The 94,159-nt window shown below is 61.9% G+C and carries 84 protein-coding genes and 1 riboswitch (1 of these 85 cut by a window edge); of the genes, 49 read left to right on the top strand and 35 right to left on the bottom strand.

What is annotated here, in order from left to right; translation table 11 throughout:
• Positions 1 to 359: 359 nt before the first annotated feature.
• From OKB87_RS17335 to OKB87_RS17320, 4 genes are all read left to right on the top strand, one after another.
• On the top strand, positions 360 to 812 hold the full coding sequence (locus OKB87_RS17335) for a pullulanase (RefSeq protein WP_011704809.1): 453 nt from the start codon (positions 360 to 362) through the stop codon (positions 810 to 812).
• A gap of 207 nt (positions 813 to 1,019) precedes the next feature.
• On the top strand, positions 1,020 to 3,167 hold the full coding sequence (locus tag OKB87_RS17330) for an adenosylcobalamin-dependent ribonucleoside-diphosphate reductase (protein ID WP_270828102.1): 2,148 nt from the start codon (positions 1,020 to 1,022) through the stop codon (positions 3,165 to 3,167).
• 10 nt (positions 3,168 to 3,177) lie between these two features.
• On the top strand, positions 3,178 to 3,858 hold the full coding sequence (locus OKB87_RS17325; protein ID WP_270828100.1) for a TSCPD domain-containing protein: 681 nt from the start codon (positions 3,178 to 3,180) through the stop codon (positions 3,856 to 3,858).
• Positions 3,859 to 4,066: 208 nt separating this feature from the next.
• Entirely contained in the window at positions 4,067 to 5,437 is a 1,371-nt protein-coding gene (locus OKB87_RS17320) for a PhoH family protein (protein ID WP_011704812.1), read from the top strand.
• Between the two features lie 82 nt (positions 5,438 to 5,519).
• Here the strand turns inward: OKB87_RS17320 and thiQ are convergent, their stop codons facing one another.
• The 3 genes from thiQ to thiB form a co-directional block, all read right to left on the bottom strand.
• Positions 5,520 to 6,215: a thiamine ABC transporter ATP-binding protein gene (gene thiQ / locus OKB87_RS17315; protein WP_270828099.1), complete on the bottom strand. Its 696-nt coding sequence runs from the start codon at positions 6,213 to 6,215 to the stop codon at positions 5,520 to 5,522.
• Positions 6,216 to 6,280: 65 nt separating this feature from the next.
• Positions 6,281 to 7,903, bottom strand: a complete 1,623-nt coding sequence (gene thiP / locus OKB87_RS17310) for a thiamine/thiamine pyrophosphate ABC transporter permease (protein ID WP_270828107.1) — start codon at positions 7,901 to 7,903, stop codon at positions 6,281 to 6,283.
• Positions 7,900 to 8,880, bottom strand: coding sequence for a thiamine ABC transporter substrate binding subunit (gene thiB, locus OKB87_RS17305; RefSeq protein WP_270828098.1), 981 nt, complete (start codon positions 8,878 to 8,880; stop codon positions 7,900 to 7,902). Before thiB ends, thiP begins: the two co-directional genes overlap by 4 nt.
• Before the next feature lie 51 nt (positions 8,881 to 8,931).
• A riboswitch (TPP riboswitch) is annotated at positions 8,932 to 9,022 on the bottom strand.
• Positions 9,023 to 9,113: 91 nt separating this feature from the next.
• On the opposite strand from thiB, the gene OKB87_RS17300 reads away from it, so the two are divergent.
• Positions 9,114 to 9,404 (top strand): PilZ domain-containing protein, encoded by a 291-nt coding sequence (locus tag OKB87_RS17300; protein WP_017410271.1) that lies wholly within the window; start codon positions 9,114 to 9,116, stop codon positions 9,402 to 9,404.
• 101 nt (positions 9,405 to 9,505) lie between these two features.
• On the opposite strand, the gene OKB87_RS17295 is transcribed toward OKB87_RS17300, so the two are convergent.
• From OKB87_RS17295 to leuA, 5 genes are all read right to left on the bottom strand, one after another.
• Positions 9,506 to 10,435 carry a transglutaminase-like domain-containing protein gene (locus OKB87_RS17295; RefSeq protein WP_252376544.1) on the bottom strand — a complete coding sequence of 310 codons (930 nt, stop codon included), beginning with the start codon at positions 10,433 to 10,435 and terminating at the stop codon, positions 9,506 to 9,508.
• Between the two features lie 118 nt (positions 10,436 to 10,553).
• A complete protein-coding gene (gene leuD, locus OKB87_RS17290) occupies positions 10,554 to 11,153 on the bottom strand; it encodes a 3-isopropylmalate dehydratase small subunit (protein ID WP_252376545.1) in 600 nt (199 codons plus the stop codon).
• Between the two features lie 15 nt (positions 11,154 to 11,168).
• Positions 11,169 to 12,566, bottom strand: coding sequence for a 3-isopropylmalate dehydratase large subunit (leuC, locus tag OKB87_RS17285; protein WP_270828096.1), 1,398 nt, complete (start codon positions 12,564 to 12,566; stop codon positions 11,169 to 11,171).
• 32 nt (positions 12,567 to 12,598) lie between these two features.
• Positions 12,599 to 13,684, bottom strand: coding sequence for a 3-isopropylmalate dehydrogenase (leuB, locus tag OKB87_RS17280; protein ID WP_270828095.1), 1,086 nt, complete (start codon positions 13,682 to 13,684; stop codon positions 12,599 to 12,601).
• Positions 13,685 to 13,686: 2 nt separating this feature from the next.
• The gene (gene leuA, locus OKB87_RS17275) at positions 13,687 to 15,261 is read right to left on the bottom strand and encodes a 2-isopropylmalate synthase (protein ID WP_039214841.1); all 1,575 of its coding nucleotides are present in this window, start codon (positions 15,259 to 15,261) and stop codon (positions 13,687 to 13,689) included.
• 407 nt (positions 15,262 to 15,668) lie between these two features.
• On the opposite strand from leuA, the gene OKB87_RS17270 reads away from it, so the two are divergent.
• From OKB87_RS17270 to ilvN, 6 genes are all read left to right on the top strand, one after another.
• On the top strand, positions 15,669 to 16,292 hold the full coding sequence (locus tag OKB87_RS17270; protein ID WP_011704823.1) for a TetR/AcrR family transcriptional regulator: 624 nt from the start codon (positions 15,669 to 15,671) through the stop codon (positions 16,290 to 16,292).
• A 126-nt stretch (positions 16,293 to 16,418) separates the two neighbouring features.
• Positions 16,419 to 16,919 carry a phosphatase PAP2 family protein gene (locus tag OKB87_RS17265; RefSeq protein WP_043162413.1) on the top strand — a complete coding sequence of 167 codons (501 nt, stop codon included), beginning with the start codon at positions 16,419 to 16,421 and terminating at the stop codon, positions 16,917 to 16,919.
• The gene (locus OKB87_RS17260; protein WP_270828106.1) at positions 16,919 to 18,028 is read left to right on the top strand and encodes an MJ1255/VC2487 family glycosyltransferase; all 1,110 of its coding nucleotides are present in this window, start codon (positions 16,919 to 16,921) and stop codon (positions 18,026 to 18,028) included. The genes OKB87_RS17265 and OKB87_RS17260 overlap by 1 nt, the downstream gene beginning before the upstream one ends.
• Before the next feature lie 36 nt (positions 18,029 to 18,064).
• Complete coding sequence (locus OKB87_RS17255) at positions 18,065 to 18,217, top strand: hypothetical protein (RefSeq protein ID WP_011704826.1); 153 nt, start codon at positions 18,065 to 18,067, stop codon at positions 18,215 to 18,217.
• 389 nt (positions 18,218 to 18,606) lie between these two features.
• Entirely contained in the window at positions 18,607 to 20,325 is a 1,719-nt protein-coding gene (locus OKB87_RS17250) for an acetolactate synthase 3 large subunit (RefSeq protein WP_011704827.1), read from the top strand.
• Positions 20,325 to 20,819 (top strand): acetolactate synthase small subunit, encoded by a 495-nt coding sequence (gene ilvN, locus OKB87_RS17245; protein ID WP_011704829.1) that lies wholly within the window; start codon positions 20,325 to 20,327, stop codon positions 20,817 to 20,819. Before OKB87_RS17250 ends, ilvN begins: the two co-directional genes overlap by 1 nt.
• A 406-nt stretch (positions 20,820 to 21,225) precedes the next feature.
• On the opposite strand, the gene pta is transcribed toward ilvN, so the two are convergent.
• Both pta and OKB87_RS17235 read right to left on the bottom strand, forming a co-directional pair.
• Complete coding sequence (pta, locus tag OKB87_RS17240) at positions 21,226 to 23,397, bottom strand: phosphate acetyltransferase (RefSeq protein ID WP_017410280.1); 2,172 nt, start codon at positions 23,395 to 23,397, stop codon at positions 21,226 to 21,228.
• Between the two features lie 51 nt (positions 23,398 to 23,448).
• Positions 23,449 to 24,651 carry an acetate kinase gene (locus OKB87_RS17235; RefSeq protein ID WP_011704831.1) on the bottom strand — a complete coding sequence of 401 codons (1,203 nt, stop codon included), beginning with the start codon at positions 24,649 to 24,651 and terminating at the stop codon, positions 23,449 to 23,451.
• A 302-nt stretch (positions 24,652 to 24,953) separates the two neighbouring features.
• Between OKB87_RS17235 and yfbV the strand changes: the two genes are divergently transcribed.
• Entirely contained in the window at positions 24,954 to 25,394 is a 441-nt protein-coding gene (gene yfbV, locus OKB87_RS17230; protein WP_011704832.1) for a terminus macrodomain insulation protein YfbV, read from the top strand.
• Between the two features lie 55 nt (positions 25,395 to 25,449).
• On the opposite strand, the gene OKB87_RS17225 is transcribed toward yfbV, so the two are convergent.
• From OKB87_RS17225 to OKB87_RS17215, 3 genes are all read right to left on the bottom strand, one after another.
• Positions 25,450 to 25,950: a YfbU family protein gene (locus OKB87_RS17225; protein ID WP_010634968.1), complete on the bottom strand. Its 501-nt coding sequence runs from the start codon at positions 25,948 to 25,950 to the stop codon at positions 25,450 to 25,452.
• Between the two features lie 408 nt (positions 25,951 to 26,358).
• The gene (gene bcp, locus OKB87_RS17220) at positions 26,359 to 26,823 is read right to left on the bottom strand and encodes a thioredoxin-dependent thiol peroxidase (RefSeq protein WP_270828094.1); all 465 of its coding nucleotides are present in this window, start codon (positions 26,821 to 26,823) and stop codon (positions 26,359 to 26,361) included.
• A 21-nt stretch (positions 26,824 to 26,844) separates the two neighbouring features.
• On the bottom strand, positions 26,845 to 27,378 hold the full coding sequence (locus tag OKB87_RS17215) for a glycine cleavage system protein R (protein WP_017410282.1): 534 nt from the start codon (positions 27,376 to 27,378) through the stop codon (positions 26,845 to 26,847).
• Between the two features lie 283 nt (positions 27,379 to 27,661).
• Between OKB87_RS17215 and dapA the strand changes: the two genes are divergently transcribed.
• The 3 genes from dapA (at position 27,662) to OKB87_RS17200 (ending at position 30,835) form a co-directional block, all read left to right on the top strand.
• On the top strand, positions 27,662 to 28,549 hold the full coding sequence (gene dapA, locus OKB87_RS17210) for a 4-hydroxy-tetrahydrodipicolinate synthase (RefSeq protein ID WP_011704836.1): 888 nt from the start codon (positions 27,662 to 27,664) through the stop codon (positions 28,547 to 28,549).
• Positions 28,542 to 29,666, top strand: coding sequence for an outer membrane protein assembly factor BamC (gene bamC, locus OKB87_RS17205; protein WP_011704837.1), 1,125 nt, complete (start codon positions 28,542 to 28,544; stop codon positions 29,664 to 29,666). Before dapA ends, bamC begins: the two co-directional genes overlap by 8 nt.
• Positions 29,667 to 29,731: 65 nt before the next feature.
• The gene (locus OKB87_RS17200) at positions 29,732 to 30,835 is read left to right on the top strand and encodes a phosphoribosylaminoimidazolesuccinocarboxamide synthase (protein WP_024944314.1); all 1,104 of its coding nucleotides are present in this window, start codon (positions 29,732 to 29,734) and stop codon (positions 30,833 to 30,835) included.
• 142 nt (positions 30,836 to 30,977) lie between these two features.
• On the opposite strand, the gene OKB87_RS17195 is transcribed toward OKB87_RS17200, so the two are convergent.
• Positions 30,978 to 31,580 (bottom strand): short chain dehydrogenase, encoded by a 603-nt coding sequence (locus tag OKB87_RS17195; RefSeq protein WP_270828093.1) that lies wholly within the window; start codon positions 31,578 to 31,580, stop codon positions 30,978 to 30,980.
• Positions 31,581 to 31,678: 98 nt separating this feature from the next.
• Here OKB87_RS17195 and OKB87_RS17190 point away from each other — a divergent pair, with 98 nt between their 5' ends.
• From OKB87_RS17190 to OKB87_RS17175, 4 genes are all read left to right on the top strand, one after another.
• Complete coding sequence (locus OKB87_RS17190; RefSeq protein ID WP_219281734.1) at positions 31,679 to 32,578, top strand: LysR family transcriptional regulator; 900 nt, start codon at positions 31,679 to 31,681, stop codon at positions 32,576 to 32,578.
• Positions 32,579 to 32,650: 72 nt separating this feature from the next.
• Positions 32,651 to 33,292, top strand: a complete 642-nt coding sequence (locus OKB87_RS17185) for a DUF2057 domain-containing protein (protein WP_270828091.1) — start codon at positions 32,651 to 32,653, stop codon at positions 33,290 to 33,292.
• 72 nt (positions 33,293 to 33,364) lie between these two features.
• The gene (locus tag OKB87_RS17180) at positions 33,365 to 33,802 is read left to right on the top strand and encodes an HIT domain-containing protein (RefSeq protein ID WP_242796087.1); all 438 of its coding nucleotides are present in this window, start codon (positions 33,365 to 33,367) and stop codon (positions 33,800 to 33,802) included.
• Between the two features lie 98 nt (positions 33,803 to 33,900).
• Positions 33,901 to 34,599, top strand: coding sequence for a DUF3334 family protein (locus tag OKB87_RS17175; RefSeq protein WP_016349593.1), 699 nt, complete (start codon positions 33,901 to 33,903; stop codon positions 34,597 to 34,599).
• Positions 34,600 to 34,667: 68 nt separating this feature from the next.
• On the opposite strand, the gene OKB87_RS17170 is transcribed toward OKB87_RS17175, so the two are convergent.
• Positions 34,668 to 35,666, bottom strand: a complete 999-nt coding sequence (locus tag OKB87_RS17170; protein ID WP_270828090.1) for a DUF2860 family protein — start codon at positions 35,664 to 35,666, stop codon at positions 34,668 to 34,670.
• Between the two features lie 207 nt (positions 35,667 to 35,873).
• On the opposite strand from OKB87_RS17170, the gene arcB reads away from it, so the two are divergent.
• The 6 genes from arcB (at position 35,874) to OKB87_RS17140 (ending at position 47,728) form a co-directional block, all read left to right on the top strand.
• On the top strand, positions 35,874 to 38,186 hold the full coding sequence (gene arcB, locus OKB87_RS17165) for an aerobic respiration two-component sensor histidine kinase ArcB (RefSeq protein WP_270828089.1): 2,313 nt from the start codon (positions 35,874 to 35,876) through the stop codon (positions 38,184 to 38,186).
• A 28-nt stretch (positions 38,187 to 38,214) separates the two neighbouring features.
• On the top strand, positions 38,215 to 39,570 hold the full coding sequence (gene dgt / locus OKB87_RS17160) for a dGTPase (protein WP_270828088.1): 1,356 nt from the start codon (positions 38,215 to 38,217) through the stop codon (positions 39,568 to 39,570).
• Positions 39,571 to 39,891: 321 nt separating this feature from the next.
• The gene (locus OKB87_RS17155) at positions 39,892 to 40,095 is read left to right on the top strand and encodes a hypothetical protein (RefSeq protein ID WP_011704847.1); all 204 of its coding nucleotides are present in this window, start codon (positions 39,892 to 39,894) and stop codon (positions 40,093 to 40,095) included.
• A 148-nt stretch (positions 40,096 to 40,243) separates the two neighbouring features.
• On the top strand, positions 40,244 to 44,521 hold the full coding sequence (locus OKB87_RS17150) for an ATP-binding protein (protein ID WP_270828087.1): 4,278 nt from the start codon (positions 40,244 to 40,246) through the stop codon (positions 44,519 to 44,521).
• On the top strand, positions 44,502 to 45,713 hold the full coding sequence (locus OKB87_RS17145) for an EAL domain-containing response regulator (RefSeq protein WP_029301722.1): 1,212 nt from the start codon (positions 44,502 to 44,504) through the stop codon (positions 45,711 to 45,713). Before OKB87_RS17150 ends, OKB87_RS17145 begins: the two co-directional genes overlap by 20 nt.
• Positions 45,714 to 45,751: 38 nt before the next feature.
• Entirely contained in the window at positions 45,752 to 47,728 is a 1,977-nt protein-coding gene (locus tag OKB87_RS17140; RefSeq protein ID WP_043162423.1) for a HAMP domain-containing methyl-accepting chemotaxis protein, read from the top strand.
• 204 nt (positions 47,729 to 47,932) lie between these two features.
• On the opposite strand, the gene rfaH is transcribed toward OKB87_RS17140, so the two are convergent.
• From rfaH to metN, 4 genes are all read right to left on the bottom strand, one after another.
• A complete protein-coding gene (gene rfaH / locus OKB87_RS17130) occupies positions 47,933 to 48,433 on the bottom strand; it encodes a transcription/translation regulatory transformer protein RfaH (RefSeq protein ID WP_016349600.1) in 501 nt (166 codons plus the stop codon).
• 96 nt (positions 48,434 to 48,529) lie between these two features.
• Positions 48,530 to 49,330: a methionine ABC transporter substrate-binding lipoprotein MetQ gene (metQ, locus tag OKB87_RS17125; RefSeq protein ID WP_011704853.1), complete on the bottom strand. Its 801-nt coding sequence runs from the start codon at positions 49,328 to 49,330 to the stop codon at positions 48,530 to 48,532.
• Positions 49,331 to 49,355: 25 nt separating this feature from the next.
• The gene (locus OKB87_RS17120) at positions 49,356 to 50,009 is read right to left on the bottom strand and encodes a methionine ABC transporter permease (protein ID WP_270828084.1); all 654 of its coding nucleotides are present in this window, start codon (positions 50,007 to 50,009) and stop codon (positions 49,356 to 49,358) included.
• A gap of 76 nt (positions 50,010 to 50,085) precedes the next feature.
• Complete coding sequence (metN, locus tag OKB87_RS17115) at positions 50,086 to 51,129, bottom strand: methionine ABC transporter ATP-binding protein MetN (RefSeq protein WP_043162424.1); 1,044 nt, start codon at positions 51,127 to 51,129, stop codon at positions 50,086 to 50,088.
• Between the two features lie 471 nt (positions 51,130 to 51,600).
• On the opposite strand from metN, the gene OKB87_RS17110 reads away from it, so the two are divergent.
• Positions 51,601 to 52,056 carry a hypothetical protein gene (locus OKB87_RS17110; protein ID WP_026080396.1) on the top strand — a complete coding sequence of 152 codons (456 nt, stop codon included), beginning with the start codon at positions 51,601 to 51,603 and terminating at the stop codon, positions 52,054 to 52,056.
• A gap of 112 nt (positions 52,057 to 52,168) precedes the next feature.
• On the opposite strand, the gene ppgK is transcribed toward OKB87_RS17110, so the two are convergent.
• Positions 52,169 to 52,927 (bottom strand): polyphosphate--glucose phosphotransferase, encoded by a 759-nt coding sequence (ppgK, locus tag OKB87_RS17105; protein ID WP_270828083.1) that lies wholly within the window; start codon positions 52,925 to 52,927, stop codon positions 52,169 to 52,171.
• 83 nt (positions 52,928 to 53,010) lie between these two features.
• Positions 53,011 to 54,138, bottom strand: a complete 1,128-nt coding sequence (queG, locus tag OKB87_RS17100; protein ID WP_270828082.1) for a tRNA epoxyqueuosine(34) reductase QueG — start codon at positions 54,136 to 54,138, stop codon at positions 53,011 to 53,013.
• A gap of 174 nt (positions 54,139 to 54,312) precedes the next feature.
• On the opposite strand from queG, the gene OKB87_RS17095 reads away from it, so the two are divergent.
• From OKB87_RS17095 to OKB87_RS17050, 10 genes are all read left to right on the top strand, one after another.
• Entirely contained in the window at positions 54,313 to 55,824 is a 1,512-nt protein-coding gene (locus OKB87_RS17095) for an NAD(P)H-hydrate dehydratase (protein WP_270828080.1), read from the top strand.
• Between the two features lie 8 nt (positions 55,825 to 55,832).
• On the top strand, positions 55,833 to 56,306 hold the full coding sequence (gene tsaE / locus OKB87_RS17090; protein ID WP_270828078.1) for a tRNA (adenosine(37)-N6)-threonylcarbamoyltransferase complex ATPase subunit type 1 TsaE: 474 nt from the start codon (positions 55,833 to 55,835) through the stop codon (positions 56,304 to 56,306).
• The gene (locus OKB87_RS17085; protein ID WP_168966404.1) at positions 56,297 to 57,862 is read left to right on the top strand and encodes an N-acetylmuramoyl-L-alanine amidase; all 1,566 of its coding nucleotides are present in this window, start codon (positions 56,297 to 56,299) and stop codon (positions 57,860 to 57,862) included. The genes tsaE and OKB87_RS17085 overlap by 10 nt, the downstream gene beginning before the upstream one ends.
• Before the next feature lie 107 nt (positions 57,863 to 57,969).
• Complete coding sequence (gene mutL, locus OKB87_RS17080; RefSeq protein ID WP_270828077.1) at positions 57,970 to 59,838, top strand: DNA mismatch repair endonuclease MutL; 1,869 nt, start codon at positions 57,970 to 57,972, stop codon at positions 59,836 to 59,838.
• Between the two features lie 92 nt (positions 59,839 to 59,930).
• The gene (gene miaA / locus OKB87_RS17075; protein ID WP_011704863.1) at positions 59,931 to 60,848 is read left to right on the top strand and encodes a tRNA (adenosine(37)-N6)-dimethylallyltransferase MiaA; all 918 of its coding nucleotides are present in this window, start codon (positions 59,931 to 59,933) and stop codon (positions 60,846 to 60,848) included.
• A 70-nt stretch (positions 60,849 to 60,918) separates the two neighbouring features.
• Positions 60,919 to 61,182: an RNA chaperone Hfq gene (gene hfq / locus OKB87_RS17070; RefSeq protein WP_011704864.1), complete on the top strand. Its 264-nt coding sequence runs from the start codon at positions 60,919 to 60,921 to the stop codon at positions 61,180 to 61,182.
• Positions 61,183 to 61,245: 63 nt separating this feature from the next.
• Positions 61,246 to 62,532 carry a ribosome rescue GTPase HflX gene (gene hflX, locus OKB87_RS17065; protein WP_011704865.1) on the top strand — a complete coding sequence of 429 codons (1,287 nt, stop codon included), beginning with the start codon at positions 61,246 to 61,248 and terminating at the stop codon, positions 62,530 to 62,532.
• A gap of 91 nt (positions 62,533 to 62,623) precedes the next feature.
• Entirely contained in the window at positions 62,624 to 63,775 is a 1,152-nt protein-coding gene (gene hflK / locus OKB87_RS17060; RefSeq protein WP_005304223.1) for an FtsH protease activity modulator HflK, read from the top strand.
• A 3-nt stretch (positions 63,776 to 63,778) separates the two neighbouring features.
• Positions 63,779 to 64,663, top strand: a complete 885-nt coding sequence (hflC, locus tag OKB87_RS17055) for a protease modulator HflC (RefSeq protein WP_011704867.1) — start codon at positions 63,779 to 63,781, stop codon at positions 64,661 to 64,663.
• A gap of 111 nt (positions 64,664 to 64,774) precedes the next feature.
• Positions 64,775 to 64,963 (top strand): DUF2065 domain-containing protein, encoded by a 189-nt coding sequence (locus OKB87_RS17050; protein ID WP_011704868.1) that lies wholly within the window; start codon positions 64,775 to 64,777, stop codon positions 64,961 to 64,963.
• An 88-nt stretch (positions 64,964 to 65,051) separates the two neighbouring features.
• Here the strand turns inward: OKB87_RS17050 and ispB are convergent, their stop codons facing one another.
• Positions 65,052 to 66,023 (bottom strand): octaprenyl diphosphate synthase, encoded by a 972-nt coding sequence (gene ispB, locus OKB87_RS17045; protein WP_024944331.1) that lies wholly within the window; start codon positions 66,021 to 66,023, stop codon positions 65,052 to 65,054.
• Positions 66,024 to 66,265: 242 nt separating this feature from the next.
• On the opposite strand from ispB, the gene rplU reads away from it, so the two are divergent.
• The 5 genes from rplU (at position 66,266) to OKB87_RS17020 (ending at position 71,874) form a co-directional block, all read left to right on the top strand.
• The gene (rplU, locus tag OKB87_RS17040; RefSeq protein ID WP_005304210.1) at positions 66,266 to 66,577 is read left to right on the top strand and encodes a 50S ribosomal protein L21; all 312 of its coding nucleotides are present in this window, start codon (positions 66,266 to 66,268) and stop codon (positions 66,575 to 66,577) included.
• A 17-nt stretch (positions 66,578 to 66,594) separates the two neighbouring features.
• Entirely contained in the window at positions 66,595 to 66,852 is a 258-nt protein-coding gene (gene rpmA, locus OKB87_RS17035; protein WP_005339028.1) for a 50S ribosomal protein L27, read from the top strand.
• A 190-nt stretch (positions 66,853 to 67,042) separates the two neighbouring features.
• Positions 67,043 to 68,245, top strand: coding sequence for an Obg family GTPase CgtA (gene cgtA, locus OKB87_RS17030; RefSeq protein ID WP_011704870.1), 1,203 nt, complete (start codon positions 67,043 to 67,045; stop codon positions 68,243 to 68,245).
• A 393-nt stretch (positions 68,246 to 68,638) separates the two neighbouring features.
• The gene (locus OKB87_RS17025; RefSeq protein ID WP_016349611.1) at positions 68,639 to 70,009 is read left to right on the top strand and encodes a YjiH family protein; all 1,371 of its coding nucleotides are present in this window, start codon (positions 68,639 to 68,641) and stop codon (positions 70,007 to 70,009) included.
• Positions 70,010 to 70,179: 170 nt separating this feature from the next.
• The gene (locus OKB87_RS17020) at positions 70,180 to 71,874 is read left to right on the top strand and encodes an AMP-binding protein (RefSeq protein WP_270828076.1); all 1,695 of its coding nucleotides are present in this window, start codon (positions 70,180 to 70,182) and stop codon (positions 71,872 to 71,874) included.
• A 42-nt stretch (positions 71,875 to 71,916) separates the two neighbouring features.
• Here the strand turns inward: OKB87_RS17020 and OKB87_RS17015 are convergent, their stop codons facing one another.
• The 3 genes from OKB87_RS17015 to OKB87_RS17005 all read right to left on the bottom strand — a co-directional run bounded on the left by OKB87_RS17015 (position 71,917) and on the right by OKB87_RS17005 (position 75,802).
• Positions 71,917 to 72,270, bottom strand: a complete 354-nt coding sequence (locus OKB87_RS17015) for a hypothetical protein (protein WP_270828075.1) — start codon at positions 72,268 to 72,270, stop codon at positions 71,917 to 71,919.
• 76 nt (positions 72,271 to 72,346) lie between these two features.
• Positions 72,347 to 72,697 (bottom strand): hypothetical protein, encoded by a 351-nt coding sequence (locus OKB87_RS17010; RefSeq protein ID WP_270828073.1) that lies wholly within the window; start codon positions 72,695 to 72,697, stop codon positions 72,347 to 72,349.
• Between the two features lie 132 nt (positions 72,698 to 72,829).
• Positions 72,830 to 75,802, bottom strand: coding sequence for an HD domain-containing phosphohydrolase (locus OKB87_RS17005; RefSeq protein ID WP_270828072.1), 2,973 nt, complete (start codon positions 75,800 to 75,802; stop codon positions 72,830 to 72,832).
• A 155-nt stretch (positions 75,803 to 75,957) separates the two neighbouring features.
• On the opposite strand from OKB87_RS17005, the gene OKB87_RS17000 reads away from it, so the two are divergent.
• The 3 genes from OKB87_RS17000 to OKB87_RS16990 all read left to right on the top strand — a co-directional run bounded on the left by OKB87_RS17000 (position 75,958) and on the right by OKB87_RS16990 (position 78,395).
• Complete coding sequence (locus OKB87_RS17000) at positions 75,958 to 76,947, top strand: luciferase-like monooxygenase (protein WP_146062048.1); 990 nt, start codon at positions 75,958 to 75,960, stop codon at positions 76,945 to 76,947.
• 236 nt (positions 76,948 to 77,183) lie between these two features.
• Complete coding sequence (locus OKB87_RS16995; protein WP_017410311.1) at positions 77,184 to 77,684, top strand: 2TM domain-containing protein; 501 nt, start codon at positions 77,184 to 77,186, stop codon at positions 77,682 to 77,684.
• Between the two features lie 201 nt (positions 77,685 to 77,885).
• A complete protein-coding gene (locus OKB87_RS16990) occupies positions 77,886 to 78,395 on the top strand; it encodes a hypothetical protein (RefSeq protein WP_270828071.1) in 510 nt (169 codons plus the stop codon).
• A 183-nt stretch (positions 78,396 to 78,578) separates the two neighbouring features.
• Here the strand turns inward: OKB87_RS16990 and OKB87_RS16985 are convergent, their stop codons facing one another.
• From OKB87_RS16985 to lptD, 6 genes are read right to left on the bottom strand one after another with little or no spacing between them, the layout of a single operon-like run.
• Positions 78,579 to 79,400, bottom strand: a complete 822-nt coding sequence (locus tag OKB87_RS16985; protein WP_270828070.1) for a symmetrical bis(5'-nucleosyl)-tetraphosphatase — start codon at positions 79,398 to 79,400, stop codon at positions 78,579 to 78,581.
• A gap of 6 nt (positions 79,401 to 79,406) precedes the next feature.
• Positions 79,407 to 79,769 carry a Co2+/Mg2+ efflux protein ApaG gene (apaG, locus tag OKB87_RS16980; protein ID WP_016349618.1) on the bottom strand — a complete coding sequence of 121 codons (363 nt, stop codon included), beginning with the start codon at positions 79,767 to 79,769 and terminating at the stop codon, positions 79,407 to 79,409.
• Between the two features lie 4 nt (positions 79,770 to 79,773).
• On the bottom strand, positions 79,774 to 80,601 hold the full coding sequence (rsmA, locus tag OKB87_RS16975) for a 16S rRNA (adenine(1518)-N(6)/adenine(1519)-N(6))-dimethyltransferase RsmA (RefSeq protein WP_016349619.1): 828 nt from the start codon (positions 80,599 to 80,601) through the stop codon (positions 79,774 to 79,776).
• Positions 80,591 to 81,586 (bottom strand): 4-hydroxythreonine-4-phosphate dehydrogenase PdxA, encoded by a 996-nt coding sequence (gene pdxA, locus OKB87_RS16970; protein ID WP_270828069.1) that lies wholly within the window; start codon positions 81,584 to 81,586, stop codon positions 80,591 to 80,593. Before pdxA ends, rsmA begins: the two co-directional genes overlap by 11 nt.
• A complete protein-coding gene (gene surA / locus OKB87_RS16965; protein ID WP_270828068.1) occupies positions 81,586 to 82,884 on the bottom strand; it encodes a peptidylprolyl isomerase SurA in 1,299 nt (432 codons plus the stop codon). Before surA ends, pdxA begins: the two co-directional genes overlap by 1 nt.
• 30 nt (positions 82,885 to 82,914) lie before the next feature.
• On the bottom strand, positions 82,915 to 85,347 hold the full coding sequence (lptD, locus tag OKB87_RS16960) for an LPS assembly protein LptD (protein ID WP_270828067.1): 2,433 nt from the start codon (positions 85,345 to 85,347) through the stop codon (positions 82,915 to 82,917).
• 174 nt (positions 85,348 to 85,521) lie between these two features.
• On the opposite strand from lptD, the gene OKB87_RS16955 reads away from it, so the two are divergent.
• Genes OKB87_RS16955 through djlA form a run of 3 tightly spaced genes read left to right on the top strand, consistent with a single transcriptional unit; the run spans position 85,522 to position 88,047 of the window.
• On the top strand, positions 85,522 to 86,532 hold the full coding sequence (locus OKB87_RS16955) for an aminoglycoside phosphotransferase family protein (protein ID WP_270828066.1): 1,011 nt from the start codon (positions 85,522 to 85,524) through the stop codon (positions 86,530 to 86,532).
• Entirely contained in the window at positions 86,529 to 87,197 is a 669-nt protein-coding gene (gene murU, locus OKB87_RS16950; protein WP_270828065.1) for an N-acetylmuramate alpha-1-phosphate uridylyltransferase MurU, read from the top strand. The genes OKB87_RS16955 and murU overlap by 4 nt, the downstream gene beginning before the upstream one ends.
• 19 nt (positions 87,198 to 87,216) lie before the next feature.
• Positions 87,217 to 88,047 carry a co-chaperone DjlA gene (gene djlA, locus OKB87_RS16945; RefSeq protein WP_011704885.1) on the top strand — a complete coding sequence of 277 codons (831 nt, stop codon included), beginning with the start codon at positions 87,217 to 87,219 and terminating at the stop codon, positions 88,045 to 88,047.
• Between the two features lie 76 nt (positions 88,048 to 88,123).
• Here djlA and OKB87_RS16940 read toward each other — a convergent pair whose 3' ends face one another.
• The 3 genes from OKB87_RS16940 to ettA all read right to left on the bottom strand — a co-directional run bounded on the left by OKB87_RS16940 (position 88,124) and on the right by ettA (position 91,964).
• Positions 88,124 to 89,467, bottom strand: coding sequence for an NCS2 family permease (locus tag OKB87_RS16940; RefSeq protein WP_270828064.1), 1,344 nt, complete (start codon positions 89,465 to 89,467; stop codon positions 88,124 to 88,126).
• 264 nt (positions 89,468 to 89,731) lie between these two features.
• Positions 89,732 to 90,064 (bottom strand): hypothetical protein, encoded by a 333-nt coding sequence (locus tag OKB87_RS16935; protein WP_017410319.1) that lies wholly within the window; start codon positions 90,062 to 90,064, stop codon positions 89,732 to 89,734.
• Positions 90,065 to 90,296: 232 nt separating this feature from the next.
• On the bottom strand, positions 90,297 to 91,964 hold the full coding sequence (ettA, locus tag OKB87_RS16930) for an energy-dependent translational throttle protein EttA (protein WP_016349627.1): 1,668 nt from the start codon (positions 91,962 to 91,964) through the stop codon (positions 90,297 to 90,299).
• 240 nt (positions 91,965 to 92,204) lie between these two features.
• On the opposite strand from ettA, the gene OKB87_RS16925 reads away from it, so the two are divergent.
• Both OKB87_RS16925 and OKB87_RS16920 read left to right on the top strand, forming a co-directional pair.
• Positions 92,205 to 92,780, top strand: coding sequence for a Crp/Fnr family transcriptional regulator (locus tag OKB87_RS16925; protein ID WP_270828063.1), 576 nt, complete (start codon positions 92,205 to 92,207; stop codon positions 92,778 to 92,780).
• 58 nt (positions 92,781 to 92,838) lie between these two features.
• Entirely contained in the window at positions 92,839 to 93,348 is a 510-nt protein-coding gene (locus tag OKB87_RS16920; RefSeq protein WP_270828062.1) for a YgjV family protein, read from the top strand.
• 260 nt (positions 93,349 to 93,608) lie between these two features.
• Here OKB87_RS16920 and OKB87_RS16915 read toward each other — a convergent pair whose 3' ends face one another.
• Positions 93,609 to 94,159, bottom strand: partial view of a phosphorylase family protein gene (locus tag OKB87_RS16915; protein ID WP_270828061.1) — the 3' portion only. Its footprint extends 286 nt past the window's final position; the window shows 551 of its 837 coding nt (coding positions 287–837); the start codon falls outside the window, past its right edge; its stop codon occupies positions 93,609 to 93,611.

Raw genomic sequence — 94,159 nt, 5'->3', positions numbered from 1 at the left:
CTCAGAAGTGAAACGCGGTAGCGCCGATGGTAGTGTGGCATTCGCCATGCGAGAGTAGGACACTGCCAGGCACCCAACACGAAAAACCCCGCTCATCTGAGCGGGGTTTTTTATTGTCTGAAATTCAGCCTTTTCCTCTCTGAACCCCATTTATCTGATCGTTCAAGATCATCTTTCCTGACCCCGTTTCCTATATGGTCTGCTTCTTGTCTGGCTGATATTTGTCCATCAATTCAATTGCTGAACAGAAAAAGCACAGAATGTGATGTCTCTACCTTTCTTGTAATGCCCGCTCTGCTTTAATTCGTCTGCCCACGTTTGATGGGCCAAGGAATCACAATAATCTGAGGAATGGACACATGTTCAAAAGAACAGTAACGATGATGCTGGCGGCGGGAACCCTGGTATTAGGCGGTTGCGCATCTCACGGTGGCGCTGAACAAGCGGCTGCTGACAACAGCGATTTCGGTGGCAAGTCCATCTACCTGCGTGGGGAGATGAACGACTGGATGGCAACCGACGCGAGCAAGGTGGTCAAGGTGGCCGATAAGCTCTACATGGCCAAGGGAACGCTCAAGAAAGAGTGGGCTCCCTACAAGTTCAAGTTCGCCGACTCCGGCTGGAGCTGTGGTACCAACTTCGGCTACAAGAGCCCGAGTGACGGTGTTGCCGTGCTGGGTGGTGAAGCCGTGCCGGTCAACCCCTGCTCCAAGTATGAAGACATGAAGTTCTCGCCGGATGCGGATGGCGTCTATGAGTTCTATCTGAACATGGCGGGCGATACCCCGACCGTGTACGTCAAGAAACCCTGATCTGGACCGGGAAGCAAGTTTCCCGGGCGATGAATCGGTCAATGCCCCGGCCCAGCCCACTGCTGGCCGGGGCGTTTTTTTAGGATGGAACAGGATGTCTCGTCATTAAAAATACTACATATAGTGTTTTTATTTTGTTTGTTCGCTATTGGTTGTGTTTGTTGCTACTGTCGTGACGTTGTTCCATTCACATGAGGTTGATTGAACATGGCTAAATCCAACCCGGTGCAGGAGAGTGAGAGCGCCTCTCGCCTGATCCCCTTGCAGGAAACGTCCTTCGAGATCTGGGACAGCAAGTATCGTCTCAAGAGCAAGGATGGCGTCCCCATTGATGGCACGATCGATGAAACCTACCAGCGGGTCGCCCTTGCCCTGGCTGGCCAGGAGTCGGAGCCAGACGTCTGGTATGAGCCCTTCCTGTGGGCGCTGCGCAACGGCGCCATCCCGGCGGGACGCATCACGTCCAATGCGGGAGCCTTCGAGCACAAGCCGGCGACCTCGACCATCAACTGCACCGTCTCCGGTACCATCGAGGATTCAATGGACGACATCCTCAGTAAGGTGCACGAGGCGGGGTTGACCCTGAAGGCGGGCTGCGGCATCGGCTATGACTTCTCGACCCTGCGTCCCCGTGGCGCCTTCGTCTCCGGCGCGGGAGCCTACACCTCGGGCCCGCTCTCCTTCATGGATATCTACGACAAGATGTGTTTCACCGTCTCGTCCGCCGGTGGTCGTCGTGGCGCCCAGATGGGCACCATGGATATCCGTCATCCCGATGTGGTCGAGTTCATTCAGGCCAAGCGGGAAGATGGGCGGCTGCGCCAGTTCAACCTCTCCCTGCTCATCACCGAGGAGTTCGTCAAGGCGGTGAAGGAGGATGCCCCCTGGACGCTGATCTTCCCCTACACCGCCAAGGAGGTGGAGCAGGACAGCATCGTGCTGGATGACCCCGAGCAGGTGATCTGGGCCGATTGGCCGAACAAGGAAGGGGTGGTCATCAACGAGTTGGGGCTGGTTGCCTGCAAGCGTTACAAGACGCTCCCCGCACGCAAGATGTGGAACGTCATCATGACTTCCACCTATGACTATGCCGAGCCCGGTTTCATCCTGATCGACAAGGTCAACCAGATGAACAACAACTGGTTCTGCGAGGAGATCCGCGCCACCAATCCCTGTGGTGAGCAGCCTCTTCCCCCCTATGGCGCCTGCCTGCTGGGCTCGGTCAACCTGACCCGGTTCGTGCGCGACCCTTTCACCGAACAGGCCGCCTTCGACTGGCCCGCGTTTCGCAAGGTTGTGGCCATCTTCACCCGTATGCTGGACAACGTGGTGGAGATCAACCAGCTACCGCTTGCCAAGCAGCGCGAAGAGATCATCAGCAAACGCCGTCATGGCATGGGCTTCCTCGGCCTCGGCTCGGCCCTCACCATGCTGCGGATAAAATACGGCTCTGCCGCCGCCGTCGCCTTTACCGAGCAGGTATCTCAGGAGCTGGCCATGACCGGCTGGCGCGAGTCCCTGGCCTTGGCGAAGGAGAAGGGCCCGGCCCCCATCATGGAGCTGGAGTTCGAAGTGACCGGCAAGCTGCTGAGGCTACGCCCCGAGATGGCGGCAGACGGCATCAAGCTCGGTGACAAGGTGAAGGGCAAGGTGTTGCACGCCCGCTACAGCCGCTACATGCAACAGGTGGCCGAGGTGGATCCCGCCCTGGTTGCCGAGCTGGCCGAGGTGGGTGGGCGTTTCACCCACCACAGCAGCATTGCACCGACCGGCACCATCTCGCTGTCGCTGGCCAACAACGCCAGCAATGGCATCGAGCCGAGCTTTGCCCATCACTACAGTCGCAACGTCATCAAGCCGGGCAAGAAGAGCAAGGAGAGCGTGGATGTCTACTCCTATGAGCTGCTGGCCTACCGCGAGCTGGTCAATCCGGCTGCCATGCCCTATGCCGAGGATGAGGCGACCCGGTTGCCGGATTACTTCATCACCGCCGACGACATCAGCCCGGCCCAGCACGTAGACATTCAGGCGGCGGCCCAGCGCTGGATCGACTCCTCCATCTCCAAGACGGCCAACGTGCCGACCGACTTTCCGTTCGAGCAGTTCAAGGACATCTACCTCTATGCGTCGGATTCGGGGCTCAAGGGTTGCACTACCTTCCGGTTCAACCCGGCAGCCTTCCAGGGGGTGCTGGTGAAGGAGCAGGATCTGGAGAACACCCTGTACGAGTTCACCCTGGAGGATGGCTCGGTCGTCACGGCGAAAGGGAACGAAGAGATCGAATACGATGGCGAGCTGCACACTGCTGCCAACCTCTATGACGCCTTGAAAGAAGGCTATTACGGTAAATTCTGAGGACGAGCGCATGGTCAAGAAAATCGACAGGAAAATCGTCGCCTACCAGGTGAAAACCCGGGATGAACCGCAGCAACCCCCTGTGCAGGATGACGTGGTTCACATGCACGAGACTGTGTTGCGGCCGGAGCGGTTGATGGGCACCACCTACAAGCTGAAGACGCCGGAGCATGTCTCCGAACACTCGCTGTTCATCACCATCAACGACATCATCCTCAACGAGGGGACGGTGCACGAGACTCGCCGTCCGTTCGAGATCTTCATCAACTCCAAGAGCCTGGAGCACTACCAGTGGATCGTGGCGCTGACCCGCATCATCTCGGCGGTGTTTCGCAAAGGGGGGGACGTCACCTTCCTAGTGGAGGAGCTGCGTTCGGTGTTCGATCCCAAGGGGGGCTACTGGAACAAGGGCAAGTACGTACCCTCGCTTATCGCCGAAATTGGCAACGTGATCGAAACCCATCTCACCGAGATAGGCATGCTCAAGGTGGCCGGGCTGGATGAACACCAGCAGGCGTTCCTGGCCGACAAGCAGGCCGAGTTGCAAGCCCGGCAACAAGCTGACGAGCAGCAGGGCGGCAGCGGCTTCCCACCCGGTGCGGCGCTTTGCTACAAGTGCCACAGCAAGGCGCTGGTGCAGAAGGATGGCTGCATGACCTGCCTCAATTGCGGCGATTCCAAGTGCGGTTGAGTGATTGAGCGCAGACAACAGGCCGGCCTTGGTGCCGGCCTTTTTCATTGCTGATTTTCTGTTCGAACGCACCGGCGGTACACGCGATTTGTTGCGCGATAGTAAAATCGGGCGTAGCGTTGGGGGTAATAAAACTGTCACGGCCGTGTGGTTTCAATGACATCTGAGATTCACACACGTGGCACCTTCAGTGCCAAGGAGGATGCTTATGGACAACACGGACCGAAAGCTGTTTATCCTGGATACCAACGTTCTGCTTCACGAACCCCTCGCCATCTACTCCTTCAAAGAGCACGACGTGCTCATCCCCATGACGGTGCTGGAAGAGCTCGACAACATCAAGGATCGCCACAAGGATGTCAGCCGCGATGCGCGGGTGGCCATCCGGGCGCTGGAGGATGTATTCCGCGATGCAACGCCGGAACAGATTGCGCAGGGGGTAGCGCTGGCCGGTGAGGCGAGCGGTCACATCTCCATCTTCAGTGACCATCATCTGCCGCAGGATGCCGAGGTGTTCACCGACAAGGAGGCCGACAACCGCATCATCAACGCGGCCCTCTACCTGCAAAAGCATGAGTTGAAACGTCAGGTGGTGCTGGTCACCAAAGACATCAACATGCGGCTCAAGGCCAAGGGCGCCGGGCTTGCCCACGTCGAGGATTACCGCAGCGACCAGCTGATCGACGACATCCGCCTGCTGGCCAAGGGCTTCCAGGTGGTGCCTGGCAGCTTCTGGGAGCGGGTCGGCGAGTGCGACAGCGAGACCCATGGCCGCGATACCGTCCACGTCATCGATGCCAACCTGCTGGAGGGCATTCACGTCAACCAGTACCTGATCGATGAAGAGAACTTTTTCGCCGCCCGGGTGCTCAGCCACGACAGCCAGAAGATCCGCATCAAGGATCTGGGGCGCGAACGGCTGATGTCCCGCAAGGCGTGGGGGGTACATCCCAAGAACGTCTATCAGGGGATGGCGCTCGATGCGCTGCTCGATCCGCACATTGATCTGGTGATCCTGACCGGCCCGGCGGGTTGCGGCAAAACCCTGCTGGCCATGGCTGCCGCGCTGGAGCTGGTGATCGAGAAGGGGATCTACGAGAAGGTGATCGTCACCCGAAATACCCCAGAAATCGCCGAGAGCATTGGCTTCCTGCCTGGCACCGAAGAAGAGAAAATGATGCCCTGGCTGGCGGCGGTGACCGACACCCTGGAGGTGCTGCACAAGCAGGACGAGAACATGAGCGGGTCCCTCAGCTACATCATGGAGAAGGCCAACATCCAGTTCAAATCGGTCAACTTCATGCGCGGGCGCAGCATCCAGAACACCTTCGTGCTGCTGGACGAGTGCCAGAACCTGACCGCGTCCCAGATCAAGACCATCATCACCCGCTGTGGCGAGGGCACCAAGATCGTCTGCTCCGGCAACCTGGCCCAGATCGACTCCAACTACCTGAGCCCGGTGACCTCGGGTCTGACCTACATCGTCGAGCGTTTCAAGGACTTCGACGGCAGTGCCAACATCTTCCTGAACGGGGTGGTGCGCAGCAAGCTCGCCTCCTTTGCCGAGGAAAACCTCTGATTTGATTGACTATCTTCATATGAAAAAGGGAAGCCACTTGGCTTCCCTTTTTTGATCCCGCCACCAGTTCAGTGTCCTTGGATCATTGTCCAAGATAGCGCAGCAGCCCGGGGTGATCGCTGTTGTGCAGGATATCCGGCGTACCCTGCAGGGCGATGCGCCCCTCGTCCACGAACAACACTTGATTGGCGATGAGCTGGGCATCCTCCGGGTTGTGAGACACCATCAGCACGGTAATGCCCTGCTCGCAGGCAAGCCTCGCCACTTCCGCCAGCATCTCCCGGCGCAGGGCCGGATCGAGCGCCGAGAAGGGTTCATCCAGTAGCAGCAGCGGCTTGCCCCGCACCAGGGCGCGGGCCAGCCCGACCCGCTGTTGCTGGCCGCCGGAGAGCTGTTCCGGCAGCCGGGTGAGCATCTCGCCAAGGCCGACCCGGCTCGCGGCATCTTTCACCTGAGCCCGTTGGGCTGCATTCAGGCGCAGACCGGGGTGCAGGCCGATGGCGATGTTGTCGAACACCGACAGGTGCAGGAACAGGTTGTGATCCTGAAACAGGGTGGTGACCGGTCGCGCGGCCGGGCCCAGCGGCAACAGATCCTCGCCATCGAAGTCGAGGGTGCCGGACTCTACCGGCACGAAACCGGCGATCATGCCGAGCAGGGTCGACTTGCCAGCACCGCTCGGGCCGATCAGCGCAGTGATCTCCCCCTTGGGCAGGGTGGCGCTGAAGCTGACGCGCCAGTCCGGGTAGCTGGTGACCAGCTGATCAATATTCAGCATGTTCTCTTCTCCAAGGGGCTGTTCGACCGGCCGGAGCGGCCGAATAAACGGTTGGGGCATGTGCTTCAATGTTCGGCATGCTTGCCTCCCAGGCCACGTTCAATCAGCCAGAACAGGGAGAAACAGAGGATCAGCAACATCAGGGCGGTGGCGGCCGCCTCGGTCAACCGATAGCTGCCGAGCTGCTGATAGAGCAGCCAGGGCAGGGTGGTGAGCTCCTGGCTGCCGAACATGGCGATGGCGCCGAGATCTCCCAGCGACAGGATCATCGAGAGCGCGGCCGCCTGGGCCAGCGGGCGGCGCAGCAGGGGCCACTCCACCAGCCGCAGGCGATGCAGACCGCGCACCCCCAGGCTGTCGGCCAGCCGGTCGTACTGGCGCACCACCAGTTGCATGGGGGCGGAGAGGGTACGCAGCACATAGGGCAGCGCCATCAGGGCGTTGACCAGCACCACCAGCCAGGGGCCGAGGGCGAACACGTCGGCGAACGGCATGAACAGGATGAACAGGCCGGTGGAGAGCACCACCGCCGGGATCATCAGGATCACCGAGCCGCTGGCCTCCCACAGGGCGGCGGCCCGCCGCTTGCGATCCCGCACGCGCAGGTGACGGCTGGTGAGCAGCAACGCACTGCCGAGCAGGGTGGCCAGGCTGCCTGCCGCCAGTGCGATCAGCAGCGACTGGCCGCTGGCCAGCCACAACTTGCTTGAGGTCAGTGCATCTGGCAGGCCAGGGTTGAGGCCGGCTACCACGATGGCCAGCAAGGGGGGCAGGAATACCGCCAGCCCGATACTGAGGGCGAGGGCGTCCACCAGACCGGTTCCCGGCTGATGGCGGTCCGGGCGCAGACAGGGACGGCGAGCGCTGATCCGGCTGGCCGGGCTGCTCTGCAGCTTGTGTTGCAGCATCAGCAGACCCGCGGTCAGGATCAGCTGCACCAGCGCCAGCCCGCCGGCGGTGGCGAGATCGAAGTCAAAGCGCAGTGCCTGATAGACGGCCACCTCCAGGGTGGTGGATTTGGGGCCGCCCCCGAGCGCCAGCACAGTGGTGAAGCTGGTAAAGCAGAGCATGAAGATGAGGCTGGCCAGGCCTGGCAACTGGGCCCGGATCAGCGGCCACTCCAGTAGCCGGAAAATATGGGAAGAGCGCATGCCGAGCTGGCTGGCGAGGCGCCAGGAGGACTCGGGAATGCTCTCTATGCTCTGCAGCAACAGGCGCGCCGCCAGCGGCATGTTGAAGAAGACGTGGGCCAGCAGGATGCCGAGCAGGCCATAAAGGTAATTGCCGGGGGTGAGCCCCAGCCCGTGCAGCAGCTGTGGCAACCAGCCCTGCTTGCCATGTACCGCGACGATGCCGAAGATGGCGATGATGACCGGCAAGACCAGCGAGAGGCCGAACAGCTTGAGCAGCAGACGGCGACCGATGAAACGGCGCCGCGCCAGGGCGCGGGCCACCGGAATGGCCAGCCCCAGGCTCAGCAGGGTGGAGAGCAGCGCCTGCCAGAGGCTGAAGCCCAGCACGTGGCGTAGGTAGGGATCGGCCAGCAGGGTACGGGGCGCCAGCGCCCCGGCCTGCCACAACAGGGCCGCCAGTGGCCCCAGGGAGAGCAGCAGGATGATCAGGGTGGCGGCACCGCCCGGCAGCCACCAGAGGGGGCGAGCCTGTGCTCTGGCGAAGATGCGGCTCACTGGGTGACGGCTTGCAGCCACTCGCGGATCCAGTTCTTGCGGTTGGCGGCCACCTCATCGCTGCTGAAGGCGAGTGGCTTATCTACGGTGATCATCTGCTCGAAGCCCTTGGGCAGCGGCGTGTCGATCACCGGATACATCCAGTTGCCGGTGGCCATCTCGTTCTGGAACGCGGGGCTTGTCATGAACTGCAGAAACTGGTCCGCCAGCTTGCCCTGGGTGGCGCTGTTGAGCTTGGCGGCCACTTCCACCTGGCGGTAGTGGCCCTCCTCAAACGCCGCGGCCTGATACTGCGGCTTGTTCTCGGCAATCAGGTGATAGGCCGGAGAGCTGGTGTAGGAGAGCACCATGTCCGCCTCGCCGTCGAGGAACATGCCGTAGGCCTCGGACCAGCCCTTGGTGACGGTGACCGTCTTCTTGGCCAGCTGCGCCCAGGCGGTAGGTGCTTCATCTCCGTAGACCGACTTCATCCACAGCATCAGCCCCTGACCCGGCGTAGAGGTGCGCGGATCCTGATAGATCACCTTGAGGTCCGGGCGCTCTACCAGCTCTTTCAAGCTCTTGGGCGGGTTCTTGAGCTTGCTCTGGTCGTAGACGAAGGCGAAGTAGCCGTAGTCGTAGGGGACGAAAGTATCGTCCTGCCAGCCGCCCGGCACCTTGACCCCGTCCAGCTTGCTGCCGTGGGGGGCAAACAGACCGCTCTGCTTGGCTTCGCTGACGAGCGCATCGTCCAGCCCCAGCACCAGGTCGGCCTTGCTGTGTTTGCCTTCCAGCCGCAGCCGGTTGAGGATGGCCACGCCATCTTCAAGCGGCACCAGTTTGAGGGTGCAGCCGCACTCCTTCTCGAAGGCCTGCTTGATCTTGGGACCGGGTCCCCACTCAGCGGTGAAGGAGTTGTAGGTGTAGACGGTGAGGGTGTCGGCCGCGAAGGCCTGGGCACTGAGCAGGCTGGTGGCGACCAGCAGCAGGGTTTTCATGAGCGGCACTCCCTTAGCAATGAGGTGCCAGCGGATGAGGGCGCAAAAAATGAGCGCCATGCCTCAAATTCCTCCGCCAGCATTATCTGGATCAGGTTCACGGGTATAATCTCAGCGGTAAACCGCACCCCGTTTGAGAAACGAACCGCATTGTATTAACGTTCTTGGGGGGAGGCCAGCACAATTGTTCCTGCGGGCCAGCGAGACGGCGTCAGACAACAGAGGATGTTCGCGTGATCACCAGCACCAAGGAAAGACGCGCCTTCCAGCGCATGATAATCAATGCCCCCGTCACCATCTTTCAGCAACAGCAGGTACTGGAAGGGGTCTGCCGGGATCTCAGCGCCAACGGCATGGGGATCGCCGTCGCCGAGCATCAGCTCGATGTGAGCCAACCCATCCGGGTGAGCCTGGCCACCAACAACAACCTGCTGCCCCCCTTCGAGGCGCAGGCCCGCATCATTCGGGTGCTGGAAGAAGAGGATGGGCTGCTGCTGGCCATCGAGTTCCAGGCCCTCGCCTGACCGGCCGTCACTCCCTTCGTCATGCATCGACCAGCCCCACGCTGGTCGATTTCATTCTGGCGTATTTCCCCTTGTTTTCACGACGGTCCCGGCGGACGGCGCTATTTATCCGCGCGAACCGGCTGCACGCTCAGCTGCTTGCTGTCGATGAGGGTCTTGCTGGTGGGGGCCAGCTGGCCCATCGCCAGTTGGGCCGGGCCGGTGGGCTCCATCAGCAGATAGGTTTCCCCTTCCCGGTTCAGGGTGGCCTCACCCGGCTTGGCTGGCAGCGCCACTCCCAGCAGGGCATGACCCGGCACGAACACCATGGCCTGTTTCAATTCGGGAAAGAGCTGGGCCAGCATGGCGGCCATCAGGGTCACCTTGCTGTCGCAGTCACCCTGATTCTGTTCCAGCACCTGGCGCGGGCTTAAAAAGCCCTTCCCCTGGCGCCCCGACTGGCTGTCGAGCAGCTGATAGGGGATGGACTGCACGAAGTAGAGCATATGGGCCACCGTCTTCTGGCGAGCTTCGGTCTCGGTGCTGCCCTGCTGCTTGAGTTGCTCGGCCAGCGGCGCCAGTTCGCTGCGGCTCTCCAGCGCGATACGCACATGGTCCTGCTTGATGGCGGCGGCGCCGTCGGGGGCGGTGAAGGGCTGGAAATAGTGCTGCTTGAGCCACTCGGACTCCAGCTTGTCCCGTTGCTGGGTGAGCCAGCCCATGGCCTTGTTGACCTGCTCCGGCTGGCGTCCCTTGATCTTGAGCTCCATCTGGGGGCGAGAGAGGGAAAACTGCACGGTAGGGAATTCGGTCATCCCCTGTTGCAGCAGGCTCTGCAGCACATCCTCCTGCATGCGGGCCGGCCGATAGGCGATGAGTGGCGGCAACTTGCCCGCCTCCAGCCGATAGGTGAGCTGCTGCGCCTTGCCGTCCTTGTCCTGCCAGCCGACGTTGAGCTGCCCGCCGCTGCTGTTGAAATAGGTCTGCCCGGCGCAGACCGGCAGCGCCAGCCAGAGGCCGCAGAGCAGGGGGAGGGCGATCGTCATCTTCATTCGAGTGTCCCGTCGGGCATACAAGAGGTGGCCAGCCATGGCGTGTAGTCTGGCCTGACAATAAAACAGGGAGCCGCGGCTCCCTGTTGATTCTACTCGTTTTATGGCACCTGATGGGTCAAATCCAGCTCGGCTGCTTCGCCTCGAAGGTGCTGATGGCGGCCTCGTGTTGCAGGGTCAGGCCGATGGCGTCCAGCCCGTTGAGCAGGCAGTAACGGCGGAACTCGTCGATCTCGAAACCGAAGCTGAGGCTACCTGCGCGCACCTGATTGGCCTCCAGATCCACTTCGATCTGGATGCCCGGCTGGGCGGCAACCAGCTGGAACAGGGCATCGACCTCCTCCTCCTTCAGGCGCACCGGCACCATGCCGTTATTGATGGCGTTGCCATAGAAGATGTCGGCAAAGCTCGGGGCAATGATGGTCTTGAAGCCGTAGTCGGCCAGCGCCCAGGGGGCATGCTCGCGACTCGAGCCACAACCGAAGTTCTCGCGGGCCAGCAGGATGCTGGCACCGGCGAACTGCGGTTGGTTGAGCACGAACTCGGGGTTGGGCTGCTGACCGGCATCGTCCAGGAAGCGCCAGTCGTGGAACAGGTGCTTGCCAAAACCGATGCGGTTGACCTTCTGCAGAAACTGCTTGGGAATGATGGCGTCGGTGTCGACGTTGGCGCTGTCGAGGGGGGCGACGATCCCTTTATGCTGTTTGAATCCTGTCATCTTGTTGCTCTCCAATTACAGCGCACGAATGTCGGCGAAACGACCGGTGACGGCGGCGGCGGCGGCCATGGCCGGGCTCACCAGATGGGTGCGACCGGCACGGCCCTGACGTCCTTCAAAGTTGCGGTTGCTGGTGGAGGCGCAACGCTCCCCCGGTTGCAGCCGGTCGTTGTTCATGGCCAGACACATGGAGCAGCCGGGCAAACGCCACTCAAAGCCTGCTTCGATGAAGATCTTGTCCAGACCCTCGGCTTCGGCCTGGGCCTTCACCTGCTCGGAGCCCGGCACCACCAGCGCCTGCACCCCGGCGGCCACTTTGCGACCGCGGGCGATGGCTGCGGCGGCGCGCAGATCCTCGATGCGGCTGTTGGTACACGAGCCGATAAACACCTTGTCGATGGCAACATCGGAGAGCTTCTGGCCCGGCTGCAGGTCCATGTAGGCCAGCGCCTTGCGGGCGGACTGCTGCTCCATCAGATCGCTGAAGGATTCCGGCGCCGGAATGGGTTCATTGACGGCGATCACCTGCCCCGGGTTGGTGCCCCAGGTGACCTGTGGCGCGATGTCGGCGGCGTCGAGCACCACTTCGGCATCGAAGTGGGCACCTTCGTCGCTCTTGAGGCTCTGCCAGTAGGCGATGGCCTGTTCCAGCGCCTCGCCCTTGGGAGCGAACTCCTTGCCGCGGATGTAGTCGATGGTGGTCTGGTCGGGGGCGATCATCCCCGCCTTGGCGCCCAGTTCGATGGCCATGTTGCACACCGTCATGCGCCCTTCCATGGTGAGGCTCGCGATGGCCTCGCCAGCGAACTCCACCACATAGCCGGTACCGCCGGCGTGGCCGACTTTGCCGATGATGGCCAGCACCACGTCTTTGGCGCTGATGCCTGCGGCCAGTTTGCCGTTGACCGAAATGCGCATGGTCTTGGCGCGGCCCTGTTTCAGGGTCTGAGTGGCCATCACGTGTTCCACTTCGGAGGTGCCGATGCCGAAGGCCAGCGAGCCGAAGGCGCCGTGGGTGGCGGTGTGGGAGTCGCCGCAGACGATGGTGGTGCCGGGCAGGGTGATGCCGAGCTCGGGGCCCATCACGTGGACTATGCCCTGGTATTGGTGGTTCAGGTCATACAGACGGACCCCGAACTCCTTGCAGTTGGCTGCCAGCGTCTCCATCTGGATGCGGGCCATCTCGCCGGAGGCGGCGATGTCCTTGGTGGTGGTGGAGACGTTGTGATCCATGGTGGCCCAGGTCAGGTCCGGGCGGCGCAGCTGGCGGTTCATGGCGCGCAGGCCGTCGAATGCCTGCGGGCTGGTCACTTCATGCACCAGGTGGCGGTCGATGTAGATGAGGGGCGTTTCCCCTTCCACTTCCCGTACCACGTGGGCGTCGAATACTTTCTGATAGAGGGTCTTGGCCATTGCTCGGTTTCCTTGTTATCGATGCCGTGGGGTCAGATGCGCGCGGCGATCTGGCTGCCCATCTCGGCCGTGCTCTGCACCGGGTGACGGGCGCTGGCCTGATGCAGGTCGGCGGTGAAGTAACCCTCGGCCAGGGTCTGGGCCACGGCCTGCTCGATGGCCTGGGCGGCGGCTTCCATCCCTAAGCTGTAGCGCAGCATCAGGGCGGCGGAGAGGATCTGGGCGATGGGGTTGGCAATGCCCTTGCCTGCGATGTCCGGCGCCGAGCCACCGGCCGGCTCGAACAGACCGAAGCCGGATTCGTTGAGGCTGGCGGAGGGGAGCAGCCCCATGGAGCCGGTGATCATGGCGCACTCGTCGGAGAGGATGTCACCGAACAGGTTGGAGCAGAGCAGCACGTCGAACTGGGACGGATCCTTGATGAGCTGCATGGTGGCGTTGTCGATGTACATGTGATTGAGCGCCACGTCCGGATAGGACTTGGCGACTTCGGTCACCACCTCGCGCCACAGAATGGAGGAGGCGAGCACGTTGGCCTTGTCGATGGAGGTGACTTTGCCACGGCGAACACGAGCCGACTCGAACGCTATCTTGGCGATGCGCTCGATCTCGAAGCGATGGTACACCTCGGTGTCGAATGCCTTCTCGGTGGGGCCTTCCCCTTCACGCCCCTTGGGCTGACCGAAGTAGATGCCGCCGGTCAGCTCGCGCACGCAGGCGATGTCAAAACCGCGATCCGAGATGTCGGCCCGCAGCGGCGAGAACTGCTCGAGGCCGGTGTAGATGCGGGCCGGACGCAGGTTGCAGAACAGCTTGAAGTGGGCGCGCAGGGGCAGCAGGGCGCCGCGCTCCGGCTGATCGTTGGGGGGCAGGTGCTCCCACTTGGGGCCGCCCACCGAGCCGAACAGCACCGCATCGGCCGCTTCACAACCAGCGATGGTGCTCTGGGGCAGCGGGGTGCCGTGGTTGTCAATGGCGATGCCGCCCACGTCATGGCGCTCGTAGTCGAGGGCGAAGCCAAATTTGGCCTGCACCTTTTCCAGCACCTTGACGGCCTCGGCCATCACTTCCGGGCCAATGCCGTCACCCGGCAATACTGCGATCCGATAACTGCTCATACTCACACGCTCTCCGTATTGATCTTGTCTGTTTTTGCGACGTTGCGTTCCATCTGTTCGGCCACCTGATCGGCGCGCCAGATGCTGTTGATCACGTGGATCAACGCCTGGGCGGAAGACTCTATGATGTCGGTGGCCAGGCCCATGCCATGGAATTTGCGGCCCTTGTACTGTGCGACTATGTCGACCTGGCCGAGGGCGTTCTTGCCTTCCCCCTTGCCCTTGAGCTCGTACTTGTCGATGCGGATCTCGTAGCCGGTGATGCGGTTGATGCACTGATAGACCGCGTCCACCGGGCCGTTGCCGGTGGCGGCTTCGCTGACGATCTCCTGGCCCACCTTCAATTTCACCGAGGCGGTGGCCATCACCGAACTGCCGCTCTGCACGCCGAGGTATTCCAGCTTGAAGTGCTCCGGCTCTTCGTGGATCTGGCTGAAGAAGGCGAGCGCCTCCAGATCGTAATCGAACACCTGCCCCTTCTTGTCGGCCAGGGTGAGGAACTTGCCGTAGAGATCGTCGAGGTCGTAACTGCTCTCGGCGTAGCCCATGGACTCCATCCGGTGCTTGATGACGTGGCGGCCGGAGCGGGAAGTCATGTTGAGGTTGTTCTGGGTGAGGCCGATGCTCTCCGGGGTGATGATTTCGTAGGTGTTTTTTGCCTTGAGCACGCCATCCTGATGGATGCCGGAGCTGTGGGAGAAGGCGTTGGCGCCGACGATGGCCTTGTTGGGCTGCACCGGCATGTTGCAGAGCTGGCTGACCAGGGCGCTGGTGCGATGAATTTCGCTGTGGCGGATGTTGGTGTGCACCCCGAGCAGGTCGGCGCGGGTTTTCAGGATCATCGCCACCTCTTCCAGCGAGCAGTTGCCGGCCCGCTCGCCGATGCCGTTGATGGTGCACTCGATCTGGCGGGCCCCCATCTGCACGGCGCCGATTGAGTTGGCCACCGAGAGGCCCAGATCATCGTGGCAGTGCACCGAGATGATGGCCTGATCGATGTTGGGTACCCGGTTGAACAGGGTCTGGATGATGCCGGAGAACTCGGTCGGTACCGTGTAGCCGACGGTATCGGGAATATTGATGGTGCGGGCACCGGCCTTGATGGCGGCTTCCACCATGCGGCACAGGTTGTCTATCGGGGTGCGGCCCGCATCCTCGCAGGAGAACTCCACGTCGTCGGTGTAGCGGCGGGCATGCTTGATGGCGTTGACCCCCATCTCCAGCACGTCCTCGAAGCTCTTCTTCAGCTTGCTCTCGACGTGGATGGAGGAGGTGGAGATGAAGGTGTGGATGCGAAACGCTTCGGCGACCCGCAGGGCTTCGCCGGCGGCGTCAATGTCTTTGGGCAGGGCACGGGCGAGGGCACAGACCCGGCTCTGTTTGATATGGCGGGCGATGGTCTGCACCGATTGAAAGTCGCCGGGGGAGGAGACCGGGAACCCCACCTCCATGACGTCGACACCGAGCCGCTCCAGCGCCTGGGCGATCTGCAGCTTCTCCTTGACCGTCAAGCTGGCCGCCAGAGCCTGCTCACCATCGCGCAGGGTGGTGTCGAATATGATGACCCGATCTGACATGTGACTTCCCTCTTCCTAAGTTCGGTGACGTGCATCCTGCGTTGGCATAAAAAAACCCGTGCAGGGTGCACGGGTTTTTGTAAATTCCGGCTATGCCTGAGCCCGGCTACAAGGATCCCGCGCGACTGGTCGCGATTAGGGAGATTAGTAGTAGCGGAGCGGCAATACGCATGATGAATCAATCCTTCCAGTCGATAACGCTTTTACCAATATCGAGATTTTTATGCTGTGTCAACCGCGCAGACCCGGTTCATTTCGCTGGTTTATTTAATCGGATTGTAAAGGAGTGCAAATTTACTTGTCCCATATTCGGCCCTTGCACGATTATCTGGTCATTCCTGCTGTACTCGATCATCTGTGCAATCAGATCGACTTGTCAGTTTTTGCTGAATTATCCGAGGTATTAAATGGAAAAACGTAGACCTGGTCGTCCGGTCGGACGTTCTGACATTCGTGACAAGTTGCTCTCTGCCGCCCGTGAGCGTTTTCTCAACACCCCCTACAGCAAGGTGACGACCCGTGAGATCGCCGAGCTGGCTGGCTCCAATCTGGCGATGATCCACTACTACTTCGGCAGCAAAGAGGGTCTCTACAAGGCGGTGCTGGGCGATGTGGCCGAGCCGCTGGACCAAGCCTGGCACGATGAGGCCGGCAACCGCAGCCTCAACGACCTGCTCAACACCTACTATCAGGTGATGGCGCCCAACAGCGAGCTGACCTCCGCCATCTCCAGCGCATTATCGACCGAGAAAAGCCCAGGTCGGGATTTTGTGCTGAACCGCCTGCTGGAACGCCAGCTGCCCCAGTTCGATGCCTTGCTGGAGTCCATGAAAAACAACGGCGAACTGGGTGACAACCTGGATCCCGAGATGCTGAAGATCTCCTTCCTCAGCATGATGTGGCAGCCGTTCGTGATGAAGGATCTCTACGAGCAGGTGTTCGGCCTGACCGTGGATGAACACTTCATGGCCCGCCTGGCGGATCACAACTGCCGTCTGATGGAAAACGGTCTGCGCGGCACCCTGAACTGATCATTTGCCACCTAAGACAGCAAAAAGGGCCATTTGGCCCTTTTTTCATAAATCTGTTATCCCACGTTCAACCAAGTGTCACCCCGTCGCCCTAGTCTGCTCCAAGACTTCAGGGAAGGAGGGGTTATGAACAAGATCCAGCAATGGGACCTGCAGGTGTGCCGTATCTGCCTGCTGCACGCCTACAACCGGCCACAGGCCAGGATCAGCCGGCTCATCTCCCGTACCGGTGATGGCCCGCTCTACGCCGTACTGGCGGCCCTGCTCTGGTGGCAGGGGGAGGCCGAGCGCGAGCTGGTGAAGCTGGCGCTGCTCGCCTTCGCCTTCGAGCTGCCGCTCTACCTGCTGCTGAAGAACCTGCTCAAGCGCCAGCGCCCGGTGGGGCTGCCGGTCTTCATCACCCCTTCCGATCGCTACAGCCTGCCCTCCGGTCACACCGCCGCCGCCTTTTTGATGGCAACCGTACTGGCCGCCAGCTTCCCGCTCTGGGCCCCCTTGCTGTTTGTCTGGGCCGCGCTGGTGGGGGCGTCCCGTCTGCTGCTCGGGGTGCACTATCTGAGCGATCTGGTGGCCGGCGCCCTGCTCGGCGGTGGCTGCGCCCTGCTGGCGCTCGGCTGGGGCCAATGATGAAGATCCTGTTCGGGGTACAGGGCACCGGCAACGGTCACATCAGCCGCAGTCGCACCCTGGCGCGGGCGCTGCGAGCCCGTGGTCTGGAGGTGGACTATCTGTTCAGCGGCCGCCCCGCGGACGGCTACTTCGAGATGGCCGAATTCGGCGATTATCGTGCCTTTCCCGGCATCACCTTCGTCAGCCACGAGGGGGCCATCTCGGGCTGGCGAACCCTCAAGGGGCTCTCGCCGCTGCGCTTCTGGCGCGACATGCGGGCGCTCGACTGCCGCGATTACGATCTCGTCATCAGTGATTTTGAGCCGATCAGTGCCCACGCCGCCCGTCGCTGGGGCAAGCCGAGTCTTACCATCAGCCACCAAGCGAGCTTCGACTGGCCCATTCCGCGCTGGGGGGAGAGCGGCTTCAACCGTCAGCTGATGCGCCACTTCGCGCCGGTGCGCCAGGCGCTCGGGTTGCACTGGTTCCACTTCGGCCAGCCCTTGCTGCCACCCATCATAGACGCCATCCCGCCCGCCCCCGACAATCAGCAGATCCTGGTCTACCTGCCATTTGAGCAGACCGAGGCGATCGCTGCCCTGCTGTCGCGCTTCAACCAGCAACGCTTCGTCTGCTTTCATCCGGCCATTCGCAGCGCCAGCCAGTGGCGCAACATAGCGTTCGAGCCGCAGGCGAGGGAGGGGTTCAAGCTGATGCTGGCCGGCTGTCGCGGGGTCATCACCAACGGTGGCTTCGAGCTCGCCTCGGAGGCGCTCTCCCTTGGCAAGAAGCTGCTGGTCAAGCCGCTGGGGGGCCAGTTCGAGCAGCTGACCAACAGCAAGACCCTGGAGCTGATGGGGCTGGCCCGTCTGATGGATGCACTCGATGCCAACGCGGTGAGGGCCTGGCTGGATGCCGCCGCCCCTGGCCAGATTATCTACCCCGATGTGGCCAGCGAGCTGGCGGGTTGGCTGGCGGATGGAGCGCAGGAGAGCGTGCCGGCGCTCTCTCGCCGGCTGTGGGCTCGCACCTTGTTCCCGGAAGAGGTGTGCGATCGGCTGAGCGAACTGGAGGGGGGCAGCCCGCTAAACAGCAGTTGGTTATCGCAAGTGAGCGCCTTTGACTAGACTGAGAGGGATCCCACCAAGGAGAGGACGGACACCATGCGCTTTACCAATGAAAATGGCGACACCATGAATCTGGCGGACAATCTCACCCTGCACGAGCTGCTGGACATGGGGGTTAGTATCTCGGTCTGCGAGGAGACGGATCCGGATCAGCAGATCTGGCTGGCGGAGCCCGAAGAGGATCACTGATCCCCTGCCAGGCTTGCGGGCCCACCCTGGCGGTGGGCTTATTTTTTTCCATTCAGGGCCGCCGTGACAGCATGATCCGCTGGTCATTCCCCCAACTTCCCCGCATTGTCCCCACCCTTTTTCTCAAGTCACTGAATGTTAATAGCTGTTTGAAATTTATGACTGTTCTGGTCAGACAAAGCCGTGGACAAGCGTTCACAAGCGGGTTAAGTTGGTTTTTCACCCGCTTTTCGGGTGAATGATGGAAAAAACCTATTTTTCTACTATCGACAGCGCCGAACTCGCCGGGTCCGTATTCAGACAACAACAATGCACGGACTGGCGGTGCCGGGAAGCAGCGGACTGCCGATAGCTTTCGCTTAACGGAGCAAAGCCTGGAGGGCTTTATCATGGAGATGTTATCAGGCGCCCAGATGGTGGTTAGAGCGCTGGAAGATCAGGGAGTTGAGCACGTTTTCGGCTACCCTGGTGGCTCAGTGCTCGACATCTATGACGCTCTCTTTGAAAACGGCAAGATGGAGCATGTCCTGGTGCGGCACGAGCAGGCTGCGGTGCACATGGCGGACGGTTACGCCCGCTCCACCGGCAAGGTGGGCACTGTGCTGGTGACCTCGGGTCCCGGCGCCACCAACTGCATTACGGGGATCGCGACCGCCTACATGGACTCCATCCCCCTGGTGATCCTGTCCGGCCAGGTGCCGACCAGCATGATCGGGGAGGATGCATTCCAGGAGACCGACATGATCGGCATCTCCCGCCCGGTGGTGAAGCACAGCTTCCTGTGCAAGAAGGCCAGCGACATTCCCGACGCCATCAAGAAGGCCTATTACATTGCTGCCAGTGGCCGCCCGGGGCCGGTGGTGGTGGATCTGCCCAAAGACGTGCAGAACCCGAAAGAGAAGTTTCCCTATCAGTATCCCGAGACGGTGTCCCTGCGCTCCTACAATCCGACCAAGTCGGGCCACAAGGGGCAGATCAAGCGCGCCGCCAAGCTGCTGGTGGAGGCCGAGCGTCCGGTGATGTACGTCGGCGGCGGCGCCATCAATGCCAATGCGGATCACCTGGTGACCAAGCTGGCGGAGCTGTTGAACCTGCCGGTGACCACCACCCTGATGGGGTTGGGGGCCTTCTCTGGCACCCATCCGCAATTTATCGGCATGCTGGGGATGCACGGCACCTTCGAAGCGAACAAGACCATGCACAACGCGGATCTGATCTTCGCCGTGGGTGCCCGTTTCGATGACCGCGTCACCAACAACGTGGCCAAGTTCTGCCCCAACGCCACCATAGTTCACATCGACATCGATCCCACCTCCATCTCCAAGACGGTGCAGGCCCATGTGCCCATCGTCGGCTCGGTGGAAACCGTGCTGGAGCAGATGCTGGAAGTGATCCGCGAGTGTGGTTTCGACAACGACAAGCAGGTATTGGCGGACTGGTGGAGCCAGATCGGCCAGTGGCGCTCGCGCAACTGCCTGGCCTACGAGACCCACCCCACCCTGATCAAGCCACAGCAGGTGATCGAGACTCTCTACAAGGTGACCAAGGGGGAGGCGTTCGTGGCCTCCGACGTGGGCCAGCACCAGATGTTTGCCGCCCTCTACTACCCGTTTGCCAAACCGCGCCAGTGGATCAACTCCGGCGGCCTCGGCACCATGGGGTTCGGCATTCCGGCCGCCATGGGCGCCCAGTTTGCCAACCCGGATGCGGTGGTCTGCTGCGTGACTGGCGACGGTTCGGTGCAGATGAACATTCAGGAGCTCTCCACCTGCATGCAGTACGGGGTGCCCATCAAGATCATCTCCATCAACAACCGGGCGCTGGGCATGGTCAAGCAGTGGCAGAAGATGTTCTACGGTGGCCGCCACAGCCACTCCTACATGGAGTCGCTGCCTGACTTCGTCAAGCTGGCGGAAGCCTATGGCCACGTCGGCATCGCGGTGAGCGATCCGGCCGAGCTGGAGAGCGCCATGGAGAAGGCCTTCGCCATGAAGGATCGGCTGGTGTTCATGGACATCTCGGTCGACCCGGATGAGCACGTCTATCCGATGCAGATAAAGTTCGGTGCCATGGACGAGATGTGGCTGAGCAAGACGGAGAGAACCTGATGAGACACATCATTTCAGTACTGCTGGAAAACGAATCCGGCGCCCTGAGCCGGGTGGTGGGCCTCTTCTCCCAGCGCGGCTACAACATCGAGACCCTGACGGTGGCCCCCACCGAGGATCCCACCCTGTCGCGCATGACCATCGTCACCATGGGTGACGAGCGGGTGCTGGAGCAGATCCAGAAGCAGTTGCACAAGCTGGTGGACGTGCTCAAGGTGTGCGATTTGAGCGAGGGTGAGCACATCGAGCGGGAGATTGCGCTGGTCAAGGCTCGTGCCGCCGGTGGTGGCCGTGACGAGCTGAAACGGCTGGCGGATATCTTCCGCGGCCAGATCGTCGACGTCACCCCCGAGCTCTACACGGTGCAGCTGGTGGGTACCAGCGACAAGCTGGACGCCTTCATCAAGACGGCCGCCCAGACCAACGAGATCATCGAAGTGGTGCGCTCCGGTGTCTGCGGCATCTCCCGCGCCGACAAGGCGCTGCGCCCCTGAGCCGGTGGCTGGCAGGTTTGTTGTCCAAAGGGGCTCTTCGGAGCCCCTTTTTCATGGGCGCAAGGCGGTGCAGGGGAGTGGGCTGGGTTTGTCATTTTCTTTCAAATGATCGGTAAACTATCCACAAAAGCTGTGGAAAAGTCTGTAGATTAGCGGTGGGTCTGACGTTAGTGTGCTGATCTTAAAGAAGTATTTGGATCTGATCTCGGCTGGGGCGCAATTGTGCAATCGCCTCTGGCGGGTGTGAGCGTTTGCTTATCCCGCCGCCCTTGCCGGGCTGGCCTCTGAACGAGAATGCTGGATCCTAACTGGATCCTGGTTTGATCTCGCGGATCAACATCTGCCCGTCAGCCATAAAAAAAACCCGCCTTGCGGCGGGTTTTTCAACAGGGATAAGCTCGGTCGATTACTCGGCCTGGGCTGCCTGGATACCGGTCAGGGCGATGGTGTAGACGATGTCGTCCACCAGGGCGCCACGGGACAGGTCGTTGACCGGCTTGCGCATGCCTTGCAGCATCGGGCCGATGGAGACCAGATCCGCGGAGCGCTGTACCGCCTTGTAGGTGGTGTTGCCGGTGTTCAGGTCCGGGAACACGAACACGGTGGCTTTACCGGCAACCGGAGAGTTCGGTGCCTTGGACTTGGCCACGTTCTCCATGATGGCCGCATCGTACTGCAGCGGGCCATCGATGATGAGATCGGGGCGCTTGGCCTTGGCCAGCTCGGTGGCTTCACGCACTTTCTCTACATCGGCGCCGGCGCCGGAGGTACCGGTGGAGTAGGAGATCATGGCGACGCGCGGCTCGATGCCGAAGGCGGCAGCGGAGTCGGCGGACTGGATGGCGATCTCGGCCAGCTGCTCGGCAGTGGGATCCGGGTTGATCGCGCAGTCACCGTAGACCAGTACCTGGTCCGGCAGCAGCATGAAGAAAATGGAGGAGATCAGGGAAGAGCCCGGAGCGGTCTTGATGATCTGCATCGGCGGACGGATGGTGTTGGCAGTGGTGTGCACCGCGCCGGATACCAGGCCGTCAACTTCATTGCGCTCCAGCATCATGGTACCCAGTACCACGTTGTCTTCCAGCTGTTCGCGGGCAACCACTTCGGTCATGCCCTTGTTCTTGCGCAGCTCGACCAGTCGGGCCACATAGCGCTCGCGCACGGCAACCGGATCGATGATCTCGACGCGGTCGGTCAGGACCACGCCCTGCTGTTCGGCAACGCGACGGATCTCTTCCGGGTTGCCCAGCAGGACCGGACGGGCGATGCCACGCTCGGCACAGATGGCGGCAGCCTTGATGGTCCGCGGCTCTTCCCCTTCCGGCAACACGACACGCTTGTTGGCCTGACGGGCCAGTTCGGTCAGCTGGTAGCGGAAAGCTGGCGGGCTCAGGCGACGGGAACGAGTGGACTTGGCGGAGAGAGACTCGATCCAGTGCTTGTCGATGTGGCCAGCCACATAGTCCTGCACCAGCTCGATCCGTTCGCGGTCATCTTCCGGAATGTCGACGTTGAAGTTCTGCAGGCTGACGGCAGTCTGCCAGGTGTTGGTGCCGGTGATCATGATCGGCAGGCCGGTGGCCATGGCCTGTTGGCACAGCGCCATCACCTGTGGTTCCGGATGGTAGTTGCCGGTCAGCAGCAGGGCACCCAGCTTGACGCCGTTCATGGCGGACAGGCAGGCGGAGACGATGACGTCGGAACGGTCGCCGGAAGTGACCAGCAGGCTGCCCGGACGGAAGTGCTCGATCATGTTGTGAATGGAGCGGGCACAGAAGGTCACGGTCTGCAGGCGACGGCTGTCCAGCTCACCCTTGTGCAGGATCTTGGCGGCCAGATGCTTGGCGAGATCCTTGGCGCGCGGGGCGATCAGCTGGGTATTCCAGGGGATGCAGCCGAGGATGCGCAGCGGGCTCTTGCCGAATACCTGCAGCACTTCCAGGTTATGGGCGGCATCGGAGGTGTGGTGGTGGGCCTCGAACATCTCGGTCAGGTCGGGGCGGGTCACTCCATGCTCGTCAACCGGTGCACCCACCTTGTTGATGACGCAACCAACGATACGGGGGTTGTTGACGCCACCGAAGTTGGAGCAGGCCAGCTCGATACGCTCTTTCAGCTTCTGGCTGGAGTCGTTGCCCGGATGGGTCACGAACACCATGTCGGCGTCCAGCGCCTTGGCGACGTCGTAGTTCAGCTTGTTGGCAAACGGCTGCTTGTCGGTCGGCACCATGCCTTCGATGACCAGCACTTCGGCACCGCTGGCCTTCACGTGCTCTTCGAAGCGGGCCACGATCTCTTCCAGCAGGATATCGGTGTTGCTGGAGGTGATCATGTTCTCGGCGTAGGAGAGGGCGAACGGCTCGGGCGGGTTGATGTTGGCAGCGGCGCGGATCACGGCGGTGGAGCGCTCGGTACCGGTTTCACCCGGACGCGGCTGAGCGACCGGTTTGAAGAAGCTGACATTGACACCGTGACGCTCCATGGCGCGAACAACGCCAAGGCTCACGGAAGTTACGCCGACACCAGTGCCGACCGGGATAAGCATAATAGTGCGTGCCACTTTATACCCCTTGTTCATTTTTGGGATCAGGAAAAGGCCGCCCTTGGGCGGCCTTGCTCTACAGCGAAATTATGCGCCAACCAGTTCCAGCGCGTCGTGGGCGATGACCCACTCTTCATTGGTCGGGATAACCAGGGCTTTGGTGGAACCAGCCTTGGTGATCTCGCCACCCTTGCCGAAACGAGCCTTCAGGTTGGCGTCGTGATCGACGTCGAAGCCCAGCAGACCCAGCTTGTTCAGGGTGATTTCACGGATCGGGGCGGAGTTTTCACCGATACCACCGGTGAAGACCACGGCGTCCAGACGACCGTCCATGGCGGCGGCGTAGGCGCCGATGTACTTGGCCAGGCGATAGCAGTAAACGTCCATGGCACGCTTGGCTTCTTCTTTGCTGTCGTAGTTGTCTTCAACGAAACGGCAGTCGGAAGTCACTTCGGTCAGACCCTGCAGGCCGGACTCTTTGGTCAGCATGGTGTTGATGTCGGCCACGCTCATGCCCAGCTTGTCGTGCAGGAAGAAGATGATGGCCGGATCAATGTCACCGGAACGGGTACCCATCACCAAGCCTTCCAGCGGGGTCAGGCCCATGGAGGTGTCGACGGATTTGCCGTTCTTGATGGCGCAGACGGAACCGCCGTTGCCCAGGTGGCAGTTGATGATGTTCAGTTCTTCCACCGGCTTGTTCAGCTGCTTGGCGGCTTCCAGGCTGATGTAGTAGTGGCTGGTGCCGTGGGCGCCGTAGCGACGGATGCCGTTCTCTTTGTAGAGCTTGTACGGCAGGGCGTACAGGAAAGCTTCTTCCGGCATGCTCTGGTGGAACGCGGTGTCGAACACGGCAACGTTCTTCTCGGCCAGCGCCGGGAACACGCGACGGGCTTCACGGATACCGATCAGGTGAGCCGGGTTGTGCAGCGGCGCGTACGGTACGGCGGCTTCGATGCCGGCGATGACGTCGTCGCAGATGCGCACGGAAGAGGTGAAGCGCTCACCGCCGTGTACCACACGGTGGCCGATGGCGATCAGGTTCTTGGACAGCTCCGGGTTGAGCGGCAGGATCTTGTTGACGATGTAGTCCAGCGCTTCCTGGTGAGCGGCACCGGCGCCCAGATCGGCACTGCCTTTCTCACCGTTCAGTTTCCACTTGATGCGGGCGTCGTCGAGGTTGAAGCACTCGGCCAGGCCGGACAGCAGGTCATCACCGGTGGTTGCGTCAATGACAGCAAACTTCAGGGACGAGCTGCCACAGTTAAGAACAAGAACCAGCTTACTCATGAATAAATCCTATCGCAGATTGGGTTGTGTAGGAGGATGCGTTGGACGAGCCGTGTCCAAAAACTTTCAACTTATCCTTATGAGGGTTGGCAATCTGTTGCTTGCCCCTTGTATAGTGATACAAGACCCGAAATCCAGACGTCCCTGACAGCGTAACGGCAGGCCGTTGGCGCAAAAATTGGGCGTACAAAGGATAACCCGATTGTTGAAAAATAACAAAGTCATCCTCAACCTTTGTTATTGCGCATCAAATATTGTCGTGGTTTTGCCGTTAATACGTTCAAAAAGAGCTCGGAGGTAGCATGAGCATGAACATTTTTGGAACTAAGTTACAGCAAGGCCGTCATTATATGACCCTTTGGCCCCGCCGTCCCGAGCTTAATTCCATGTTCCCGGAGAATCGGGTGATCAAGGCCACCGAGTTCGCCCTCAAGGTCATTCCGGCGCTGGCGGTGCTCAGCGTCATGCTGCAGTTCCAGTTCGGCGAGCTGCACTACTGGCCTTCCGTCATGACCTCGGTGCTGTTTCTGCTCAGCCTGCCGCTACAGGGCTACTACTGGCTCGGTCAGCGCGCCGATACCCGCCTGCCGCCCTCCCTTGCTAGCTGGTATCGCGAGATCAACGGCAAGATGAACGAGCAGGGCGGTCGTCGCCAACTGGTGGCTCAGCCCAGATACGAAGAGCTGGCCGATACCCTCAACGCCGCCTTCAAGCAGCTGGACAAATCCTTCCTCTACGAGTGAGGCCTGTGGCCCATGACTCGGACCAAGGCGCCTCGCAGCGCCTTTTTCATGCCTATCAGGCCGCCAGGACCTTGCGGATCTCCTGAATGGAGAGCTTGTACTGACGCGGGCACTGGCGCCAGACCGCCAGCATGCGCTGGTATTTGTCACGCATGGCGATGTCGCTGGAGAGCTCGTCGCACGGGCACTTGAGCTCGGGGAAGCGCTTGTCCACCTCGAGCAGGAAGCAGACATAGTCGGCCAGCTCCCGCTCCTGACTGCGGCTGTAGCCGTTGAACTCCAGCCGGCTGGCATTGATTTCGCCCTGATCGGCCGCTTCCAGGTTGCCCCAGGAGATGGCCAGCGCGTGGTGCAGTTCCAGGGTGTCGATCACCTCCTGGCAGGTGGCCAGATCCAGATGGCCGAAGCTCTTCTCCAGTTCGAGGATCTGCAGGCAGTAGCCGCGCTCGATGATGGTGCTGGCCCGTTGGTAAAACGCCGCCTTCTCCGGATTGAGTTTGGCTAGGATCTCGTACTGGTTGCTCAGGATCAGACGTTCGGTGTGGCTCATGTTCATGGGCTTTTCTCACTGGAAAATGAAACTGGGGCCACGTTAACCCATATATAAGATGAATTTTTTGATCTGGCAGGGGAGGTTGGCGAGATAGCGGGGCGGGAAATCAACGTCGGCCCCGGCTGGTTAATTAAATGTAACGGCTGGCGGCTTGCTTTCTGGCTCGCTGGCGCAACAATAAGGGCGTCATTTGGCCTGTGCCGAAAGACCCGTCACCAAGGCATCCCATCGTGGATGCAAGCCGGCGCCTTCATGACAAATGAGAACGTCGCCGCCAGTCACTTGCCTGGCAGGCGAGCCGAAGGACCGGGCATCGTGCCACCCGCAACGCGAGGCAGGCAACGACATGCGAATAAAAAAGGGCCTGCACTTGCAGGCCCTTTCCATATCGGCAGTACCGGTATCTGGGGTTCAGCCCTTGAGCAGGTCGAGTACCACCTGATGGTGATCGCTGGTCTTGAACTTGTCGAAGCGATGGCTAATCTTGCCCTCTTCGTCGATGAGGAAGCTCAGCCGGTGGATACCGTCATACTCCTTGCCCATGAACTTCTTCGGGCCCCAGACGCCAAACGCATCGGCCACCGCATGATCTTCATCGGCCAGCAGGCGGAAGTTCAGGTTGTCGCGCTCCTCGAATTTTTTCAGCCGCTTGGCCGGATCCGGGCTGATGCCGAGCACCATCACATTGAGGGCGGCCAGCTCGGCGTTGACGTCGCGCAGGCCACAGGCCTGGGTGGTGCAGCCCGGGGTCATCGCCTTGGGATAGAAGTAGACGAGCACTTTCTTGCCGCGCAGGTCGGCAAGACGTACCTGGTTGCCGTCCTGGTCGGACAGGGAAAAATCGGGGGCCAGGCTGCCAGCGGATAAAGGTTGCATGGGATCTCCTTGGATGAGCCGTCAGGCGTGTTTGTTGTTGACGATGAATTCGAACGATTCTGCACCCAGTTCACGACAGAATCCGGCGAAGGCCGTCTGCGAGCCGGCCGCCTCTCCCTGCTTGGCCAGATTGAGCTGAAAGCTGGCCTTGAGCAGGTTGAACGGCTGCTGTTCCAGGGTGATGGTCTGCATGGCCTGGATGTCCCAGCCGTGATCGCTGAAGAACTGGGTGCACTGGCTTACGATGCCCGGCTGGTCCCGGATCAGGATCTCGGCATTGGCGCTGATGTCGTATTGCAGCGACTGATGGCGTTCGGTGCGCTTCATCATGGTGATGAGGTCCCACTCCTGGCTGCGCAGGGGCAGGCTTATCTCGAGCTGCATCAGGCTGTTCCAGTCACCGGACAGCAGCATGATGAAGGTGAATTCATTGCCGAAGATGCCAAGACGGCTGTCGACAATGTTGCAGCCACACCCACTGACGTGGCGGGTGACCTCATTGACGATGCCAGGCCTGTCCGTGCCGATGGCCGTTACGACCAGGTAATGAGTCATAAATCTTCTCTCGTCCATTAGCGGGTTGCGAATGTGGATGCAGTGGCATGGCCCGAAGGGGCTGGCCATGGGCCACTGCCAGCGATCCTGCATGGCAACCTTGTTGAGAATCTCGTTGCAACGAGCACGGTATCGGGGTGTCACGACCAGCGTCCGGCGTGTTCCACCGCGGCTCGCGCAGTGCGGTTTTTGCCGGATGGTAACACGGCTTGCCCCTGGCCTCCCTTGTTTTTCCAAGGGGGCAGCTTTACCATAACGCCCCTGAAAATCGGGAGAAATATCCATGTTGCGCGGTAGTATTGTTGCCCTCGTTACCCCCATGCTGGCTTCAGGCGAAGTCGATTGGGCCAGTCTGGCCACTCTGGTCGACTATCATGTCAGCGCCGGGACCAGCGCCATCGTGGCGGTCGGGACCACGGGGGAGTCGGTGACCCTGAGCGAGCAGGAGCACATCGCCGTCGTGGAGAAAACCGTGGCGTTGGCCGCCGGACGCATTCCGGTCATTGCCGGCTGCGGCTCCAACAATACCGCCCATGCTATCGACCTGGCCAAGCGCTTCGCCGAAACCGGCGTGGTGGCGGGTCTCTCGGTCACCCCCTATTACAACAAACCCACCCAGGAAGGCCTCTATCGTCACTATTGTGCGATCGCCGAGGCTAGTGGTCTGCCCCAAATTCTTTATAATGTGCCCGGTCGTACCGGTTGCGATCTCAAACCGGAGACGGTAGCCCGACTGGCCAAGGTGCCCGGCATCATAGGCCTGAAAGAGGCGACCGGGGATCTGAGCCGTACGCCGCTGCTGCGCGAGCTGTGCGGCGCACAATTCGCGCTTTATAGTGGCGATGATGCCAGTGGATGTGATTTCATGCTGCAAGGCGGGGACGGAGTCATTTCGGTCACCACCAATATTGCAGCGGCCCAGATGGCCGACATGTGTCGTGCTGCGCTGGCCGGTGATGCCGGACGAGCGCACGACATCAACAATCGATTGATGCCGTTGCATCAGACTCTGTTCTGCGAACCGAGTCCTATCCCGGTGAAGTGGGCCTGTGCCCAGCTGGGATTGATTGCGACGGCCACCTTGCGTCTGCCGCTCACCGACCTCACCCCCGAGGGCGAACAGGCGATGGCGCGAGCACTGACGACTGCGGAGTTGATGGCGAGTGTTTAAAGCAAATGGAAAGGGAAATGCAGTGCGCCTGGTGCTGAGTGTGGCGACCGTTGCCGTGCTGGCAGCCTGTAGCTCACCCCAGGAACGCAAGATGGCCAACCGTGGTTTCGAGTACGAGGATGCCCGCCTTGAAGGCCGTGCGTTTCTGGTGCCGGCCGGGTTGAATACCCCCGCTTTTAACAGCAGTTTCGACATTCCGGCCCTGCCCGAGAGCAGCCGTGACGGCGCGCTGGGTGCCAAGGTTGACGTGCGTCCACCCGCCCAGCTGCTGACCGTGGTACCGGGCAGCCAGGTGGTGGCCAATGCTGGCGAACCCACCATGGCCTTCTACGCCCTCAGCACCTCCCAGAGCGTGGAGCGAGATACCTGGGCCTTCCTGATGAACTTCCTCGCCCAGTACAAGGTCACCACCGAGAAGCTGGACCAGCAGGCCGGCGTGCTGCAGACCGGCTGGTTTGACAACACCAAGGCGCTCGACGGCTGGAGTGAAGAGGACGATGACTTCGTCATTCGCCAGCGTTACCAGTTCACCCTGCGCAACGATCCTCAGCGCCATGCCGTCAACATGTCGGTACGGGTGCTGGATCATGAAGAGACCGTCGATGGGGAGACCAGCAAGGAGCTGACCCCGGCGGATGCCCAGCGCTACGCGACCCGGGCCCTCAACCAGTTCTCGCTCTACTACGACAAGCAGCTCAAGTCCCGCGAACAGCACAAGGCCAACGATGGCATGGGGTTGGAACTGGGTCTGGACAACAACGAGCTGAGCGCCTGGATCGTCGATGGTTCGTTCGACCAGGTGTGGCGTCGTCTCAATCAGGTGCTGCCGGCCTACGGTTTCACCATCAAGGATACCCAGCAGTCGCTGGGCTGGATCGACGTGGAGTACGACGAGCCGGGCAGCGAATTCTGGAAGGCCAAGGGCAGCGAGCCGTTCAAGCTGGACGAAGACAAGTATCGCTTCCAGCTTGGCGAGATGGCGGGGGGCAAGACCTCCATCACCCTGTTCGACAAGGACAAGAAGCCCGTGTCGTCCGGTGTCATCTCCCAGATGTACATCAGTCTGTCCGAGGCATTCGCCAAGGGTCTGGCTGACCAAGCTGCAAAAACAGAATAGAAACAGGGGCCTTGTGCCCCTGTTTTGTTATGTAAACCCCCCACAAACAGGAAGTGTTACTTACCATGAGTCTTGCAGATCAAGTATTGGCGGTGAACGACGATTTGCCGATCCGTACCGATAAACCCGTCCATTCCGGCAAGGTGCGCAGCGTCTACTGGCTGACCGCCGCAGACAGTGCCCGCCTCATCCGCGAGAAGGGTTACGACGTGCCGGCAGATGCGCCGCTCGCCATCATGGTGATCAGTGACCGGATCTCGGCCTTCGACTGCATCTGGCAGGGCGTGGACGGGCTCAACGGCGTGCCAGGCAAAGGGGCTGCGCTCAACGCCATCTCCAGCCACTGGTTCAAGCTGTTCAAGGAGAAGGGGCTGGCCGACAGCCACATCCTGGACATCCCCCATCCCTTCGTCTGGATCGTGCAAAAAGCCCGCCCCGTGATGATCGAGGCGATTGCCCGCCAGTACATCACCGGCTCCATGTGGCGTGCCTACAAGGATGGCGAGCGCGAGTTCTGCGGCATCACCCTGCCGGAAGGACTGAAGAAAGATCAGAAGCTGCCCGAGATCCTCATCACCCCCTCCACCAAGGGCGTGCTGACCGGGCTGGACGGCGTGCCGGAAGCCGACGACGTCAACGTCTCCCGTGCCGACATCGAACGCCACTACCGGGGCTTCAACTTCAGCAAGCCGGCCGACATCGACCGCTACGAAGTGCTGCTCAAGGAAGGCTTCAACGTCATCAGTGACGCGCTGGCCGAGCTGGATCAGATCTTCGTCGACACCAAGTTCGAGTTTGGCTACGTCAATGACGCCGCCGGCAACGAGAAGCTGATCTACATGGATGAAGTAGGCACCCCCGACAGCTCCCGCATCTGGGATGGCGCCGCCCTGCGCGACGGCCAGATCGTCGAGAAGTCGAAAGAGGGCTTCCGCCAGTGGCTGCTCAACCACTTCCCGGATCCGGACATCCTGCTCAACAAGCACCGTATGCCCGAGCGTTTCGCCCTAGCCCGCGACAACAAGTTGCCGACCGAAGTGATGATGGACATCTCCAACACCTATGTGGGGATTGCCGAGAAGATCATCGGTCAGCCGCTGGTACGCAGCGCCAATCCGAAGCAGGAGATCATCGAGGTGTTGCGCGCGCAGTACGGGCTGATCGACTGAGGCACATCGCCTTTTTTGTTGCCGTAAAAACAAACGTTTGCCATCAGCCAACTGCAAGTCGGCATGCTGGCAGCAATGGAACGGGCCCCATCACGGGGCCCGTTTTTGTTGCCGTGCCGGCTGGGCGGCAGCAGGGCGGCGATCAGCCGTTGACCCTGAACACCTGGCCGGTCTGCACCCCCAGTACCGACTTCTGGTAGGCCTGCGCCACCCTGGCGGCGGGTACGGGAACGAAGCCCGGGAAGAAGCTGGCGTATTTATCCATCGACTCCGTCAGCACGGTCGGGCTCACCACATTGATGCGCAGACCCCGCGGCAGCTCGCAGGCCGCCGCCTTGACGAAGTGATCGATGGCGCCGTTGATGGTGGTCGCGCTCGCTCCCCAGTTGATGGGCTCTTCGCTCAGGATGCCGCTGATCAGGGTGATGGAGCCCTTGTCGTTCAGGTGGGGGATGGCGGCCCGGGTCAGGTTGATCTGGCCCATCAGCTTGCTCTGAAGCCCCACCTGCCACTGCTCGTCGGTCATCTCGGTGAGGGCGTTGAAGGCCACGCTGCCGCTGGCCACCACCAGCGCATCAAACTGGCCCAGCTTGGCGAACAGCGCCTTGATGGAGTCGGGATCGCGCATGTCGACCGTGGCGTCCCCCTGGCTGTGACCGACCCGGATCACCTGGTGGTCTTTGGCAAGCAACTCGCTGACGGCGGAGCCGACGGTGCCGGAGGCACCCACAATCACAATCTTCATCTGTTTCACTCCTGGTTGGGATGTGTTGATTCTAGCGCGATGAAAAGGGAGAAAAAGCGCGTAAAATAAACGCATTGTTTCCATATTGGAGCTAATGAATGGACATTTCCCACCTGGCCAGTTTTTATGAGGTGGTGCAAAAGGGCAGTTTCTCGGCCGCAGCCGACAGCCTGGGGGTGAGCAAGGGGATGCTGAGCCGTCACGTCAGCGCGCTGGAATCGACCCTCAATGCCCAGCTGCTGCAGCGTACCACTCGCCGACTCAGCCTCACCGAGGCGGGCCGGACCCTCTATCAGCAAGCCGGCGAGATCTTCGCGCTGGCGCGTCAGGCGGAGCAGGATATCCAGGCGCTGACCGAGGAGGATGGCGGCCGGCTGCGCTTCACCTGCCCGGTCAGTACCGGCGATCGCATGGTGAACGATCTGCTGGCCCGCTTTGCCGAGCTCTGCCCCGGCGTTCAGGTCGAACTGAACTTCACCAACGCCATGATCGACATGAGCCAGGGGGAGCACGACATCGCCCTGCGCGCCATGAGCAGCATTCCCGACAACCTGGTGGCCCTGCCGCTCGGCAGACTCAAGGACGTGGTGGTGGCCAGCCCGGTTCTGCTGGCGCGGGAGGGGATCCCCGCCACCCCTTATGAGCTGGGCGGACGGCCCTGTCTGCTGCAGGGCCACAACCCGGCCTGGGAGCAGTGGCACTTTCGCAAGGGAGAGGAGGAGGCGCACATCCTGGTGCAGGGCAAGGTGCGGGCCAACCACTACAGTACCGTGCTGCAGCTGGCTCGGGCCGGCATGGGGTACGCCAAGTGTCCGCTGATGCTGGTGGAACCCTGGCTGGCGCAGGGGGAGCTGGTCACCGTGCTGGCGGAGTGGCAGACCGGGTTGCACCCGCTGCACGTCCTGCACGCCCAGCAGCGGCGGGTGCCGCGCAAGATCCGGCTGTTCAAGCAGGTGTTGGCCCAGTGGTTTGCCGAGCGACCTCATTACCTGCTCTGAGCCCTCGTTATTTTTCTGTCATCTTCGGCTGCTAGCCTGCGCCCATCAACGCGAACAGGAAGATGAGCAAATATGAAGGGTTATCGGTACGGGCGTGGGGTATCGCTGCTGTGGGCAGCGCTGGGCATGAAGATGGTGCTGGGCAGTGCGGCTTGGGCGGCCGTCGAGGTGACGGTGCCGGCGGATTTCCAGATCCTGGCGGTGAGTGCGGGCACGCTGCACGACGAGCAGCATGCCACCCTGCCGGATGGGGAGCAGCAGTTGCTGGTGCGTTATGAAGGGGTTATCCCGAGTCGCAGCAGCAGCGAGAATGACCGCCAGCTGCGCTCTGTGCCGCAGGTGTTGCGTTATCAAGCCAGTCAGCAGCAGGTACGACTGGTAGCCAACTTGCCGAGCGATGAACAGGGCATGGCGCAGTATGCCGAGTCTCCCGTCATGGGGCTGCAGGCCGGTGGCCAGCGCATTGCCAGCCAGCAGGATGCGCTGATCACCAGCGGCATGCTGATAGGGATGGACTGGCGGGCCAAGCTGGGCGAATACAACCAGAGCGGCGGCAAGGCGGCATTGAGCACGGTCGTGCCTGTCACCGCAACCGCCGGTGTGGTTGAACCGGTGGCGGCCAGCGCGTTGGAGGGGCAGTTGCAGCAACTCTTCCTCAAAGCCGACCCCGCGCTTCGCAAGCGCTTTGTCAGCTGGGCCGTGCCGCGACTTTAAGTTTGCGGCCCGTTGCAGTAACGTGGGTGCTCTCATCGTGCATCGCGCCCACCTTACGTCAACGAGGTCTTCATGTTTGAACTGCACAGCCGCCTGCAGGCAGATACCCGCCTGCTCGGCGATCTGCCCCTTTGCCGCGTCTTGCTGGCCAAGGACAGCCAGTATCCCTGGCTCATCCTGGTGCCGAGAGTGGCCAATCTGCGGGAAATTCACCACCTGGCACCGGCGCAGCAACGGCAGCTGATGGAGGAGTCCTGCGCGGTCGCCACCCTGATGGAGCAGGCGCTGCGGCCGGACAAGATCAATGTGGCGGCGCTCGGCAATCTGGTGCCCCAGCTGCATCTGCATCATGTCGCCCGTTTCAGTACCGACAAGGCCTGGCCCGGTCCCATCTGGGGGGCTCACCCCTCCGTGCCCTATGAGGAAGCCGCATTGCTGGCAGAGGCGGCCAGCTGGCGTCTCAAGCTGGCCAATCTGGCCGGATTCAGTCCGCTTGGCACTGACAATTGAATCAACTGAGAGGCTGCTCGCTATTTCGAAGCCCAAGCCGCGCTATCTGTTAGAGTTATGGTATAGATAAGCCCATTTTCGATGTTCAGGAAGGTCCCATGATAGTGACAAGAGCCGACAACGATACCGTATTGACCACAGAGGACGTGCTGCTGAGCCTGTGCCATTCGGTCACGGATGTATTGAGTGCGGCAACCCAGAGTCAGGTGCGTTTCTCCGGCATGGTGCAGCGGATCAGCAAGACCTGCCTCAAGCCGGATATTGGCTGCTTCGTGCTGTTTGACGGCGGCTTCTCCGGCCTGGTGGTGATCAACTTCTCCGCCTCCGCCGCCATGGAGCTGTACGAGAGCTACATGCTCAGCATGGGGCTTTCCAAGGAAGATCTCGCCATCTCCCATACCTCGGACGAGGTGAGCAACGTGATGGGCGAGCTGATGAACCAGATCGTCGGCAGCTTCACCGTCAAGGTCGGCCGAGATCTGCAGACCCACATCACCCAGAACCAGCCGAAGATGCTGGCCCTCAACAAGCAGGTGATGCTGAGCGTCGATACCAACCTGGACAGCCCGGAGTCGCGCCGGGTCACCTTCTTCACCGCCCGCAACAACATCTTCTATCTGGAGCTGGCGATGGACAAGACCGAGTTCATCCGCATCCACAACGATGGCATGGATCAGGAGGAGCTGGATCCGGATGCCCTGATCGCCCAGACCAAGCGCGAGGCTGCCCAGCCGGCTCCGGCCGCCGCCCCGGTGGCCAACGATCACGACGATCTGCTCGACTCGCTCGGGATCTGATGGCCGCAGGCCGTTGCAAATGACGAGGCCACCCATGGGGTGGCCTCGTTTGTTGATGCGGGTCAGGTTTAGAAGTTGTAGAGCAGACCCGTGCTGAAGCGGGTGGACTGGCTGTCGTAGAAGTTGATGTCCGAGTCGGCGCTGGCATAGGCGGCGGTGAAGGTGGCGGCGAGGGCGTTGACGCCAAACAGGTTGTGCCAGAAGAAGGTGCCGTTGAGGGCGAATTCGTCGGCATCGGCATGCTGGCCGAAGATGGGGTTCGCCTCGTCATACTTGCGCTTGCCGGTATAGAGGTTGCTGACGAAGGACCACTGGGGGCCGCGCTTGGCATAGGTCAGCTTCAGCCCGGTGTTCTTGAAACTCTCGGCGCTGCCGTCAAGGCGAGCCTGCTTGTAGACGATGGCTGGCTCCAGCAGCTGGTTGCCGCCAAAGTGCCACTGGTAGGAGAGCTCCATGTCGTGCATCTTGCCGTTGCGATCCAGCATGTCGGCGTAGTGGGTGCCGTGGCTCTGGTCATACTGCTGGCCGCTGCGCTCCTCATCCATGTCCACCTCCCGGGTGGTCAGGTTGCCGTAGAAGTTGCTGCCCCAGATCTTGTCCCAGGCAAAACGCGCCCCTTTTGATTTCACATCGGTAGAGCTGCGATCCACCCCGGTGGCGAATGGATCGCTCCACAGCTCGACCGGCATGACGTTGAACACCAGCGAGGTGGCGACTATGCCCTTGTCACCCATCTCCTGGCGCAGGCCGAGCTGCTGGGTGAAGTCGAAGCGTACCGCGTCCTGGATCAGGTTGCCGAGGAAGATCTGGGTACGGGTATCGGCAAAGGTGTAGCGGATATCGGCGTTGAGCAGCGGCGTCAGGCCGCTCTCGCTGTCGGGCGAACCGAGGTCATTGATGCGACTGTGGTTGTCATCGCCGGCATAGAAGTTGGACTTGTAGCTGACGGCGTTGACCCCGCCCAGCAGGAAGCCGGACCAGCCGGACTGCTTGGGGATCTCGCCCAGATCGGCGTGGGCGGCATTGGCTGCCAGCAGGCCAAGACTCAGCAGGGTGAGATTACGCATCGATGAGACTCCTGAAATATCAGTTGGTTGAATTGAACGGCCGAACATTATAGCCAGCCAGGCTTAACCCGGGCTGACCGAATTGACTCCGGCATGCTACCCCAGCGGGCGGAGGAGGTTAACCGATAATTTATCGTGCGACGGCACAAGAGTTCGGCGCGCCGTGCTGGTATTCTGTTCGGCGAATATCGGGGAGAAAACAATAAGATGAAACAAATCAAATCCTGGGCGCAATATTACGTCGACCTGATGACCAAACTGGGACTGGTCCGCTTCAGCATGTTCCTGGCCACCGGCATCATAGTGCTGGCCGTTTCGATCCAGATGGGGGTCACCCTGTTCCTGCGCGGCACCGTGGACATCGTCGACCTGGTGCGCTCGGTCTTCTTCGGCCTGCTGGTCACTCCCTGGGCCGTCTATTTTCTCTCCATCGTGGTGGATCAGCTGGAGGACTCCCGCCAGCGGCTGACTCGCATGGTGCGAAAACTGCAGGACATGCGTGAGCGGGATCTCGAGCTCAACAGCCAGCTGCAGGAGAACATCAGCCGCCTCAACGCCCAGATCGCCGAGACCAACCGGGCCGAGACCCTGCGCCAACAGGCCATCGAGGATCTGGAGAACGAGGTGTTCCAGCGCGAGAAGGCCCAGCTGCATCTGGGGGAGCGCACCGCCCTGCTGCGCTCCTTCATCGACTGCTCCCCCGATCTGGTCTACTACCGCAACGAAGACGAGCAGTTCTCCGGCTGCAATCGCGCCATGGAGGAGCTGACCGGCAAGGTGGAGGCGGAGCTCATCGGCTTGACCCCGTTCGATGTCTACAAGCATGACATCGCCAGCAAGGTGGTGGAGACCGACAAGCAGGTCTTCGCCCAGAATGAGCCGCTCACCTATGAGCAGTGGCTGGAGTACCCAGACGGTCGCAAAGCCTACTTCGAGCTGCGCAAGGTGCCTTTCTTCGATCGCTTCGGCAAGCGGCTCGGCCTGCTGGGTTTTGGTCGCGACATCACCGAGCGCAAGCAGTATCAGGACAAGCTGGAGAAGGCGAGCCGCGACAAGACCACCTTCATCTCCACCATCAGCCACGAACTGCGCACCCCGCTCAACGGCATCGTCGGTTTGAGCCGGATGCTGATGGATACACCGCTCGATCCCAAGCAGCACCAGCAGCTCAAGACCATACACCTGAGCGCGGTGACGCTCGGCAACATCTTCAATGACATCATCGATCTCGACAAGCTGGACCGGCGCCGGCTGGAAATCGCCCCGACTCCCATCGACCTGCCTGCCTTCCTCGACGAGCTGGAGACGCTGTCGCGCATCCAGGCGGAGCAGAAGGGGCTCTATCTGCATTTCGACCGGGATGGCGACGTGCCGCAGTTCGTGATGGCGGACGGGACCCGGTTGCGCCAGGTGTTGTGGAATCTGGTGGGCAATGCGGTCAAGTTCACCGACGAGGGGGGGGTGACGGTGCGCTGCCTCACCCACCCGGCCGACACACCGGGCAAGCTGGCGCTGCACTTCGAGGTGGAAGATACCGGGGTCGGCATTCCCCGCGCCCAGCAGGAGAAGATCTTCGCCATGTACTATCAGGTGCAGGGCAAGAAGCACGCCACCGGCACCGGCATCGGGCTGGCGGTCTCCCGCCAGCTGGTGCAGGCGATGGGCGGCCAGCTCTACGTGGACAGCGACCCGGGCGAGGGCGCCTGCTTCACCGCCGAGCTGGAGGTAGACTGCGTTGCCGCCCAGACGCCCGCGGCCGAGCCCGAGATGCCCTGCCTCGATATCCTGCTGGTGGAGGACGTCGAGCTCAACGTGACCGTGGCCTGCGCCCTGCTCAACAAGCTGGGCCATGAGGTCAAGGTGGCGCGGGACGGCGCCCAGGCACTGGCCATGGCCAATCCCGACGATTTTGATCTGATCCTGCTCGATATCCAGCTGCCGGACATGACCGGCTTCGATGTGGCGGAGCAACTGCTCGCCCGCTACGGCGACAGCCTGCCGCCCATGGTGGCACTCACCGCCAACGCCACCGGCGATCGCCAGTACTACCGGGATCACGGCATGCAGGATGTGATCAACAAGCCGCTCGGTTCGAAGGCGGTGCGGGAGGTGATTGGCCACCTGTTTGCCGATCTGGCCGAGGATGAGGCGGATGAACAGGCGGATGCAGACAGTCAGGATGCGCTGCTGGACTTGCCCTTCCTCACCGATTATGCCGATACCGTGGGCAAGCAGGTGCTGATCTCCAGCGTCGAGCTGTTCGAGAAGATGATGCCCGACTACATGGAGGTGCTCGACTCCAACATGATTGCCCGGGATCAGGCCGGCGTGGTGGAGGAGGCGCACAAGATAAAAGGGGCGGCGGGCTCCATCGGTCTGCGCCGGCTGCAGCAGCTGGCCCAGTTGATCCAGAGTCCGGATCATCCCGCCTGGTGGGAGAACGTGGAAGACTGGATAGAGTCGCTGCGCCGTGAATGCCCGGGTGACATCGCCCGCTTGAAGCGCTGGCTGCTCTCGTAGACGCGAGCCGCAGGCAAGGAGCCGCAACATGTATAGCCGTTTGATTACCCCCGAGCGCATCCATCGCTGGGGTGACGAAGATCTGCTGGAGGCGACCGAACAGGATCGCGCCCGCATCGTGCAGGCGGCGCCGGTGCGTCGGCTGCAGCAGAAGACCCAGGTCTTTCCGCTCGACGTGAAGGCCTCGGTACGCAGCCGTCTCACCCATTCGCTGGAGGTGCAGGAGACCGGCCGCCAGATCAGCCGCCGCATTCTGGCGACCCTGCCGGCGGGGTCGGTGTGCGAGGGGGCCTTCATCAATCTGGTGGAGATGTCCTGCCTGTTGCACGACGTCGGCAACCCGCCGTTTGGCCACTTTGGCGAGCAGGTGATGAGCCAGTGGCTGGCGCAGGCGCTGGATGGGTTGTTTGCCGAGGCCCTTGGCAGCGCACCCAGCTCGCAGTGGGCAACGCTTCGCCAGGATCTGCTGGTGTTTGACGGCAATGCCCAGAGTCTGCGGTTGGTGCACAGCCTGCACGAGCTGAACCTGACCCTGGGACAGCTGGCGGCGCTGTGCAAATACCCGCAGCAACCCCTGCACGGCGGTCAACATCACGGCTGGGCCAGCAAGCGCGGCATCTTCTTCAGCGAACAACCCCTCTACCGTGCCCTCGGTCAGAGCCTGGGGTTGGCCCCCGGCTGCCGTCATCCGCTGGTCTACATCATGGAAGCGGCCGACGACATCTCCTACTGCATCGCCGACCTCGAAGATGCGGTGGACCGGCGCATCCTCAGCCTGAGCGAGCTGCAACAGGCGCTGCGGCTGGCCGATGGCGGTGCCTACATGGCTGGCTTGCTGGCGGAGGCGACCGCCTCGGGCAGGGGCTTCTTCCCCCACTTTCGCCAGCAGCTGACCCGGGATCTGGTGGAACGGGCCGCTCACACCTATGTGAGCGAGCACCCGCAGATCCTGAGCGGCGCCTATCCCCAGGCCCTGCTGCACGGTCAGGCACCGGCGGCGCGGGTGCTCGATACCCTCAAACAGGTGGCTCGCGAGCTGGTGTTCATGCGGCCCGAGGTGGAGGCGCTGGAGCTGGAGGGTTATGCCGCCCTGCGTGGGGTGCTCTCCACCTATGCCTGTCTGCTGGCGCTGCCGGCCGCGCAGTTCGAGCGGCTGCTGGCCGGACAGGGGGGCAGCGAGCTGTTCTTCGCCCGCCGGTTGTTTCATCGGCTGTCGGCCCGTCATCTCAAGGCATACCGGTTGGCGGTGGCCAGCCGGGATCCGCGCTTCAGCGACGGGGCGGAACAGGAGTGGTACTTCCGGGTGCGACTGCTGCTCGACTACGTGAGCGGCATGACGGATACCTATGCGCTGGAGGAGTTCCGGCTGTTGTCCGGGATCTGAGCCGGAGCAGCACGGGTCAGCCTGTGCCGGATGAGTATTGATAGATGACCCACCTCCCCATATGGGGGTGAGGTTATTGTATAAAATTCGGTCTTTTTTTAGACTGTGGCAACTTGTTCAACTTTCACTCGGTAAGGAGACGGATATGCAACATTCAATGCTAAACGTTGCGTTCGACCGCTGCATCAGCAGCGCGAAGACTCGTGCTCTTTTTCTGCCGCGTGGAGGAAACAGGTAACACCTGCTTTTTCATCACCCGCGGTTGTCCCGCAGGGTGATCTCCTCTCTCCGGGGGAACCGCACGTTCAACTGGAGAATATTATGTCTATCGAACTGACCCTGCTGCGCACCGTCGAAACCCTGGTCCAGAAACGGATTACCCGGCTGGAGCGTCGTGTCAGCTACCTGCATCTGTCGCCTGCTCTGCTCAAGGACATCGGTCTGGAAGGGCAAAATGTGCAGATCGCCCACATCCGTGAGCGGGAATATCAAACCGGCTTCCGGCTCGGGAACCGAATAACCTGATGATGTGGGGCTTGGCCCCCTTCTTGCTAGAAAACGGCAGGCGTGAGCCTGCCGTTTTTCGTATCCGGACGAGTTCTGTTACGAATTTCTATTCGCACATTTTGCCAAAATCCCTATGATCGCTCTCCAAGCCGTTCAGGAGTTACCCATGCTGCGCCTCTGTTATCGCGCCATTTTGTTGTGCTGGTTTACCTGCTGGAGCCTGGTGGCTGCGGCAGAAACCTCCCTGGACAAGGATCAGCTGGGGCTGGCGGAGCGGCTCTGGCTCGCCTCGCGCAGCGACCTGGTGGTCGGCATGCCGTCGGTGGCCTGGCCACCCTACATCTATGCCAATAGCCGGGGTGGCTTCAGCGGCCCGCTCGACGATTTTGCCACCCTGATTGCCGGCCGGCTGGGGCTTGCCGTGCGCTACAAGACTTACCCCTACTATGCCGGCGCCCAGCAGGCGCTGCTCGATGGCGAAGTGGACATGCTGATCGGGGTGACACCGAGCCAGTCACGTCAGCAGAAGATGCGCTTTACCTCGGATCTGATGACCCTGCCGCGCGGTGTGCTGCTGGCGCGAGAGGAAGGGGAGCCGACTCTGGCGACGGCGCGCCAGCTGCGCTGGGTGTGTGAACATGGCTTCAGCTCCTGCGAGGAGCTGGCGGAGCTCGGCATGACCCAGCTCACCGAGGCGGACAGCAGTGACGAAGCGGTTTTCATGGTGAAGAAGGGGCTGGCGGATGCCTATCTCTCCGATCTGCCCTCTCTGGTACGCCTGCAGCGCCTGCAGCAGCAGGCCGGCCTCAAGGTGATTACCCCGGAGTGGGTGACGGACACCTCGCTGGCCATGGCAGTGGGGCCCGACAACCAGGGGCTGCTCGGTCTGCTGGAGCTGGCCCTCAACGACATTCCGCTGGATGAGCGGCGCCGCATTCTGGAGACCGGCGGGATTGTCGACTACGAGCTGGCCAACGGTCCCCGCCAAATTGTGTTCAACCAGAGCGAGCTCGACTGGCTGGCCCGCCATCCGACCCTGCGTTTCGGGGTGGCGCCGGACTGGCCGGCGGTGAGCGAGATCGACGGCAATGGCCAGCTCAAGGGGTTCATCGCCGACATGCTCAAGCTGGTGAGCCTGCGCTCCGGCTTGCAGTTTACCCTGGTGCCCACCAGCAGTTGGGCCGAGACCCAGGCGCTGTTCCAGGCGCGCAAGCTGGACTTCATCCCGGCCATCACGCCGACCGCGGAGCGGCGACAATACTCCCTGTTTACTCCCGACTACGCCTTCATCCACCGGGTGATCGCCGCCAGACAGGGGAGCGAGGAGCTGGACAACCTCAACGAGCTCAAGGGGCGACGGGTGGGGATCGTCGGCGGCTCGGTGGAGGAGCTGGTACTCAACGAGGTGGGGGCCCATCCGGTGACGGTGAGCAGCGATACCAAGCTGTTGCCGCTGCTGGACGGGCATCAGGTCGACTACGTGCTGATGAGCATGACCACCCTGGAGCAGGCGCTGCAAAAGGGGTTCAACAACCGCTATCAGGTGGTGTTCTCCGGCAACGAGCTGCGGGTGCCGGTCGCCATGGCGGTGCACCAGCAGGACCCCATGCTGCAGCAGATCCTCACCAAGGTGCTGCTCTCCATCCGCCCGGAAGAGATGACCAAGCTGGAGCACAAGTGGCTGGCTCTGACCATCCAGACCGGCATCAACCCTGCCACGGTGGCGCTCTGGTCCGCGGTCGGCGTGGGCGCCTTCCTGCTCTGCGTGCTGCTGTTCATGGGCTGGAACCGGACCCTGCGCCGCCAGATAGTGCAGCGCAAGCTGGCAGAGCACAAGTTAAGCGAGCAGCTGACCTTCGTGCAGACCCTGCTCAACTCCCTGCCCAACATGGTGGTGCTGCGGGATCGCGAGCAGCGCATCACCCTCTGCAACCAGGCCTATCGGGATGCCTTCATCGGTAATCTGACCCAGGATGATGGCGACGATCTGGACCGCATGCCGGCCAGAGAGCGGGAGCGGGTGCTGCGTGAAGAGTCGGGGGTATGGCAAAGCGGTGAGCAGCTGGAAGGGGCGGGCAACAGCCGCCGTCAGGATGGCGCCATGTTCCACGTCATCTACACCAAGCGTCCCTATCGCTCGCCAAAGGGCGACATGCTGGGGGTGCTGACGGTGCTGACCGACGTGACCCGCATCAAGGAGGCCGAGGCGCGGGCCCGCAAGGCGGAGACCCGGCTCACCCAGATCACCGACAGCATGCCGGGCATCGTCTATCAGTACCTCTGGCTCGGCCCCGGCAAGGGGCGCTTCCTCTATGCCTCGCAGGGGGCGAGCGAGATCCTGGGTGCCAGCCGGCAGGAGATATTGTCGACCGAGTCGGGCGGCGAGGTGTTCGGCTTTACCGAGGAGGCACTGCAGGATTTCGTCAGCAAGGTGGCCAATCATGCCGAGACCCTGGCCCCGCTCGATCTGGAAGTGCGAGTGGAGCGGCCGGAGGGGGCCCGCTATCTGCAGGTGCGCGGCAGTTTCGTGCCGCAGGAGGAGGGGCACCTGATCCTCAACGGGGTGATCCAGGACATCACGGCCCTCAAGCACCAGGAGCACGACCTGAGGGAGGCGCGCGCCTATGCCGAGCAGGCGATGCAGGTGCGCAGCCGCTTCCTGGCCACCATGAGCCATGAGCTGAGGACCCCCATCTCCGGCATGCACGGCATGCTGGAGCTGCTGCAGATGAGCGAGCTGAACGACGACCAGCGCTACCTGCTGCGCAACGTGGTGACCTCCACCAACAACCTGCTCTATCTGGTCAACGACGTGCTCGATTTCTCCAAGATAGAGGCGGGTCAGCTGCAGTTGCACTATCAGGATTGCCGCCTTGCCTCCGTCATCTGCGACGTGATCCGCGGTCACGCGACTCTGGCCCATGGCAAGGGACTCAAGGTGACGCTGGAGTGGGCGCCGGAGGTGCCGGATCAGGCCCGCATCGATGCGGTGCGGGTGGGGCAGGTGCTCTCCAACCTGCTCAACAATGCGGTCAAGTTTACCGAGCGGGGTGAGATCCGCATTCAGGTCAGCTTTGAGAAGGAGCGGCTCGCCATCGCGGTCAGCGACACCGGCATCGGCATTGCTGAGGACAAGCAGGATCGCCTGTTTACCCCGTTCGAGCAGGTGGAGTCCGACATAACCCGACGCTTCGGTGGTACCGGGCTCGGCCTTGCCATCTGCCACCAGCTGGCCCAGAAAATGGGGGGCACGCTGGTGCTCGAGAGCAAGCCGGGGCACGGTACCCGGCTCACCTTCGACTTCCCGCTGGCGGAGTGTCAGTGGGATGCCCCGCCGCTGGCAGGCCACGATTGGTGGCTGTTTGGCGAGGATGCGGCCCTGCAGAGTGCGATGCAGCGGCTGGGGGCCAGGCTGCATCGTCTGGATCCACAGCAGTGGCGGCAGCCGGTGAGTGGTTTGTTATTAGCAGAGGAGAGCTGGCTCGAGCAGGCCTTGGGCAGCGAATGGTTGACACATTTGCAGCGCTCGGCCCTCAAGGGCATAGTGCTCTCCCCGCAGGAGGCCCTGCGCGGCCGCATGGGGTCGGGGGCCTGGTGGCGGTTGGGGCAGTCTCCGCTCTATCCTGATCTGCTGCTGGAAACCTGTCACCAGTTGCTGGGAGAGGCGGCGATCAGCCCGGTCGAAGCCAATGCCCCCAAATTGCAGGGGCGGGTGCTGGTGGCCGACGATCACCCCATCAACCGTGCGCTGCTGGCTCGCCAGCTGGCGATCCTCGGGGTGGATGCTGAGGTGGTGGACGACGGTGACAAGGCCTTGCGCACCTGGCAGGGGCAGGCATTCGCCCTGCTGCTGACCGATTGCCATATGCCGGTGATGGATGGCTACAGCCTGACCCGGGCACTGCGGGCACAGGGGGAGTCGGCTCCCGTCATCGGGGTGACCGCCGATACATCCGAAGAGGCCAGCCTGCAGATGCAGGAAGCCGGCATGAACGACATGCTGTTCAAACCCTATACCCTGGAGACGCTGCATCAGATGCTGATGCGCTGGTTGCCGGTGAGCCCTCAGACCCAAGAGCTGGGCCAGCCCGCTCCGTCGGCCAGTGAGCAGGGGGAGTGCTGGATCTCGCTGTTTGGCGATGAGGCGGTGGCGCGCAGCATGGCGCGGGAGTATCTGGATTCCAATCGTCAGGACGGCGATGACATGCTGCAGGCACTGGCCAGGCAGGACACTTATGCCCTGGTGGAGACGGCGCACCGCATCAAGGGGGCTGCCCGCATGGTGGGGCAGCAGGCTCTGGCAGAGGAGGCGGCCCGGCTCGAAGCGGCGGCCCGCCTCAAGCAGCTGGATGAACTTACCGAGTTGAGTCAGACGGTACTGGCGCTGATGAACTCTATTACATGCGAAATTGGATTATGGCTCGATGAACAAGACACAGCATGAGTTGGTGATCATGGTGGTGGAAGACCACGCGTTCCAGCGCAAGGCGTTGATGCACCAGATCCGCGGGCTCGGTTACGGCTCCCTGCTGGAGGCGCAGGACGGGGTGGAGGCGCTGGCCATGTGTCAGCGTCATCAGGTCGACATCCTGTTTTGCGATCTGCGCATGCCGGGCATGGATGGCATGGCGCTGCTGCGTCGCCTCTCGCTGGGCGGTTTTCGCGGCGGCATCATCCTCTCCAGCGCGCTGGAGGATGACGTGGTCGAGGCCGTGCTGCGCATGAGTGCCGCCTATGGTCTGCAAGTGCTGGGGCGCATCGAGAAGCCTTCCAGCCAGCAGCAGATCAGCCAGCTCATCGGTGCCTGGCGCCCGCAGCAGGAGCGAGCCCAGGAGGAGGACGGCCACCGCTTGACCCTGGATGAGTTGAGCCTGGCGCTGGAGCAGGATCAGCTGCTGCCCTGGTATCAGCCCAAGGTGAGCTTCGGTTCCGGCCAGTGGGTCGGCATGGAGGCGCTGGCGCGCTGGCAGCACCCGGAGTACGGCCTCATCTCGCCGGCCCGCTTCATTCCGCTGGCGGAACACAACGGCCTCATCGATCAGCTGACCGAGGTGATCATCAGCAAGTCGCTGCGCGATGGCCATCTGTGGGAGCAGACCGGGCTCTCCCTCAACTTGTCGATGAACCTTTCCACCACCTCCCTCATCGAGGGGGATCTGTGCAATACCCTGATCAACCAGTGCCAGCGCTGGAGCATCAACCCCGAGCTCATCACCCTGGAGGTGACCGAGAGCTCGTTCGTGAAGGATCTGGGCAAGTCGCTGGAAGTGCTGACCCGCCTGCGCATGCACGGCTTCGGTCTCTCCATCGACGACTTCGGTACCGGCTACTCCTCCATGCAGCAACTGGCTCTGCTGCCCTTCACCGAGCTCAAGCTGGATCGCTCTTTCGTCGATCGCTGCTTTGAGGACCCCTCCCGCTTGGCCATAATAGAGTCAAGCATCGAGCTGGCCCGCAAACTGGGGCTCAAGTCCGTCGCCGAAGGGGTGGAGGATGAACTCACCTGGCGGCTGCTGGCGCGGCTGGGGTGCGACGTGTGCCAGGGCTTCTTCTCGGCCCGGCCCATGCCGCGTGAGGAGTTGATGGGATGGCATGACTCCTGGCGTGAACGGCTACCGGCGCTGCTCGGGGAGTGAATGTCGGGCAGGATGCCCGCAACGAAACAAGGATGTTCATGAAAATTTCAAGCAAGTTGCTGCTCAGCTTCTGTTTTATCAATCTGCTGGTGATCCTCTCCTCCAGCCTTGTCTACCACCAGCTCGGTCGCATCGGGCAGGCCGGCAGCGCCCTGCTGGAGCAGGCTCTGCCCGCCCTGCAACGGGATGAGGCCAGCCAGAAGGCGCTGGTGGCGACCATCTCTTCCCTGCGGGCCTATCTCATCCTGGGCAAGGATCCGGCGCAGGCCGCCCGCCTCAAACAGGAGTGGGAGGGGGCCTGGCAGGTGATCGAGCATCAGCAGTTCACCGCCGAGCTGACGCGCTCGCTCAAGGCCTTCAAGACCAGTCAGCAGAAGGTGTGGGACATCGCCCATACCGACGAGAACCTGCCCGCCCATACCCTGATGCTGCAGGAGGCGGGGCCGCTGGCGGAGTCGGCCCTCGATCAGCTGCAGTCCTTTGCCAACGAAGAGGTGGCCACCCCGCAGGATCAGCTGCCCGGCGATCGCCGCCTGCTGCTCAAGCAGGTGGGGGATGCCTACAACGGTCTCTCCAATGCGCTCTCCGCCCTGCGCGACTTCCTCATCTCCGGCGATCCGGACTATCGCACCAAATACCAGGATTATTACCAGTTCCACCAGCAGCGGGTGGCCGAGCTGAAGCAGCAGGAGGCCAACTTTACCGAGGCGCAGAAGGGGATCTGGTCGCTGTTCGAGGAGATGTCGGCCCCCTTCGCCGAGCTGGTGGGGCAGGTGATCAGCAAGCGGCAGGCGCCCGACTGGGATCAGGCCAACCATCTGATGGCGACGGAGATTGAGCCGGCTCTCGGTCAGCTGGCGACCCAGCTGGCCGGCCAGGTGACCCAGACCCGCGCCGAGGTGGAAAGCATGGGCCAGAAGATGACCAGCGCCGGTCAGGCCATCAATCGCACCCTGCTGCTGGCCACCCTGACCGTGATCGTGCTGGGTACCCTGGTGGCGCTGTTGTTCAGTCGCCGGCTGACCCGGGACATCGCCAGCCTGGTGTTGCGGGCCGATCTGGTTGCCAACGGCCGGCTGCCGGCCCGCCCCCTGCCGGTGCAGAGCCAGGATGAGCTGGGTGGGCTGACGGGCTCCATCAACCAGATGTCCGGCCAGCTGCGCCAGCTGGTGGGGGAGATCCAGGGGGCGGTGGGGCAGGTGGACGGGGCCTGCGGCGAGGTGGGCAGCACCACCCGCGCCATCGTCACCGATCTGGCGAGCCAGAATCAGCGGGTCGATACGGTGGCGGCGGCCATCGAGCAGATGTCGGTCAGTACCCGGGATGTGGCGGGCAATATCGCCGAAGCGGCGCGAGCCGCTCAGCAGGCGGAGCAGCAGACTCGCCAAGGCGGCCACGAGCTGGCCCGCATGACCGCCACCATGCAGCAGATCGCCGCCATGATTGCCGAAGCGAACGAGGCGATGGGCCAGCTCAGCAGCCAGAGCGAGCAGGTGGGACGCGTCACCGAGGTGATCGCCACCATCGCCGAGCAGACCAATCTGCTGGCGCTCAATGCCGCCATCGAGGCGGCGCGAGCCGGCGAGCAGGGGCGCGGGTTTGCCGTGGTGGCCGACGAGGTGCGGCTGCTGGCGAGCCGCACCAGCCAGTCCACCGAGGAGATCAGTCAGACCATCGCCAGCATCCAGCAGCAGACCCGCCAGACCGTCAACACGGTTGGCAGCGGCACCCGGTTGGTAGAGGAGGGGCGTGGCGCCGTCGACTCGGTGACCGGCACCCTGAATGCCATGCTGCAGCTGGTGCAGGATCTGTCGGGCCAGCTGGGGGCCATCGCCACCGCGACCGAGCAGCAGTCACGGGTGGCCCAGGAGGTGGCGGGAACGGTGGAAGAGATCGCCGGGCTCAGCCGACAGTCGAGCCAGCGCAGCCAGCAGGGGGAGGAGATTGTGGCCCGGCTGGCGCAGGATACGGGTCGCTTGACGGCGGTGATCAGCCGCTTCGAACTGGATGCCTGAGGCGGGCAAGGCGTATGAAAACAGGGCAGACCGCTGGGCCTGCCCTGTTTTTTTAGCCTCGCTGGCGCAAGAGAGGATTGCCTTGGCCAGCCAGCGGGAGTTCGACGTTGATTGCCGGGTCAGTCCAGCCGGCGGAATGACTGGTTGTCGAAGCTGCTGCTGGTCTCCTGGTTGAGCAGGCTCACCAGCAGGAATCAGGTGCTGTCAGTCCAGCCGGCGGAAGGATTGATTGTCGAAGCTGCTGCTGGTCTCCTGGTTGAGCAGGCTCACCAGCAGGATCGCCCGCTTGTCGCCGTCCGGCTCCAGATAGATGGCCTCGAAGCCGGCCAGCGGGCCGGATTCTATCAGCACCTTGTCGCCCTGGGTCGGCAGGCTGGCGTAGCTGGCGCGCGCCTCGTCGCTGTCGTCCCGACTCATCAGCTGATAGACCAGCTGGCTGCTGATGGAGGTCCACTCCCGACCGAAGTGGATGATGCGGCTGATACCGCGGGTCGACTTCAGGGTGACCGGGGTGACCTCTTCCAGATCCACATAGATGAACAGATAGTTGGGGAACATGGGCTCCCGCACCGGGACACGCTTGCCCCGCCGCAGTTTTTCAATTTCCACCATGGGGTAGTAGGACTCGATCCCCTGGGCTTCGAGATGGGCGCGGGCGCGGGCCTCTTCTTTTGGCTTGCAGTAGGCCAGATACCATTTTTTCATGTGCTGAATATGTTCGTGTTGCCGTGCTCGCCGATATGATAACGGTAGCAAAAAAAAAGGCCACGCATTGCGTGGCCTTTTTTGCCGAGTGAGTGATTACCAACCTTTCACCAGGCCGCCCTTGAACAGTTCCAGCCCTTTCTTGTAGACGTCGTCGGTCTGGAAAGCCTGTACGAACTGTTTGACCTTCTCGTCGTCCTTGTTGTTGTCACGGGCGACGATCAGGTTGACGTAGGGGGATTCTTTATCCTCAACAAACAGACCATTCTCGGTCGGGGTCAGCCCAATCTGACCGGCGAAGGTGTTGTTGATGATGGCCAAGTCCACGTCTTCCAGCGAGCGCGGCAGCTGGGCAGCTTCCAGCTCTACGATCTTGAAGTTGCGCGGGTTGCTGGCGATGTCCAGCACGGTCGCTTCCAGACCGGCACCCTCTTTGAGCTTCAGCAGGCCTTGCTTCTCCAGCAGGATCAGGGAACGGCCCAGGTTGGTCGGATCGTTCGGCACCGCGATCTGGGCGCCATCTTTCAGCTCGCTCAGCGCCTTGATCTTCTTGGAGTAACCGGCGATCGGGTAGACGAAGGTGTTGCCGACCGGCACCAGCTTGAAGCCGCGATCACGGATCTGGGCATCCAGATAGGGCTTGTGCTGGAAGGCGTTGACGTCGATGCTGCCATCGTTCAGCGCCACGTTCGGGGTGACGTAGTCGGAGAAGTTGACTACCTCGACGGTCAGGCCGTATTTCTCCTTGGCCACTTTGGCGGCCACTTCAACCAGTTCGGTCTCGGGGCCGGCGATGGCGCCTACTTTCAGGGTCTTGTTCTCTTCTTTTTGACCGCAACCGGCCAGTACCAGAGTGGCCAGCAGGGCTGCCGCAACGGATTTGATGCCAAATTTCATAAAACCTCCTGTCAGAAATCGACGATTAACGATGATCACATTTGTTGACCAGGCGCTCACCCGCGCTCTGGATGAGTTGAACCAGTACGACCAGAATAACCACGGTCACCAGCATGACAGTCGGGTCGAAGCGCTGATAGCCGTAACGAATACCCACATCGCCCAGACCACCGCCCCCGATGGCACCGGCCATGGCGGAGTAGTTCACCAGCGTGACGAGGGTGATGGTGACGCTGTTGAGGATGCCGGGCAGGGCCTCGGGCAGCAGCACCTTGGTGATGATTTGCAGGGGCTTGGCGCCCATGGCCTTGGCCGCTTCCAGCAGGCCGTCCGGCACCTCCATCAGGGCCCCTTCCACCAGACGTGCGATGAAGGGAATGCAACCGACGGTCAGCGGCACGATGGCGGCGATGGTGCCGATGCTGGTACCGACGATCAGCCGGGTCAGCGGGATGATGGCGACCAGCAGGATGATGAAGGGCACCGAGCGACCCACGTTGACCACCATGCCCAGGGCGCGGTTGAGTAGCGGGTTGGCCAGGATCTGGCCAGCCTTGGTCACGTGCAGTGCCACACCGAGCGGCAGACCGAGCAGGCAGCCGAACAGGGCGGAGGCAAACACCATGATGAGGGTGTCGCCCAGGGCCGTGAACAGCAGATTAATCATTGCTTCGGACATAACCCATTACCTCCAGCTGAATGCGATTGTGATCAGGGACTGCGTCTGGCAGCCCTTGAGGGCAGTGATGAGCAGGTCAGTCATTGCTGCGGACATAACCCATTACCTCCAGCTGAATATGGTTGTCGATGAGGAACTGCTGGGTCGCCTCGCACTGGGCTTCATCCCCGAACAGTTCTGCCAGCAGGAAGCCGAACTTGACGCCCCCGGCGTATTCGATGTCGGCGCTCAGGATGCTGATGTCGATGTTGAAACGGCGGCTCGCCTCGGAGATGAGCGGCGTGTCGACCGTGCTGCCGGTAAAGCCGAGCTTCACCAGCGGATAGCTGCCGGGGACCCGCTCCGCACTCATCCGATCCTGATACTCCTGCGGTACCTCCAGATGGATGGTGGAGTGGATGAAATCTCGTGCCAGCTGGGTCTTGGCATTGCTGAAGAACCAGGCCACTTCGCCCTGTTCGATCAGCCGGCCGTCGCTGATGATGGCCACTTCGTCACAGATCCCCTTCACCACGTCCATCTCGTGGGTGATGAGCAGGATGGTGAGCCCCAGCTTGACGTTGATCTCCTTGAGCAGAGTCAGGATCGAGCGGGTGGTCTGCGGGTCGAGGGCCGAGGTGGCCTCGTCGCACAGCAGTACCTTGGGGGCCGGCGCCAGCGCCCGGGCGATGGCGACCCGCTGTTTCTGGCCACCGGAGAGCTCGGACGGATAGGCATGGGCACGGGCTTCCAGCCCGACCAGTGCCAGCAACTCTTCGACCCGTTGCTGGATCCTCTCTTTGCTCCAACCCGCCAGCTCCAGCGGGAAGGCGATGTTGGCGGAGACGGTGCGGGAGGCGAGCAGGTTGAAGTGCTGGAAAATCATCCCGATCTGGCGGCGAGCCTGGGTCAGGTCCCGTTCGCTCAGGGCGACCAGATCCTGGCCGTCGACGATGACTTGACCTTCCGTCGGGCGCTCCAGCAGGTTGACGCAGCGGATGAGGGTGCTCTTGCCGGCACCGGAGGCGCCGATCACCCCGAAAATTTTGCCTTGTGGCACATGCAGGCTCACGTCACGCAGGGCGTGCACGGCATCACTGCCTTTACCGTAGACTTTGTTGAGACCGATCAACTTAATCATGGATTCTTCCGTGCTAACAGCCTTAAAGCACAGGGCGCTACAGGCGGGTGAATTGGGCAGAGGTTTCACTGGGTTGCTCTGCCATCATGGAGGATGATGCTAAGATGTCTGGATGGCCGTGTCAACGCGTGTTTATACATCTAGACGTCTAAAAAAGTGCTAAGGATTCCCGCCTGCCGACTAACGCCGACGGTGATCTCGCTCACATCAATATTGTATTTGGTGGTATGGCATGATTGCCGAATATCACATGGTAAATATCCGCTTACAACCTCCATTATTAGCCGCCGGCCGGATTCACCTGCTCATCCTTTTATTGCCTCCGGGTCGGCACAAATCATTCCACTTTGTGTCGATCGCTGCTTTCTTGGCCACTGGCTTGATGCAGCACAACAAGGGCCGCGCTTTGGCTTGGATTGCAATTGCCTGTTTTTTATACTTAAAGGGCACGATATACAGGAGGGCAACCTGATGCGATTTCAACAAATCAAAGACTTGCTGCTCTATCTGGAGCAGGTGCATCACCAGCTTGGGCTCGGTTACGGGCGTCTCATGGCACAGGTGGATGGCGAGCGCAGCCGGCTGCTGCTGGCCTATCTGCAGCAGCGAGAGGAGGCGGCAAAGAGCCAGCTGGATGACTACCTGAGTGAACTTGGCGAAGGGGTGAAGGAGACCTGGCTGGAGCGAGGCTTCAGCGAGGATCTGCTGCCCGGGATCCGGCGCCTGAGCCTGCCCGCCACGGCCCAGACTCAGGACATAGTGCAGCTGGTGTGCCGTCAGGAGGAGAAGCTTATCGGCGAGCTCAGCCATTTGGCCAGGGAGTGTCCGACCGAAGAGACGGTGCGGTTGCTCGGCGGCCTGGCCGAGCAGGAGCAGACCCGCCTGACCCGCTTGGTGCACGGTGCCCATCGGCTCGACGATCTTTAGGAAATGGCCGGCCGGGCGACATGTACCCGGGCGACAAGTAGGGTGAAAAACGGGCGCTGAAAACAGCAGAGGCCCGGCAATGCCGGGCCTCTGCTGTTTGTTCACGACGGCGTCATGCCGACTGGCGGGCGGCGGTCAGCTCGGCGGCGTGCAGGGCGGCGCCTATGATGCCGGCCTGATTGAGGTTGGCGGCCGCCACCAGCGGGGCCCGGGTCTCAATCTTGTCGATGAACTTGTCGAGCTTGGCGGCGCTGCCGCCGCCCAGGATGAAGAGGTCGGGGGAGAACAGAAACTCGAGGCGAGCCAGGTATTTGTTGAAGCGCTTGCCCCAGCGGCCCCAGGAGAGATCCTCGCGCTTGCGCACCGCGTCCGAGCAGTAGTGCTCGGCCACCATCCCTTCCAGCATCAGATGACCCAGCTCGGTGTTGGGCAGCAGCTGACCGTTGACGAATATTGCGGTGCCGATGCCGGTGCCGACCGTGACGAGGATGATGACACCCTTGCTGCGATCCTTGCCGGTCCCGAAGCGCATCTCGGCCAGGCCGGCCGCATCGGCGTCGTTCAGCACGTGGCAGGACTGGCCGGTCACGTCGGCGAACAGGTGGGCGACGTCGGTTTCAATCCAGCTCTTGTCGATGTTGGCCGCGCTCTTGGCGATGCCGTTGTGGATGGTGGCGGGAAAGCCGCAGCCTACCGGGCCCTTCCAGTCGAAGTGTTCCACCAGCGCCTTGAGGGTATGAGCCACGGCGGCCGGGGTGGCCGGTTGCGGCGTCACCAGCCGGTGACGTTCGCCAATCAGCTCGCCCGTTGCGGTGTCGACCAGGCATCCCTTGATCCCCGAGCCACCGATATCCACTCCCAACATCTGCATCAGCTTGTTCCTTTTATAGTGCCGACGATCGACCGTCGGCAGAGCATGAAAAAATGGCTTCGATCCGGCAAGGGGCAGATCGTCTATGCGTGATCCGGCAGACCTTTTTCGATGCAGCGGATCAGCAAGCGCGTCTTTTTGTTGTCATCCTGCTGGCGTTTGGCCAGGGTGGCCAGCGCCCATTCGATATGTTCGACCACCATGGGCTCGGCTGCTGCCAGCGCCTGCTGCAGGGCCGTCATGACCTGCGGGCTGGCCGGGCCGTTGCCAAGGGCCACCGCCAGGTTGCGGCGCCAGCGCTGATAGCCGATGCGGCGGATGGGGCTGCCTTCAGTGTGTTTGAGAAACTCGCTCTCGCTCCAGCCCCACAAGGTCAACAGCGGCGGGCGATGCAGATTGGGGCGCGGTCTGAAGTCGGGCTCCGGGCTGGCGTTGGCATAGCGGTTCCAGGGGCAGATGAGCTGGCAGTCGTCACAGCCATAGATGCGATTGCCCATCAGCGGCCGAAATTCTTCGGGAATGGGGCCGTCGTTCTCGATGGTGAGATAGGAGATGCAGCGGCGGCCGTCCACCACGTAGGGGGCGATGATGGCGCCGGTGGGGCAGATGTTGATGCAGGCCACGCACTTGCCGCACTGTTCTTTCTCCACCGGGGCATCCAGTGGCAGCGGCAGGCTGAGCAGCAGCTCCCCCAGAAAGAAGAAGGAGCCCGCCGACTCGTTGAGCAGCAGCGAGTGCTTGCCTACCCAGCCGAGGCCCGCCTTGGCCGCCAGCGGCCGCTCCAGAATGGGGGCCGAGTCGACGAAGGGGCGCCAACCCAGCGCCTCGCAGCGCTGCTCGATGCGCTCCCCCAGTTGCTTGAGCCGGTTGCGCAGCAGCTTGTGGTAGTCACGACCGAGGGCATAGCGGCTGATGTAGCCGAGGGTGGGGTCGCGCAGGGTGGCGGCAAAGCCCGCCTCGAACGGCAGATAGTTCATCCGCACCGACAGCACCCGCAAGGTGCCCGGCAGCAGCTCGTGGGGGCGGGCCCGCATCATGCCGTGGCGCGCCATGTAATCCATGCTGCCGTGATGGCCAGCATCGAGCCAGGCCTGCAGCCTGGGCTCCTCGAGGGTGAGATCCGTGTCGGTGATACCGGCCTGGTCGAATCCTAGCTCGCTCGCCCAGAGCTTGATATCTTGGGCCAGTTGATGGAGTTCGGTGGTGGTCATGGGGCCGTCTGCCTGCCCGGGTGCTGACCGGGATGGAGGTGTACTGTCATGCTGTATCGCATCTCTGGGGTCTTGTTGCCAAGGTTGACCGACGGGCATGGCGGTTGCCGTCATACTGCATCATGTGCCCGGTGCCAGCTGGCCCGGATGAATGGATGAGAGTCAGGAGCCGTCATGGTACAGATCATCGGGGATGCTATCAGCGGGAAAGAGGTGCGTAGTTTACCACAATCACTGTGGCGGGCTGAACAGATCCGTGCCCTGGAGCGGGAGTGGGCCGAGCGCGAGGGGCTGGCACTCTACACCCTGATGGAGCGGGCCGGGGCGGCACTGCGCACCTACGCCACCCACCACTGGCCGCACAGCCGATGCTGGTGGATCTTCACCGGCCCCGGCAACAACGGTGGCGACGGCTATGTATTGGCCCGCCTTGCAAGGCAGTTGGGGCTGGAGCCCCAGGTGATAGCGCTGAGGGATCCCGCCGAGCTGACGGGGGACGCCAGGCGGGCCGCCGACGAGTGGCTGGCGACGGGGGGCACAGTGGTGTCGGCCGAAGCGGGCGAGCTCGACCGGTTGCCGGCGCCGGACCTGGTGGTCGACGCACTGCTCGGCACCGGTGTCCATACCCGGCTGTCACCGCTTATGACAAAGATCGTCGCAACAATCAATGGCTTGCAGGTGCCCGTGCTATCGGTGGATCTCCCCTCCGGCCTCAATGCCGATACCGGCTGCGCCATGGGCGCCGTGGTGCGTGCCAGCCGCACCCTCACCTTCATCGGTATCAAGCAGGGCCTGCTCACCGCCGACGGGGTGGACTGTGTCGGTCGGCTCGACTGCGATCCCCTCGGCGTCAGTGTCCCGCCCGGGTGGCAGGCGGCCGCCGAGCGCATCGATTATCCCTCCCTGCACGCCCGGCTGACCCCGCGCCAGCGCTCGTCCCACAAGGGCTCCCACGGCAAGGTGCTGCTGGTGGGGGGCGATGCGGGGATGCAGGGGGCCATCGTGCTGGCCGCTCGTGCCTGCCTGCGGGCTGGTGCCGGTCTGGTGCGGGTGTGCCAGCATCCTGACCAGCTGCCCGTCAGCCTCTACCAGGCCGAATTGATGGGCAGTCAGGGCGGGGACGAGGAGAGCTGGGCCTCGGTGCGGGTGGTGGGACCCGGCCTGGGTCAGGATGAGTGGGGTCGGCGCCATTTTGAGTCTTTTGTTAACGAGCAGGTGCCACTGGTATTGGATGCCGATGGATTGAATTGGCTGGCGCAATGTCCCCGTCATCAGGATAATTGGGTGCTCACGCCCCATCCGGGCGAGGCAGCCCGCCTGCTGGGCTGCACCATTGCCGAGATTGCCGCGGATCGTTTTACCGCGGTGCAGCGTCTGCAGCAGCGTTTCGGCGGTGTGGTGCTGCTCAAGGGGGCGGGGACGCTGATCCACGACGGCAAGGGGATGGCGCTTTGCAACGAGGGCAATCCCGGCATGGCCAGTGGCGGCATGGGCGACCTGTTATCTGGTATAATCGCCGCCCTTTTGGCCCAGGGCTGGTCTGCCGCCGAGGCAACCCGACTGGGCGCCGTGATCCACGGGGAAGCGGCCGATCTGGCCGCTGCAGACGGAGAGCGGGGCATGCTGGCATCGGATCTGCTGCCCTTTATCCGTCGACTGGTAAATCCCGACACCATAACAAGCTAAAGAAGAACATGGCAAAACAGTTGATGATGACACTGCCGGACGAGGCAGCAACAGTGGCACTGGGTGGCCGACTGGCCCACGCCTGCCAGCAGGCAACCACGGTGTTCTTGCACGGCTCTCTCGGGGCCGGCAAAACCACCCTGACCCGGGGCTGGGTACAGGGGTTGGGGCATGAGGGCAAGGTCAAGAGCCCGACCTATACCCTGGTCGAGCCCTATGAGCTGGCCGACTGGCAGCTCTACCACTTCGATCTCTATCGGTTGGCCGACCCGGAGGAGCTGGAGTTCATGGGGATCCGTGACTACTTCGGCGCCAATACCCTCTGTCTGGTGGAGTGGCCGGAGAAGGGCGATGGCTGGCTGCCCGCCCCCGATCTCGACATTACCCTGAGTTATGCAAACGAGCAGCGCGAGGTCCTGATAGAGGCCCGCACCGCTATTGGCGAAGCCATTCTGAAACGGTTGTCATCTACGTGCGCTTGATCCTTGTTATTGCCCTCTCCCTGCTGGCCTTACCCTCCTGGGCGAATCAGCTCAAGAGCGTGCGGGTGTGGCCGTCGCCGGACAACACCCGGGTGGTGCTCGATATGAGCAGCGCCCCCAATTACAACTATTTCACCCTGACCGGCCCCGACCGGCTGGTGATCGACCTGAAAGGGGCGAGCAACGTCACCAATCTGGCCCGCATCGAGAACAAGAGCGAACTAGTGCGCAAGATCCGTGAGAGCTCGCCGCTGGAGAAGGGCGGTCTGCGGCTGGTGCTTGATCTCAGCTCCACCATCAAGCCGGTGGTGTTCCCGCTGGCACCGGCGGGGCCCTACGGTCACCGCCTGGTGATCGATCTGCCTTATGAAGAGAAGGCCTCCGCCTCGGTGCAAGCCACGCCGGTGGGTGGCAAGGGCAAGGGGGTGGTGATCGCCATCGACCCGGGCCACGGCGGTGAAGACCCGGGTTCCATCGGCCCGCGTCGCACCTACGAGAAGCGGGTGACCCTGGCGGTCTCCCAGAAGCTGGCCGCCCTCATCGACCGCGAGCCCGGCATGCGTGCCGTGCTGACCCGGCGCGGTGACTACTTCGTCGATCTGAACAAGCGCTCCGAGATTGCCCGCAAGGCCAAGGCCGATCTGCTGGTGTCGGTGCACGCCGACAGCTTCCACAACTCGACCCCGCGCGGCGCCTCCGTCTGGGTGCTGTCGACCAACCGCGCCAACCGCGAGATGGGCAGCTGGCTGGAGAAACAGGAGAAGCAGGGCGAGCTGTTGGGGGGGGTCGGCAAGGTGTTGGCCGAATCGGACCCGAACCCCTATCTGGCGCAGACCTTCCTCGACCTCTCCATGGACAAGTCCCGCGCCGAGGGTTATGACGTCAGCCGCCAGATCCTGCGCTCGCTGGGCCGGGTAGCTCGGTTGCACAAGAAGGCGCCGGAGCACGCCAGTCTGGCGGTGCTGAAGGCGCCGGATATCCCCTCCGTGCTGGTAGAGACGGGCTTTATCTCCAACCACGCCGAAGAGCAGTTGCTGGCCACCGCCAGCTATCAGGATCAGCTGGCCCGCGCCATCTTCGAGGGGATCCGCAACTATTACCGGGCCCATCCGACCAAGGGAGCCATGCTCACCGGCAAGGGGCAGGGCAGCAACAAGCAGGCGGCAGTCAGCCGACCCGCCCCCGCCAGCAAGCCGGTCGCCGTCAGCAAGCCGGCGGCGCAACCGGTGCAGCAGGTGGTGACCAACCGGATGCCGGCCACCGAGCCGAATCGCAGCAGCGATGGCGGGGCACCGGTCAGCAGCGTCGGCGGATCCTCGTCCGGCGCCGGGGTGATCAAGCCCTACGTGGTGGCGGCCAAGGAGCCCAGCGCCCCGGTCGCCAGCGTGCAGAGCAACGACAAGGCCAACATGCTCCGTCATGTGGTCACCCGTGGGCAGAGCCTCTCCCGGCTCGCCGAGAAATACGGGGTCAGCCAGGCGCGGTTGGTGGAGATCAACAAGCTCAAGTCGCGGGACATCCAGATAGGGCAGGTGCTCTATATTCCGCAAAAATAGCGCTGGATGAGGCGCCGGACCCGTCCCTGCCAGTGGCAGGGGCGGGCCCGGTGAGCCGTCATCGAATCCCGCCGATTATCCGCGCCTTCAACCATCAGGAGTCAGCGATGCCAATCCGTATATTGCCGCCAATTCTGGCCAACCAGATTGCTGCCGGTGAGGTGGTGGAGCGGCCCTCCTCCGTGGTCAAGGAGCTGGTGGAAAACAGTCTGGACGCGGGCGCCGACCGGGTCGAGATCGACATCGACAAGGGCGGTGCCAAGCTCATTCGCATTCGCGACAATGGCGGTGGTGTCGCCAAGGATGAGCTGGTGCTGGCGTTGTCGCGTCACGCCACCTCCAAGGTGGCAACCCTCGACGATCTGGAAGGGATCAACAGCCTAGGCTTTCGCGGCGAGGCGCTCGCCTCCATCAGCTCGGTCTCCCGGCTCACCTTCACCTCCCGCACGGCGGAGCAGTCCGAAGCCTGGCAGGCGCAGGCCGAAGGGCGGGAGATGAGTGTCACCGTCAAACCGGCTGCCCACCCGGTGGGTACCACGGTGGAGGTGGTGGACCTCTTCTTCAATACCCCGGCGCGGCGCAAGTTTATGCGCAGCGAAAAGACCGAGTTCGCCCACATCGACGAGCTGGTGCGCCGCATCGCACTCTCCCGCTTCGACGTCACCCTGATCCTACGCCACAACGGCAAGGTGGTGCGCCAGTACAAGGCCGCTAATACCGTGCCGGAGCAGGAGCGGCGTCTTGCTGCCGTCTGCGGTACCCCCTTCATGCATCACGCGCTGGCGGTGGAGAGCGAGCACAGCGACGTGCGGCTGTGGGGCTGGCTGGCGACCCCCGAGGGCGCCAGGCCGCAGAACGATCTGCAATACACCTATGTCAACGGCCGCATGATGCGCGACAAGCTCATCAACCATGCCATTCGCCAGGCCTATGACGAGCTGCTGCCGGCCGATCGGTTCGCGGCCTACGTGCTCTACATCGAGCTGGATCCGCGCCAGGTGGATGTCAACGTCCATCCAGCCAAGCACGAGGTGCGCTTTCATCAGGCACGCCTCATTCACGACTTCATCTTCCAGGCGCTGTTTACTGCCCTGCGCCAGCAAGGAGCGGCAAGCGACGAGCCCCTGGCCGAGACCCTGGTCGAGCTGCCGGTCAGTGCCTCCATCGAGTACCCGGGCCAGGCCCCCAGAGCCGAGTGGTATGGCGCCGAGCACAACTACCGGGCGCCGGCCCGGGAAGTGCGGGAAGGGGGCAGTGCCGGGCGGGCCGGCAACTACCAGCCGCCCGAGCCCCCCAGCCGGGAGGCGATGCGCGGAATGGGATCGCTGCTCACCACCCTGCCGGCGGTGCAGGGCATGCCGCTGGCAGAGGCGGAAACCGCGCCTGTTGCCACTGCCGTGGCCGCCAAAGCGGGGACGTGGCGGGCATTGACCCTGGTGGAACAGGCCTATCTGCTGCTGGAGCGAGACAACCGGCTGGCTCTGCTGTCGCTGGTGCGGGCCGAGCGCCTGCTGCTGCGCCACTGGCTGCTGGAAACCTGGGGTCAGGGGCTGGCGGCCCAGCCGTTGCTGCTGCCAGTCTCCTTCAAGTTGCCGAAAAACCTGGTCGCGCTGGTCGAGCAGCAGGATCGTTTGCTCAAACGGATGGGGCTGGAGTTGAAAAGCGGCGGGCGCGACACCATGATCCTGACTCGGGTGCCGGCGTTGCTGCGCCAGACCGATCTGGTGCGCTTATTACCCGAATTGTTGCAACTGATCGAGAGCGGATCTGACAGTGATGCCGGCCAGCAGGCTGAAGTACTATGCCAATGGCTGGTGGAGCAGGGGATAAGTCGCGAAAAAGTATACGATTTTGCCACGGCCAACCGTCTGCTGACGGAACTTGTAGCCGATTTCAGTGACCAACTGGCAGACGTTCGCATGGTGCGCCCGCTGGCGCTGGCGAGCGTACTGGCCGAGTTCGCCGATGGCCATTGAGGGGAATGCCCCTCTTGAACCCATAAACCAGTTTTTTGCAGGTGCGCCGTACGGCTGGCGACCATGCAAGGGGAGTTTTTCACGTGGCTGACTTGCCGACTGCAATTTTTCTGATGGGGCCGACGGCCTCCGGCAAGACGGATCTCGCCATCGAACTGTGCCAGGCGTTGCCCTGCGACATCATCAGCGTGGATTCCGCGCTTATCTATCGCGGCATGGATATCGGCACCGCCAAACCGAGTGCCGCCGAGCTGGCGCTGGCGCCACATCGGCTGATCGATATCCTGGACCCCGCCGTGAGCTATTCGGCGGCCGATTTTTGTAAGGATGCGCTGCGGGAGATGAAAGAGATTGCCGAGCGCGGCCGCATTCCGCTGCTGGTGGGTGGCACCATGCTCTATTTCAAGGCGCTGCTGGAGGGGCTCTCTCCGCTGCCCTCCGCCGACCCCGTCATTCGGGCCGGCATCGAGGAGGAGGCCGCTCGCCTTGGCTGGCAGGCTCTGCACGATGAACTGGTGCGCATCGACCCGGTGGCCGGTGCCCGCATCCATCCCAATGACCCGCAGCGGCTCAGCCGGGCGCTCGAGGTCTACCGCATCAGCGGCAAGACGCTCACCGAGCTGACCCAGGTGCAGGGGGAGGGGTTGCCCTATCGGGTGCTGCAGTTTGCCATCGCACCGAGCGATCGCGCAGTGTTGCACCAGCGCATCGAGCTGCGCTTTGACAAGATGCTGCAGGGCGGCTTTGAACAGGAAGTCAGGGCGCTCTATCAACGGGGCGATCTCACCCCGGATCTTCCTTCCATCCGCTGCGTGGGATACCGCCAAATGTGGGACTACCTGGCGGGGGAAGTGGAGTATGATGAGATGCGCTATCGCGGAATTGTTGCCACCCGCCAGTTGGCCAAGCGTCAAATGACCTGGTTGCGCGGTTGGTCTGATGTGACCTGGTTGGAATCTGGTGAGTCTGGCAATCTGGCAAGGGTCGTCGCCCGTGCCGGAGTGGCTTGACACTCCTGTATAATCAGGTTGTTATATTGATATCCGGTGTTTAAAAACAACAAACTATAAGGAAAAGAAGATGGCTAAGGGGCAATCTCTCCAAGACCCGTTTTTGAATGCGCTGCGCCGTGAGCGGATTCCTGTTTCTATCTATTTGGTGAACGGCATCAAACTGCAGGGTCAGATCGAATCGTTTGACCAGTTTGTCATTTTGCTGAAGAACACCGTGAGCCAGATGGTCTACAAGCACGCCATCTCGACCGTGGTGCCGGCCCGTGCCGTCAACCACCACCAGCATGCGCCGGGCGCGGCTGGCGAAGAGCAGGGTGAAGCCGAGGCGTGATATCCCGGGACGAGGCGACTCGTCAACCCAGATTCATCATTATTCCTGTCAAGGAGCAAGCGCTTGTTTGACCGTTATGAAGCCGGCGAACAGGCCGTTCTGGTACATGTCAACTTCAGTGATGAGGGTGAGCGGGAGGATCTGGAAGAGCTCAAGATGCTGGTGAGCTCGGCCGGGGTCAATGCGCTGGGGGTGATCACCACCAGCCGCAGTGCGCCCAGCGCCAAATTTTTTGTCGGCAGCGGCAAGGCTGAAGAGATAGCGTCCCAGGTCCAGATGCTGGATGCCGACGTCGTCATCTTCAACCATGCCCTGACCCCTGCCCAGGAGCGCAACCTGGAGCGTCTGTTCCAGTGCCGGGTAGTGGACAGGACCGGCCTGATCCTCGATATCTTTGCCCAGCGCGCCCGTACCCACGAAGGCAAGTTGCAGGTCGAACTGGCCCAGTTACGCCATCTTTCTACTCGCCTGGTGCGAGGCTGGACCCACCTTGAACGTCAGAAGGGCGGGATCGGCCTGCGCGGCCCGGGTGAAACTCAGCTGGAAACCGACCGTCGCCTGTTGCGTGAGCGCATCAAGGCGATTTTGCGTCGGCTCGACAAGGTGGCCAAACAGCGGGAGCAGGGGCGTCGTGCCCGCAACCGCAACGAGGTGCCGACCGTTTCCCTGGTGGGTTACACCAACGCCGGAAAGTCCACTTTGTTCAACCAACTTACAGCTGCCAGCGTGTATGCTGCCGACCAATTGTTCGCAACCCTGGATCCGACCCTGCGCAAATTGGTGATCCAGGATGTGGGTGATGTGATTCTGGCGGATACAGTTGGATTTATTCGACACTTGCCCCATGATCTGGTCGCGGCCTTCAAGGCGACGCTGCAGGAGACCCGCGAAGCGGACCTGCTGCTGCACGTGGTGGACTGTGCCGATGAGCAGATGCAGGAAAATATCGAGTCGGTGCAGCAGGTGCTGGCCGAGATCGAAGCCGATGACCGACCCCAGCTGATGATCTGCAACAAGATCGACAAGCTGGGTGAACACCCGGTCGGGCTGGAGCGGGACGAAGAGGGGCGCCCGGTGCGGGTCTGGCTGTCAGCCCAGACCGGGGAAGGATGTGCTGACCTGTTTACGGCCCTGACTGAATTGCTGGCCGGATCCATGGTGCACCACACCCTGCAGTTGCCGCCTTCGGCCGCCAGATTGCGCAGTGCGCTCTATCGCCTCAAGGGCATCGAGCAGGAAGGTTTCAGCGAGGAGGGGGATTTTGTGTTGGAAGTCCGCCTGCAACTGGCTGACTGGAACCGCCTCATGAAACAAGAAGGTGAGAGTTTACAACGCTTTATCAGGCATTGATTCGTCGATGAGATGAATGTTTGCTGGCTTCATCAACGGTTGATGGCCCGATAGAGATGATATCCATCCGCATGTATTAATGGAGACGCTGATGGCTTGGAATGAGCCTGGTAACAACGGCAAAGACCGTGACCCCTGGGGGAACAACGGCAAGAATCAGGGGCCCCCTGATTTGGACGAGATGCTGCGCAAGGTGAGCCGCCGTTTTGGTGGTCTGCTCGGTGGCGGTAAGTCTGGTGGTGGCGATGTAGGCAAGTTTGGCCTCTCCATCGCTCTGGTGGTGGCGGTAGTGGTGTGGGTCGTCAGCGGCTTCTATACCATTCGTGAAGCCGAACGGGGCGTGGTGCTGCGCTTTGGCGAATACTCCCACAACGTGGATCCCGGCCTGCGCTGGAAGCCGACCTTCATCGACCGGGTGATCCCGGTGGACGTGGAATCGGTCCGCTCCCTGCCGGCTTCCGGCTTCATGCTGACCCAGGACGAGAACGTGGTGCGGGTCGAGATGGACGTGCAGTATCGCGTGGTCGACCCGGAGCAGTATCTGTTCAGCGTGACCAATGCCGATGAGAGTCTGAGCCAGGCCACCGACAGCGCCCTGCGTTACGTGGTGGGCCACACCCGAATGGACGACGTGCTGACCACCGGCCGTGAGAAGGTGCGCCAGGAGACCTGGCAGGTGATCGACAGCATCATCGAGCCGTATCACATGGGTCTGCAGATCGTCGACGTCAACTTCCTGCCGGCACGTCCGCCGGAAGAGGTGAAAGACGCCTTCGATGACGCCATCTCCGCCCAGGAAGATGAACAGCGCTTCATTCGTGAAGCCGAAGCCTATGCCCGTGAAGTCGAGCCGAAGGCCCGTGGCCAGGTCAAGCGTCTGGAGCAAGAGGCCGAAGCCTACAAGTCCCAGATCGTGCTGAAGGCCAAGGGTGAAGTCGCTCGCTTCAACGAGTTGCTGCCCCAGTATCAGGCTGCGCCCGAGCTGACCCGCGATCGTATCTACCTGGAGACCATGGAAGAGCTGTATCAGCAGGCCAACAAGGTGGTGGTCGACATGCCGGCTGGCAACAACAGCATGATCTATCTGCCGCTCGACAAGCTTTCCGGCAAGGCGAACGCAGTGCAACCGGCCCGTCCGGCAGGTGCGCCTGTGGTGGAACAGACCCCGCCGTCCAACGAAGGGGCCAACTCCACTCCGACTCCGCTGCGTAGCGGCGACCGTTTCAGCTCAGGGAGAAACTAATAGATGAAAAAGATAGCTATTGGTGTCATCGCTGTGGCCGCCATGGTCTGCTTCTCGTCGGTCTTCATCGTCGATGAAGGTCAGAAGGGCATCGTCGTGCAGTTCGGCAAGGTGAAGCGGGTCGACTCCGGTGAACCGCGCCTGTACGAGCCGGGCCTGCACTTCAAGGTGCCGCTCATCGATCAGGTTCGCAAGATGGATGCTCGCATCCAGACCCTGGAAGGCCAGGCGGATCGCTTCGTTACATCCGAGAAGAAGGACCTCATCATCGACTCCTACGTGAAGTGGAAGATCGAGGACTTCTCCAAGTACTACCTGGCGACCGGTGGTGGCAACAAAATCCAGGCCGAAGACCTGCTCAAGCGCAAGATCAACAACGGTCTTCGTTCCGAGATCGGTAACCGCACCATCAAGGACATCGTCTCCGGTGAGCGCAGTACCGTGATGGAAGATGCCCTGATGAAGATGGCGCGCTCCTCCGAGCTCGGCATCAAGGTGGTGGATGTGCGGATCAAGCAGATCAACCTGCCGGTGGAAGTCTCCAGCTCCATCTATCAGCGGATGCGTGCCGAGCGGACTGCGGTAGCCCGTGAGCATCGCTCCCAGGGCCGCGAGCAGGCCGAGATCCTGCGCGCCGACATCGACCGCAAGGTGACCGTGATGATCGCCGATGCCGAGAGTAACGCCCGCCAGCTGCGTGGTGAAGGGGATGCCGAGGCCGCCAAGATCTATGCCGACAGCTACAAGAAAGACCCCGAGTTTTTCAGCTTCGTGCGCAGCATGGAGGCCTATCGCAAGAGCTTCGCCGGTGGCAATGACCTGATGGTCCTCAAGCCGGACAGCGAGTTCTTCCGCTACCTCAAGTCGCCGCACGGCAGCAAGCAGTAAGCGAGTCGCAATGATACCCAAGGGCCTGATGATTCAGGCCCTTTTGTTTGGCGGTCAGGGGTTTGCCGGTGCTCCGGCAGCTTGTGGACATTGTGGTTGAGAGGAGAGGTGATGCTGACATCCATCTTGATGGGGCTGGGCTTGCTGTTGCTGTTCGAGGGGCTGGGACCGCTGCTGATGCCGCGTGCCTGGCAACAGATGCTGCGGCTGCTGAGCGAGCAGCCCACCGAGCAGCTGCGCCGCATCGGCGGCTGTCTGGTGGTGGCCGGGGCCGTGATTCTGTGGGCGCTGGCGCGTTAGAGGATGGTGCTGAGTGAGCCAGACTGTGTTTGCCGGACAATAAAAAAAGAGGCCAAAGGGCCTCTTTTTTATTGTGCTCCGACTGGCATCAGGCGCTGCGCTGCACCGCCATGTGGGCCAGTGTTGCCAATGCCTGCTTGTGCTGAGAGTCCGGCAGGATGGCGAGGGCCGCGATGGCCTTGTCGGCCTCTTCCCGGGCCCGCATGCGGGAGTATTCGAGGGCGCCGGTACGGTCGAGGATGGCCAGGATCCGGTCGAGGTGCTCCATGCCGTTGCGGTGCTCGATGGCATCGCGTACCAGCTGGCGTTCTTCCGGGCTACCCACTTCCATGGCTCGCAGCAGCGGCAGGGTGGGTTTGCCTTCGGCCAGATCGTCGCCGACGTTCTTGCCCATCTCGTCGCTCTGGGAGCAGTAGTCCATCACATCGTCGATGATCTGGAAGGCTGTGCCCAGATACTTGCCGTAGTCGGTCATCGCCTGCTCGACTGGTGCGGGCTGATGGGTCAGCACGGCGGCGAGGCGGGTGGCCGCCTCGAACAGCTTGGCGGTCTTGCAGTAGATGACCGTCATGTAGCTCTCTTCGGTGGTATCCGGATCGTTGCAGTTCATCAACTGCAACACTTCCCCTTCGGCGATGGTATTGGTGGCATCGGAGAGGATCTCCATCACCCGCAGGTTGGAGAGCTCGCTCATCATCTGGAAGGAGCGGCTGTAGAGATAGTCACCGACCAGCACGCTGGCGGCATTGCCAAACAGGGCATTGGCGGTTTCCCGGCCGCGGCGCAGGTCGGATTCGTCGACCACGTCGTCGTGCAGCAGGGTGGAGGTATGAATGAATTCGATGATGGCAGCCAGTTTCAGGTGATCTTCACCTTCGTATCCCAGTGCGCGGGCGGCCATGACGGTCAGCATGGGGCGCATCCGTTTCCCGCCTGCACTGACAATATAGAAACCCAGCTGGTTGATCAGGCTGACATCGGACTGGAGTCTCGCCAGGATCAGTTCATTGACCGCCGTCATGTCGGCGGCACAGAGCGCACGGATAGTCTGTTGGTCCATAAGTCTCGTAACGTGACGGCAGTGATGACTGCGATTTTAGCAATGGCGGGGATTCTACACGATTTCACAATGGGTTACAGTTAAGCGTTTGTTCACGGCGGCAGATATGCGCACAAAATAAACTTTTTGCTAAATTGGCCTTGCCTGAGCAAATCGATTTGCGTAGAATGCCGGCCCATTGTTATAGGTTTTTGCGCGTGTCTGGCCTTGAGCAAAAGACACGCCTTTACGGAGTTAATCAAATGTACGCGGTATTCCAAAGCGGCGGAAAACAACACCGTGTGGCCGAAGGTCAAATCGTTCGTCTGGAAAAGCTGAACGTTGAGACTGGCGCTACCATCGACTTCAACGAAGTGCTGATGGTTGCTGCAGGCGACACTTTTAAAGTAGGTGCTCCTTTCGTTGAAGGTGGCAAGGTTGTAGCTGAAGTTGTGGCTCACGGCCGTGGCGAGAAAGTGACTATCGTCAAGTTCCGTCGTCGTAAGCACCACCGTAAGCAAGCGGGCCACCGTCAGTGGTTCACTGAAGTCAAAATCACTGGCATCAGCGCTTAATTAGAGGAGTACGATAGATGGCACACAAAAAAGCTGGCGGTTCATCCCGCAACGGCCGCGATTCAGAAGCTAAACGCCTGGGCGTGAAGCGTTTCGGCGGCGAAACAGTTCTGGCTGGCAGCATCATCGTTCGTCAGCGTGGCACCAAGTTCCACGCCGGTACCAACGTTGGTCTGGGCAAGGATCACACCCTGTTCGCTACTGCGACTGGTAAAATCCTGTTCGAAGTTAAAGGTCCGCTGAACCGTAAGTACGTTAGCATCGTTGCTGAGTAATTACGGACCGCAAGGATCCGAAGCCCCGCCAACAGGCGGGGCTTTTGTTTTTCTGCAGCAGTTTACGAAAAAACGGCACGCAGCTGACCCTGGCTCTGAAAGGGCATGCTTGGCAAGATGCGTATCGCCCGCAGGGGTCTGTACCACTATAATTGCGTATCGGTTTTTCGAATTAAGGTGACGGTTACCTATGAAGTTTGTTGATGAAGTCCAGATTCGAGTCGATGCCGGTGACGGTGGTAACGGTTGTGTGAGCTTTCGCCGTGAGAAGTACATTCCGAACGGCGGCCCGGATGGCGGTGACGGCGGTGACGGTGGCGACGTGTATCTGGTTGCCGATGAAAACCTGAACACCCTGATCGACTACCGTTTCGAGCGTTTTCACGCCGCCGAACGTGGCGAGAATGGCCAGAGCGCCAACTGTACCGGCCGTCGCGGCAAGGACAGGATCCTGCGCGTACCGGTCGGCACCCGCGCCAGCGATGAAGACACCGGCGAACTGCTGGGTGACCTGACCCACCACGAGCAGAAGCTGCTGGTTGCCAAGGGCGGCTTCCACGGTCTGGGCAACACCCGTTTCAAGAGCTCCGTCAACCGGGCACCGCGCCAGAAGAGCAACGGTACCCCGGGTGAAGTACGTACCCTGAAGCTGGAGCTGTTGCTGCTGGCCGACGTCGGCATGCTGGGTCTGCCCAACGCCGGCAAGTCCACCTTCATCCGCGCCGTCTCCGCGGCCCGTCCAAAAGTGGCCGACTACCCCTTTACCACCCTGGTACCGAACCTGGGCGTGGTGCGTGGGGAGAACTCCCGCTCCTTCGTCATCGCCGACATTCCCGGTCTGATCGAAGGGGCTGCCGAAGGCGCTGGCCTCGGTATTCGCTTCCTCAAGCACCTCGAGCGCTGCCGCGTGCTGATCCATCTGGTGGACATCTGCCCGGTCGATGGTTCTGATCCGGCCGAAAATGCGGTGACCATCGTCCGGGAGCTGGAAAAATACAGCCCTGAGCTGGCGAGCAAGCCGCGCTGGCTGGTGTTCAACAAGATGGACCTGATCCTGGAAGAAGAGGCGCAGGAAGTGATGGATCGCGTCAAGACCGCCCTCAATCATGAAGGCCCTGTCTACGCCATCACCGCCATCAGCAAGGAAGGGACCAAGAAGGTCTGCTACGACATCCTGGACCTGCTGGACACCATGCCCCGTCAGCTGGCGGAAGATGCCAAAGACGCCATCGAGAAGGTGGAGTTCAAGTGGGACGACTACCACAAGAACCAGCTGGCCAAGGCTGAAGCCGATGCGCTGGCCGCCTCCAAGGCGTTTGATGAATCGCTGGACGACGACGAGTGGGACGACGAAGACGATGATGGCGTGGAAGTCATCTACGTGCGTGACTGACCCAGTTCCCGTGCGCGGTCGTGATACCGCCACCCGGTGCTGAAAAACCGGAGCCTTCCCAGGCTCCGGTTTTTTTATGGGGATCGACCGGATCACTATATAGATATATTTCTTATGTCACTTATTGCCTGCCAACCGCAACTGATTATACTGCGCACCTGAATGTAACCATGCCGAAACAATATGCTAACCAATTGCAATGAATTGATATGCGTATCTGCTTGCGTGCATTCTTATGGAAGGTTTGCCTGTATAAATATTTATGCTTGAAATGATCCATTAAAAGCTTGTTTGTGCATTTTATTGGGGTATTCTTGCGCCCGTTTTGCCGGGCGAGAGCATGGATATGCAGGTTTGCCTGGCTAAGGAAAAGTAACATTAAGGCTGTAGACCATGCTGGAAAAGACTCTGCAAGCACCTGCGCTCAATACCCGCCGCAACGTGCTGATGTTCCTGGTCCCGTCACTCATCGGGATCCTGCTGTTCATGACCCCCGTCATCTATGACGGAAACGTCACCATCCCCGTGGCCGTGCTGGCGAAGCTGGTACAGACGGTGTTTGCCGATTATCTGGTGGCCATGGTCAGCGCCATCATCACCACCACCATGCTGATGACGCTGGTAGCCTGGCTGTTCAAGCCGGCGATCCTGGTCAGACGTCCCTTCCTCAACAGCCTGTTCAACGTCTCCCCCTTCTGGGCCTGCGTGCGGGTATTGGGCGGCATCTTCGTGCTGCTGACCTTCTTCGAGGCAGGCCCGGCGGCCCTGCGTTCCGATGCGACCGGCGGCCTAGTGCTGCATGATCTGCTGCCGGTGCTGTTCTCCGTCTTCATCTTCGCCGGCCTGTTGCTGCCCTTGCTGCTCGATTTCGGTCTGCTGGAGTTTGTCGGCACCATGATGACCCGCATCATGCGCCCGGTGTTCCGTCTGCCCGGCCGCTCTGCGGTGGACTGTTTCGCCTCCTGGCTGGGGGATGGCAGTGTCGGCATCCTGCTGACCAGCAAACAGTACGAAGGCAAGTTCTACACCCAGCGGGAAGCGGCCGTCATCGGCACCACCTTCTCCGCCGTCTCCATCACCTTCTGCCTGGTGGTGATCTCCCAGGTTCGGCTGGAGCACATGTTCGTGCCCTTCTACCTGACCGTCTGCCTGGCCGGGGTGGTGGCCGCCATCGTGGTGCCGCGCCTGCCGCCGCTTTGCTGGAAGAAGGATGTCTACAGCGACGGTACTCCCCTGTGTCGCAAGCAGGAGTCGGTGCCGCACCAGCACAGCGTGCTGAGCTACGGCTATGAGCGGGCCCTGACCAAGGCCGAGGGCATGACCGACATGGGTGCAGTGGCACGGGAAGGGGTGAAGAACGCGCTGGACATGATCTTCGGCGTACTGCCGGTGGTGATGGCCATCGGCACCTGCGCCCTGATGCTGGCCGAGCACACCTCCATCTTCAACTGGCTGGGGGCCCCCTTCGTGCCCTTGCTGGAGCTGCTGCAACTGCCGGAGGCAGAAGCGGCCTCCAAGACCATCATGGTGGGCTTCGCCGACATGTTTATCCCGGCGGTGCTGGCTTCCACCATCGAGAGCGACATCACCCGCTTCGTGATCGCCGCCATGTCGGTCACCCAGCTCATCTACATGTCGGAAGTGGGCGCCCTGCTGCTGGGCAGCAAGATCCCGGTCAAGTTGTGGGAGCTGTTCGTGATCTTCCTGCTGCGTACCCTGATCACCCTGCCGGTCATCGCCGGGGTGGCGCACCTGCTGTTCTGATCCGGCTCGCGCCTTGTCACACGGTCAACTTCGGTTGGCCGTTTTTTATGGCCGGCATTAGACCAAAGTGAGTCTTTTACATGCCTTGTTTTTACATTAATGTAACAAGCTGCAAAAACACGCCAGCCGAGCAGTAGGCACGTCCAACCTATGTGGCCAGGAGTCACCCCATGACCTCACTGCTCAGCTACCGGGCCGGTCCCTGCGATCAGCCGCTGCTTCATCAGACCATAGGCGCCTACCTGCAACAGGTGGCGGAACGTTTCCCCGACCGGCCCGCAGTGGTGGTGCGCCACCAGCAGATCCGCTGGAACTACCGTGAATACCTGACCCAGATAGACAGATTGGCGCTGGGCCTGCTGGCGCTAGGGATCCGGCCGGGGGATCGGATCGGCATCTGGTCGCCGAACAACATCGAGTGGTGCCTGGTGCAATTTGCCACGGCCCGCATCGGGGCCATCATGGTCTGCATCAATCCCGCCTACCGCAACAACGAGTTAGCCTTTGCCATCAACAACGTGGGCTGTCGTGCCCTCATCTGCGCCAGTGCGTTCAAGGGCTGCGACTATCTCGCCATGCTGGGGGAGCTGGCACCCGAGCTGGCGCACTGCCTACCCGGCCGTCTCGTATCATCCCGGCTGCCGAGCCTGGAGATGGTGATCCGGCTCGGGGAGGAACAAAGCGTCGGCATGCTCAACTTCCCCGATGTGCTCTCGTTGGGCGATCAGCAGGACTCAGCCTGGCTGGTGCAGGTAGCGGCCACCCTCAAACCCGATGACGCCATCAACATCCAGTTCACCTCGGGCACCACGGGTAACCCCAAGGGGGCCACCCTCAGCCACAGCAACATCCTCAACAACGGCCGCCAGGTGGCACAAGGCATGGCGTTCAGCGAGCAGGACCGGCTCTGCATCCCGGTGCCGCTCTACCACTGTTTCGGCATGGTGCTTGGCAACCTGGCCAGCATCAGCGTGGGGGCCTGCGCCCTGTTTCCGGCCGAAGCCTTCGATCCGGTGGCCACCCTGCGGATGGTGAGCGAGGAGCGCTGCACCGCCTTGCACGGGGTGCCGACCATGTTCATCGCCGAGCTGGAGCTGACGGAGTTTGACCAGTTCGATCTCTCCTCCCTGCGCACCGGCATCATGGCCGGTGCCATCTGCCCAGAGCCCTTGATGCGCAAGGTGCAGACCCTGATGCACATGACCGAGGTGACCATCGCCTACGGCCAGACCGAGTGCAGTCCCATCAATCACATGACCGCCATCGATGCGCCGCTGGACAAGCGGGTCACCACGGTTGGCCGCGCCATCGGCCACACCGAGATCAAGCTGGTCGACCCCAGCGGAGAGATAGTCGCCATCGGCGAGCGGGGTGAGATCTGCTGTCGCAGCAACGGAGTGATGCAGGGTTACTGGCAGGATCCGGTCAAGACGGCGGAGACCATCGACCAGGAGGGGTGGCTGCACTCGGGGGACATCGGCATCATGGATGAAGAGGGCTATGTGCGGATTGTCGGGCGCAGCAAGGAGCTGATCATCCGCGGTGGCGAGAACATCTATCCGCGCGAGATCGAAGAGCGTCTGTACGATCATCCGGCGGTGCAGGATGCGGCGGTGTTCGGGGTCGACAGCGAGCGCTATGGCGAAGAGGTGTGCGCCTGGGTCAAGCTCAGACCCCGCCAGGAGGCCAGCGAGGAGGAGTTGAAACAGTTCCTGGCGGCCCGCATCGCCTATTTCAAGGTGCCCAGGTACATCCGGTTTGTGGAGGAGTACCCCATGACGGTGACCGGCAAGCTGCAAAAATTCAGGATGCGGGAGCTGATGAGTGACGAGCTGGCCCGCCAGCACGCCGAGGCGACGGGCTGAGGGGCGATGACAACGGAAAAAGGGCCTGCGGGCCCTTTGTCGTCAGCGTCCAAGCGGATGTGGTTGTGCCGGTGTGCGGGGGCACTGCACCAGCAGCATGTGGATGGTGAAGGTGCTGGTCTGGGGGAAGCTAGGGCGAAATCCCGTCACCGGATCAGCGGCCCCCATGCTCATCTGGTGAGTGGTGACGGTGCGCTTGCTTCGATCGACTTGCTGATAGCCGTGGGGGCAGCTCAAGAGCGCCTGTTGCTGGCACTCCTCTGGCGCGCCGCACTCGATCTGGAAGCGTTGCTGGGCGGGGTTGGCGGAGGGGAGTTCGCTGACGGTGGCGGGCGCCGGCAGCAGGGCGCAGCCGGACAGCAAGATGCTGCCCAGCAGCCATATTCTGGGTGACATAAGAGGCTCGTTCTTGGTGAGACAAGAGAAGGGCCGGCCAGGATTTGGGTTTCCCGTGCCGGCCGCGAGGCGCGGATCAGCGTGGCGTGATGCCCATGTCGACCGGACACTGGATGGTCAGGGAGTGCACCGTGTTGGCGACCCGATAGGGCTTGGCTGCCTTGTAGACCTTCTTATCGTCGTCGTAGCTGCCCCCCAGATACTGGGTGCTGTAGAGCGTCTGCTGGCGGCGATCGGTCTCCTTGTAGCCCTGCGGGCAGATCTGGTTGGCCTGCTGGAAGCAGGCCGTCATGCTGCTGCACTCGATGTAGAAGCCGCGCTGGCTGGCATCGGCCAGGTGCACCGGGGTGACGGTGGGGGCGGGAGGAGACAGCAGGGAGCAGCCGGACAGCGTCAGCGCGCCCAGCACAATGAGATGTTTTGACATAGATAACCTGAACAGTGTGGTGTGACAAAGAGTGAGGGGGAGTCTATTGCTCCCCCTTCGCTATAGGGGCACCGTTATAACCAGCCGGGGGCGCTCAGGCCAGCCCGCAAATGTAAGAAAATATGACCCGCCCTAGGCCAGTGTGGCCAGCAGGGCGGCTTCATCCACGGGATCCAGCTGTTCTGGGGCGAGGAATCTCTCTGCATAATCGCGCCAGATGCCGCTGCTGACAAACAGGGTAAACAGGGCGGGATCGATATGCTGCTCGCGCACCATGCTCTGCATGATGGCCAGCGACTGGGAGACCGTCTTGCCCGATTTGTAGGGGCGATCGCTGGCGGTCAGCGCCTCGAAGATGTCGGCGATGGCCATGATGCGGGCGGGGATGCTCATCTGGCTGCCCAGCAGCTGGCGCGGATAGCCCTTGCCGTCCATCCGCTCGTGGTGGCCGCCGGCAATCTCGGGCACGCTGCGCAGATGGCGGGGGAAGGGGAGGCGTTCGAGCATGCGGATGGTCTGGATGATGTGCTCGTTGATCTTGTAGCGCTCCTCCTCGGTAAGGGTGCCGCGACCGATGGCGAGGTTGTAACGCTCGCCCCGGTTGTAGAGGTGAGTGGGCACTCGCACCTTGAAGCCCCAGGGGTTGAGTTCGTCCAGTTGATCGTGAGCGGGGCGGGGGATGAGGTGGGCGGCCTTGTCCGCCAGCAGGGGTTCGACGCAGGGCAGCAGCGCGGCCGGTTCGTTCTGGCGCAGCTTGAGCTCCTCCCGGCTGATGCCGAGTCGATCGTCCAGGGTGCGCAGCCAGGTGCGGCTGGCGATGGCATCCAGCCTGGCCAGCTTCTCTGGCGCCATCCATTCACCACCGAGGTTGCACTCGGCGACGAAGGCGAACTCCTGATCCAGGGTGCTCCAGAGCGGAGCCACCTCGCTCCTGGCCGCTTCCCGTTCGGACGCCGGCAGGCGGGCCGCCAGCGCCTCGATGTAGCCGTCGCGCTTGAGCACCTCGAAGCGGGTGCGGATCTCGTGGATCCGGTCGTAGAGGGTCTCCAGCTTGGTGGCCTTGTCCACCACGAACTCGGGGGTGGTCACCTTGCCACAGTCGTGCAGCCAGCTGGCGATATGGATGGCCTCCCACTCCTCCTCGTTGAGCCGAAACTCGGCGAACGGCCCCTGCTGCTGGGCGCAGGCGGCCTCGGTCAGCATCCGGGTCAGCTCCGGCACCCGCTGGCAGTGGCCGCCGGTGTAGGGGCTCTTGGCGTCGATGGCGCCGGCCATCAGCTCGATGAAGGATTCCAGCAGCTGTTTCTGCTCCTCCAGCAGGCGCTGGTTCTCGATGGCGGAGGCCGAAGTGCCCGCCAGCGCCTCGATCAGGCTGATGCGCGAGGCCAGCTCGCGGGCCGGGCAGTCAGGCAGGATCAGCAGCAGGCAGCCGCTCAGCTCCTGGCGATGGTTGCGCAGCGGCTCGGCCACCAGCTGGCAGGGGCCGGGGAAGGGGCCCCAGTCAGCCAGATACTGCTGCCAGCCGCTCTGGTCGATGGCGAGGCTGAGTCGCTCGCCCCGGGCCAGCTCGCCAAACAGGGCCTGCTGCCAGTGGGTCTGATCGGCCGGCAGCGGCGCTTGGCGCCACAGTGCCTGTACCGCCACCATGCCCCGCTCCTGGGCCAGGTAGAGGCAGCCCCCTTCGGCCTGCACCGCGGCGATGGTCTCGTGCAGGATGCGGCTGAGCAGGGAGTCGAAGCGGTGTTCGGCCGCCAGCGCCCGCCCCATGTTCATGAAGTTGCCGAGGGTCAGCCGCATGCCAGACATGGTGCGGGCCAGATCGTCGATCTCGCGGATGGCCGACTCGGGGACCCGGCTCTCGCCAAAATCGAAGTGCTGGATCCGCTCCGCCTCCTTGGTGAGCGCCAGCAGCGGGGTGGCGGTGCGCCGCGAGACCAGCCAGATCACCGGCAGCAGCAGCAGCAGGCCCGCCAGTGCCCAGCCCAGGTTGACCAGGGCTTCGTCTCGGGCCTGCTGATAGAGCAGGTCGGCCGAGACCAGCAGGGCGATGTGGAAGGGGGAGTCGGTCCCGAGGGGAGCGAGGTTGACCAGCCAGTCGCTGCCATCGGCGGCGGTCAGGTTGAGCTCCGCCGGCTCGCTCAACAGGGTGGGCTGGCTGATGATCCGCTGCTGCAGATCCGGCAGGGCCGGGTGGGGCAGGGTCGCCAGCATGGGCAGCTGGCTCAGCTGCTCGAAGCTGGGCAGGTGTCTGGGGTCGGCGGCCAGCAGGGTGGCGTACTCGTCGAACAGGATCACCTGGCTCTGGGCGGGCAACTGCAGCTTGCCGATCAGGGCCGACAGCCCCTCGACGCTGGTGTCGAGCCCGATCACGGCGCGCCGATCGTCGCTCTCCACCGCCAGCGTCATGCCCGGCTCCTTGGTGGTGAAGAACAGATAGGGGCTGGTGGTGGCGATCCCCGCGCGCCAGCGGGCTTGCTTGTACCAGTCGCGGCTGCGGGGATCGTAGCGGTAGTTCGGCATGGCACGGCGCTCGAGCAGGGCCAGCCGTTGATCGAAATAGAGAAATTCCCCCTTGCCCTGGCTGAGGCTCTGCACTAGCAGGGTACTGGTGGCCGGGACGCCCCCCAGCTGGGCTCTGGCCCGCTCGGTCAGCTTGCGCACCAGAAAGAAGTCGCCATCCTCGTAGCCGGCATAGACGGCCCCATAGCTGGGGCTGTTGGCCAGCACCTCCGCCAGTTGCGGCAGGTAGGCCAGGCGTTCGGTCAAGGTGGTCATGGCGGCCAGCTGGCCGCTGCGCAACAGGCTGAGGGACATGCGGGCCGGTCGCTCGTTCAGTTGCAGGGCGAGGGCCAGCTGCTGGCGATACTGCAGGAAGTTCTGTCGCTCGTGCTCCAGTCCCTGGCGCGCCCCTTGCTGGAACTGCAAGGCGATGAGGGCGCTGCCGAGCAGGGTGAACAGCAGGATGAAGAGGGTGGCGATATGCACGTAGAAGGGTTTACGACCTGGCCTGGCAGTTGTCATGGACACATCCTTGTCACACGGGCGATTGCAGAGACGATCAGCTTGCAGTGTGCCAACAGGATGACAGAAAACACAATAACCCATTCATGGATATCGGGATGTGGCTGACGGAAACGGCGCCTGCCGGAGCTCTCGGTGCTCGCTCTGGCCAATTTTGCCGGCTGATCACGTGATTCATTCAGGTATCCCGTGCTACATTGCCCCACTTGTTACTGGTCTGTGAATCAATGGAGTGACCCATGTCTGCCATCCCCTATTCCGTACTCGATCTGGTGCCCGTGGCCGAAGGCTCCCAGCCGGCCGAGTCGTTTCGCCGCTCGCTGGACCTGGCCCGTCATGCCGAACGCCTGGGCTATTGCCGCTACTGGCTGGCCGAGCACCACAACATGCCGGGCATCGCCAGCGCCGCCACCTCGGTACTGATCGGTCATCTGGCCGGCGGTACCAATACCCTGCGGATCGGGGCCGGCGGCATCATGCTGCCGAACCACTCGCCGCTGGTCATCGCCGAGCAGTTCGGCACCCTGGCGTCGCTCTATCCGGATCGCATCGATCTCGGGCTTGGCCGTGCGCCGGGCACCGATCAGCGCACCATGCGGGCGCTCAGACGCCAGCGCAGCGGCGAGGTGGATGACTTCCCGGCCGATGTGCGCGAGCTGATGGATTACTTTGGCGACGAGGTGGGGGCGGTGCAGGCGGTACCGGGGCAGGGGCTGCATCTGCCCATCTGGCTGCTGGGTTCGAGCCTCTACAGCGCCCAGCTGGCGGCGGCCATGGGGCTGCCGTTCGGCTTTGCCTCGCACTTCGCCCCCGCCATGCTGCTGCAGGCGCTTGAGATCTATCGCGCCCAGTATCGCCCCTCCGCCCGCTGGCCCAAGCCCCATGCGGTGGTCTGCATCAACATGATCGCCGCCGACAGCGAGCGGGAGGCACGCTTCCAGTTCACCACCCTGCAGCAGCAGTTCCTGCGCCTGCATCGAGGCAACGCAGGCAAGCTGCCGGCCCCTGTCATCGAGCTGGGGGAAGAGTGGTCGGAGCGCGAGCTGCTGGCCATGGAGCAGACCCTGGCCCGTTCGCTGGTGGGCAATCCGGACCAGATACGTCACGGCCTCAAGGCGCTGCTGGCGGAAACCCGGGCCGACGAGCTGATGTTCAACGGCCCCATCGTCGATCATCAGGCTCGCCTGCGCTCTTTCGAGATTGCCGCCGAGTTGATGCAGACGCTATAAGCTCGCCTGCCCGATACCAAGGCGCTATCTTGCACAAAGTGCCACCTCTGTCGCCCTGCTGTCAGGTGATCGAAAGGGGGGCGTCGTGGGGAGGAATAGCTGAGTTTTTGAGCACGCTCTTTTATCTAATGTACTGAATCCAAAGGAAAGTCAGGTTGGTGTCAGGGCGCTGTCGTGGCCCATGGCACCCGCCGGCCCCTATGCTGGCCCCGTCAATCAACCACAAGGAGTTCGAGATGATCGTCAGGAAGTTGAGATTGCAGCGGGGCTGGTCACAGGAGCAGTTGGCCGCCTTTACCGGCCTGAGCGTTCGCACCATACAGCGGATCGAGCAGGGTCAGCAGCCCGGACTGGAATCCCTCAAGGCCCTGGCCGCCGTCTTTGAGCTCGAAGTGGCGCAACTTGACGGTACAAGCCAACAGGAGCACGAGATGAGAGGGAGTGACACGATGGAACGGGATGAGATACGGGTATCGGTAGAGGAGCGGGCCGCCATGCGTTATGTGGAGGGGCTCAAGGGCTTCTATTACCACATCGCCAGCTACCTGCTGGTGATTTGCGGGCTGTTTGTCATCAACTACCTGAGCAACCCGGGCTATATCTGGGCCTGGTGGCCAGCGCTGGGCTGGGGGCTGGGATTGATCTCCCATGCCATCAACCTGTTCCAGCCGTTCAAGCTGTTCGGGCCCGAGTGGGAGCGGCAACAGATCGAGAAGCGGTTGGGGCGCAAGCTGTAATATTAAAAGTGTTCTACCAACTAATTTAAATTTTGGAACCTCAAGTCTGAGGTTCCTCTCAATATCGACTAGCTATTTTTATAATTTTTGCATTTTTAATTAAGCGTTTAGCAAGTTTTTTAATATTTACTTTATCTGCCGGAAATTAAATCCCCATGACAAGTGTAATTATATTTTATAGTTTATCTTAAAGGAGAGGATATGTCTTTTATAGAAATTGTTGTTGGCACTCCTGCATGGGTTTGGGTTTTATTTGTCTTTTTGATGGCAAATGGGATCAGAGCATTAAATGATCGGGTGATCGAAATTAAGAGTTTGTTCATTATGCCACTGGTCTTTCTCTTGTGGGGAGGTGTCAGTGTAAGTTATGAGCTAACTTTCTTTTTCTGGGGGGGGACAGCTATGCTGTGGGGGCTGTTGATCGGTTTTGGTTTTGGCTGGCGTGTCTTGAGTCGTGGCCCACAGTTAAAAAGCAAAGAGGGAAGTGATTTAATTATCTGGCCTGGTACTTCATGGCCTATTATATTCATGATTATTGCTTTTATTACAAATTATACTTTTAATATTTGTGTTAATATAAGTCCAGAGTTAAGGGCTGTGTTGTCTTTCAACATTTTATTTGGCTTTTTAAGTGGTCTGAACAGTGGTGTGATTTGGGGGAAGATATTGAATTTATATTTAACGTTTAAACATGGAAAAGCAAATTTTTAATTACATCCATATCAACTGTCATGTGTTGTACTGTCATCTATATATAGTAGCTTGGGCAGTTATCAATTTATTTTAATTGGTATTATTGAGCTGCATCTATATATGAAATAGAAAGCCCGATACACTGTCGGGCTTGTTACTAAAAAATATGGCTTTATTACTCGAACTACACACTGAGCAAACTTATTTGGCGTAAGTGGGACAGGGGGTGGCGATCAGGGCGTCATCTTCATATCGCCACAGGGTGAGGCTGTTGCCCCAGACACAGCCGGTGTCCAGTGCCTTGATGTCCTGCTTGCCGGTGTTGCCCATCAGGGCAGCCCAGTGGCCGAACACCAGGATGGGGTCATCCACATGGTGCTCGCGCTGCTCGAACCAGGGGCGCAGGCCCGGGGTCGATTCCTTGGGGCCCTTCTTGCATCTGAAGTCGAGCCGGCCGTCGAAATAGCAGAAGCGCATCCGGGTGAAGGTGTTGATGATGTAGCGGTAGCGCTCGATCCCGACCAGATCGTCCTGCCAGCCATCCGGCTGATCGCCATACATGTTGTGTAGCAGCCACTGGTATTGATCGCCGCGCAGCAGGCTCTCCACCTCGCGGGCGCAGTTGCGGGCGGTGCGGGCGTCCCACGCCGGGGAGATGCCGGCATGCACCATCATGATGGGCAGGTCGGGGTGCTCCGCCAGCAGCGGACGGTGGCGCAGCCACTCCAGCAGCTCGTCCCGATCCGGTGCCTCCATCAGCTCCTGCAGCTTGTCCTTCTTCTTGAGCGGGGCGACGCCATCGGCGACCGCCAGCAGGTGCAGATCGTGGTTGCCGAGCACGGTGACGGCCCGGTTGCCCAGCCCCTTGACGAAGCGCAGGGTATTGAGAGAGTCCGGGCCGCGGGCGACCAGATCGCCGCACAGCCAGAGCACGTCGTTAGCGGGATCGAACTCGGCCAGATCCAGCAGACGGCGCAAATCGTCGTAACAGCCCTGGATATCGCCAACAAAACAGTTCGCCATGAAACCTCAGTTGATAATGTGGGGGACGGCCAGCGTAAAGGGCGCGATGGGCGCCTCGAATTGCTGCCCCGACTCGTCTTGCAGGGTATAACTCCCTTCCATCACCCCGAGCGGGGTGGCCAGCGGCACGCCGCTCTGATAGCGGAAGGTCTCTCCCTCTGCAATCACCGGCTGCTCGCCGACCACGCCGGGGCCTTCGACTTCCAGCATCTTGCCATTGGCATCGGTGATGAGCCAGCGCCGGTGCAGCAGCTGCGCCGGGCCCGGCCCCAGGTTCTCGATCTCGATGAGATAGTGGAACTGGTAAGGGTCTTTGGAATCCGCCACATAACGGGGGTATGGGCGGATCACGATGTGCGGAGTGGCCACGGGATCAGGCCTGTTGCTGATCCGCCAGCCAGTTGGCGATCATGACGAACTGCTCGAGGGAGAGATTCTCCGGGCGCAGGTTGCCATCGATACCAAGCTCGGTCAGCTGGGCGTCCGTGATGAAGTTGGAGAAGCTGTTGCGAATGGTCTTGCGACGCTGGCCGAAGCCCTCGGTGCAGACCCGGTTCAGGCAACGAATGTCTTTCGCGACGATGGTCGGGTTCTTGTGCGGGATCAGACGCACCACGGCGGAATCCACCTTCGGTGCCGGCTTGAAGGCGCCAGGGCCCACTTCCAGCACAGGCACTACCTGACAGTAGTACTGGGTCATCACGCTCAGCCGGCCATAAGCCTTGCTGCCAGGGCCGGCTGCCAGACGCAGGACCACTTCCTTTTGCAGCATGAAGTGCATGTCCTCTACCCGGTCGGCGAACTCGCACAGGTGGAAGATGAGCGGGGTGGAGATGTTGTAGGGCAGGTTGCCGAAGATGCGCAGCGGCCCCTTGCCTTCCCCCATCAGGGTACCGAAGTCGAAGCGCATGGCATCGGCTTCGATGACGGTCAGCTTCTCCTTGAGAGTCGGGTGCTCGCGCAGGCGCGCGGCCAGATCCCGGTCCAGCTCGACCACGGTCATCTTGTCCATCTGGGAGGCGACCGGCTCGGTCAGCGCGGCCAGACCCGGGCCGATCTCCACCAGGTTCTGACCCGGCTGCGGATTGATGGCGGCCACGATCTGATCGATCACGTAGCGATCGTGCAAGAAGTTCTGACCGAAACGCTTACGGGCGGTGTGGCCCATGTGCACCTTGTTGCTCTGCACCTTACTGCTCATATCTTTTTTTCTCTACCATCTTGATGGCGTGGTTGATCGCGGTGATCAGGCTGCCCGAGTCGGCGAGGCCCTTGCCTGCCAGATCCAGTGCGGTGCCGTGATCCACCGAAGTGCGGATGAAAGGAAGTCCAAGGGTGATATTGACCGAACTGCCGAAGCCCTTGTATTTGAGCACGGGCAGCCCCTGGTCGTGGTACATGGCGAGTACCGCATCCGCATCCTTGAGGTATTTGTCCTGGAACAGGGTATCGGCCGGCAACGGGCCGACCAGATCGATCCCCTCCTGGCGAAGGCCTGCCAGGGCGGGTTCGATCACGTCAATCTCTTCACGGCCGAGATGGCCGCCTTCCCCGGCGTGGGGATTGAGGCCGCAGACGTAAATGCGTGGCTTGGCGATGCCGAATTTGCTCTTGAGATCCGCATCCAGGATGCGGATCACCTTGCCGAGCCGATCCTCGGTGATGGCCATCGCCACATAGGCCAGCGGAATGTGGGTGGTCGCCAGCGCGACCCGCAGTCCCTCGGTTGCCAGCAGCATCACCACGTCGGCGGTGCCCGACTGCTGGGCGAAGAACTCGGTGTGACCGCTGAACGAGACGCCAGCCTGGTTGATGATCCCCTTGTGCACCGGCCCGGTCACCACGGCGGCAAACTCGCCGCTCATATTGCCGTCGCAGGCGCGCTGCAGGGTGGCCAGCACGTAGGCACCGTTGCCCTCGTCGAGCATGCCCGGCACCACGGCGGCGCCGAGGGGAACCGGACAGACGGTGAGGGTGCCCGCCCGCTGGGGGCGGGCAGGCTGGTCGGCATCATAGGGCTGCAACTCGACGGGCAGCCCCAGCAGGGCGGCCCGCTCGCGCAGCAGCGCCGGATCGGCGATCACCACCAACTGGTGCGGCCACTCCTGCTGGGCAATCTGCAGCACCAGATCCGGGCCGATCCCGGCCGGTTCACCCGGGGTGATGGCGAGACGACGACAACTCATCAGCTGCCGGCGCCTTCGATCTGGATGTAGGCCTCGTCACGCAGCTCGTCCAGCCAGGCCTGGGACTCTTCGGTGAAGCGACGGTTGTAAATCAGCTGATAGGCGCGCTGCTCCTGGGCCTTGTTGGTGGCATCCTGGCTGCGGCGCTCTTCCAGCTGGACGATGTGCCAGCCGTGGGTGGTGCGGAAGGGTTCGCTGATCTGGCCCGGTTGCAGGCGGTTGACCATGTCGCGGAACTCCGGCACATAGACGTTGGGATCGGACCAGCCCAGTTCGCCACCCTGCACCGCAGAACCCGGATCCTCGGAGTACTTCTCTGCCAGGCTGGCGAAGCTGGCCTTGCCGCTCTTGATGTCGTGCAGGATGCCGTCCAGCATGCCCTTGGCTTTTTCTTCGCTCAGGATGATGGAGGGCTTGATCAGAATGTGACGGGCGCGCACTTCGGTCTGCACGACCTGCTGCTGGCCCTTGGTATCGAACACCTTGATGATGTGCAGGCCGGCACCGGAACGCAGCGGGCCAACGATGTCGCCCTTCTTGGTGCCTTGCACCGCCTCGGCCATCAGGGTCGGCATCTCTTGCGGGCTCATCCAGCCCCAGTCACCCCCTTCCAGCGCCTTGGGTCCGCTGCTCTCGGCAATGGCCATCTTGCGGAAGTCGGCACCCTGCTTGAGGGCGGCCAGGATGCGTTCAATCTTGCTCTTGGCGGCGTTGAGCTGCTCGGCGCTTGGGTTGTCCGGCAGGGCAACCTGGATGTGGCCGACATGGTATTGCTGCTGTTGCTGACCCTGCTTGGCGAGGATGTCGACCACCTGCTTCACCTCCTGCTCGGAGATGTTGATGCGGCGGCGCACCTGATTGCGGCGCACCTCGTTCATCAGGATCTCGCGGCGTACCTCTTCCCGATACTGGGCATAGGTCAGCCCTTCACGGGCCAGCTGGGCTCGCAGCTGATCCTGGGTCATCTTGTTGTCGGCGGCGATGCTCTGGATAGCCTGCTCCAGCTGGGTATCGCTGATCTTGAGGCCCTGACGATCCGCCAGTTGCAGCTGCAGGCTCTCCTGGATCAGCCGATCCAGCGCCTGTTTGCGCAGGGTGGCGTCATCGGGCAGGGACTGGCCGCTCTCCTGGGCAGAAGCTTTCACCTTCTGCACCAGGGCTTCCTGCTGGCTGGCCAGCACCACGTCCTTGTTGACCACGGCAAGCACCTTGTCCATCAGTTCGGGGGCGGCGAAGGCACCCTGGCTCATGGCTCCGAACAGGCCTGCAGTCAGCAGGGAAATCAACGTCTTCTTCATATCCATCTCTCAAGGCGTTTGCCAGACCGCTTATTGGTCTCGCAGGTTAAACGGACGAATGTAAGGCAGTGCTTCGGTGTCCAGGGAGGTGCCCTTGGAGCCGGTACCCACGCTACCCAATCCTTTCATTTCAAACTGAATGCCCAGACTGCGCTCCGAGGTCGGACGCATGGTCACGTTGTCCGGAGTGTTGACCCACTCCAGGTTGAAGTTGATGCTCCAGCAGCAGGAGTCGTACTTCAGGCCTACCTTGCGATCAGACTTCACGCTCTGATTCAGCTCCTGATAGTAACCCCCGTACAGGTGCCACTGGTCGTTGAGCGGGGTAGTCAACAGCAGGCCGATCTGGTTGAGGTCGGTTACCTGTCCCTTGTTTTCAAGGTCGTAGTTGGCATCGCGCACGAAGCGATGGTTCAGCTGGCTGATCAGCTTCTCGCGGCGATACTCGATGGCGCTGTTGGCGGAGCTGAGCCGGCTCTGGTCCACATCATATTGCGCGCCGGCATGGGCAAACCACTGCTCGTTGATCTTGGCATCCCCCTCGAAAGAGAGCGGGGAGCGGGTGTTGGTGTTCAGGGTCTCGCTGGGATAGAGCTTGACCCTGGGCGCAACAAAATCGAAAGCTTGGGCAACGGCCAGCCGAATTCGTTCATCACCGGCCTCATCATATACCCGGCTGGTGAGGCCGATGGAGACTCTGTTGGAATCGCTGATGCGATCCAGACCGGCGTAGCGGCGGTCGCTGAACAGGCTGTAGTAGTCCTGGCGCATGCCGGTGGAGTCATAGACGCCTATGTTGTCCTGGTTCTTGTAGGGCACATAGAGGTACTGGAACTCTGGCTCCAAGGTCTGGTTGGCATCGCCGCCGAACCAGTTCTGGTTGCGCTCGAAGGTCATGCCGCCCTTGAGGCGGAAGGAGGGCAGGGTGCGGGTGATGATCCCTTCGTCCAGAGTGACTCCGTTGCCACCTTCAGCAGTGAAATTTTTGACGAAGGTCTGGCTCATGTTGTCCGGCACTTCCTGATCGTAACGGGTGTACATCAGCTTGTACTGGCTGTCGAGGTAGTAGCCTGCCTCGTTGATGAGCGGCATGGTCAGGGTCGGGGCCGTGTAGACCCGGGTGCCGGTGTAGGCACCGCCCTGGTTCTGGGCGATGGCCTGGGCGTTGTTGTAGCCGAACTTGGTGATCTCGGTGTTCCAGGCCAGATCGTACCAGCTGCCTTGCTGGTAATAGTTGTGGTCGATGCGCGGCATCAACTCGTGGGGCTGCTGGGCGCTGGCCAGCAGGATCTGGTAGGTGCGCACCTCGGTGTTGATGTTCCAGTTGGGCTGGAAGTAACCGGCCATCAGGGACTGCTGCAACTGGTTCTCGACCTGAGTGCCCACCTTGGGGGAGAAGTCGTTGAAGTAGTTGTAATCCCGGTCCCGCACCTTGGTGTAGTCGAGCGACACCCGCATGGCGTTGTCGGCAAACAGCGAGGTGTGGTTGGCGTTGAGCAGGTAGCGGTGACCGTCAGACATGGCCTGGTTGAGGCTCGGGGTCTCGTCGTACTGCTTGTCGTTGGCCAGGTTCTCGAAATAGAGGCTGCCGACATGGGCCGGATCCGGCATGTAGCGGAACTCGACCTGCTCCATCAGGCCCCGTCTGTCCATGAAGCGGGAGGTGATGGTGGCATCGTAGTTCGGGGCTATGTTCCAGTAGAACGGCTGGGTGATGTCCATGCCGTTCTTGGAGCTCTGGGTATAACCCGGGTAGAGCAGGCCCGTCTTGCGTTCATCCTTGATCGGGAAGTTGATGTACGGGAAGTAGAACACCGGGTAGTCGTAGAGCCAGAGACTGGCGTTCCAGGCCTCCCCGAACACCTCGGTCTGATCGATGTCGATGCTGCCCGCCTTCAGGGTCCACACTTCCTGACCCGGCGGGCAGGTGGTGTACTGGGCCCCTTCCAGGGTGATGTTCTGGTTGTTGTTGGTCATGGTGACCCGGTCGGCTGAGCCGCGCACCGGCGAGCCATGCACCTGATACTTGCCCTCTTCCAGCTCGGAGTTCTTGGTATCCAGGTTGGATTTCAGGGTCTTGTCGCTGGTGACCGTGATCTGGCCATCGTTGTAGTAGATGTTACCGATGGCGATGACGTCCCGGCTCTTCTGATCGAGCTCGGCATAGTCGGAATCGAACTTGCGCACGCCCTGGCGCACCTTGACGTCGCCCTGGTAGACGGCGGTGCCGCCCTGCTTGGCTTCGAGCCGATCGGCATCCACTTCCACGGGTTGGGCGTTGGCGTCCTTGCCGGGTGCCAGCTTCTCAATCTTGGGGACATAGTCATAGCAGAGCCCGTCCAGGATCCCGGTGGCGGGCGGCGGCGTCAGCGGCGCCGCCTGCACGATGGCCGGGGTCAGGGCTGGAACAAGGCTGATGGTCAGGGCGATGGGATAGGAGTATCCCAGTGTCCGTTTTGTCATGTGAAAGACTCGCGCAATCCGTGGTAGCTACGGCTGATTCAAGACATGCATTTTACGACAGGATTCATCGAGTTGACATTGCATGTCATTGCTTTATGTTAGCCGGCAATGATAAAGCATTATTGCGGCCAGGGCTAACAGCCAAGTGCTGCTTTCCAATTTGGTCCCCGACTTATGCACGATCGCGATTCCCTCTTGTTGCACTGGGCGCGCCGGATTTCCGGTGATGCCAGCCTGCAGTTGACCCTCATTTCCGGTGACGCCAGTTTTCGCCGCTACCACCGTGGCGGTGGCCTGATCTGGGTGGATGCCAATCCTAAAACCGAAAAAAATCATGAGTTTGTCCGCAATGCCTCGGCCCTGCATGCCGGTGGTCTGCTGGCCCCCGAGGTGCGGGCGGTGGACTATGAGCAGGGGCTGCTGGCGGTGACCGATCTGGGGGACACCCAGCTTATCGGCTGCCTGAACGCAGACAACGTGCTGGCCTGGTACGGCAAGGCCATCGCGCTGCTGCCCCGTCTCGGCGCTGTTGAACTGGACCTCGAGCCTTTTGATGCCGCCTTTATGGCGCGGGAGAACAGCATTTTCCCCGAGTGGCTGCTGGGTCACCATCTGCAACTGACCCTGAGCGATGAAGAGCAGCAGTTGCTGGCTGAGACCTTTTCTTGCCTCACCGAGAACAACCTGGCCCAGCCGCAGGGGGTGATGCACCGGGATTTTCACAGCCGCAACCTGATGGTGTGCGGCGGCGAGACTCCGGCCGACAGCCGGCTGGCGGTCATCGACTTCCAGGACATGGTCATAGGCCCGCTCAGCTATGACCTGGTCTCGCTGCTGAAAGACTGCTACGTGCGCTGGCCGGACGCGGTGATCGAACAGGGCATGCGGCTCGGGTTTGACACCTTGCAGCAGGCCAAGCTGCTGAGCGAGCTCGATTACGCCGCGTTTCGTCGTGCCGCCGACCTGACCGGCATGCAGCGCCACCTCAAGGCGGCGGGTATCTTCACCCGTCTCTACCACCGCGATGGCAAGTCCGGTTACCTCAAGGACATTCCCCGCACCCTCGGCTATGTGGTGGATGTCTGCCATAGCCATGGCGCGAGCTACCCGGTGCTGGCCCGCTTCGGCCAGTGGCTGGCGCAGGTGGTGCTGCCCGGGCTGGCCCGCACCGGAGTGGCGTCATGAAGGCGATGATCCTGGCCGCCGGTCGCGGCGAGCGGATGCGCCCGCTCACCGACAGCCTGCCCAAGCCGCTGCTGGCGGTGGGGGGCAAGCCGCTCATCGTGCACCATATCGACAAGCTCAGGGATGCCGGTGTGACCGACCTGGTCATCAACCACGCCTGGCTCGGCCACAAGCTGGTAGAGGCCCTCGGCGATGGCCGTCAGTTCGGAGTCGACATTCAATGGTCGGCGGAGGAGAGCGCGCTGGAGACCGCCGGCGGCATCGTGCAGGCGTTGCCGCTGCTGGGGGCTGAGCCGTTTCTGGTGATCAACGGCGATACCTGGCTCGATCTGGACTATCGCACCCTGGTGACCCAGCCGCTGGGCACGGATCTGGCCCACCTCTGGCTGGTGCCCAACCCGCCGCAGCATCCGGCGGGGGACTTTGCGCTGCAGGCGGGCAAGGTGGTCGATAGCCCGGCGCTGACCTTCAGCGGAGTCGGGCTCTATGATCCCGCCGCCTTTGCCGGACTCACGCCGGGGGCGCGCAAGCTGGCGCCGCTGCTGCGAGAGCGGATGGCGCAGGGCCGGGTGGGCGGCAGCCTGCTGGCCGGCGAGTGGCGCGACATCGGCACGGCAGCACGGCTGCAGGCGCTGGACGATCAGTTGCAAGGACGCACTCATTAATTTCACGAGGTCTTGAACCATGCGTATTTGGGGTAAGGTGCTTGGCGCCTTCTTCGGTTTTCTGCTCGGCAACATCTTCGGTGCCCTGCTTGGCCTCTGGATCGGCCACCGTTTCGACCGTGGCATGGGCTTGAATTTTCGCCGCGCGCCCACCCAGCAGCAACAGGCGGTCTTCTTCCACGCCACTTTCGCCGTCATGGGCCACATCGCCAAGGCGAGCGGCCAGGTCACCGAGCAGGAGATCCGGGTCGCCTCCAACCTGATGGATCGGATGCGGCTGGCAGGCGAGCAGCGGGCTCGCGCCCAGGAGTCGTTCCGCCAGGGCAAGGAGGCGGACTTCCCGCTGCGGGAGACCCTGGCCGAGTTTCGCCGTGCCAGCCAGGGCCAGCGCGATATCCTGCGCTTCTTCCTCGAGGTGCAGCTGCAAGCCGCCTTTGCCGATGGCAAGGTCGAGGCCAACGAGCGCGCCATCCTGCACACCATCGCCGACGAGCTGGGTTTCAGCCGCATCGAGCTGGCCCGTATTCTGGCGATGGCCGAGGCGCAGATGAACTTCTTCAACCGGGCGCACGGTGGCCAGTATCAGGATGGCGGGCACGGCGGGCAGCAGTATCGGCAGGAGGCCCCCTCCCGTGATCGACTCAAGGATGCCTACCAGCTGCTGGGGGTGAGCGAGAGCGACAGCGATCAGGAGATCAAGCGCGCCTACCGCAAGGAGATGAGCAAGCATCACCCGGACAAGCTGGCCGCCAAGGGCTTGCCGCCGGAGATGATGGAGATGGCCAAGGAGAAGACCCAGGAGATCCAGCAGGCCTGGGAGTGGATCCGCGAGGCGCGCGGCATTCGCTGAGCGCCCCTTCATCAGCCATAAAAAATGCCCGTCGCTGACGGGCATTTTTGTTTGCGCTGTGTTTGTGCATCGCGGCTTAGTGGCTGTCGACCCAGACGAACTTGAGCACGAACAGCAGGGCCACCACCAGCACGCAGGGGTTGATCTCGCGCCAGCGGCCGGTGCCTGCCTTCATCACGCAGTAGGAGATGAAGCCCACGGCGATCCCCTCGGTGATGGAGAAGCTGAACGGCATCATGACGGCGGTCATGAAGGCCGGCACTGCTTCGGTCAGGTCTTCCCACTTCACCCGGGTCAGCTCGGAGCACATCAGCACGCCCACGTAGATGAGGGCGCCGGCTGCGGAGTAGGCAGGCACCATGGCAGCCACCGGAGAGAAGAAGATCGCCAGCAGGAACAGCAGGCCGACCACGATGGCCGTGAGGCCGGTACGGCCGCCGACGGCGACGCCGGAGCTGCTCTCGATGAAGGCGGTGACCGAGGAGGTGCCCATGAAGGCGCCGCCGACGGAGCTGGCGCTATCCACCAGCAGGGCTTGCTTCATGCGCGGGAAGTGACCCTTGTCATCGGCCAGCTTGGCACGGTTGGTTACACCGATCAGGGTGCCGGAGGAGTCGAACAGGTTGACCAGCATGAAGGAGAAGATGATCCCGGCCAGGCTGATGTCGAGCGAGCCCATCAGGTCCAGCTGGCCAAACACCGGCTCAATGCTGGGGGGCATGGAGACGAAGCCCTTGAAGGTGACATCGCCAAACAGCCAGCCCAGGGTGGTGGTTACCACGATGGCGATCAGCACCGCGGAGTGGACGCCGCGGGCGGAGAAGATGCAGATCAGGAAGAAGCCGAGCAGCCCCAGCAGGCAGGGCAGGGAGGTCAGGTTACCCACCGTCACCATGGTAGCGGGGCTGGCGACCACGATGCCGGCGTTGTGCAGGCCGAGCAGGGCGATCAGCAGACCGATGCCGGCGGTGATACCGACCCGCAGGGTGAGCGGAATGTTGGCGATGAGCCAGTAGCGCACCCGCAGCAGGGTGAGGATCAGCAGGCCCATGGCACCCCAGAAGATGGTGCCCATGCCCACTTGCCAGGAGTAGCCCATGCCGGCCACCACCACGAAGGCGAAGAAGGCGTTGAGGCCCATGGCCGGTGCCAGCGCGATGGGCAGGTTGGCCAAGAGGCCCATCAGGATGCTGCCGATGCCGGCGATGAGGCAGGTGGTGACGAACACGGCCTGGGTGTCCATGCCGGCCGCAGAGAGGATCTGCGGGTTGACGAAGACGATGTAGACCATGGTCAGGAAGGTGGTGATGCCGGCGATCACTTCGGTGCGGGCGTTGGTGCCATGGCCCTTCAGGGCAAACAGACGCTCAAGCAATCCTTGCCCGGCGGCCTGTGCGGGGGCCTGGTGTGGTTGATTCATGTTGGATTCCAATAGGTGACGTGAAATAAGCAGCAGGCGAGGAGCCGGTCCCATCCATGCGGGCGTGATGCCCTGTTTCTGGTGGTTAAATAACCAGACTCGTCCTGATACCGTGACAGCGCGCACATTTTTACACAGGCTGCGCTGTTTACAAACCCCGGATCTGCGAGGCGGATCAATGAATAGAGCAAAAATTCAAACGTTTGCCCTGCCGAAAATAAAAAAGGTTCTCGCTGGAGAACCTTTTGCGCAGGCAGCGGCCCATCAGAGGGTCTTGAAGTAGCGCTCCACCAGCTGGGCCAGTACGGAGTCGAGGGTCTCCTGCACTTCCCCCAGCTCCCGCCCCAGGCGGCGCAGAAACAGGCTGGCCTGCTCCTCGGTCAGCTTGCGGCCGTCGATGAAAAACTCCTGCTCCGGCAACTGCTTGTCATAGCGGGGCAGCAGGGTCCAGTTCACCAGCTCCGGCTCCACGGCGGCGAAGATCTTGGCGGCGGCGGTGCAGAAGGTCTCGATGTGCGCCTTGCCATCCGGCCCGAGGCAGCCGGGCTCGACCCGGATCTGGATGGTCAGTTTCTTCTCTGTGGGCTGGGTCGTCATCTTGCTACATCCATGCATAAGGTATCCGTCTTGGATTGTAAGCGATCGGGCACAAGAAAGGGGAGCCTGGGCTCCCCTTGTCGCATGTGCCGGTTTACTTGGCGACTCGCTTGTCGTAATGGGAACGGTGCGGCTGATGCAGCCGCCGCACTTGTTTGCCCTGTTACTTGGCGATGCGCTTGTCGTGGTGGAAACGGTGCGGCTGATGTAGAAGCCGTACTTGTTTACCCTGTTACTTGGCGATGCGCTTGTACTTGGCGCGATGCGGCTGGATGGCCTCGGCGCCGTAGGTCTTCTTCTTCCACTCTTCGTATTCGGTGAAGTTGCCCTCGAAGAAGGCGATCTTGCCCTCGTCCTGGTAGTCCAGGATGTGGGTGGCGATGCGGTCGAGGAACCAGCGGTCGTGGGAGATGACCATGGCGCAACCCGGGAACTCCAGCAGGGCGTTCTCGAGGGCGCGCAGGGTTTCGATGTCCAGATCGTTGGTCGGTTCATCCAGCAGCAGCACGTTGCCGCCGGTCTGCAGCAGCTTGGCCAGGTGCAGACGGCCGCGTTCACCCCCGGACAGCTCGCCGACGCGCTTCTGCTGATCGGCGCCCTTGAAGTTGAAGCGGCCGATGTAGGCCCGGCTCGGGAACTCGTAGTTGCCGATGCGCAGGATGTCCTGGCCGTCGGCGACTTCCTCGAACACCGTCTTCTTGTCGTTCATGCTGTCGCGGAACTGATCCACCGAGGCCAGCACCACGGTCTCACCCAGGGTGATGGAACCGGAGTCCGGCTGCTCCTGACCCGACATCATGCGGAACAGGGTCGATTTACCGGCACCGTTCGGACCTATGATGCCGACGATGGCCCCCTTCGGAATGGAGAAGGAGAGGTCGTCGATCAGCTGGCGGTCGCCGTAGGACTTGCAGAGGTTGGCCACCTCCACCACCTTGTCGCCGAGGCGCGGTCCGGGCGGAATGAACAGCTCGTTGGTCTCGTTGCGCTTCTGGTAGTCGTTGGTGTTGAGCTCTTCGAAGCGAGCCATACGGGCCTTGGACTTGGCCTGACGGCCTTTCGGGTTCTGGCGAACCCACTCCAGCTCTTTCTCGATGGACTTGCGACGAGCCGCTTCCGTGCTGGCCTCTTGTGCCAGACGGGCATCTTTTTGCTCCAGCCAGGAGGAGTAGTTGCCCTCCCACGGGATACCTTCGCCGCGGTCCAGCTCCAGGATCCAGCCGGCCACGTTGTCGAGGAAGTAACGGTCGTGGGTGATGGCCACGACTGTGCCCTCGTAGTCGTGCAGGAAGCGCTCCAGCCAGGCCACGGATTCCGCATCCAGGTGGTTGGTCGGTTCGTCCAGCAGCAGCATGTCCGGCTTTTCCAGCAGCAGGCGGCAGAGCGCCACCCGGCGGCGCTCACCCCCGGAGAGGTGCTTGATCTGGGCATCCCAGGCCGGCAGGCGCAGGGCGTCGGCCGCGCGCTCCAGCTGGTTTTCCATGTTGTGGCCGCCCTGGGCCTGGATGATGGCTTCCAGCTCGCCCTGTTCGCGGGCCAGCTTGTCGAAATCCGCATCCGGGTCGGCGTAGGCCGCATAGACCTCGTCCAGCCGGGCCATGGCGCGTTTCACTTCGCCGACCGCCTCTTCGACCGCTTCGCGCACGGTCTGCTCCGGATCCAGCTTCGGCTCCTGCGGCAGGTAGCCGATCTTGATGCCGGGCTGCGGACGGGCTTCCCCTTCGATCTCGGTATCGATGCCTGCCATGATGCGTAGCAGGGTCGATTTACCGGCGCCGTTCAGACCCAACACGCCGATCTTGGCGCCCGGGAAGAAGGAGAGGGAGATGTTCTTGAGAATATGACGCTTGGGCGGCACTACCTTGCCGACCCTGTTCATGGTGTAAATAAATTGAGCCATTGGCTAATTCTCTTCCTTTTCAGCAGGTTAATGTCTTGGCACTAACAGACTGATGTCGTGGTGGGGCCAGGTCGACGCGGGTCAACCGGGTTCCAAAAAACCCGTCGATTGTAAACCAATGGGCGAGGGGGGGCAAAGGTGGCACCCGGCCGGCCATCCCCTTTGCCGGGGCCATAACAGCCAGCTGCAACGGGCCGCCAAACTTGGCATGATGAAGGCCCAGTTTGCCCCGGAGTTTGCATGACCAGCCTGCCTTCAGCCCCGCCTCTGGCGGCCACCCTCGCCGCCATGGGGCTGGCACCCGCCATCGGTGAGCCGCTTGCCGGCCGCCTGCCCCGTTTGACCTTGCTGCCGGGTCAGCCGCTGCTGGCCCAGGGGGCGATGCAGGAGTCGGCTTTCTATATCGAGCGGGGCATCGCCCGTGCCTGCCACTACGCCCGGGACGGGCAGGAGCGCTGCAAGGAGTTCTACTTCGAAGGGGAGCTCTGCCTGCTCTACGACAGCTGGCTCAGCGGGTCGCCTGCCCGCTACCAGCTGGAGGCCGTCACGACGCTGCAACTGGTGCGGGTACCGCTCGCCCTGCTGGACGAGCCTGCCTGGCAACCGGTCTGCATGGCCCTGCTGCGCCAGCAGCTGTGCTACAAGGAGCGCAAGGAGGCCTTCTTGCTGCTCCACTCCCCGGAAGAGCGCTACCGGGAGCTCTGCCGCACCTTCCCCCACTGGCCGGCGCGGCTCACTCAGGTGCAGCTCGCCAACTACATCGGCATCAGTCCGGTCACCCTGTCGCGGATCCGCCGACGCATTAACCCGGGTTAATGCCGCGCCGCGCCCATCCCCGCCATGCTGGGCCCCCTCGAACAAGCCTGGAGTGGGGATGATGTCGCTGTTTTTGTGGTCACAACTGGTGGTGAGCCTGGCGCTGCTGCTGGATCTGCTGTCGTTTCAGCTGCGGACGCGCCGGGCCATTCTGGCCTGCCTGGCGCTCTCCTGCGCCCTCAATGGCGCCCATTTCGTACTGCTGGAGCAAGCGTCGGCCGCCCTGCTGCTCTGGCTGGCGAGCCTGCGCTTCGTGGTCAGCATGCTGGCCACGCGTCGCCTCTTGATGTGGCTCTTTATGGGGTTGTCCTGCCTCGCGGTGCTCGCCACCTATCAGGGACCGCTCGCCCTGCTGGGGTTGCTGGCCAGTCTGCTGCAGACCCGAGCTGCGTTTTGTCCGGATGACCGCCTGCTGCGGCGCTGGATGTTGCTGGGTACCCTCTGCTGGCTGGCCAACAACCTGCTGGTGGGGTCGCCCGTGGCGGCGCTGATGGAGGGGCTGTTTCTGGTCAGCAATCTGGTGGGCTACTACCGCCACTATGGGCGCAGGGCGTGTCCGGGGCGTTGATATCGGCTGCGGGAGAAACCGTGGGCCAAGTCCCGCCTGATAGGGATTACCAAGAAAAGAAGCCGCCATAGTGGCGGCCTCTCTGGCTTATCAGGCTTTGTTGAAGCCGTTGATGAGCGCTTTTGCGTAATCGATGACGAACTGCTGGCAGTGGATGGCGGTCTGCGGATCGAACTCCTCGCCGTGCAGATCGGTGTTGGAGAGCACCCGGATACCGACGACAAATGCCGCCTTGTTGGCCCGGCTGCCACTGCGGTGTATCAGGCTTTGTTGAAGCCGTTGATGAGCGCCTTTGCGTAATCGATGACGAACTGCTGGCAGTGGATGGCGGTCTGCGGATCGAACTCCTCGCCGTGCAGATCGGTGTTGGAGAGTACCCGGATCCCGACGAAGGGCACCTTGTAGGCCTCGGCTACCAGGGCGGCGGAGGAGGTCTCCATCTCTTCTGCTGCCGTGTTGTAGGTCTGATGCAGCCAGTTGATGCGGGCGACCTGGCGGTTCCACTCGTCGGCGGTGCCTATGATGCCGGGGACCACCCGACCGTGGCGATAACGCTCGGCCATGCCGAGGGCGCGGCCGACCAGCTCGGGATCGCCAGCAAAGGCGGAGTGTTCCACCAGCTTGCCGTTGTCGCGCAGGCGCATGGTGACCTCGAAGTTGTGCCATTTGCTCGGGTCGACACCCTGCTCGGCGGGCGTCAGGTCACTGCGGTAGGCCCCCATGTTGAAGCTCTTGGTGCCGATGACGATGTCGCCCCGGTGCAGCGCCGGATCGTGGCCGCCCGCCGTGCCCTGATTGATGACGAGGCGCG

It is taken from the genome of Aeromonas sp. Y318-1 (assembly GCF_027706125.1).
In the GTDB taxonomy this organism is placed as follows: Bacteria; Pseudomonadota; Gammaproteobacteria; order Enterobacterales; family Aeromonadaceae; genus Aeromonas; species Aeromonas hydrophila.
This window is presented reverse-complemented; position numbering and strand designations above follow the sequence as displayed.

Excerpts from the sequence above, each read along its gene's own strand:
- OKB87_RS17335 (WP_011704809.1), top strand. The coding sequence starts at position 360 with ATGTTCAAAAGAACAGTAACGATGATGCTGGCGGCGGGAACCCTGGTA.
- OKB87_RS17330 (WP_270828102.1), top strand. The coding sequence starts at position 1,020 with ATGGCTAAATCCAACCCGGTGCAGGAGAGTGAGAGCGCCTCTCGCCTG.
- OKB87_RS17325 (WP_270828100.1), top strand. The coding sequence starts at position 3,178 with ATGGTCAAGAAAATCGACAGGAAAATCGTCGCCTACCAGGTGAAAACC.
- OKB87_RS17320 (WP_011704812.1), top strand. The coding sequence starts at position 4,067 with ATGGACAACACGGACCGAAAGCTGTTTATCCTGGATACCAACGTTCTG.
- thiQ (WP_270828099.1), bottom strand. The coding sequence starts at position 6,215 with ATGCTGAATATTGATCAGCTGGTCACCAGCTACCCGGACTGGCGCGTC.
- thiB (WP_270828098.1), bottom strand. The coding sequence starts at position 8,880 with ATGAAAACCCTGCTGCTGGTCGCCACCAGCCTGCTCAGTGCCCAGGCC.
- OKB87_RS17295 (WP_252376544.1), bottom strand. The coding sequence starts at position 10,435 with ATGAAGATGACGATCGCCCTCCCCCTGCTCTGCGGCCTCTGGCTGGCG.
- leuD (WP_252376545.1), bottom strand. The coding sequence starts at position 11,153 with ATGACAGGATTCAAACAGCATAAAGGGATCGTCGCCCCCCTCGACAGC.
- leuC (WP_270828096.1), bottom strand. The coding sequence starts at position 12,566 with ATGGCCAAGACCCTCTATCAGAAAGTATTCGACGCCCACGTGGTACGG.
- leuB (WP_270828095.1), bottom strand. The coding sequence starts at position 13,684 with ATGAGCAGTTATCGGATCGCAGTATTGCCGGGTGACGGCATTGGCCCG.
- leuA (WP_039214841.1), bottom strand. The coding sequence starts at position 15,261 with ATGTCAGATCGGGTCATCATATTCGACACCACCCTGCGCGATGGTGAG.
- OKB87_RS17270 (WP_011704823.1), top strand. The coding sequence starts at position 15,669 with ATGGAAAAACGTAGACCTGGTCGTCCGGTCGGACGTTCTGACATTCGT.
- OKB87_RS17265 (WP_043162413.1), top strand. The coding sequence starts at position 16,419 with ATGAACAAGATCCAGCAATGGGACCTGCAGGTGTGCCGTATCTGCCTG.
- OKB87_RS17260 (WP_270828106.1), top strand. The coding sequence starts at position 16,919 with ATGAAGATCCTGTTCGGGGTACAGGGCACCGGCAACGGTCACATCAGC.
- OKB87_RS17255 (WP_011704826.1), top strand. The coding sequence starts at position 18,065 with ATGCGCTTTACCAATGAAAATGGCGACACCATGAATCTGGCGGACAAT.
- OKB87_RS17250 (WP_011704827.1), top strand. The coding sequence starts at position 18,607 with ATGGAGATGTTATCAGGCGCCCAGATGGTGGTTAGAGCGCTGGAAGAT.
- ilvN (WP_011704829.1), top strand. The coding sequence starts at position 20,325 with ATGAGACACATCATTTCAGTACTGCTGGAAAACGAATCCGGCGCCCTG.
- pta (WP_017410280.1), bottom strand. The coding sequence starts at position 23,397 with ATGAACAAGGGGTATAAAGTGGCACGCACTATTATGCTTATCCCGGTC.
- OKB87_RS17235 (WP_011704831.1), bottom strand. The coding sequence starts at position 24,651 with ATGAGTAAGCTGGTTCTTGTTCTTAACTGTGGCAGCTCGTCCCTGAAG.
- yfbV (WP_011704832.1), top strand. The coding sequence starts at position 24,954 with ATGAGCATGAACATTTTTGGAACTAAGTTACAGCAAGGCCGTCATTAT.
- OKB87_RS17225 (WP_010634968.1), bottom strand. The coding sequence starts at position 25,950 with ATGAACATGAGCCACACCGAACGTCTGATCCTGAGCAACCAGTACGAG.
- bcp (WP_270828094.1), bottom strand. The coding sequence starts at position 26,823 with ATGCAACCTTTATCCGCTGGCAGCCTGGCCCCCGATTTTTCCCTGTCC.
- OKB87_RS17215 (WP_017410282.1), bottom strand. The coding sequence starts at position 27,378 with ATGACTCATTACCTGGTCGTAACGGCCATCGGCACGGACAGGCCTGGC.
- dapA (WP_011704836.1), top strand. The coding sequence starts at position 27,662 with ATGTTGCGCGGTAGTATTGTTGCCCTCGTTACCCCCATGCTGGCTTCA.
- OKB87_RS17200 (WP_024944314.1), top strand. The coding sequence starts at position 29,732 with ATGAGTCTTGCAGATCAAGTATTGGCGGTGAACGACGATTTGCCGATC.
- OKB87_RS17195 (WP_270828093.1), bottom strand. The coding sequence starts at position 31,580 with ATGAAGATTGTGATTGTGGGTGCCTCCGGCACCGTCGGCTCCGCCGTC.
- OKB87_RS17190 (WP_219281734.1), top strand. The coding sequence starts at position 31,679 with ATGGACATTTCCCACCTGGCCAGTTTTTATGAGGTGGTGCAAAAGGGC.
- OKB87_RS17185 (WP_270828091.1), top strand. The coding sequence starts at position 32,651 with ATGAAGGGTTATCGGTACGGGCGTGGGGTATCGCTGCTGTGGGCAGCG.
- OKB87_RS17180 (WP_242796087.1), top strand. The coding sequence starts at position 33,365 with ATGTTTGAACTGCACAGCCGCCTGCAGGCAGATACCCGCCTGCTCGGC.
- OKB87_RS17175 (WP_016349593.1), top strand. The coding sequence starts at position 33,901 with ATGATAGTGACAAGAGCCGACAACGATACCGTATTGACCACAGAGGAC.
- OKB87_RS17170 (WP_270828090.1), bottom strand. The coding sequence starts at position 35,666 with ATGCGTAATCTCACCCTGCTGAGTCTTGGCCTGCTGGCAGCCAATGCC.
- arcB (WP_270828089.1), top strand. The coding sequence starts at position 35,874 with ATGAAACAAATCAAATCCTGGGCGCAATATTACGTCGACCTGATGACC.
- dgt (WP_270828088.1), top strand. The coding sequence starts at position 38,215 with ATGTATAGCCGTTTGATTACCCCCGAGCGCATCCATCGCTGGGGTGAC.
- OKB87_RS17155 (WP_011704847.1), top strand. The coding sequence starts at position 39,892 with ATGTCTATCGAACTGACCCTGCTGCGCACCGTCGAAACCCTGGTCCAG.
- OKB87_RS17150 (WP_270828087.1), top strand. The coding sequence starts at position 40,244 with ATGCTGCGCCTCTGTTATCGCGCCATTTTGTTGTGCTGGTTTACCTGC.
- OKB87_RS17145 (WP_029301722.1), top strand. The coding sequence starts at position 44,502 with ATGAACAAGACACAGCATGAGTTGGTGATCATGGTGGTGGAAGACCAC.
- OKB87_RS17140 (WP_043162423.1), top strand. The coding sequence starts at position 45,752 with ATGAAAATTTCAAGCAAGTTGCTGCTCAGCTTCTGTTTTATCAATCTG.
- rfaH (WP_016349600.1), bottom strand. The coding sequence starts at position 48,433 with ATGAAAAAATGGTATCTGGCCTACTGCAAGCCAAAAGAAGAGGCCCGC.
- metQ (WP_011704853.1), bottom strand. The coding sequence starts at position 49,330 with ATGAAATTTGGCATCAAATCCGTTGCGGCAGCCCTGCTGGCCACTCTG.
- OKB87_RS17120 (WP_270828084.1), bottom strand. The coding sequence starts at position 50,009 with ATGTCCGAAGCAATGATTAATCTGCTGTTCACGGCCCTGGGCGACACC.
- metN (WP_043162424.1), bottom strand. The coding sequence starts at position 51,129 with ATGATTAAGTTGATCGGTCTCAACAAAGTCTACGGTAAAGGCAGTGAT.
- OKB87_RS17110 (WP_026080396.1), top strand. The coding sequence starts at position 51,601 with ATGCGATTTCAACAAATCAAAGACTTGCTGCTCTATCTGGAGCAGGTG.
- ppgK (WP_270828083.1), bottom strand. The coding sequence starts at position 52,927 with ATGCAGATGTTGGGAGTGGATATCGGTGGCTCGGGGATCAAGGGATGC.
- queG (WP_270828082.1), bottom strand. The coding sequence starts at position 54,138 with ATGACCACCACCGAACTCCATCAACTGGCCCAAGATATCAAGCTCTGG.
- OKB87_RS17095 (WP_270828080.1), top strand. The coding sequence starts at position 54,313 with ATGGTACAGATCATCGGGGATGCTATCAGCGGGAAAGAGGTGCGTAGT.
- tsaE (WP_270828078.1), top strand. The coding sequence starts at position 55,833 with ATGGCAAAACAGTTGATGATGACACTGCCGGACGAGGCAGCAACAGTG.
- mutL (WP_270828077.1), top strand. The coding sequence starts at position 57,970 with ATGCCAATCCGTATATTGCCGCCAATTCTGGCCAACCAGATTGCTGCC.
- hfq (WP_011704864.1), top strand. The coding sequence starts at position 60,919 with ATGGCTAAGGGGCAATCTCTCCAAGACCCGTTTTTGAATGCGCTGCGC.
- hflK (WP_005304223.1), top strand. The coding sequence starts at position 62,624 with ATGGCTTGGAATGAGCCTGGTAACAACGGCAAAGACCGTGACCCCTGG.
- hflC (WP_011704867.1), top strand. The coding sequence starts at position 63,779 with ATGAAAAAGATAGCTATTGGTGTCATCGCTGTGGCCGCCATGGTCTGC.
- OKB87_RS17050 (WP_011704868.1), top strand. The coding sequence starts at position 64,775 with ATGCTGACATCCATCTTGATGGGGCTGGGCTTGCTGTTGCTGTTCGAG.
- ispB (WP_024944331.1), bottom strand. The coding sequence starts at position 66,023 with ATGGACCAACAGACTATCCGTGCGCTCTGTGCCGCCGACATGACGGCG.
- rplU (WP_005304210.1), top strand. The coding sequence starts at position 66,266 with ATGTACGCGGTATTCCAAAGCGGCGGAAAACAACACCGTGTGGCCGAA.
- rpmA (WP_005339028.1), top strand. The coding sequence starts at position 66,595 with ATGGCACACAAAAAAGCTGGCGGTTCATCCCGCAACGGCCGCGATTCA.
- cgtA (WP_011704870.1), top strand. The coding sequence starts at position 67,043 with ATGAAGTTTGTTGATGAAGTCCAGATTCGAGTCGATGCCGGTGACGGT.
- OKB87_RS17025 (WP_016349611.1), top strand. The coding sequence starts at position 68,639 with ATGCTGGAAAAGACTCTGCAAGCACCTGCGCTCAATACCCGCCGCAAC.
- OKB87_RS17020 (WP_270828076.1), top strand. The coding sequence starts at position 70,180 with ATGACCTCACTGCTCAGCTACCGGGCCGGTCCCTGCGATCAGCCGCTG.
- OKB87_RS17015 (WP_270828075.1), bottom strand. The coding sequence starts at position 72,270 with ATGTCACCCAGAATATGGCTGCTGGGCAGCATCTTGCTGTCCGGCTGC.
- OKB87_RS17010 (WP_270828073.1), bottom strand. The coding sequence starts at position 72,697 with ATGTCAAAACATCTCATTGTGCTGGGCGCGCTGACGCTGTCCGGCTGC.
- OKB87_RS17005 (WP_270828072.1), bottom strand. The coding sequence starts at position 75,802 with ATGGGTTATTGTGTTTTCTGTCATCCTGTTGGCACACTGCAAGCTGAT.
- OKB87_RS17000 (WP_146062048.1), top strand. The coding sequence starts at position 75,958 with ATGTCTGCCATCCCCTATTCCGTACTCGATCTGGTGCCCGTGGCCGAA.
- OKB87_RS16995 (WP_017410311.1), top strand. The coding sequence starts at position 77,184 with ATGATCGTCAGGAAGTTGAGATTGCAGCGGGGCTGGTCACAGGAGCAG.
- OKB87_RS16990 (WP_270828071.1), top strand. The coding sequence starts at position 77,886 with ATGTCTTTTATAGAAATTGTTGTTGGCACTCCTGCATGGGTTTGGGTT.
- OKB87_RS16985 (WP_270828070.1), bottom strand. The coding sequence starts at position 79,400 with ATGGCGAACTGTTTTGTTGGCGATATCCAGGGCTGTTACGACGATTTG.
- rsmA (WP_016349619.1), bottom strand. The coding sequence starts at position 80,601 with ATGAGCAGTAAGGTGCAGAGCAACAAGGTGCACATGGGCCACACCGCC.
- pdxA (WP_270828069.1), bottom strand. The coding sequence starts at position 81,586 with ATGAGTTGTCGTCGTCTCGCCATCACCCCGGGTGAACCGGCCGGGATC.
- surA (WP_270828068.1), bottom strand. The coding sequence starts at position 82,884 with ATGAAGAAGACGTTGATTTCCCTGCTGACTGCAGGCCTGTTCGGAGCC.
- lptD (WP_270828067.1), bottom strand. The coding sequence starts at position 85,347 with ATGACAAAACGGACACTGGGATACTCCTATCCCATCGCCCTGACCATC.
- OKB87_RS16955 (WP_270828066.1), top strand. The coding sequence starts at position 85,522 with ATGCACGATCGCGATTCCCTCTTGTTGCACTGGGCGCGCCGGATTTCC.
- murU (WP_270828065.1), top strand. The coding sequence starts at position 86,529 with ATGAAGGCGATGATCCTGGCCGCCGGTCGCGGCGAGCGGATGCGCCCG.
- djlA (WP_011704885.1), top strand. The coding sequence starts at position 87,217 with ATGCGTATTTGGGGTAAGGTGCTTGGCGCCTTCTTCGGTTTTCTGCTC.
- OKB87_RS16940 (WP_270828064.1), bottom strand. The coding sequence starts at position 89,467 with ATGAATCAACCACACCAGGCCCCCGCACAGGCCGCCGGGCAAGGATTG.
- OKB87_RS16935 (WP_017410319.1), bottom strand. The coding sequence starts at position 90,064 with ATGACGACCCAGCCCACAGAGAAGAAACTGACCATCCAGATCCGGGTC.
- ettA (WP_016349627.1), bottom strand. The coding sequence starts at position 91,964 with ATGGCTCAATTTATTTACACCATGAACAGGGTCGGCAAGGTAGTGCCG.
- OKB87_RS16925 (WP_270828063.1), top strand. The coding sequence starts at position 92,205 with ATGACCAGCCTGCCTTCAGCCCCGCCTCTGGCGGCCACCCTCGCCGCC.
- OKB87_RS16920 (WP_270828062.1), top strand. The coding sequence starts at position 92,839 with ATGATGTCGCTGTTTTTGTGGTCACAACTGGTGGTGAGCCTGGCGCTG.